Source organism: Streptomyces monticola (assembly GCF_042665355.1).
Lineage (GTDB): Bacteria > Actinomycetota > Actinomycetes > Streptomycetales > Streptomycetaceae > Streptomyces > Streptomyces monticola.
This window is the reverse complement of record NZ_JBHTCF010000014.1, coordinates 171,598-254,691: the sequence shown is the minus strand read 5'-3', so window position 1 is coordinate 254,691 and position 83,094 is coordinate 171,598. Positions and strand designations below refer to the sequence as shown.

The following is an 83,094-nucleotide window of genomic DNA, read 5'->3' as shown; positions in this document are numbered from 1 at the left end:
GGGTTGGCGGTGATGCAGAGCATCGCGGCGCCCATGTCGATCAGGCGCTTGGCGTGCTCGGGCTTGGCGCGGCGGATCTCGGGGACGTCGCCGGGCTCCAGGTTGATGCCGATGGGCCGGCCGATGACCTGGGAGAGTTCGGTGAAGCTGTCGAAGGTGCCGAGGCCGGGCAGGGTCAGGCGCTCGCCGTCCCAGGCCCGCTCGATGAGATTCAGTACGACGATGTCGGCGCCGAAAGCGGAGACGAGTTCCGCGTTGTGCACGCCGCGGCCGTCGGGGTGCGGGGACAGCGCGCAGCGCTCGCCGAACACTTCGCCGACCATCGTGCGGCCCTCGGCTGCGGCGACGGCGTCGGTCAGAGCGCGGCCCCGGAGGGCGGCCAGCTGCTCACGGTCGAGATCGAGAATGCGAGTGGTCACAGGGATTCCTCTGGAGAGGCGGTGGCGGAGGACCGGCCCAAGGGCGAGGTGAACGCTCCCCGAGGGGGTGCGAGTTGTCCCGAGGAGGCGCTCTGCGGTCCGGAAAGGGTCGGGGCCCGGCCATGTGTCGTAACGGCCGGGCCCGGTGGCCCCGGGTGTCCCGGGGCCCGACGCGGTTCAGGCGGGCGTCACTTGGTGAGTTCTTCGACCTCTTCGTCCGGCTCGCGGCCGGGCGTCGGGATGTTGAACTTCACGATGAGGAAGCGGAAGAGGACGTAGTAGACCACCGCGAACCCGAGACCGATCGGGATGATCATCCATGGGTTGGTGGCGAGCTTCCAGTTGAGCAGGTAGTCGATCAGTCCCGCGGAGAAGCCGAATCCGTCCTTCACGCCCAGCGCCCAGGTCAGGGCCATGGAGACACCGGTGAGTACCGCGTGGACCGCGTACAGGGCCGGGGCGATGAACAGGAAGGTGAACTCGATCGGTTCGGTGATGCCGGTGACGAACGAGGTCAGGGCCAGCGAGATCATCATGCCCATGGTCGCCTTGCGGCGGTGCGGCTTGGCCGCGTGGGCGATGGCGATGGCGGCGGCGGGAAGGCCGAACATCATGATCGGGAAGAAGCCGGTCAGGAACTGGCCCGCCGTCGGGTCGCCGTGGAAGAAGCGCGGGATCTCGCCGTGCCAGACGTTGCCGGCAGCATCGGTGAACGAGCCCACCTGCTGCTGGAAGAAGGTGTTCAGGAACTGGTGCATGCCGACCGGGATCAGGCCTCGGTTGAACACACCGTAGATACCGGAACCGAAGGCGCCGAGGCCGGTCAGCCAGTCGCTGAAGTGGCCGAGGCCGTCACCGATGGGCTGCCAGGCGAGCCCGAAGAACACACCGAAGAGCACGCCGATGAACGCCATGATGATCGGCACGAGTCGGCGGCCGTTGAAGAAGCCGAGCCAGTCGACCAGCTTGGTGCGGTAGAAGCGCTGCCAGATCAGGGCGCTGACCAGGCCGAGGAGGATTCCGCCGAGCACGCCGGGGTCTTGCGGGGTGCCCTTGGGGAGAGCTTCGGTGACCGATCCGGCGACCGGGAACGCGGTGAGCACGTTCTTGTAGACCAGGAACCCGGCCAGCGCGGCGAGGGCGGTCGAACCGTCGGCCTTCTTCGCGTAGCCGATCGCGACTCCGACACAGAACAGCAGCGGAAGGTTCTGGAATATCGCGCCGCCGGCGGCGTCGAAGACGGCGGCGACCTTGTGCCAGCCCAGGCCCTCGTCACCGAACACATCGGGCTGGCCGAGGCGGAGCAGGATCGCCGCGGCAGGCAGCGCGGCGACGGGGAGCTGCAGACTGCGGCCGATCTTCTGCAGGGCGGCCATGAGGCCGCTCCCTCGCTTCTTGCCCGCCGATGGTGCGGCGGTGGCCGTGGACATCAACTACCTCCAGGGGATGACGTCGCCAGGCACTTGAAGAGAGGGGCAGCGACGTTCTTCGGGACACGGCACTCGGGACATTTGGTCTAAACCACTCGCCGGTGCAAGCCTGTTTTAGCACGATGAAGGAGGGATAAAGACGTTTCTTCGGCTCTGAGCGGGATCGGGCCGGACACTGGTGACCAAGGCCCCCGGCCATCCCTGATATCGGGGGTCTTTCGGGGGTCGAAGGGCCGGGCCACACGTCCGGCATCTCGAAGACTTCGGCCCTGTTGTGGAGGCCCCGACCGGCACCAAGCCGACCGGGCCGGTGGCAGCGGCCAGGGAGTGATGTTCTGGTGGGGCTTCGGCGTGCGGCGGCTTCCGAGCGGACTTCGGAGTGCGGCGGCTTCCGCGCGGACCTCGGCGTGCGGCGGATCTGCGCACCCCGAAGTCTCCCGCGCCGGTTGCTGGGGACGCGCCGGTCTACGGCGGATCCGACGCCCGGACCAGCCTCGATCGTCGGCGCCGGCCGATGGCCCGAACTGTGGTCGCCCGGTAGCCGGGCAACGCAGCGCGGTGGCTGAACGGCGTGAGCTGAAGCTCGCGGAGCTGCGGAGTTCCGTAAGGCAACAGTGCGTGGTGCGCCGGGTCCCCGAGCGTCCCTCGTCGGCGCCCGAAAGTTGGCGTGATCGGGGATGTACAGCGCATACCTAGACTATTAGGCATGATCGATGCACATGAGATAGCCCGGGCCGCCGTGACAGTGCGGCTGGCGGGGCCCGGCGATGCGGAGGCCGTGCGCGAGATCCGTAACCACGCGATCGAGCACTCTACGGCGCTGTGGACGCAGACGCTGCAGTCCCCGACCGAGGGCGCTGCCTGGCTGGGGGCTCACCTGGAGCGCGGCTCGGCGCTCGTGGCTGAGGTGGACGGAGAGGTGGCCGGGTTCGCGGTGTACGGCCCCTGGCGCAGCTATGACGGGTTCCGCCATACCGTGGAGAACTCCGTCTACGTCCGCGAGGGCCGCCACGGGCTCGGCATCGGCTCGGCGCTGCTCGCCGCCCTGATCGACTCGGCCCGCGCCGCGGGCCACCACGTAGTCGTCGCGGGGATCGAAGCCGAGAACGAAGGGTCGATCCGGTTGCACGAACGATTCGGATTCCAGCACGCCGGTACGGTGCGGGAGGTCGGCACCAAGTTCGGCCGGTGGCTCGACCTGACGTTCATGCAGCTGCGCCTGAGCTGAGCCATTCGAAGGCGCTGGGCACCGGCCTTGCGGAACTGGGTGGCCGAGCACGGCAGTGCAGAACCACTCGGCAGGCGGACCGGCGCGCGAGGGCGTGGCACCCCTGTGCTCGGTCTGCTGGTCGCGGCCGCCATCCGCGAACCCGGCCTGCCCGCCCGTCAGTTGTGCGTGAGACGCGACAAGTCTCTGGCTGTGCTGCGCAATTACGAGTCGCCGTGCGGCCCGTCCGTGGCCCCCAAGCGGAATTGGTGCGGGCCGCGATCCTTGGACTGCGGGCCCCGGATCACTGCCCGCGCCCGGCTGCACCGTTCCCGGAAGATCGCCGGAAGCTCAGCTGCCGGCGGCGAGTGCCTTGGCCACCAGCTCGAACGACCGGACCCGGTCCGCGACGTCGTACACCGGAGTGACCAGCATCAGCTCGTCGGCCGCGGTGGCGTCGGCGAGCTGCGTGAGGCGGGAGGCCACCGACTCCGGTGTGCCGTATGCCTGGTGGGCGCCGAAGGCGGCCAGCTGCTCCGACTCCTCGGCCGTGAAGCGGTGGTCGGCGGCTGCGGCAGGGCTGACGAACGGCTCCTCTGCCTGCCCGGCGAGCAGCCGTGACTTGATGATGTCCATGGGGCGCTTGAGCTCGGCCGCCCGCTCCTCGGTGTCCGCGCACACCGTCTCCACGCAGAGCAGCGCATAGGGGTCCTCACGCCAGGCGGAGGGCCGGAATTCCTCCCGGTAGCGCCCGAGCACCCGCACGGTGTTCTGGGGGCGGATGTGGTGAGCGACCGCGATCGGCAGGCCGAGGAGTGCGGCGACCGCGGCACCGGCTTCGCTGGACGCGAGCAGCCAGGGCTCGGGGAGCTGTCCGAGGCTGCACTCGCGCAGGTGGTCGAGGATCGCCGCGACATCGCGCCGGTACTCCTCGTCCGTGGCCGGATCGGCGCCCCTGCGCAGGGCGCGGGCCGTGCCCTCGTGGAAGGTGCCGGGGCCGCGCCCGATGCCGAGGTCGATCCGGCCCTCGTGCAGGGCGGCGAGCGTAGTGAACTGCTCCGCCACGGTGAGCGGCGCGTGGTTGGGCGCGAGCACGCCGCCCGAGCCGACCCGCAGGTGCGAGGTGGCCGCCGCGATGTGCGCGGTCATGATGGGCGGCGGGAAGACGCCGATGGCGGGGGAGTGGTGGTGTTCGGCGAACCACAGGCGGTGGTAGCCGAGCCGGTCGAACTCCCTGGCGGCAGCCTCGCAGTTGCGCAGCGAGGCCGAGGGCGGGAAGTCGCGCTGGACGACGGCGACTTCGAGAGCGGAAAGCGGCAGATGCGGCATCCGGCCAGCGTAGGTGTGGTCCCGACCGGCGCGACATCGGGGCCGTGCCCCGGGCCCGTGGGCCTCTCCGGTCTTACGAATGACCAGTTCAGGCCCACGTCAATGGATAGGACTTTCCATGCCTGCCCAGCCTGGCCGTGAACGTGCGCGGGGGCGGCGGCATGACGGGAAAGCGTGGAGCGTTGTGAAGGGGTTTATGGGCCGTCCGCAAGGCGGGTTCTTGGATGACGGGTTCATGAAGTGAGGAGCGGGCGTCGCCGGTCGGAGCGTGGGGTTCATTGAGTGGCTCCTTGGGGCGCGCAGCCCGTTTAGGAATCGAATAGAGCATCTTTATCGGTTGCGGGCATGGCACCCCTTCCGATTCTGACGTGCCGTCAGTGAAGCGGGCGTCAAACGGATGTGGGGGATCGGTTTTCTGGTGAAATCGGTCCCCTTGTGGATGCCGCATATCGCTGCCTGCAGTATCTCCGCGCAGGTGTATGAGGGAGCCGTCGCAGCTGCGGCGGCCACACAAACGGGCAAGTACGAGTCCAATGCGGGCACGGGCGGCGGCGGTTGACGGTGGCGGTGGGATCGCAGGGGGTGTGCGGCGCGGTCGCACCGGGGCGTACGAGGAGGGAAGATGCCTGGTCAAAGCCGTTCATGCCCCGTGCGGCAACCCTTTGGACGCCTCCGCGCCACGCCGTGGCCAGGCCCGCGAAAATTGACCGATTTCCCTCGTCTGCCGGGGTTCATCGGCGCATTCCATGGAAAATGATCTCGCTGCGATCCCCGGTGCGGCCGCGCGATAGCGGCTGTCGCTGCCGCACTGAACTCATGTCAACGGTTGTGGATGGATGGCCTGATGTCTGCGCAGCGCCCCATTTCGATCGTTTCCGCGCTGCTACAGTTTCATTTCCGTCCATCTGCCCGGTGCTGACTGTGGTGATGGCGAACGGGGGGTCAGCGAGGAAGAGAAGTATGTCTCCGGGCGATCTCCCGCTCCGTTCTCTCAGGGTCCTCGGAGGAGATACCTTGTCCGTTGAGACGCAGCCCTCGCGCTCAATGCTTGCCCGCGGCATGAGTATTCTGCGCTGCTTCCGGCCATGTGAACCAGAACTCCCGCTCTCAGAAATAGCGCGGCGCGCGGGTATGCCCAAGGCCACCGCTCACCGCATCATCGCGGAACTCGTCGACGAAGGCATGCTGGAGCGCGGGGAGCGGGGACTGAGACTCGGGGTGGCGCTCTTCGTGCTCGGCGCGCGTGTGCCACGGCAGCGCAAGTTCCGTGATCTGGCCTTCCCGTACGCGGAGAAGCTGTACCACCTCACCCACGGAAGCGTGTTCGTCTTCATCGCCGACACGCTCGGCCCCGATGCGGCACTGGTGGACGCGGTGCGCCGCGCCGACCGGGCGGGCGTCCGGCCGGAAGCCGAGGAGGAGAGCCAGATCTCGTGCATGGCCGCGACAAGGATCCTGCACGCGTACGGCCTGACTCCCGCACCGCCGATTCGGGGGGCGCGGGGCGCGGCAGATGAGCCCGCGAGAGTCCTGTCCCAGGGGTTCGCCGTCGTCCGCGGGACGACCGGCGCCGTCGGTATCGCCGCGCCCGTGCTGACCTCGTCGAACGCCGTGATGGGGGCGCTCGCCGTCGTGGGCCCGCACGGCCGGGTGCAGCCGGCGAAGGCCGCCTCGCACGTGCGAGCCATGTGCGCCGCTGTCTCGGGTGCCCTGCAGCGGACACCCGAACTGGCCCCCGTCTGGTGACGATTGGGCTCCGGAAGGAGCGGGCGGGGCAGGGTGCGGGTCAGGCCCCTTCCGCACGCCGCGCCAGGAACAGGGTGGGCAGCAGCCGCCCGGCCAGATACTCGTCGCGGGCCGCCGTGAGTGTGCCGCGGATGAGGTCCACCGACTCGGCACCGTAGATCGCGGTGACGCTGCCCCGGAAGATCCGTACCACCTTCAGACGGTCGGCAAGGAGCGCTATGGCCCACTCGCCGAGGTCGTGGCGCGCCACGTCGCTAAAGCCCGCGTGGTCGAGCTGGCGCAGGCGCTCCGCGACGGGGGTGGTGAAGAAGACGTCGCGCGGATGCGACGCGCGGAACGCCTCGGACGGACCGGCGGCACCGGGCGTCAGACTTACCTCTTCCGTGAGGACGAGCAGTCCGCCGGGGCGCAGCAGCCGGCCGGCCTCGCGCACCACCCCGCCGGGGTCGGGGAAGTGCGGCATCGACCCCGTGACCACCACGACGTCGAGCGCGGCGTCGGGCAGCGGCACGGCGGTGGCGTCGGCGCAGATCTCCGTCATCCCCTCGCGGCCCTGGGCACGGCTGATGCGACCGCTGACGGCGCAGTGCTCGACGACGAGGTCGACACCTGACGCGCGTCGTACGCCGACCCCGAGCGCGGCAAGCCGGTCCACCGTGTACCGCAGCGCGCCGCCGAAACCGCTGCCCAGCTCGCACAGGTCCACCGGAGCAGCGCCGGAGTGGGCGGAGTCACGTCCGGCCGTGAGGGCTTCGGCGACGGCTTCGGCGACCAGGTCGCAGCCTTGCGGGCCGAAGTGGCCCATCTGATCGAGACCGAGCAGGCCGTCGGCTCCCTCCTCGCCGGTGAACTCGACGATGGACCGCTCGGTGCTCTCCCAGTCGTGCAGCGCGGGAAACAGCTCTCGGTGGTAGCGGTATTGGACGCCGCGCTGGCCGGGAGCGGCTCCCGGCAGCGGGATCTCGGCGTTCGGCATGGCAAGGCTCCTCGGTGCGAGTGCGAGTGCGAGTGCGAGTGCGAGTGCGAGTGCGGGTGTGCCGGCGTGGGGGTGCGCAGGGAGAGTCCCGGCGCACCGGTCAGGGCGTGACCGGGGCCCGCGGGCGGAACTCGTCGGGCACCGCGGCGCAGACGGCGTCCAGCGTGGCGAGAGCCTCCTCCACCTCCTCGTCCGAGGCGACCAACGGCGGAAGGAGCCGGAGCACTTCCGGCCGCCCCAGGCACGGGGAGACCACGAGGCCGCGGTGTCCCAGTTCAAGGAGTACGTCCCCGGCCACGGCGGCGGTGGCGAACTCCACGCCCCACAACAGCCCTTGGCCGCGTACGTCCGCGACCAGCGCGGGGTGGCGCCGGGCGAGGCGTGCCAGGCCGGAGGCGAGCAGGCCGGCCAAGTGCTCGCCGTGCGGGGCGAGTTCCTCGACGGCCGCGAGCGCGGCGACACCGGCCGCCGCGCCGAGCGGATGCCCGGAAAAGGTCGTGGTGTGCACGAACGGGTCGGCGGCCAGCGGCGCGTACAGCTCCTCCGTGGCCACCACGGCGGACAGCGGCTGCACACCCCCGCCGAGCGCCTTGCCGAGCAGGACGGCATCGGGCCGGAGGCCGCAGTCCGTGCTGACCAGGCGTGGTCCGCATCTGCGCAGTCCCGTCTGGATCTCGTCGGCGATCAGGAAGGCGCCGTGCTCGCGCGCGGCGGACTCAAGGGCCCGCAGGAACGCGGGCTCCAGGGGCCGCACGCCGCCCTCGCCCTGCACGGGTTCGACGAGGACGGCGGCCACGTCACCGCCCGCGAAGGCACCGGGAACGGCGTCCGCGTCGGCCGCCACGTGTGTCACGCCGCCGAGGAGCGGGCCGAGCGACTGGCGGTAGCGCGGGCTCCAGGTCGCGGCGAGGGCGCCGAGGGACTTGCCGTGGAAGGCGCCCTCGACGGCGACGACACGGGTACGGCCGGTGGCGAGGCGGGCCAGCTTGAGTGCCGCCTCGACGGCGTCCGAGCCGTTCAGTCCCAGCCACACTTTCGTCAGCCGCTCCGGGTCCGCGTACGCCGCAAGGGTCGTGGCGAGCCGCGCCGTGGTGGCGTTGCCCAGGACCCGGCTCGACACCGGCATGGCGTCCAACTCGGCGCGTACCGCGGCCAGGACGGCGGGGTGGCGCTGGCCGAGCAGGGTCACGGCGTAGCTGCCGAAGTCGAGTGCGCTGCGGCCGTCGGAGAGCCGCAGGCGGGCCCCCTCGCCGCTGGCCTCGATCGCGCCGGAGCCGTTCATGCCGTAGACGAGCGCCAGTTGGGGCGAGAAGTGCCGGCGGATCGAGCTGAGGGTTCCGCGTGCTGTCCCGTGCCCCCGGTGTCCGGCGGTGGCGGTCATCAGGCCGTCCTCTCCTCGTTCGGGATTTCCTCGTCCGGGAGTCCCGGCCACGCGGCGCCGCGGGACGTGGTGGGTCCGGCGGAGAGGCGGGGCGCAGCCGTCCGGTCAATGGTTGTATCCCCCGGGATGTACCGGGCAGGAGTCGCGTTCCGACTGCCGGAACGTCCGCTGAGCCGCCGCTGCGGCGCTTGCAAGACTGCGAACCGTTCCGGGGACGGGAAGTACGCCGACCCGGTGGAGGCCTCGCCGTCCCCTGCCCGGACCCGCCGGCCTTCGACCCACCCGGATCCGCCACCCCTCGACCGGAGGTGTACCGACCGCCATGGAGACCACGTCAGCCCGTTCCGTCGCCTTTCCCGATCCCGGCATCCTGGCCAAGCGCTTCGACGCGTTCCTCGAACAGCGTGGAATCGACCGGCAAGCCGTGCTGGGAGAGGCCGCCGATCAGGGCCTTGGCACTCCCGCGCTCGCCGTCGCCGCCGGATCGGTGCTCGCCGGTTTCGGCAATCACCGCAGCGACCTCGACCTGCTCGTCCTCGTGGAGAACGACAGGCTCACGCGCTTTCCCATCCAGTCCCACGAGCACGGCATGCTGATCGACATCAGCGTGCGCCGGGCGAGCGAGGTCCGTGACAGCGCGGCCGGGCTGAGGGCCGAGCCCTGGCCCCGGTCCGCCACGGTCACCGAAGCCGGCTGGAACCACCGGCGCCGGGTCATCAACACCGTCAGCAGGCTCGCACTGGGACTGCCGCTGATCGCCACGCCTCCGTGGGACGGCTGGCTCGCGGGACTGCGCGGCGCATGGCTCGCCGACGCGGTCGAGCAGTGGTTCGCAGTGGAGGCGCACCGCCGTGCGCAGGCAGCGCGCTGGCTCCTCGACGCCCGGCCCATGGCAGCGGCCGTCCGCGCCCGCGAGGCCGTGGTCGCCGCGCTCAACGCCCGGGCGGCGGCGGGCGGTGAGCTGTACTGCACGGACAAATGGGTGGGGGAGAAGCTCAAGCTCCTCGGTGACACGGAGGGCCTCGCGGTGCTGCGCGACGTCCTTGAGCCGCCGCTCACGCCCCACGACCGGGTGCCGCACTGCCTGGACTTCGTCGACCGGACCGTCGGCACCGCCGAGCCCCTGCACGCGGTGCTGCGCTGGGCCATCGGCGTCGGGACCACGCCGCTCGACGACCGTACGGTCGTGGACCGTTGGCAGCTCCGTGCGCTGGAGACCTTCCGCCGTGACCTGCCGCCCCAGGACAGCGACGCGGTCATCTGGTCGGGCCCCGCCGGGTCGGATCCCCCCGACGACGTCCTGCCCTTGTTCGTCCACGACATGGTGTGGCTCGGCCTCGCACACCCCGAGCCGGAGGTGTCCGCGTGACGAGCTCCCCTACGAACGCGACCGCCGCCGTGAGCGTCGCAACGGCCACCGCCGCGGCCATCGGGACGGTCGAGGCGGCCACCGGCGCGCCGCTGCCCGACTTCCGGCGGCTGCTCGCCTTCCGCGCTCATGGAGCGGCCCGTCTCCTGCTCAAGTGCCGGGCGCGCCTGGAGGACATCGAGGGCGCCGTCGCGGCGGGGCAGAGCGAGATGGCCGTGCTCATGGCCTACGAACTGGTCGAGGCCTCGTTGTCCGTACGCGGACTGCGCACGGACGGCGAAGTCAGCTTCGTGGGCGACCAGGTGAGCTTCGACCCGTTCGCCGGGGTGCCGGCCGAGGACGTGGCGGCCGGGCTGCTCCTGGCGGCGGAGGGCCGGGACGCACAGGGCACGCGGGCCGAGGAGTGGATGGAGCGGCTGCGCGGCCATATGCGCGACACCGAGGCGCAGTTGGGGTACGCCGAGCCGCTGCCCGACGTCCGGTCCGCGAGCGGCCTGATGAAGGGGTTCAAGCTGGCCCGCTCCTGGCAGTCCCCCCTCAAGGACGCCGGCCTTCCCGGCCTGCTGCCGGAGTCCTGGACGCGCCGTGCCGACTGACGCGGTGGGCGGGCCCGCCGCGTCCGGGGCGGCAGGGGCACTGGCTCTGAGCGGCGTCACCAAGCGCTACGGCCGTACGACGGCTCTGCAGGACGTGGACCTCGACATCGCCCAGGGCGAGATCGTGGGCCTGCTCGGTCACAACGGCGCGGGCAAGACCACCCTGATGTCCCTCGCGGCCGGGCTCCTGCGGCCCGACGCCGGGGACGTGAGGGTCCTTGGCGCCTCGCCGGTGCGCGATCCGCGCCGGGTGCGGCGGGAACTGGGCCTGGCACCACAGGAGCTGGGGGTCTACCCGCCGCTGACTGTGCGTCAGAACCTCCGGTTCTTCGCCGAACTGGCAGGGCTGCGCGGCGCCGGGACCGAGCGGCGGATCGAGGAGGTCGCCGAGCCGCTCGGGCTGACCGGGCTGCTGGCCCGCCGCGTGGCACAGCTCTCCGGCGGCGAACAGCGCCGTGTGCACACGGCGATGGCGCTGCTGCACCGGCCGCGGCTGCTGCTGCTCGACGAGCCCACCGCGGGCGTGGACGTGGAGACCCGCTCCCGGCTCCTCGCGTTCGTCCGGGAGCTGGCGCGGACGGGCACGGCCGTGTGCTACTCCACGCACTACCTCGCCGAGGTCGAGGCGCTCGACGCGAGCGTCGCCGTCCTGGACCACGGCCGTGTCATCGCGCGTGGCTCCCTCGCCGAGCTGGTGCGCCGCCATGGCGACAGCGCCGTGGAACTGACCTTCTCCGGCAGCGCGCCCGAGCTGCGGCTGCCCTGGCCGGTGACCCGTGAGGGCGACGTTCTGCGGGTCGGCGTCGAGCAGCCGCAGCGTGCGGCGCCCGAAGTGCTCGCGGCCCTGGGCGAGGCGGCGCTGCGCCTGGTCAACCTGCGGGTGGTGCAGCCCGGTCTGGACAGCGTCTTCTTGCGCCTGACGGGACGCCGGTACGCCGACGGGCCCGGGCCCACCGGAACTGCGGACGCCGCGCATGAAGACCGGGACGCGGCCGGAGCGCAAGCAGGGCAAGCGGCGCAGGCGGACCCCTCGTCAGCGCGGGCCGTGGAGGCGGGGCGCCATGGCTGACGGGTCCCTGGGCAGGATCGCCGCGCTCATCCGGCAGGACGGCCGGCTCATGCTGCGCGACCCCGCACCGCTGGTCGTGCGCACCGTCATGCCGCTGCTCATCATGGGCTTCATGCAGCCGCTGTTCCGCACGGCGCTGCGCGCCGACGACGTGCAGGGCGCCAACGGCTCGGAACAGGCCGTGCCCGGCATGGCGGTCATGTTCCTGTTCTTCCTCGTCACCGTCGTGGGCTTCGCGATGTTCCGGGAGCACGGCTGGAACACCTGGGACCGATTGCGTGCGGGTCCCTCCAGGCCGTTCGAGCTGGTCGCGGGGCGCATCGTGGTGCCCCTCGCGGTCGCGGTGCTCCAGCTCGCCGTGGTCTTCGGGGCGGGCGGACTGCTGTTCGGGCTGCGGGTGCGCGGCTCGTACCTCGCGCTCGTCGCCGTGGGCGTGCCCCTGGCGCTGTGCGTGGTCATGTTCGGCATGGCGCTGGTGTCGCTGTGCCGCACGGTCTCCCAGTTCGCCGTCTACGCCAATCTCGCCGCGCTGCTCTTCGCCGGTCTCGGCGGCTCTCTGACCCCCCAGTCCGCGCTGCCGGACTGGGCGCGCGCGCTCGCGCCCGGGGTGCCCAGCTACTGGGCGATGCGCGGCTTCAACACGATCGTCATCGACGGCGGCGGCGTGGCCGCGGTCCTGCTGCCGATCGGCGTCCTGTGTGCCTTCACCGCGGCCCTGACCGCCGTGACCCTGCTGTTCTTCCGCATCGACCACCGCAAGATCTCCTGGTCCTGAACGGACCAGCCGCCTCCAGCCGGCTCTGAACGGACCAGCCTCCTTCACAGCGGACCAGCCTCCTTCACAGCGGACCAGCCTCCTTCACAGCGGACCAGCCTCCTTCACAGCGGACCAGCCGCCCGCACAGCGGACCAACTTCCTGCAGAGAGGGGCAGCCATGCCCGTCGCCGTGGTCTTCGACGTCTACGACACGATCGTGACCGCCCCATCCCTCCCGGGCCCCGAGGAGTTCACCGCCTGCATCGCCGACGTGCTGACGCTGGACGAGCGGTGCGCCGGTGAGGTGGTGGGCGCGGTCTTCGGCGCCTTGTACGCGGCGATGACGGACCCGTCCGCGCTCCAGCCGGCCACCCTCGGGCTGCTGGAGGCGGCGCTGCGCGAGCAGGGGGTGCGGCGCGAACGGGCCGACCTGGACCGGGCCCTGTGGCACGCGCTGGGCTGCGCGGAGGAGGGCAGGCACGGACTGTGCGAGCCCGTGGCCGAAGCGATGCGCCGAGTCGCCGACGCGGGGCACACCGTTCGGCTGCTGTCCAACTGCTATCTGCCGGGCCCGATGATGCGCAGACTCCTGAACGGCCTGAAGGTGCCCGAGGTGTACGACCGCGCGCTGTTCACGGCGGACGGCGGGCCGAAGAAGCCCGATCCCCGCGCATTCCTGCTGATCGGCGAGGGCGAATTCGAGCGGCGGGTCATGGTCGGCGATTCCCAGGAGGAAGACCTCGCACCGGCAGCGGCCCTCGGGTGGGACACCGTACTGGTGAATCAGGACGATCCGGATCTCACGTGTCTGATGTCTCTGCTGAGGCTGTGAAATGCCGCACGGAACGATTTGTGTTCCGCACAAAGAAACGCGCACGGATTTCCGTCGTGTGTGCGGCCTAGGGTCTTATCCAGCGCCGGACGAAGGCGCGGTGGTGAGTTCCGTAGTCCTCGGAGTTCACCGTTCCGCTAATTCCCTTACCGCGCAGGGCGCAAGGAAAGGGGGGGCACATGACGACGGCCGAGACGGACGCCGTGTGGCAGGTCGGTGAGAGCCAGGAACCGCACCGGGTTCTCCTGGACGCCGGCTGGAGCACGCTCTGGAAGCCGGCGCAGGGCCGCGAGGGAGTCACGGGCGCCGACCGCATCCGCGAGCTGGCCGCCAGCGGCTACGCGGCGCTGCCGATCCCGCAGGACTTCGGCGGCGCGGGCGCCGGCCTCGTGGAAGTCGCCGCCGCACAGCGCGCGTTGGGCATCGCCGACCCCTCGGCGGCCATAGCGCTGAACATGCACGCCTTCACGGTGGGGCTGATGGTCGACTACTGGAAGCGGCACCGGGACACCAGCTGGATGCTCCTTGAGGGCATCGCCCGGGAAGGCGCCCTGGTGGCCTCCGCGTTCGCCGAGCCCGGGGGCAGCCCCAACTTCATGAGCAGCCGCTCCGAAGCGGTCGAGACCACCAAGGGCTACCGCGTCTCGGGGGTGAAGTACCCCTGCTCCCTGGCGACCACGGCCACCCTGGTCTGCCTCACGGCCCGGGTCACGGGGACCGACGAGACCCTCCTCGCCCTCGTACCCCGCTCATCGCCGGGACTGACCGTCGAGGGCGAGTGGCCCTCACTCGGCATGACGGACTCCGACACGGCCAGGCTGGTGCTGCGCGACGTCGACCTCGACGACCGGCTGGTCTTCCATCGCGGCCCCGCCGACGTCATCGACGACAACGTGATCTCCGGCATGGCGTGGTTCGCCGTGCTGCTGACCGCCACCTACCACGGCGTTCTGAGCGGACTCCTCGACGTGGCGTACCAGGGCGCGGCCAAGGCGGGCACGTTCGGGCCGCGGACAGCGCTGCTCGGCCGCGCCACCCGGGAACTCCTCGCGCTCGGCGGCACCTGCCGTCAGCTCGGCGCCGACATCGGCTCCGGAGCCATCGCCGGACGGGCCGAACTGGCCGCCGCCGTGGCGCTGCGCGCCTCGCTCAGCGATACACGTGAGCGGGTACTTGCCGCCGTCACCCCGGTCATCGGCAGCCGCCTGTACGGACGCGGGCATCCGGCGGCGGCGCTCCTGGTCGACTCGCTCGCCGTGCACCACCATCCGCCGTCGCTGCTGACCTGCGACGAGGTCGTCGGCGCGGTCGGCACGGGCCGTGAGATCAGCTTCGACCCGGCCGGCTGAGCCGTCCGGCCCCACTTGCCCAAGGAGAGACAGCCCATGCCCCATGTCGATGTCAACCTGCCCATCGATGCCCCGGTGGCCGAAACCTGGCGCGCCGTCACACGCCTTGAGGACTACGCCGCGTACATGGAGAACGTCGAGTCGGTTTCCGTACTCGGACGGACCGAGACCGGCGCCCGCGTCAGCGCGTGGTCGGTGCTGCTCAAGGGCTCCGTCCTGGAGTGGGTGGAGGAGGACGAGCTCGACGAGGCCACCCGCACCATGACGTTCACGCAAGTCTCCGGCGACCTGGACGAGTTCAAGGGCTACTGGCGGGTCGACGACCGCGGCGCCGGTACCTCCGTGGTCACCTTCTCGGTCGACTTCGAGATCGGCATCCCGCTCCTCGCCGACATGCTCAATCCGGTCGCCAGCAAGGCACTGCGGGAGAACTCCGAGCACATGCTCAAGGCCATTGAGCGGAGGATCACGGTCCCGTGACACCCACAGCCGGCACTCCCGCACGCATCCTGGTGACCGGAGCCACGGGCGCCGTGGGCAGCGCCGTCCTGCGCACGCTGCGCACCGCGGGCCATGACGCCTACGGCGTGAGCCGTCGCGGCGGCGAGGAGCCCTGGCAGTACGTGTGGCGGATCGGCCAGGAAGAGCCGCCCGCCGCACTGCACGGCCCGTGGACGGCTGTGGTGCACTGCGCGGCGGACACCCGCTGGGACCTGCCGGCCGAGAGGGCACTGGACGCTAACGTCGCCCCGCTGCGCGCCCTGCTCGCCCGCACCGGCCCGGCGACCCACTTCATCCAGCTCTCCTCCTCGTACGCCACGGGCCTTGAGGGCGATGTGGCCTCGCACGCGCCGGACGCCTACCGCAACACCTACGAGTGGTCGAAGGCCGCGGCGGAACGGCTGGTGCACGCCAGGCGCGACAGCGCGGACATCGTGCGCTTCCCCATCGTCATGGGAGCCAGGGCCGACGGCCGACTGGACCGCTACAGCGGCTTCTTCTGGCTGCCCGCGGCGCTGTGCAACGGGGCGGTCCCCGCGCTGGTGGGGGACGAGAAGGCGCTGCTCGACGTGGTCAGCACCGACGATGTGGCCGAGCACGTGGCCCGCCTGGTCGTGGGCGGCCCCCCGCAGGGCAGACGCCTTTCGGTCCTCGGCCGCGGCGACCGGGCCCAGCGTGTCGGGGAGGTCTTCGACACCGTCCGCGAAGCCCTCAGCTCCTGGCGCGCCGCACACGGCGTCCCGCCCCTTGACCCGCTCCCTTATGTGACTCCCGAGCAATGGAACCGCTTCTACCTGCCGTTCGCCGAGGAACACCTGGACCGTGCGCAGCTACGGCGGATCACCGCCTTCCGCGCCTACCAGGGCTATCTGTCGGTCACCGAGCCGGTCGAGGTCACCGACCAGGTGGCGGACACGGCCCAGGTGGTGCACCGCTCGATGACGCGCTGGGCCGACACGCACGAGGCGGCGGCCCGCCGCATTCCGCAGCCGTGGCGGGCGTGATCCGACGGCCCGGCCGCTTACGAGGAATGGGTTCTCGCACAGGCTCAATTGGTGCTCGCACAAGCTTGCACAGAGAGGAACACCCGTCATGAAATCCATACGTGTCGCGCTCGCGGGCACGGGGAATTGCGCCTGGAGCTTCAGCCAGTTCGTCGCCCTGGCGCAGGCACAACCCGAAGCCCTTCTTCCCGGGCTCATGTGCCCAACAGTGGGGGGATACCGGCTTTCAGACGTAAACATCGTGACGGCTTTCGACGTTGACGAGGAAAAAGTCGGACGCCCGCTCTCGGAGGCGTTCACCGCGCCCGCCATTTCCGCCACCGCCTTCACCCGGCTCGGCGAGGACAGCGAGGCACCGGTCCTTCCGGCTCCCGTCCTCGACGGGCTCGCAGGGCCGCTCGGCGACCTCGTACGGCCGGCCGCCGCCGCCCGCGAGGCCACCCAGGAGGACGTCGCCAAGGCGCTCGTCGACCACGAGGCGGACGTGCTGGTGATCGTGCTGCCCACCGGAGCCTCGCAGGCCATCCGCATGTTCGCGGGCGCGGCCCTCGCCGCGGGAGTGGCGGTCGTCAACGCCACCCCCGAGGAAGTGGCCCGGGACGCGGACATCCGCCGCAGGTTCAAGGAAGCGGGCGTCGTTCTCCTCGGTGACGACCTGCGCAGCCATGTCGGCGCCACCACCCTGCACACCGCGCTCATCGAGCTGATGCTCAGCCGCGGCCTGGTCCTCGGGAGCACCTATCAGCTCAACGTCGGCGGCAACACCGACTTCCTGAACCTGGCCGACACCGGCCGTTCCGCCACCAAGTTCGCCTCGAAGGCCAACGCGCTGCGCGCGGCGGGCATGACCGAGGTCGACGGCGTCGCGGGACCCACCGGCTTCGTCGGGCACCTCGCCGACACCAAGCTGTGCTTCGCCAGCATCAAGGCCACCTCCGTGCTCGGCTCCGAGGTCGAGATCGACCTGAAGCTCAAAGTGGAGGACAGCCCCAACGCCGCCGGAGTCATCGCCAACGCCGTACGCCTGGGGAAGGCCGCCACCGACCGTGGCCTGTCCGGCACGGTGGACGGCGCCTCGGCGCTCCTGTTCAAGAGCCCGCCGCACGGCCTGCCCGAATCGGAGGCGCGCACCGCGTTCCTCGAATTCGCCTCCTGAGACCCGCCATTGAGCCGGCTGCCATTGACCGAGCTGCCATTTTTCACCGAGCTGGAGAGACGGCCCATGCTGTCGATACACCGGGACCACCGAACGGCCGAGGACCTGCCCTACGAGCTCGTCGAACGCAAGGGCGTGGGGCACCCGGACACCATGTGCGACGCCATGGCGGAGCGCATGTCCCGCTACTACTCCCTGTACTGCCTCAAAGAGTTCGGCGGGGTCGCCCACCACTGGTTCGACAAAGTGACGCTGTACGGCGGCGGAGCCGATCTCGACTACGGGCGGGGCGAACTCACCTCCCCATACCGCGTGATGGTCTTCGGCAAGGCCGCATTCCGGGTCGGGCGCACCGAGATTCCCGTGCAGGAGCTGCTCTTCCGGGCCGCTGCCGACTCCCTCACCGAGGTCAGCACCGGCTTCGACGCCGCCCGCCACCTCGTCGTCGAACTCGGCCTGGTCGATCACCGCGGCCCGAGCCGCAAGAACGCGCGCTACCGGCCCGCATCGGAACGGGACCTGGTCCCGCTCAAAGGCGGCGGCCTGGTCTCCAACGACACCAACCTCCTGCACGGCTACGCCCCGCTGTCCCGCCTGGAGAACGCGGTCCTGAGCCTGGAGAACCTCATCAACGGGCCCGGATTCAAGGACCGTCACCCCGACACGGGCTGGGACGTGAAAGTGTTCGGCAGCCGCCGCAACGACACCTTCAACCTGATCGTCAACATGCCGTTCCTCGCGGGCCGCATGGTCTCGGCCGACCAGTACCGGGCCCGCTCGGCCCATGTCCAGGAGGAACTGGAGGACCACGTCACCTCCCTGGGCATCGCGGACTTCCACCTGCTGCTCAACCCCACCGACCGCCCCGGCCATCCGTACCTCACGGTGCTCGGCTCCGTGGCGGACTCCGGCGACGTCGGCGTGGTCGGCCGGGGCAACCGCGTCAACGGACTCATCACGCCCATGCGGCCGATGAGCATCGAGGCGCCCGCGGGCAAGAACCCCCTGGACCACACCGGCAAGATCTACAACGTCATGGCCATGCGCCTCGCCCGCCAGGTGCACCAGGAATCCGGAGGGCCGGCGCAGGTCCATATCTTCACCTCCAAGGGAGCCCCGCTCGAGCGCCCCGAAGAGGTCGCCATCACGACCCCGGACGCTGCCGAGCCCGTACTCGGCTCCCTGGTGGACACCGCGCTCGCGGGCACGGGGGAGCTGACGGCCGAACTCATCGAGACGGGCATCAGCCTGTGGTGACCGCCGAGCGCGTACGGGCCCTCGTCACCGAGGCACACCGCACGGGCCGACGCCGGGACACCGGGCCGCCAACGGGTGAACTGCCCGACACCGGCAGCCACTTCGTGACCCTCGTCAAACCCGAGGTCCTCACCACCGGCGCGGCGACCGGCGCACTGGGGGAAGTCGTACGGATGCTCGGCGAAGGCGAGGTGACCCTGCGGCGCTGCGCCCTGATGCCGGCCGCCGACTTCGCCGGGCGCGGCTATCTGCTCCTGCACTACCCGCGACTGCACCGGGTCGCCGCCGACGGCGCCCGCGCGCTCTGCTCCGGGGCACGCAGAGAACTCGGCTCGTTCATGGAGACGTCCGGCACGGATGCCGCCGTCGGCGCCTACGAGGCGTTGACCCGCGAGCCGGGCCTTGTTGCGGTGGCCCTGGCCGAACGCTGCGACCAGGCAGGCGTCCACAAGCTCGGATCCGGCTCGTACGCCTCGCTGATCGAGGTGAACGGGCGGCCCCGCACCGTCCTGAACGGCTTCCTGCCGGCCCTGGTCGCGCAGTACGCGGACCGCTCGGCCCTCGTCGGACTCCTCGAGTGCCACAGCCACCGCACGATCGACGATCTGCGCACCGGCCTCCTGGGGGCGCTCCACCCGCCTTCCGCCGCGCCGGGCTCGCTGCGCGGCGCGCTGGCGGCCCTGACTGCCCGTACGCGGCGGCCCGCGCTGTCCGCGGGCCGCAACGGGGCGCATCTGTCGGCGGGACACCTGGAAGGGATGTTCCAGGCCTGGCGGTACTTCGCGGCAGCTGACGGGCAAGGCCTCGGCAGCACGGCGCTCGGCCGTGCCCTCGCCGAACGCGGAGTGCCCCTCGCGGCTGTGGCGGAACTGGCCGCGGACCCCAACCTCACCGAGGACTCCGGCGAGACCGTGGCCCCGCACGGTGCCACCGAGAACCTCGGCCGCGCCGAAGTCGTCGACCAGGTCCAGCGCTGGGCCGTCGCCGGGAAGGGGCTCGCGACGTGAGCGGAGTTCCCCGTCCCGAGCGCGGGCTCACCGGGCGTACGGCGGTGGTGACCGGAGGGGCCCAGGGCATCGGCGCCGCGGTCGGCGAACGGCTGTGCGCCGAAGGCTGCCGCGTCCTGGTCTACGACAAGAGCGCCCCACACGGCCGGGCCACGGTGGAGGCATGGCGGGCCGAGGGACATGCCGCGCACCTGGCCGTGGGCGACGTGACGGATCCGGCGGCCGTGGCGGCGGCCTTCGCGGACCTGCCCGAGGGCTGGCAGCGGCCGACGCTCCTGGTCAACCTCGCCGCCGGGTTCGTCTTCAAGGGCCTGGAGGCGACCGTGACGGACTGGCACGCGGCGCTCGACCCCACCCTCGTCGGCCTGTCCCTGGTCACCCGGGAGTTCGTCGCCGGGCTGCCCGAACGCGACGCCGACGCGGCCATCGTCAACATGGCGTCGATCTCCGCCCACATCGCGCAGAGCGGCTTCCTCACGTACAACACGGGCAAGGCCGCCGTGCTCGGAATGACCCGGTGTCTGGCCCAGGACCTGGCCCCCCGAGGCGTCCGCGTCAACTCCGTGAGCCCCGGGACCGTGTGGAACGCCAACAACGAGCGGTTCCACCGTGAGGCCCTCGGGCTCGACCGCGCGGCGGCCGAGTCGGCCCCCGAGCACGGCGGCAAGTTTCTGCTCGGGCGCTTCGCAAACCCGGCGGAGGTCGCCGCGCCCATCGCGTTCCTGCTGTCGGACGAGGCGAGTTTCATCACCGGCACCGACCTCGCGGTCGACGGCGGATATCTGGCGGTGTGACACACGGAAGGCGGCACTGAGGGCCGACACGAAGGGCGTGACATGACGGCCGTGACACGAAAGGCAGGACATGAAGGTCGATCTGCATACCCACCACAATCGGTGCGGCCACGCGAAGGGATCGCTGCGCGACTACGTTCTCGCGGCCCTTGACCAGGGAGTCGAGGTTCTTGGCCTCTCCGACCACACCCCCATGTTCGCGGAGGAGGAGGACCACGCGCTGCCTCCCGTGGCGATGCCGAAGTCCGCGTTCCCGTCGTACATCGCCGAAGCCCTCGCGCTGAAGGAAGAGTTCGCGCACAGCATCGAGATCCTCGTCTCCACGGAGGCCGACTATCTCAGCGGCCGCATGGACGCCTATACCAAGGCGCTCAGCGGCTACCCGCTTGACTATCTCATCGGCTCGGTCCATCAGTTCGAGGGGAGCGAAATCTTCGACGTCAGGCGCTGGGAAGGCGTCGGCGGGGACGAGCTCCCCGCCATCAAGGCCCGCTACTTCCGCCTGGTGGCCGAGTGCGCCAGGTCCGGGCTCTTCGACGTCATCGGGCATGTGGACGCGCTGAAGGGCAGCCACCCGCCGCTGGGCGCCGTCCCCGTACCCGCAGCCGCCGACGAGATGCTCCTCGCGATCCGGGACTCCGGCGCCGTGATGGAGATCAACACCTCGGGGAACACCAAGATGTGCGGCGGCTGGTACCCCGAGTTCGATCTCCTCGAGCGCGCACACCACTTCGGCGTCCCCATCACCTTCGCCTCCGACGCGCACACTCCCGAACGCGTCTGTGACCAGTACCCCGAAGTGGTCCAGGTGCTCCACGACATCGGCTTCTCGGCCTGGACGGTTTTCCGCGGCGGTACGGCCAGGCAGTGCCCGCTCTTCTGACCTTCCGGCCTTCTGACCTTCCGGCCTTCTGACCTTCCGGCCTTCTGGCCGTCTGACCGAATTCAGGCCTTCTGGCCGAACGAACCCATCGAATCTGGAGTTCAGCCTTGACCAGCGTCAGCCAACTCGTCGCGCTCGACCCCGACGGCGCGACCACTCGCAGCCTGCGGATCCGGGACCACCTGCTCACGACCGTGTCGACTTCCGCCGCCTCCGACGAACTGGTCACGGAGACCTTCTGGCCGCCCGGCATGCTGGACGTCTTCGAAGCCGAAGCCACCCCCGGGCGCGCACCCGACGAGACCGTGGTCGACCTGGTCCGCGACCCCGCCGAGATCGACGCGTTGATCCGCCAGGTGTCCGCCGACGCCGTGGCGGGGGAGTACGAACACACCAGGCACTACTGGCTGCCGCGCTACGACGGCGACGGCTACACGCTCTTCGTGCTCCGGGACGTGAACTCCGGCGAGGTGTCGGCGCTGATACGGACCGAACGCCGCATGACCCTCGTACGGCCGCCCACGGGCGTGGCCGACCGGTGGCTCACCCGTATCGTCCGCGACGTGGCCACGAGGATCGCCAAGGCCGAGGGGACGCTGGTCATGCACTCCTCGGCGTTCGTCCTCGACGGCGGCGCCTACCTCGTGATCGGCGACTCCGGAGCCGGCAAGTCCACGACGGCCATCGCGCTCGCCCGGCTCCTCCCGTCCTCGGGCTGGATGGGCAACGACCGTATGCACCTGGACCTGCGCGACGGGCACTACACCGCGACGGCCTGCCCGCTTCCCCTCGCCATCAACAAGGGATCGCTCGACGTCATGGGCGTCACCGGCTTCGAGAACTGGCCGGTGCGCGCGGGTCTTCCGCTGCCGGGTTCCGACTGGGACCAGCTCCATGGCGAGGACAAGCTGAAGCTCAGCTCCCAGGAGGTCGGCCGGTACCTCGGCGTGAGCGTCGTGCCGAACGCGCCGCTCGCCGGAGTGATCCTGCCGCGGATCGACCTCGACGCCGAGTTCTTCGTCGAGCCCGCGACGCCGGAGCACACCGCTGAAGTCCTGCGCCGTAACTGCTTCTCCCTCGACGACAATCTCTTCGGCGAGGACTGGCTCGCCGTGCGCGTCCCCCGTCGAGCCGCGCCGCCCCCCTCGCTCGACGCCTTCCTGGAGCACCTCGCACAACTCCCGGTCCTGCGCTGCTCCTTGGGAAGCGCCGCCGACGTGACCAAGCTGGCCGACGAGCTCGCGAGCACCGTGCGCGCGTGAGCGCGCCTACGCGCGGTCCCCCTGTGCGCGGTCCGTGTCCCGGGCGAGCGCCGCGGCCGTCTCCGTGATCTGGTCCAGGTTCTGCCGGAACCGGGACCAGAACCGGGACACCCAGTCGAAGTACCACGGAACGAGGCTCGCGTCGCGCTGTCCGAGCAGCTCCGTGTGGCTCTGTCGCGGCAGGAACCACAGTGCCCCGAGCCGCGCGAGATGTACGCAGTCGGCGTACGGGATACGCAAGGTGCCCCGGATATGCCGCAGAAAGCGGCGCAGCGCCAGTGGATCGAGTACGAAGTCGCCGCGCCCCTGGCGGCAGGAGAGCCACAGGGCCTTGCCCGCGTCGGCGGGGCGGTGCGAGAAGCCCGCCTCGTCCCAGTCGATCACGGTCAGCGGCCGCGAGCTGTCGAAGATCAGGTTCCGGCCGTGCAGATCACCGTGGTAGATGACAGGGGCGTCCGCACGGGTCAGCCGCAGGGCGCTGTCCCGGAGGTCGGCGAGGTGAGCGTCCAACGCCCGCGCGAGGTTCTCTCGCGCGCCGGTCAGTATGCGGCCGGCGAGCGCATGCTCCCGCTCGGCCTGGTGGAGCCACGGCGATGCGTAGTCCCCGGCCAGCTCCGCCGCGGCCTCGGTGCCGGCCGCACGTGTACCCAACTCGGCGAGGACGTCGGTGAGGTGATCGATGTGCCGGCGTGCGTCGTCCGACGGCGCTCCCGGCACGAACGGCCGGATCACCACGAGGCGGGGGCGCTTGGCCGGGTGGAATCCGATGTCGATCACCGGCGGGTACCACGGTGCACCGCGCAGCGCCGCGTCGACCCGCTCGATACGCGGCAACTCGGGCCCGGCCGACCGGTCCGCACAGTGCACCTTGACGGAGAGGAACCGGCCCTCGAAGGTGTCGGCGACGCGGTAGGACGTGTTGACGCCCCGGCCCCCGAGGATCTCGGCGTTGCCTGCCGCGATGCTCGCCATCGCGTGCCGCACCGTGAGCCGGGCCGGGCCGCTCATCCGCGGTGGCCGTTCGTGCCCACGTCGTTGCCGAGCCACCGGTCCACCTCGGCGATCAGCTCGCTGACGGGCTTCGCGCTGTCCAGGCGCAGGACCGGGCACGAAAGCCCGGCCAGCCAGCGCTCGTCCCTGGCCCGCCGCGAGTCCGCGAGCGCGTCGTCGTCGTAGGCCCGCGCCCACTGAGTGAAGGCGCGATAGGCTTCCTCGCCGCTCCCGCCCGGCTCGATCGCATCGCCGCACCTGACGACCTCACGGTCGGCCAGCCGCTCCATGCGCGTGAGCGGATCGAGGGTGAGGAACACGACCGCTTCCACCTTCTCGATGACGCTGTCGCCCCAGCCCCTGAGCGTGCCGGTGAGCACCCAGGAGTCACGCGGCACGAAAACCGCGTTCATCAGGGCGAGCCGCTCTTCCACCGGGCGCTTGTGGGTGAAGGCCGGGGAGGTCGGCAGCCAGAGGTAGTCGTCGACATCCGCGTGGGGCACGGCCTTCAGTGTGGCCAGCGAACGGCCCAGGGTCGTGGTGCCCGTGGCGCTCCCCCCTGCGACGAGTACCCGATACCAGCTCATGTGCCGTCTCCTTCCGCGCCGTTCCCGAATCCGCGGGAACTCTAATCATGGTGAACCGAATCCAGCGGCAGTACGAGAAAGAGTTCCGCACGGCGAAACGGCCGCCTGGTGGCACCGTCCGCGCTCGTTAGCCTCGCGGACATGCCGAGTGCGTTGGTGACCGGAGTTTCCCGTGGCCTCGGCGCGGAGATCTGCCGCGCGCTGAAGGCGGCCGGATATCGCGTGCTCGGGGCGGGCCTGGCGGCCGCGCCACGGAATGACGACCTCGACGGATACCAGGTGATCGATCTGAGAAAGCCGCTCAGCGAGGAGCAGTTGGCCTTCGCGGACGACGACGTGGTCGATGTGCTGGTGAACAACGCAGGGGTGTATCTGGACGACCCCCGGCGCGGATACGGGGACTTCTTCGCGCTCTCTCCCGACGACCTGAGAGAGACATTCGAGGTCAATCTCTTCGGCCCGGCGCAGTTGGTTCGCCACCACGCGCCGCGCATGATGACGCGCGCTTCGGGCCGTATCGTCAGTGTTTCCTCGGGGATGGGCAGGCTCCAGGACGCGGACGGGGCATCCTTCGCCTACCGCTCTTCGAAGCTCGCGGTCAACTCCCTGATCGTCACGGTGGCCCGCCATTTCGCGGAGACCCAGGAAAACCTCGCCGCATTCTCCTTCTGTCCGGGGTGGATCAGGACCGGTATGGGGACGCGGTCGGCTCCGCACGATCCGAAGACCGCGGCCACCGATTTGGTACGGCTGTTGGAGCGGCCGGCAACGGAAGTCAATGGCCGGTTCTTCCGCGGGTCCGAAGAGCTGGGCTGGGACACCCGCGGGCCGTTCGTGACAGACCAGCAGTTCGTGAAGCACGAGCAGTTCGTGAAGCACGAGCAGTTCGTGAAGGACAGCAGTTCGTGAAGGACCAGCACAGGAAACCTTCTTCGAAGGTGGCGCACCTGAATGACCGACCACGGACACAGGGGTGACACACGCAATGCACGCAACGCACGAAAGCGATTCGACAGCGCGCTACACCGTCCGTTCACGTTTCGCCCGCACCGGTCTGACGTGCGCGCCGAGTGTCGCGGAACGCGTTCACCGTCTCGCGGCTCCCTACCTGGACCTCGAACCCGGTCCTTGCGAACCGCACGCATGGCAGGTGATCACGGATGCCGCACCCCAGGGCGCGGGGGCAGCGCCGCCCCCGGATCACGCCGTACCGGAGACGGTGATGTCCGAGGGCGAAGTGGCGGTGGAATACGCGGTCGATCACGCCGGCAAGACGCTCTTTCACCTCGCCCCCCAGGGCGAATCATGGATCACCCAGTCCCTGCTGCGCGCCACCCGGGCGATCCACCGCTCCGAAGCGAGCCGCCAAGGCGCGCTGTTCCTGCACTCCGGGCTCGTCGAACTGAACGGCGTCGGCGTGGCACTGGTCGGCGGCAGCCGGGCGGGCAAGACCTCGCTCATCATGGCGAGCGTCCTGAACGGGTCCGGCGTCATGGTCTGCAACGACGACGTGAGCCTGGTGACGCATCCCGACGAGCGCGGCGTCACGGGCATCGGATGGCCCCGGTCCATCTCGGTCCGCCTTGACACCCTGGACGTGCTGTTCGGACGGCAACGGGCACAGACCATCCGGTCATCCCTCTCGCACCCGGGCAACGAGACGATACTGAGCCTGCGGGATTCAGGTGTCGAGCAGCACGGGACCGCGCTCATCTATCCATGGGAGTACGCGGACCTCCTCGGCACCGGGATCGGACGGTCCCTGAAGGTCGAGGCGATCGTCCACCTGGGTCTGACGGACGATCCGGCCGAGGCCGGCCCGGGCCCCGTGCCGCCGCACGCCCGCGGCGAGCTGCTGGCCAAGGGCGAATTGAAGCTGCCGAACAAGCGCCTCAACATCTTCGGCCACGAGCCCGAGACCGGGAACCCGGAGCACACCCGGGCCGCCCTGACGGAGCTGCCGACCTACCGATTCCGGTACGAGTTCCGCGACGTCCGCCGGCAGGCCGACCGGCTCACCGAATATCTCTCCACCGCACACGTCAACGCATGACAACCGCAGCAACGACCAGAGAGAGGCCCCACCGCCGTGCTCTCCTTCCGTAAGCATGTATCCGCAGTCAGTGGCATGGACGAATTCGACGAGGAAGCGGTGCTCGGCAAGATCCATCTCGTCGACAGCGACATTCTGATGCTGTCCGGCTCGCTGGTCGACGGATCCGGCACCCCCTCCTCGGACTTCGACTTCTCCGTCATCGCGAAGTCGAAGGACACGAGGTTTCACCGCGACACCTTCCCCCGCGAAGCACATATGAGGTATTACACGAGCGGTGAGAGGGTGAAGGCCAGCTTCGACTATCTTCCCGGCACGTTACTCGGCGTGGACGTCGAGTACTGGACCGTCGAGGAGATCTCGCGGATGCTCGCCTCCCATGCGCAGCTCTACTCCCATCTCACCCGCCGCGCCCGGAAATCGTCCAGCTTCGCCGCCTCCAGTGTGGACTTCCGGCTCCTGTCGCGCCTGACGTACGGGGTCCCGCTGGCGAACGCCGCCGAGTTCGAGAAACTCACGGAGGAACTGCGCCCCGCCGAAATCGCGTACACGGCGTTCCGTACATCCGTCGGCAGCTATCCGGACTTCCGTGACCTGGCGGGAATGTGGGCGCAGCAGGACTACGAGTCGGCGCTGACCGCGGCCCGCAAACTGGGGGTCGACACCTTCCGGGGCCTGACGCACGTGTACGGAAACACCAATCGCAACCCGAAGTATCTGGTGCGCTTCCTCGACCGGCTTCCCGTGGAGCTGTCCGAACTGGCCGCACGTTTCCGCCACTTGAACACCTACGGGGTGCACAGCGCCGCCGATGCGGCCGAAGCGGTCCTGGAGTGGCTCGACATCATCGACCTGGCGTTCGCCGAGATCCGCCGGGTGCGCGACGAGACAGCGGCATTCGTCACCGGGCCGGAATTCCTCGCCCTCCTCAAGAGCGAGTTGCACGAAACGATGAGCTGGAACGCCGAGATCTCGAACGAATACTGCTTCCGCGCCCGTGAGGCGGAGCACGATCTGCCCCCACTGCGGGAGCTGCTGTCCGCGATGGAGACACGCACGGCGGCCGAGCACCGGCTGCCGCTGGAGCAGTGGGCCGCCGGCCGGGCGGCGCCGCCCGGCGAGAACAACAAATCGGCCTGAAGGGCCGCCGGTTCACCGATTCATAGTGTCAGGGGGAGCGATATTGTGCCGGATCTTCGGCTACGTCGGCCGTGACCTCGATACGGCCGCTCTGCACGCGGCGCGGGACGCGCAGGTGTCCGGCGGTCCCGACTCCCAGAGCCATGCCAGAGGGGAGAAGTGGGGCCTGGGATGCAACCGTCTCGCCATCCAGGACCCCTCCCACGGGGAGCAGCCCTTCACCCACGCGGGCGGTTCGCTGCGCGCGGTGTTCAACGGCGAGATCTACAACTTCCGCGCCATCAAAGCCGAACTCGCCGCGCACGGCGTGTACATCGACGGCGACTCCGACGGCAACGTCCTGCTGCCGTACTACGAACTCCACGGAGACCGCTTCGTGGACCGGCTCCAGGGCATGTACGCGATCGCCATCGTGGACCTGCGCTCCGGCAGGCCCTGGCTGAAGCTGTGGTGCGACCCTCTCGCCGTCAAGAGCGTCTACTACGCCGACACCGGGGACGGCGTCGCGTTCTCCTCCGAACTGCGCGGCCTCGCCCCGCTGTTGGACAAGCCGCCCGACGTGAACCCGTTCGCGGTCGACGACTACATGAACTGGCAGTGCCTGCCCAACGGGTCGTCGTGGTACACGGGCGTCTCAGCCCTGCGACCGGGCGAGCAACTGACCTGCGACGGCGCCGTGTCCGTCATCCGCCCACGCCCGCAAGCCCCCGCGCCTGCGGCGGACGACGCGTGCACACCGGACCGGCTGGGCGCGCTGCTCGCCCGGGAAGTGGCACACATGTCACTGCAGTCGGCACCCACGGCCGTCCAGATCTCGGGCGGACTCGATTCGAGCATCCTCGCGACCCTGCTGCGCGAACGCCGCCCCGACGTGACCGGGTTCCACGTGACCCACGAGGGCAACCACCTGTCCGACGAGCTGCTCTACGCGCGCGAAGCAGCGGCGCACGCCCGCGTGCCGCTCGAAGTGGTGGAGATCCGGGAGGCCGACCTGCCGGACCTTGTCCCGGCCACCGTGCGGGCGTTGGGCACGCCGAACGCGACGCCGCACGCGCTCAGCGCGTTCGTACTGTTCCGGGAGATCGCCGCCAGCGGCTTCCGCGTCTGCTTCGTCGGCGACGGAGCGGACGAGCAGTTCGGCGGCTACCGCCGCTACAGCACAGCGCTGGCGGCAGGCGACACGGCCTGGCCGTCCCGCTATCTCGACCGCCTTTCGCTGGTGCCGGAGGGCGAGTACCGGCAGCTCTACACCCCCGACTACCGCGCCCTGCTCGACTCCCGTACGCGCAGCAGGCAGCGGTCCCTGGAGGCGCTGAACCGCCCGGCCCCCTCCCGCCTCGAACAGCTGTTGACCTTCGACCGGCTGCACAAGCTGCCGAGCCTCAATCTGCGCAAGCTCGACCATCTCTCCATGGCGCACGCGGTCGAGGGCCGGGTTCCCTACTGTCAGCCCGCCCTCACCGAGTTCGCGCGGCGCACCCCGGACACCCTGAAGGCCGGAGGGGCCGGCCATAAGCGGATCCTGTGGGAGGCCGGGGCGAGCAAGGTTCCACCGGCGGTCCGGGACCGGCAGAAGCAGCCGTTCACGTTCCCGGTCAGCGCCTTCATGGCACCGGGCGGCAAACTCTGGGACTTCACCCTCGACACCCTCACGAGCCCCCGGCTCTGTTCCGCCGGTTTCCTGAGCGCGAAGGCCGTACAGAATGTGATCACAGAACACAAGGACGGCCAGGACCACGCACGCCTGCTGTGGGGCCTGATGGCCCTGGAACTGTCCCTTCCCTAAGCGGTCTCTTCCCTAGGGGGTCCTAGGGAAGGGAATCGCTCTGGCCCCGGCCCGAAGAAAGGCACGCCCAAGTGCGTACTCTCCACGTCATCGCACACCCGCAGGCGACGCACCACGTCGAGGGGGTGGTCGGCGGATGGCACGATTCATCCCTCACACCCGCCGGAGCGCGCGCCGCGGCCTTGCTCGCACAGGCCCTTCGGGCCGAGATCGCCGAGGACGCCGACGTCGAGGTGGTCTCATCGGACCTGCGACGGGCACATGAGACGGCCGAGGTGGTGGCCGATCTCTTCGGCGTGAAAACGCGCCTCGACCGCCGTCTGCGGGAGAAGTCCTACGGAGAGGCGGAGGGACGGCCACAGGCGTGGCTGGACGAACGGTTCGTCCCGCCTTCGGCGGCAGGCGACCGGATGGAGCACGACGAGGGCATCCCGGGAGCCGAGACCAAAGCGGCGCTGGCACAGCGCGTCTACGCGGCCATGGACGAGATCCTCCAGAGCCCCTACGAGCACCAGATCATCGTGACCCACGGGTTCGCGCTGACGTTCGTCGTGGCGTCCTGGATCAAGATGCCCCTGGAGGCGCTCGGCTACGCCAACTTCCGCGCGCCCTCGGGAAGCATCACGACCCTGCGCGAGGACGACTTCTTCCACAACCGCCAGGTCGTCATGCTCGGCGACACACGGCATCTGCCGCAGTGAGAAGTGCTGAACACCGCACACGGGGCTGGCCGCTCGTGACGGCCCCCGCGGTCCGCGTCCAGACCGCCCGATGCGGTGGTGAGCGACGAGGAGCCGACCTTGACGACGATGCGGCGGCGGTGTCGTGCCGAAGGTGATGGACGACATCCCGCCCGGGCCCGAACACCGGCCAGCACGCCCGACAAGCCCAGAACCACACCATGCACACTGCCGCCATCACGTTCTTCGAGCACGCTCTCAGCAGCCGCTCACGTGATGGTGTTGTGGGGCAGACTGCCGCAGCTGCTGTGTCAACGAGGGACCGAGGGCCGCCCCATCACCGTGATCTCCCCACCGTTGAACACTCCCTCGAATCCGCGCCCGTGGAACCGGGGCGACACCTGGTGGTAGCGCAGGTTGCCGGCTGTGATGTGCTCCAAGCGCATGCAGTATTCCCGCATCTCCGGTGTCATGGCGACGGTGTCGCGCAGCGCCACGTATGACCGTTCAGCGGCCTCGATCTCCTCGGCCAGGCGGTCGATCGCCTCCTGTACCGAAAGGCCGTGCATGGCCGACAGAATGCCCACAGCCTGAACATGGGCTGCCTTGCCGTCCCGGTCGTTCCACTCCTTCTGGAACGAGTACAGATCGTTCGTCAGGCAGCAGTGATGCGCCGTGAGCCGGTCCAGCTCCGCGCGGTACGGGGATTCCCACTCCGCCGCGCTGATGTCCCGCGCCATCAGGCCCCGGATCGTCGCGATGAACAGCGGGATACCAAAGTTCACGTGCCGGTACTCCAGATATTCAGCCAGCCACATACGGGGTGAGCGGATCGCATCCGGCTCCTGGAATTGAGCCGTCGCCATCTGTGCCACCCGACGCAGGAAGTACCGCCCCAGCCCTTCGGGGAGTGTCAGGGCGATGGACCGGGCCGCCATGACGTAATGCCGGGGCAGTCCGCCGCCCCACTCATCGGCCGGAATCTCGCTCAGGTCCGGGGCGTGCGACAGCCGGTAGAGGTAGTGGACGGTGCGGCTCCATGTCTCCTCGGCGCTGCCCGCGTCGGCCGTCGAGAACAACGCCTCCTGCTTGTTCTCAATGACCGTGTACAGGGCATTGAAGCGGCACCACAGAGCGAGCAACTCCTTGGGTGCGTCAGGGAAGCACAGGGCCGCCCACATCGTGTAGTTGTCGGCGCGTACCGGTACGGGAACGCGTGGATCATCGGAGAACAGGCCGAACGCCCAGCGGTTCGCGTCCGCGTCCATTTCCGCCGAGTGGTGCGGATTGATGGCCCATGGCAGTCCGGTACGGATCGGAGGGATCGTGTAGGTCGTCGTATTCATGGCGGCCTTTCTCGCTCCGCACCCAGTTGGGAGCCCCACTTAGGTGTACCCGGGGTCCTCCGTGCACCATGCGCCGTGTCTGAACGAGCGGGAGCACTCGGATATGCGGTGTGCAAATCCGTACAAGCCCCCTTGGAGCTCAACACCCTTGCGTGAGCGGCCGCCGCGGCTGTGCTCAAACGGCGAGCCAATCGCGGTAGTGCGTAGGGGAGATGTGCGCGCCCTCGCTCACGGTGAGGGCGCCTTCGGGGGCTACGGCGAAGGGGCCCGCGGTGTCGTCACGGAGGACGGTGCGGCCGTCGCCGCGGGAGGCGACGGTGATCCTTCCGAGTTCGGCCAGGGACAGGACGTCGGGACCGGCGACGTCCTGGATTCCGTGGAGGGCGGGGCCGGCGGCGATGCCGGCGACGCTGCGGGCGGCGTCGGCGGTGGCCATGGGCTGCAGCAAGGTGGTGGGCAGGCGGACGATGTCGCCTTCCGTGGTCCAGGACATGATCTCCTCGATGTATTCGAAGAACTGGGTGGCGCGGACGATGGAGTACGGGACGGCTCCGGTCTTGAACAGCTCTTCCTGAACGACCTTGGCCCGGTAGTAGCCGAGGCCGGGCGCCCGGTCCACGCCGACGATGGACAGCAGGACGGCGTGCCGGACAGCTGCCTCCTCGGCGGTGGCGAGGAGGTTGCCCGTCGCGGCACGGAAGAAGTCCGCTGCGGCGGCGTCGGCGGTGGGCGACTGCGTCGCGTCGATGACGACATCGGCGCCGGCCAGCGCACGGGCGAGCCCCTCGCCCGTGCGGAGGTCCACGCCGGTGGAGCGTGCGTGCGGTACTGCTTCGTGCCCGGCCGTGGTGAGGGCTTCGACGACCTTGGAGCCGATCAGTCCGGTTCCGCCGATCACTGCGAACTTCATTGCGTACCTTTCTCGGGGGTGTGCAGGGGGGGATCAGCCGAAGATCGAGGCAGGGGCGCCGGTGTACCAGCTGTTGTCGATACGGAGCCGGCGGATGACCCAGCGGTCGCCGTCGCGGACCAGGTCGACGTCGTAGGGGTTCTTGAGCAGTGCGTGCGTGGTGGGGTCGGCAGTCAGCAGGTGCTGGGCTTCCACCAGGGCGGTGAGCCGGGCGGTGTCGCCGTCGACGGTGATGCGCGGGTTGGTGACCTGGTGGGTGGTGTCCACGCGGCCGGTGAACATGGCCAGGATGGTCGTGACGATGGTGTCGCGCCCGGACATCAGCGGCGGCTCGGCTCCCCACCTGGCGGCGGCCGGGCGGAAGTCCAGCTCGGCGTCGACGGCGAAGGCCGAGGCGAACAGGTCCTTGTCCTTGAGGTCCTGGCCCAGACCGAAGCGGTAGAGGGCGTCGGTGATCTCTGCACGGTCCCTGAGCTCCGCGACGACTGCGGCGGTGTCGTGTGCGGGGGCGGTCAGCGCGCGATCCTGGGTGACGTACATGATGTTCTCCTGTGCAGGTCAGGTGGTGTTCCAACGCCTCTGATCCTGCTGCGGACCGAACGAGGCATCAACGCGCTCTTACGCAACGATCGTGAAGCCTCGATTAACGAAGAAGGGTGCGGGGATGCTGGAGCGATACGAGGTGGAGGCGTTCTTGACGCTGGCCGAGGAGCTGCACTTCGGCCGCACCGCCGAGCGGCTGCACCTGTCCACGGCCCGGGTCAGCCAGACCATCGCCAAGCTGGAACGCCGCGTCGGTGTGCCCCTGTTCGACCGCACGAGCCGCCGGGTGGAGCTCTCCGCGGTCGGGCGGCAGCTGTGTGAGGAGATACGGCCCGCCTGGGACCGGATCGGTGACGCGTTCGCGCGGGCCGTCGATGCCGGGCGTGGCCTGAGCGGGCTGCTGCGGGTCGCCTTCAACGGACCGGCGGAGGGACAGCTCCTGGTCGGGGCCACGCAAGCGTTCCACAGCCTGCACCCCGACTGTGAGGTCCAGCTTCGTGAAGCGCGCCTGCCCGAAATCCTGCCGTGGCTGCGCAGTGGCGAAGTGGACCTCGCGCTGACCTGCCATCCGATGCGCGAGGAAGGCATTGCCACGGGGCCGGTGCTGGTGCAGGAGGCACGCATGCTCGCCGTACCGGCAGGGCATCCTTTCGCCCGCCGTACGACCGTCTCCGTCGAAGACCTTGCGCGGGTCACTGTGCTGCAGATGCCCGAGACGCTGCCGGACTCCCTGCGCGACGATCGTGCACCGCGCCGCACGCCCGCCGGCAGACAGATCACCCTCGGCCCGTCAGCCATGACGTTCAACGAGATACTGACCCTCGTCGGCGCCGGAGAGGGCGTCTTCGCCGTCGGCGCCCACGCCAGGCGCTACTTCGCCCGCCCCGATGTCGTATATGTGCCCTTCGAGGACGCCGCGCCAGTGGAATGGGGCCTGGCCTGGCTCACTGATGGCGCCACCGCCCGCATCCGCGCCTTCAGCGAAGCCGCCCTCAACGTGGTCCAGGGGGCGGCGCCGTCTCCCTGATGCCGCCGACGGTTCGGAACGTCTCCACGCCTGCAGTGCGAGACGGCTGTCCGCCGACGCGTGGACGAGCCACGGGGGGAGGCCGACCGATGCCAGGCCGAACCGGCCGTGGCCGGGCGGGATGCGGGGGAGTGGGCCATCGCCCGCCCCGTGGGTCGGCGAGGTGCTGCCCCGGCGGACAGGCGTTGGTTTCCCCGCCCGCCGGTCAACAACCGGTGCGCGGCCTGCGTACGGTCGGCACCGGCCTGGAGGTGAGGTCCGCGTACACCTGCAGCGCGCGGTCGACGTCGGTGGTGTCGTTGGCGATGCCGAGAGAGACGCGCACCGCTCCTTGTACCGGGACCCGGAGGAGTCTCAGGTAGTCGTCGATCGTGGCGGGGGCACCGCGGGCGAGTGCGCGTTGCACGAGGCCGGGTGTGAGGGAATGGGCGTGCTCGGCCACACCGGGATTGCAGAAGCAGCCCGTTCGTACGCTCACGCCCGCCGCCGTGGCCGCGTCCTGGCAGACCCGTTCGTCGATGGGTGTGCCGTCCGGACGCAGCAGGTGGAAGGCGACGGTGGGGCCGCGGTCCAGGGTGTCGCGCGGGCCGAGCAGGCGCACGGCGGGCTCGCCCCCCGGATACGTCAACTCCCCGAGGCCGCGCAGGAGTCGGCTGGTGAGGCGACCGGTGTGGTGCTGGATGGCGGGGTAACCGATGGAGGTGTGCCAGGCGGCAGCGTCGCTCACGTCCGGCAGCGCGAGGAAGGGCAGCGTTCCGTCTTCGAACGCCTCCGGGGCCTCGGCGGGCAGGTGCCAGTCGGTATGGGAGGACGAGGCCAGGACCGTGCCTCCGGCGAACCAGGGGCGGCGCAGCTCCGCCAGCGCTTCCTTGCGCGCGATCAGGCAGCCCACGCCCGTCGGCAAGCCGGTGATCTTGTACCAGGACAGGGCGACGAAGTCCGCCGGTACGGTCCGCAGGTCGAGCCTGCCTGTGGGCAGGTAGGCCGCGGCATCGAGCAGCACGCGCCAGCCGTACGACTGCGCTTCGTTCACCCAGCGCAAGGGATGGCGCACACCGGTGGCGTTGGATTGCGCGGGATAGGCGAACAGGCCCCTGCTCGTGCCGTGTGCCGCTGCGGTGAGGTGTGCGGAGACCGCTTCCGAAGCGGTGCGGAAGTCGGCGTCGAGGGGCACCACGTGCAAGGCGGCATCCCGGCGTGCCGCATAACGGCGCATTCCCAGAACGGAGTTGTGGTTGTCACCCAGGACCAGTAGCGGCGCATGCGGTGCGAACGGAAACGCTTCGGCCACCAGACGGATGGCCGCGGTGGCATTGGTGGTGAACACCACCGTATAGACGTCCGCATCCGCCCGGCAGAAGTCGAGCACGCTGCTGCGCGCCGCCTCCGCCAAGCGCGTTGAGGCCAGTGAGGCGGGGCTGGCCGAGTGCGGGTTGCCGTAGGCCTCCGACGTGAGCCGCCGAGCCTGGCCTCGCACGAGGCTGGCCGGGGCGAGCGCCGCTCCCGTGTAGTCCAGATAGGCCTGACCCGACTGCACCACATAGGGAAAATCCAGCTTTCGCAGCGCGTCCACGCGACAGGGTTCTGCTGTTGTCGGGTGCGGTTGAGGGGGTGCGCTCAGCACGGCCCTCGCACCCCCAGGCGGCGGGCCGCACTGTCGTCGCGCCAGGCTTCGAGGCGGCGCAGGGGAGTTGGCGTGGCGGCCTCACGACGTCGGCCGGATGTCGCCTCGGCCGGCTCGATCTCGTCGCTGCCGTGCGCGCGGCACCGGCCCAGAGCATCGACGGCGACGACGTACCAGGCCGCGGGAAACACGTCTTCGTCGTCCTGGCCGATCACCAGGTGCACGACGGTGCCGGTATGCGGCTCCCCGCTGAGCTGGACCCTGCTCCCCACGCTCAGGGCGGCCCGGTAGACCGGCGCACACGCGCTGGCTGTCAGAAACGGCTGCTCTGCCGCGCCGTGCTCCTGGTGCTCGCGCGGGAGATGGAGGAAGCGCCCGCTGCGCCGCAGATAGACCAATGCCCGGCTGAGCAAGGTCCGTTCGGCCTGCGGTCGACGGCTTTCGTGGTGCCAGAGGCGGTAGAGCGCCCGTTCCAACTCCTCCCGTGTGCGGCCATGCAGCGTCTCCCCGGTCATGGCCTGAAGCGACGGCCGATTCGGCCTCCCCGCGGGGCGCGACGCTGAGGGATCCTGGCACATCGCAACGCCGAGCCGTGACGCCATGAGTCCTCCCGAAGGTAAGCGACCGGCCACGGCCGCGGTGATGCCCACCGTTCCTCGCCTAGCTGCATTGGACACCTGGGAGCGCCGAGGCCACAGGGGGTGCACTTGGCGAAGGCGTGAACGCGCTGAACGCGTGTGCCCTTGTGAATCTCCGGATGCCCCGGAGATCGACTGGCGGTGGTTGGTGAGGGAGGGGAGGCAGCGTGCGGCAACTGCCCGTCCCCGGCGGCGGGTTCGACGCGTGCGCGGTGTGCCCGGTACCGCCGTACAAGTCACTCCGGAAGTATCCGATCACCGGCTCGGCCCCCCGGACCAGCTCGTCCGACAGGCCGGCACGGCGAGGGCGTAGGGGGAGCGGTGGAAGCCGGCGGGGCCGCTGTCTCCGTCCGATGTCGACAGCTCGGGCGCGGGAACGTGAAGCCCGCCGTGATCGTTCTTCTCGCGGACACGTATAGCCGCGTCTGCGGGAGTGTGTCGGTGCGTCTGGCGTGCAGCCGCATAGGGACGCATTGCGCAGCCGCGTGTCGACGCGTACAGACACGTATGCGCACGTATGAGTTCGTGAGGAGAGCCTGTGCCGCCGTCCCCTTCCCCTGTCAGGCCCGCCACCGCGCAGGATGTGCCGGGTGCCGTCCGGACGTTGGCCCGCGCCTTCGCCGACTACGCGTTCACCCGGCACGTGGTCGCGGCCGATGACCACACCGAGCGCGTACGGCGCTTCCAGGATCTGTTCCTGACCCGGATCGGCCTGGAGTACGGCCGGGTGTGGGTCACCGATGACGCGCGCGCCGTCGCCGTGTGGACGACGCCGGAGCGCGACCCGGGGCCCGGCTTCGCCGAAGTGGGCCCCGTGGTCGACGAGTTGGCCGGTGACCGGGCCGAGCAGTTCGCGTCCGCCGAGCGCGCCCTGGCACCGCACCGGCCGAGTGAGCCGGTGTGGTTCCTCGCGACCGTCGGCGTGGCCCCCGAGGCACAGGGCCAGGGCCTTGGCGATGCGGTGCTCGCCCCCGGCCTCAAGGCGGCGGACGGCGCCGGGTACCCGGTGTTCCTGGAGACGTCGAGCGAGCGGAACGTGACGTTCTATGAGCGCCTGGGGTTCGCCGTGACCGCGCAGGTCGAGCTGCCCGACGACGGTCCGCGCACCTGGTGCATGCGACGCGAGCCGCTGGGCGGGGCAATCACCTCGCGGTAGTCCGGCGGCCGTGCTCCCGTGGCTGCGGCCGGGACCGCTCGGACCGGATGCAGTCCGCCCTCAGGTGGAGCTTCGAGACCGGCCCGGCCCGCTGCGACGCGAGCGGCCGTTCCCCGCGCAGCGCCCCGATGGCAGACGCTATACAGCATGCTGTCGCTAAGCGCAACCCCCTCTTTTCCTGGGGCAGTTCACACGCATACGGTGTGCGCGTCCGGCCGTGATCTGCGGCCCCCGTCATAAGAGGTCGATTGAGGATGAGCGAAGCGATCGAGGTCACCGGATACCGCAACAGCAGCATGCCGGGCGTGGCGTGGGTGAAGTCACCCTTCTCCGACCTGGACCACTCCAAGGACTGCATGCTCTTCGCGGACCTGGGCGAGGGCATCGTGGGAGTAACCGACTCCAAGGACCCCCAGGCGCCGGTGTTGCGGATGACGCGCAGCGAGATCACGGCGATGGTCGCCGGGGCGAAGGCAGGTGCGTTCGACTGCTTCACCGGCACGTGAGGGGTCAAGGACGAAGAAGGGAAGAAGGTATGGCGCCTGAGATCGCCGGCTTCGCCCTTTCCGGTATCTGCGCCTGCGCCGCCGGCCTCGCCCTCTTGGTCTGACTGCGTGGCCCTGACGACTGGGACCCGCTCTCTGGACCATCTCGCCAGGCGGGCCGGGCGGGAAAACCGGCACAGGAAACAACCCAGCGGCTTTCAGCAAGTGAAAGCCGCTGGGTAGTGGTGCGCAGTTCGGGTTGGCGCATGCTGCCTCGTCGCGCGCCCGCGACTACGACGAACCCTTCACCATGGCTGCGAGGCCGTGCTGCGGCTGCGGCTGGTGAGGTTGTCGAGCGATGTGACGTGGCGTGACGGACTGGACCAGGTCAGGCTGGCATCGGGAGGCAGGGCGCGGGCAGTCCCTACTTGGATGGTGTTGCGCGGCGGCGTGCCATGTACAGGAATCCGGCGCCGAGCGTGACCACCGCCGCACCCATTCCGGCGAGGGGGCCGACGTTGCCGCCGGTCAGGGCGAGCAGCCCGGCGGGCTTCGAGTGGTCATCGGGGCCGGAGGTGTGACCCGCGGGGGAGGGGCTCGACGAGTCCTGCACGGGGGCGGGCGCGGCGGAGTCCTTGTCGGTCGCCGGGGTCTGCTCGTCGGGGTGGCCCGGCGCGGTGGGGGCCGCGGTCGAGTCGTCCTGGTTCGGCTGTTGTTCCTGCTCCGGATTGCTCGGCTGCGTGGTTTCGTCGCCCGCGGGCTTGGTCAGGCAGCCGGTGAAGGGGTGGTGGTGGGTTTCGGCGCTGCCGGTGCCGCGCAAGGACTTGGCGATGACGGTGCCGTTGACGGGCCCTCCGTCGCCGAGGTCGACGGCGGCGTTCGGGGCGAGCACGGTGCCGGGCCATGCATTGTGGCTGTGCTTGGTGACCTTGGTCGCGGTGGGGAAGTTCCACAGCAGCCTGCCCGCCCGGCCGTCGATGCGGTAGGTGGCGGCGGTGGCCTGGTCGTAGGCGCCACCGGTCACGTTGACGAGGACGGTGGCGCCCTCGGGGGCGCTGATCACGATGTGCTTGGCCCGCTGCAGCTGGGCGCCGTCGACGGTGAAGACGTTCAAGCCGGGCTGCTTGCCGGTGAGGGCGAGCCGTGTGGCCTGGCCCGAGCCGGAGAGCTGCACTGTCCCGTTGGCCTGGTTCGCCGTCAGCTTGTTGGACAGGGCGCGCAGTTTGGCGAATTCGGCGGCGAAGTCGACGGGGCTCTTGCCCTGCCCGGCTGTGGCGCCGCGGTCCTTGACTTCGACGTCGCGGCCGGTGAGGCCGCCGTAGACGCCGTTGCCGTGTTCGAGCACCGTGTAGGCCTTCTCGCCGGAGGTCAAGGTTCCGCCCACCACCAGGGAGGCGCCACCGGGAAGGGAGGCCGTGGACGCGAGCCGACCGCCGACGCTGAAGCCGCCGGTGAAGTCGGCGTCGCCGCCGATCGCCACGGCGCCTTCGCTGTCGGGGGCGCGGAGGGCGTCGCCCTCGACGAATTCGTTGTAATGCCCCGCTGTTCCCAGCAGGTTGCCGGTGGCGCACGACTGAGACGGCTGGCTGGTGGCGGCAGCGCCCGAGGCGCCGGCGAGAACGAGGGAACCGGCGAGGGCGAAGGCCGCCGCGGAAGCAGATATGCGCATGCGAGCGAGGTCTTTCAGGGAGTGGAGCCGGGCAAGGGAGCCGAGGCTGAGGTGAAAGGCATGTCACGGGCACCCAGTTGGTGGTGTGCAAACGCGAACGCGCTCATCATGTGCAGTGACGCAAACACCGGTCAAGCCGCTTAAGGGGTAGTTAAGGGTAATTCGGCACTGTTTATCGAATAGTGACCTCAGGCCTCCCGGAGCCGTTGCCGCAGCGCCCTGCGTTCCCCAACAGCCGCTCCATCAGTGCATAATCGCGGCATTCGCCACCGAACCGAGGAGAGCGCCACCATCATGACCACGCGTTACCGCTGCTGCCCGCGATGCGGCCTCGATCTCGCTGCAGTGCCCGGAGAAGTTTGCTCCTGCAGCGGACCGTTCACGGATCAACAGACGGACCCCATGCACATACGCCCCTACGCGGTGCCCGCATCGTCCTTGCCGTCGCAGACTCCCGTGCGCTGCGCGGAGCAGGAGGTACTCGGTGAAGGGGCGCCGGTGGAGCTGGACATGAAGGCGGGGATGGCTGAGGAACCGACTGTCATCTCCCTGCCGCAAGGCCCGGCGCACCGGATCGCGCGAGCGAGCCGGCGGCCACCGTCCAGCCGACGGGCCGGCGGGCCGGCACCAGGCCGTCGGCGGCGGCCCCGCACCCGTACCCGAGCCCGGAATTGGAGCCTGATCGCGGGCGGCGCCACGGTAGCCCTCGCCGCGCTGGGCCTTACGCAACTGCCGTCCGGCAGCGGAGGACACATCCGTGCGGACTCCTCGCGGACGGCACTCGCCGACGATGACCAACTCCTGTACGGGCACGAGGCCGACGCCACCGACCCGGCGGTGACAGGAGATTCCACCGAGCCCGAGGCGGCGGCCACCGAATCCGCCGCACCTTCTCGCGCCTCCAGTGACAGCCCCGCCGCCACGCAGCCGGATGCGGCTGTGGCGCCGAAAGCGTCGCCCGGTGCCGGACGGCACGCCCCGAGCGGCGAAGCGTCCGGATCCGGCGGCAGCACGGCGAAATCCGCGGAGAGCGGCAGCGGAACAGCCGGCGGCGCTGCACAAGCGGGCGGCAAGAAGAACAAGAAGAACAAGAAGAACAAGAAGAACAAGGAGAGCAACAACAAGCCGACGCTGCGACCCGGCGACAGCGGGGCGGCGGTCGCCGAACTCCAGCGCCGCTTGCAGCAGGTCGGACTGCTCAGGCCGGACAGCCCGCTGGACGGCCACTTCACGCCCACGGTGCACGAAGCGGTCTTCCGCTATCAGGTCAGCCGCAAGGTGCGCGGCGATGTGGACGGCGAATACGGTGCGAACACCCGGCGCTCCCTGGAGTCGTGCACACGCGGTTGAGGCGAAGGAGCTCTTTGTGGCCGCAATGGTTGGTGATCTCGCCCTGCAGGGCGGACTCCCACACTCGCGTGGTCAGACGCCACAACCGTCCACACTCGCGGGTCAGGTGCAGACCGTCCGTCACTGCCCGGCCGACCAACACCGCGATCTGGCAATTACAGCGGATTGTGCGCCGGGGCAGCACGGGTTCGGTGCGCTGCCGGCGGGCGGTGATGCTGCTGGCGTCGGCGGGATGGAATCGCGTTCCGGTGATCGCCCAGCTGGTACAGGCCGATGAGGACTTCGTCATCCAGACGGCCACCACCCGCCCACGCAAACTCGGTCAGCCCTTCACCCGCTGGTCGCTGCGCAAACTCGCCGCCTACCTGCGCCGCGTCCACGGCCGGGTGATCGGCATCGGGCGCGAGGCCCTGCGTTTACTGCTGGCCCGCCGCAGGATCTCCTTCCATCGAACCAAGACGTGGAAGGAGTCCACCGCCCCCGAGCGCGACGCCAAACCAACTCCCACCACCCCAACCACACCGTCCAGACCCCCGAGCTCCAGGGGTATCTGCGCTGGCGCAACGCCAACGCCCGCCACCCCGACGTGCTGGCCGCCCAACGCAAGGAGCGTGCCCGTATCCGCAGCGAGAAGGGCATCCGCTGGGGAGGCCGCCCCCTCGACGGGGCAGCCTGAGACAACCCGGTGAAGATCACGGCACCGTGGGAAACCCGCCGTCTCGGCGATATCGGGTGGCACCCCGGGCCCGCCCGGCACTACCGTCCGACGCATGATCGTTCCCTCTGAGCCCGCAGTTGAGCCGCCGGACGACTTGACCGACCCCCGCGAGCTGGTGCTCGCTTACCTCGACTACTACCGTGCCGCGCTGCTGCGCAAGCTCGACGGCATGTCCGAGGAGGACCTGCGCAACAGCAGGCTCCCGTCCGGCTGGGCCCCCCTCGCCCTGCTCAAGCACCTCGCGTTCGTGGAACGGCGATGGTTCCGCTGGGGGTTCGCCGCCGAACAAGTGGATCCCATCTGGGGCGAGGAAGACCCTGACACCCAAAAATGGCAGGTCGGAGACGAGGAGTCGACAGAAGCGATCCGAGCCCTCTTCCTGGACGAGTGCGCACGGACCCGCAAGATCGTGGCGGGCGCCGAACTGCAGGAACCCGCACGCAGTGGTGGCGGCTTCAACCCCCCTGACCACCACCCGGCCCTGATCTGGATCCTGTTCCACGTGCTGCAGGAGTACGCGCGCCACGTCGGCCAGCTCGACGTGGTCCGTGAACTCGCCGACGGTGTCACCGGCGAGTAGTGCAGCACCGGCCGGAACGAACCACGTTCTCCGCCTGGGTGGGTCCGCACCGTCACGAGCGCTCGCTCCCCAAGCCGGTGAACGTTCCAGGTCAGAGCGCTAGCGGCATCGAGTTCCTGGCCGTCGGTATGCCCGGCTGTCTCATGGCCGCGGCGCTGACCGAGCACGCAGTGGTGATGCCGTGGAGTACGGCACCCCGCTTGCCCATTCCCACAGCAGGACGCTGTGCGCCGTGGCTCCGTCGGTCGGCTCCTCCTGGCAGGTGGTCACCCGATTCACCCACCAGCAAGGTGAGTTGCTCCCGCCGACGGTCAGCGTCGGGAACCTCTCCTTTTGCGCACCGATGCTTCGGGGGATGCCGACGAACGACCAGTTGGAGCTGCCGCGCCGCGGACCGGCGTCCGGGGCGCCGGGCTCGACCTCCGCTTTCCGGTGCCAGGGTTGCGGGTGCGTGTTGCGATGAGCGTGAGGGCGGCGATGGTGAGGGCCAGGGAGACGGGCCACACCCAAGCGGGTACGGCATCGGGCGCCGATGGAGCTGCCTGGTCCTGCGGCGTTTCCGTGCCGCTGCCGTGCTGTTGCGGATCGGCGCTGCGCGACGGATGAGGGTCGGTTTTGTGGGGCGTGCGGGCGTCCGGGGTGGTCGGCGTGCCGGTGTCGCCGTGGCGGCGAGCCCTCTGCCGGTGGTGAACCGCACCTGGATGGGCAGGGCGGTGCCGCGGGCAGCCGCGTCCTTGCCCAGTGCCACTTGGACGTAGTAGTCGCCCTGGAGCTCCAGGGGTTCGTCTCGCCGGTCGGCGGGGTCGCCGACGGAGCAGTCCGCGCGTGCGACGCCTCCCGTACGGCCCACGCCCTGAAGTCCGCCAGGCTGGCCCTGCTGGCCCTGCTGGCCCTGCTGGCCCTGCTGGCCCTGCTGGCCCTGCTGGCCCTGCTGGCCCTGCTGGCCCTGCTGGCCCTGCTGGCCGGCCTGGCGGTGGTGCCTTGGACGGGCAGACCCGCTTCTTGGGCTACCAGGACAGTGCCCGCGGCAACGGAATGAGCACGGCGACGGCAATCCGCCACCAGCTTCAGGCGAGGCTCTTACCTGCCCATGACGTCTACGACTACGACCGCTTGCGTAACGCCTGGCCAACCGGACCACGCTGATGCCGGAGTCGCGGTCGTACCCTTCCGCATTCCGCTGCGGGCTGTCCTCGTTGGCGGCGAACGGCGGGACGATACACAAGCTTTGACCAACTCGTGCCCGCCGTTCACGTCCGATCGCTCCTCGGTACCGTTTCCGGATTCCCGGGCCTTCGTGGCCCTCCATGGTGGGCAAACCTGGAACCACCCATCGAACCGATCTGACATCAAGAAGCCCCTGAGACAGGGCCGGGTGAAGGGTGAGACGTCCGCGCCCCGCGGCCGCACCGCCGCAGTACGTGTTCGACGGTGGGGTGTCCGGACGGCCGCCCGCATGAAACATCACTCGTCCTTCAGCACCTTGGTGGCAGCCTTGCTCTCCCGCTGGCGCAGAGAGCGCCATTCGGCCCCCGGCTGTGGGTTGGCGTCGAGCCAGCGCTGTTGCAGCACGGCGAGCCTGGCGTATGCGCGTTTCAGGTAGTCGGTGGTGTGCTTGCAGGTCACGTCGGCGCGGGCCGCGCGTTGTTCGAGGAGGAGGGTGTCGGGGCGCAGGGCCGCTGCGAGCCGCTGTGGGTCTTTCGCGGTGGTGAATCCCGCCTGCCGCATACAGGAACGCCAGCGTGCTGTCGCTTCGAGGAACGCGGAGTCCTTTCCCAGCGTGCGCAGCGCGTCGCGCTCCCCCTGGTCGAGCCGCAGCCGCAGGGTGAGATCGCGTTGCGGCCCGCCCGCGCCCAGGAGCCGGCGCGCGGCGTCTGCCACACAGCCCGTGGCGGGCCGGCTCACCCTGATCTCGCTGTTGCGGGCGGAGATCTTGCGTTGCGGGTCCCCGTAGAGTGCCCGGCCGAATGCCTTCCCACGGGGGCGTTCTGTGCGCTGCGTGCCGGGCCGGTCGGCGGTATCCGGCAGGTTGAGGGTCTCGATGCCGAACTGCGCCGGGCCTGAACCGGCGTCTGCCGAGGCCGTGGCATCTACGGGAGGCCCCTCATAGCGGAAGCCGCGCTCGGCCATGCAGCGCGTAATCAGGCGTTGTCGGGCCTCGTCCACGCGGCGGGAGGTGGCGGTCGGTGTGTGCAGCAGGGGATGAAAAGGGAGCCGGGAGCGCAGTACGGCAGGCTCAGGGCCGGACTGCGGTGCGGACTGTCGGGCGGGCGGTGGCGTGCTGTCGTGCAGTGCCCAGACAACAGTCCCGGTGAGGGCGAGGAGGGCGAGTGCCAGAGCGGTGAGACCCGCCCGGGAACCTACTTTCAGCAGGGGCACGGCAGATCCTCTCTCCGTGATCCGTGATCCGTGATCCGTGATCCGTGATCCGTGGTCGGTGTGCGGTGAACGGTGGTGCCGGGGGCAGCGGTGTGTGACGCGCCGCCGCCCCCGGCACCTGCGGGGCGTTCGCTCAGTAACAGTTGCCGCTGTTCTTCATCAACCGGAGCGAGCTGGCCCTGTTCCGCAAGTCCGGGTGTACGGAGTTGACCTCGGAGCCGGGTTCGACGCAGAGCAGGTGCCCGCCCCAGTCGCTGCCGATCCCGGTGTAGTAATGGCTCTCGTATCCGCTGGTGCTTGAGTTGCTGAAGGACCATGTGTTGTTGTGTACGGTCTGACCGGCGCCATAACGGCCGGTGAGCTCGTTGAAGGTGTCGTTACGGAAGTCGGTGTCGTTGTTGAAGTACGAGTGGCGGGCCGAGTCGTAGAGACCCGCGTAGAACACGCAGTGATAGCCGGACTTGCAGTTGATGTCGGCCGAGGCCGGGGACGTTCCGAGCAGCAGCCCGGCTGAAGCTGCCATCGTGGCCAGACCGGTGATTGCCGCCCATCGCTTGCCTGTGCGCATGCGTCTCCTCGATTCCATTCAGAAGCTGTGCGACTTCGTCCAGTGGTTGTTGGGGAGCCCCCCCCGGGCTGCGGATGCGAAGTGCGATGCCTGTGGATCACATTTCCTGTCGGTTGTCGGCATCGTGCGGCCGGAGCTCACCCCAAGGGCGATCGGCTCAGAACTGCGTTGTGCGAGGACAACGGTTGCCGTGATGCTCCGATCGACCAACCCATTCGATGTGCCTCGAATAGCTGGACATCGACAAGAGTCGGGGGCCCTGTGGGTGTACGGATCCACTTCAGCGGTGACGACGTCCGGCGAGTGACGATCGCTCAGCACCCCGCGCCGCTGTGGGAGATCGAGCGCAGTCTGCGCGCTCTGCAGATGACGGACACCGGTGCGGCGACCGCGCCCTGGCGGGCATGGGCGCGGATGCGCCTGCCCCGGAACTCACATCACTTGCTGACTCTGGTGCCGCCCAGCGGCCCCTGCCCCGATTTCCTGACGCCGGCCGAACCCTTGCCCGACCTGGAGAGCGGCCTGGAGCAGCTGCTGAGCACCCCGCGCACCCAGTTGAACCGCGACATGGGACAGCTCGCCGAGCAGCGTCAACTCCCGCTGTGGGCACAGGAGGTGGGCCGAGGAGCGCTTCCCGCTCTGCGCTCCCTGGGACGCGCCGTGCGTGACTACCACCAGACGGTCATCCAGCCCATGCACCGCCGACTGGCCGCCGAGTTCGATACCGTCACAGGAGGTCTGGCACAGACGCTGTCCCACCAGGGCCTGGACGCCCTCCTCTCGACCCTGCACCCCTCGATCCGGTGGAACCCGCCCGTCCTGGACGTGGGTCACGCACTGCTCGACGAAGACGTACACCTCAGCGGCTGGGGACTCCGCCTGGTGCCGTCGTTCTTCACTCCGGCCAACGCCTTCTGCGTCAACCACACCCCGCCGATGACGGTGGTCTTCCCCATCACCCCCCGAGAGCCTTGGCGCCCCGGGACCGGCCCCGGCCGGGCCCATGCAGCCGACACCCTGGCCGCACTGCTCGGAGGCAAACGCGCCATGCTCTTGCGCACCATCGCCGCCACCGACGGCATCACCACCACGAGCCTCGCCGACACCGCCGCTCTCGCGCCCTCCACCGTCAGCCACCACACCGCGGCACTGCGCGACGCGGGACTCATCACCACCCAACGCACCGGAACAAGCGTCCGCCACCGCACCACACCCCTGGGCCTCAACCTGCTCCATGCCCAGCCCAAGGTCCTCGCCTGAACGCGGCCGTACCTGGAGACGAGTGGATCCAGGACGGTTGGCAGATGGCTTGGGGCACGGCGGACGTCGTGGCATACGCCGAGCGGAGCGGCGTGCCCGTCCGGGTGCTGTGGCCGAAAAGCGCCTCACGATGACCGGGACCGGCGGGCAGTGCACCCTCTCAGGTCCACGAACACCGACGAAGAGGCCCCGGACGAGTCTTGAGTACTCGGGGCCCCTTCGTCATGGACGGCGTCGCGTCAGGCGGCGGGCTTGGCCTCGCACCTGGCGAGCGCCTTCTCGGCGCGGGCGAGCAGCTTCTGCGTCTTGGCGCGCTCCTCGATGAGCTTCGGGTCCTGCTTGACCTCGCGCAGGGCCTCGGACGCCTTCTTCTCGGCGGCGACGGCCTTCTCGTACTCCGCGACGGCCTTGTCCCGCTCCTTGACGGCCTGCGCGTAGTCGGCGGCGGAGAACTCTCCGCTGTCGTCCGACTCCAGATACGAGACCCAGGCACGGGCCTCGTACGAGACGGTGTGCCAGTAGTCCGCCTCGCCGCTGGCCCCTTCGTACTCGTGCTCGAGCTGCTCGATCTTCTTCGCGACCGGGTCGATCTCGGCGTTCAGGCTGTCGAGCCTGTCCTGGTGCCGGTTGACGGTCGCCTGGTAGCGCCAGCACGGGTCCTTCGGAGCGGAGTCGGCGGCGGCCTGTGCCATGCCAGGCGCAGCGAGGGCCAGCAGGGAGATGGCGGTGACGGCGATCCTGGCGAGTGGACGAGAATTCACAGTGCGCTTCCTTCGGTGAACGGGGTGCGGCTGATGCCGCAAGAGCCCGTCCCATTACGCATGAAGAGCCCATTGCATGATCCGGGAAACACCGTCCGCGGAGCGCTTATCACACGGATGGAGCCCCCCGGCCCGCCTGCGAGGCCCGCGGCCCCCTCTGCTGTGACGAGGGGGGGCAGCTCACGCCCCGGCTTCGCGCATGGGCATCGGAGCGCGGCACAACCGTCTACAACCCCGGACCAGCCGCATCGGCACGGCCGGGCAAGAAGTACCTGCTGGAGCTGACGAACGCCCGCCTCCTGGTGCTCCCTGACCAGGGCGTCCACGCCAAAGGATCAGCCTCAGTTCTCCACTGATCTCCACTGAGCGTCGTGGCGGTCCGTTCGCACGCCTCAGTCGAGCGCCCGACCTGCCCGCTCAAGGGGCTGAGGGGCTTCCAACCTGGTGTGGCTGCCCGCGAGTTGGATGTTCCTTCACAACGTTGACTTCTCCCCCTCCTGAAGGAGGGAGGTTCTTACGGCTCGCGCCGTGGGGTTTTCTGCTTCGTCGCCGACTGCCCGCCCGGAGTGCTCCGTCGAGGTCTTACACCGGCTCCACAGACTGTCACCGCCAGCCCGGCGGCCAGGTCAACCGCCTGTGCCGGGAACCTCGCGTGCTTGTCCACCCGTCGTCGATCGATCCGTCCAGCCGCACCCCGCGGTACCGACCCGGCCGACTCCGTGCTCGTCAGCGTGAGACCGGAACTCGCTGGCGGCGCCTGCCCGTAGGCCGCCAGGCTCTGCTCTTCCTGGCCCACTTGCGGCAGCGGGGGTCCATGAAATGCCTCTGCGTCAATCCGGTCGGCGGAAAAGTCACGCTCCGTATGTCCGGGCGAGGAGGACGAGACGGTGATGGCCAGCGGAACGGGCCCCGGAGTTGGCCCCGACGCGGCTTGTGGGTGACCTCGGGTTTTCGCCAGGACGGTGACGCGGCGGGCGCTCTCGCCCTGAGGCAGCCGGTCGCCGCGGTCTTCAGGTTCTGCCGCCGCCCAGCTGGGGCCGTCCCGCGACGCGAAGGCCCTGGGGCGTGCATGTCCGGTGACGCGAGAGCGGGCTGAGCCCGTGTTCGGGCTGAGCCCGTGTTCGGGCTGAGCCCGCAGCACGGGACCCACGTCAGTGACGGTTCAAGGGGGGGGCGGGGCGCCGGCGGTTTAGTTGTGCTCTTCGTCGATGGTGATGGCGCCGCCGTTGGAGAGCTTGACGATGACCCGCACGCCGCCCTTCTTGGCTGCGGCTTCGAGCTCGCCCTCGGTGCAGCGCTTGTTGGGCTCATCGTCGGGCCCGCCGCAGATCCAGCCGTTGCCGTTGATGGTCGTGGCGGTGGCGCTGTAGAACGAGATCGTGGAACCGTCGCTGTCCAGCAGGGAGTACTTGCCCGGGGCCAGGTAGCCGAGCTCTCCGGAGCGGGTGCCGTTCGGCTTGCCGGTATCGGAGTCGTCGCCACCGCTGCCGGCGCGGTCCTCGACGATGCTGACTGCAATGCCGTTCTCGAGCTTCACCGTGGCGGAGACGCCCTTCTTGGAGGCGGCCTCCAGCTGCTCCTCGCTGCACGGGGTGGCGGCCTGGCCCGCGGCGCTGCCGCAGATCTCGCCGGCACCCTGGATGTCGGTGTCGGTCGAGGTGAAGAACGCCTGCTGGGTGTCCTTGAGGTCGGTGACGGTGTACTTGCCCGGCGCCAGATAGGAGACGGTGCCGAACCAGGTGCCGCTGACGCCCTTGCCCCCCGACTTGGCGCCTGACCCGCTGCCGCCGGTCTGTGACTTCGAGCTGTCGGCGCCTCCCGTACTGCCGTTGTCGGACTTGCCCTTCGCGTCCGAGTCCGAGGCCGACGACCCGGAACCGCTCGACTTCTTGCCACCGTCCGCGTCCCCCTGACAGGCCGTGAGCAGAGTGGTCGTGGCCATCAGAGCGGCGGCGGTCAGGACGGCCTTGCGGCGGTGGCTGCGGAGCATGGTGCGGTTCCCCCATTGCTGTACGGATGTGTGGCCGGCCAATCGGCAGACCATGCTGTGCCCTTGGTCGATCTTGACCTTGCCTGATGCGGTGCGCTCGGGGGAAGCGCGGTTACGGGATGATGACAACCTGGACGTGATCTTGAGACGCATGGTGCCGCAGCCGCAGGGGCCTTTCAGGAGTCCCTGTGCCGCCCGCGCTGGGCTCTCACGGTTTCGGGGCGGTAAGCCGGGACGCAACGCCGTGGCCGGTACGTGGTGGGGGTCGGTGGGGGAGGGGGAAGCGGTCGTACCTGGGCCTCCTACCGTATGACGAAGGTGAAGTCACGACCGCGGAGCAGTGCACGGGGCCGAGATCAGCGTTAACGGAGAACCATGGACAAGGCCACGCTGGAGGCGCTGCTCGTCGTGGCGGTTCGGGACGGGAAATGCCCGGCGGACGTCTTGCGGGCGGCAGGTGAGGGATGGAGCGTCCAAAGCGGAGTTGCCGGTCGCGCGGAGCTTCTGCGTTCCTATCGTCGTCGACTGAGAAGAACGGCCGAGGGATCGACCCTGAGACAGCAGACTCAGCAGTTGGTGCTGTTCTTGGAGGAGTTTCCCGATGACCAGTTGACGATGGTCGGAGCAACGGGGGATGCGGGTGGCTACGAGATGTTCCTCGCGGACGCTCAGGAGGAGCGCATCTTGTTCTGGATGAACATGTTCTCCCGCTGACGCCTGCGCAGTGGGTGCATTGACGGATAGAACGCGAGAAGCAGTGACGTTGATGTTGCGCTTCGGTGGTGCGGAAGTCCCCCTGAGTTCGGCGCAGTTGACGAGGACCAGCAGGGGGAGTGTCTCCAAAGTGCGGAGGCGGAGACGATCAGGTGTCGAGCCGAACGCGGGTTCGCGTCCTGAAGGGTGACTGCCGGCGCCCCGGCCCGTGGATGGTTCTCGAGTTGGCCTGAGGTGTGGCGATCCGAGCGATTGAAGATCACTCCCCGCACGCTGGGTGGTCGTCCCCCGCAGCGGTGGGTGGTTGGTCGCTGGGGGTGCGGAAGGGACTTGGCTGTCAAGGAGTCGGGGTTGCGTTGCCGTGGGCGTATCCGCGGAGCGGGTCGAGGTGCAGTTCGTGCGGGCCGAGGCAGTCTGCGGCGAGGGTGGCGACGAGTGTCCCGCACCTGCACTCCATGTTGCGGCCTCCGGTTCCGAGCGGCCCGCAGCATCCGTGGTGGATGCCCAGGTCCGAGGTTAGGTGGAGGGTGGGCGTGTCATCGGGGTGGACGATCACGGTGTTCCGGGGTCCTGCGGGCACCATGCCGGTCATGTTCGGGGGCATGAGGAGGTCGCGGTCGTAGAAGGTCCGGCGATGCAAGGGGTCTGGCGCTGTGAAGGGGGCTCCCCACGGCTCGGGGTCGGTGGCGTAATGGCCGCGTGGGACGGTTGAGGGGGCGAGCCGTGTCTTGCGGTCGCGGTCTTTGCCGTGCCCGGCGGCGCTGGGGATCTCGGGGAGTTCCTGGAGGTCCGGGGTGAGTTCGGCGCCGCACTTCGCGCAGGAGAAGACCGTCATGGTGCCCGTTGTATCCCGCCGTCGCGTTCTGAAGCGACCCCTCGTCGGCGAGGGCGGGTCCGGGGCTGAGTGGCTGCGGATTACTTCCGCCTCGGCGGCTCGAAACATCGACATGATCCCGTTTGCCGTTTGCCGGCTGCACCCTTTCATGATCCACGCCTGTGGTGGCGTGGAGTGGCCGCCGCGGAGCCCGGGTCCGGTCCGGGTGGGGCGGTCTCGTTGCACACCCTTTGCAAGGACCACGTAGGTCTCTTCCACCTCCTCGCGAGGAAAAATCCTGGCCAGCCGCTCACGCTCATCGACGAAAAACGCCTGACGGTCAGCCTCTTCAAGAACGAGGAATGCTGACCGGCTGCCGATGTTGGCGAGATGCGTGTCCAAGGAGACGGTGCGGCTCCAGCGCACTTGTCGGCGTGCAACTTGCAGTCCCGTCAGCCCCGCCAGCCGGATGGGCGTCGTCGTCCGAAGGGCGCACGGCAGATCTCGGCTTCACCCCGCAGTGGTGCGCGATGCGTCCGTGCTGCTCGCGGATCCACGGCACGTCGAAGGCCGTGGTGTTCCACCAGCCGAGGCTGCGTCGAAAGACTGGGCGCGAGAGCTGGCGGTCATACCCTCATCATCGCCTCCCCGCACCAGTCATTCGACCATCGCCAACACCTGCGCAACGGGTGCCCCGCGCCGAGGAGTTGCGAAGGCATTGAGACACAGTCCTCGGCGGGCTCCTCAACGGCACGGGGCCGTCGACTCACGGGTGACCAGTTCGGTGGCGAGTTCGATGTGGTAGGACTCGACCTTCTCGCCGTTGGCCAGGCGCAGGGCGGTGCGCAGTGCGACGCTGCCCATCTCCCGTATCGGCTGGCGGACGGTGGTCAGGGGCGGTGAGGCCATGCGGGCGAGGAGCGTGTCGTCGAAGCCGACCACGCTCAGGTCCTCGGGGATGCGCAGGCCGCGGGTGCGGGCGGTCTCGATGAGACCGAGGGCGATCTCGTCGTTGCCGGTGAAGACCGCTGTCGGTGGTTCCTCCAGGTCCAGCAGCGCCGCGCCGCCGTGCAGGCCTGCCTGGTACGTGAATTCCCCGGACCGGACGTAGGCGGCGGGCACCGGCGCACTCGCGGCCTCCATGGCGGCACGGAAGCCGTGCATGCGCGCCTGGTTGCACACGGCGATGGCCGGCCCGCCGACATAGCCGATGCGGCGGTGGCCGAGGGCGAGCAGGTGCTGGGTCGCGGCCAGACCGCCCGCGAAGTTGGTCGCCCCGACGCTGTTGACCCTGCTGTGCGGCAGGTGCAGCGGGTCGAGTACCACCAGCGGGAGACCGGCCCGGTCCAGGGCGTTCAGGTGCGCGGTGGTGTACACGCTGGTGACCGCGATGAGCGCGCGGCGTCCGGCCGCGACCAGGTCCCGGGCCCAGTGGGTGGTGCGGGAGGCCTTGCTGACCACCACCGAGGCACCCAGGTCGGTGGCGGCGTCCATGATCCCTGCCAGGGCCTCGGCCGAGTACGTCTTGAGGTCGCCGTCGAACTGCACCTCGATGGTCGGGTTCGTCGCCACCTCGGCGTGCCGGAAGACGGGTGCGATGTAGCCGTGCTGGTGCAGCAGTTCAAGGACCCGGGCGCGGGTCTGCGGCGCGACGTCGCTGCGCTCGTTGACCACTTTGGACACGGTCGCGACGGAGACCCCCGCCGCTTGGGCGATGGTCGCCAAGGTGGTGCGTCTAGCGTCCGGCCGCATCGTCTTCTCCAGGCTGTACGTCCACCGGTGTGGTGAGCCGCCGGTCGTGGCCGACGGCGCGGGTGGAACCGGTCAACTGGAGGGTAACCCGGCAGGGCAGGTCGGCGGACGAGGTGCCGATGAGTACCTCGATCTCGCCGGGTTCGACGATCCGCCGCAGGTCCCGGCCGGTGAACGCGGTCCGGTCGGCATGCACGTGGAACCGTACCCGCGCGCTCGCGCCCGGCTCCAGCCGGACGTGGGCGAAGCCGGCCAGTTCCCGTACCGGCCGGGTCACTTGGGCGACGACGTCGCGCAGATACAGCTGGACGACCTCGCGCCCGGTCCGGGCACCGGTGTTGCGCACCCGTACCGACACGGTGAACTCGCCGTCGGTGGTGGTCTCGGTGGTGCTCGCGCGCAGGTCGTCGACCTCGAAGGTGGTGTAGGACTTGCCGTATCCGAAGGGGAACAGCGGTGTCGGGTCGATGTTGCTGATGCCGTGTGTGTTGCCGCCGAGCGGTGGCTGCAGGTAGGTGCACGGCTGGCCGCCCGGGCGGCGGGGGATCTGTACCGGGAGCTTGCCGGCGGGCTGGACCCGGCCGGACAGTACGCCGGCGATCGCGGCCGCGCCTTCTTGTCCGGGTATGAACGCCTGCACCAGAGCGGCGGCGTGGGGATGGATCTCGCCCAGGGCGTAGGGGCGGCCGGAGACGACGACCACGACGACGGGGGTCCCGGTGGCGAAGAGCTCCGCGAGCAGATCCGCCTGCACACCCGGCAGCCGCAGGTCTTCGGCGTCGCAGCCCTCGCCGGACGTGCCGTTGCCGAACATGCCCGCGAGGTCGCCCACCACCGCCACGCACAGGTCCGCCTCGCGGGCCGCGGCCGTGGCCGCGGCGAAGCCGGAGCGGTCCGCGCCGGACACGTCACACCCCGGCACGTGGCTGATCTCGGTGTCCGGGAGTTCAGTGCGCAGGGCGTCGACGACGGTCGGCGCGGTCACGCCGAGGGCCATGCCGGGATAGCGGGGCAGGACGTGATTGGGGTAGGAGTAGCAGCCCATGAGGGTGTGCGGGTCGGCGGCGCAGGGGCCGACCACGGCGATCCGGCCGGGCGCCGGACGCTGGGTGCCACCGTCGGCGCCGCCTTCGGCGCCGAGCAGCGGCAGTGCGCTGCCCCCGTCGAGCAGCACGATGGACCGCTCGGCCAACTCCCGTGCCAGTTCCCGGTTGTGGGGTGAGTCCAGGTCGACGTCGGCGGCGGTGGCGACCGATGCCTCGGGTGTCCAGTCGGGATCGAGCAGTCCGAGCTCTGCCTTCTGGATCAGCAGGCGCCGTACCGCCCGGTCCACGGTCGACTCGGGCAGTTCGCCGCGGCGGACCCGTTCCACGAGGTGGCGGCCGAAGCCGAGCGTGTCGGGCAGCTCCACGTCGATGCCCGCGCCGAGTGCCAGGACGCCTGCCCGGTCGGTGTCGGCCGCCACGCCGTGCATGGCGGCGAGGAACGCGACCGCGCCGTAGTCGGAGACCACGGTGCCGGTGAACTCCCAGTCGTCGCGCAGCACTTCGGTCAGCAGCCAGGAGTCGATGCCGGCCGGGACCCCGTCCACCTCGGAGTACGAGTTCATCACCGAACGCGCCCCGCCCAGCGTGATCGCGGTCTCGAACGGCGGCAGGATGACGTCCATCAGCTCGCGGCGGCCGATCGGCGCGGGGCCATGGTTGCGGGCGGCGCGGGATGCGGAGTACCCGGCGAAGTGCTTGAGGGTGGCGATGACGCCGGCGCCCTCCAGGCCGGAGACGTAGGCGGAGCCGAGCATCGAGACCAGGTACGGGTCCTCTCCCAGGGTCTCCTCGACACGGCCCCACCGGTAGTCGCGGACCACGTCGAGGACGGGGGCGAGGCCCTGGTGGACGCCGACCGCCCGCATGTCCCGCCCGATGGCGGTCCCCAGGCGGCGCAGGAGATCCGGGTCGAAGGTCGCGGCCCATGCGAGGGCGGTGGGATAGACGGTGGCGCCGTAGGTGGTGAACCCGGTGAGGCACTCCTCGTGGACCAGCGCGGGGAGGTGGAACCGGTTGCCGCGCTGGACCGTGTGCTGCGACCTGACCAGCTCGGCGGCCCCTTCCACCGGGCTCACCGGACGGCTGCCGTACACCCGGGTGAGGTGGCCCAGGCCGTCGCGCGCGGCCTCGTCGAGCGGGATGTCGCCGGGCTCGGCGAACACTTCCTCCAGCGGGGCGACGTTCAGGTTCTTGGCCTGTGCGTCTTCGTCTTCGGCTTGGTGCGCGAGGTCGTTGCCGATCCAGCGGCTGCCGAGCTGTGCGACTTTCTCCGCCAGTGTCATGGCGCCCAGGAGGGCGTCGACCCGGTCGGGGACGGGGAGCGCGGGGTCCTGCCAGCTCGGCACGATCTGGCCCGTCACCGGCGGTGAATCAGCGGTAGGCATCGCGTACTCCCTCGTTGTCGAGCCAGAACTTCGAAAATGTTTCGAGATCTGATGGTCTTTTTCCGGTGCCATGTCCGCCAGATAGTACGCAGGTAGAAGTTGCTCGACAACGTTCTTTGCGGATGCCTTGACAGCCCTGTACCCGAATCCTAATTTGCACTCACGACATTCACGATGGGCAAGGTTTCGAAAAGTTTTCGCTGCGGCTGCTGTAAAGCCGACGGCCCTCGAGTGCGGAGACATTCATGGCGATATCCCTCTCGCGTCGTACCCTCCTCGGCATGGCCGCCGGCGTGCCGATGTCCGCGGCGCTCGCGGCCTGCGGCTCGTCCGGCCCCAGCAAGGGCGGGGACGGCAAGGCCAGTTACTGGTATCTGAGCGGCAAGCCCCAGGAAGACGTCAGGACCGGTGCGCTGGAGGCCTTCAACAAGGCCCACCCCAAATCGAAGATCAACGGCACGACCTTCCAGAACGACGCGTACAAAACAAAGATCAAGACGGCGATCGGCGCCGGCGAGGCACCCACCCTCATCTGGGGCTGGGGCGGCGGAACCCTGCGCAGCTACGTCAAGGCAGGCCAGGTCGAGGACCTCACCTCGTGGTTCGGCGACAACCCCGGGATCAAGAAACGACTGTTCCCGTCCGCGTTCGGCCCGGCAACCATCGACGGCAAGATCTACGCGATGCCGTGCGAGACCGTGCAGCCGGTCGTCCTCTACTACAACAAGAAGGTCTTCGACGACGTCGGCGTCAAGCCCCCGCAATCCTGGGGCGACATCATGGACCTGGTCCCCAAGTTCAAGGCGAAGGACATCGCCCCCTTCTCCCTGGGCGGCCAGTCCCGGTGGACGAACATGATGTGGCTGGAGTTCCTCTTCGACCGCATCGGCGGCCCCGAGGTGTTCCAGGCCGTCTTCGACGGCGAGAAGAACGCCTGGTCCCACCCCGCCGCCATCGACGCACTGACCAAGGTCCAGCAACTCGTCAAAGCCGGCGGGTTCATCAAGGGCTTCTCCTCGATCACCGCGGACTCCAACGCCGACCAGGCGCTGCTCTACACCGGCAAGGCCGCGATGATGCTGCACGGCTCCTGGTCGTACGGCATCCAGAAGAACGACGGCGGTGACTTCGTCTCCGGCGGCGGGCTCGGATACATGAACTTCCCGCCCGTCGAAGGCGGCAAGGGCGACCCCGGCAACACCGTCGGCAACCCCGGCCAGTACCTGTCCATCTCCTCGAAGGCCAGCGCCGAGCAGAAGGAAATCGCCAAGGAGTACTTCGCCAAGGGCGTCCTGCAGTCGGCCGAAGTGAAGGACTGGATCGGCACCGGCGCCGTCCCGCTCCTGCTGGGCACGGAACAGCAGCTGGCCGCCTCCGACGACGCCGAGTTCCTGAAGTTCACCTACGGCATCGCCAGCAAGGCCAAGTCGTTCGGCCAGTCCTGGGACCAGGCACTCAGCCCGACCGCCGCGGAGACGCTGCTCGACAACATCGTCAAGCTGTTCCAACTGTCCCTCTCACCCCAACAGTTCGCCACCAACCTCAACGAGGTCATTGGGAAATGAGCTCGCTCACCGGCCAGGCGACGGCCGACGGCCGGCCCGGCAGCAGCATCCTGCCGTGGCTGACCGCACCCGCCCTGCTGCTGTTCCTCGGCTTCGCTGTCATCCCGCTGGTCGGCGTCTTCGCGCTGAGCTTCACGACCTGGGACGGCATCGGCGACATCCATCCGTCCGGGCTGACCAGCTGGCGTGCGGTGCTCACCAATCCCGGGCTGCCGCACGCCGTGGGGGTCACCTTCCTGGTGATGGCCGCCTCCTGGGCGTTCCAGACGCCGCTGAGCATTCTGCTCGGGACGTTCCTGGCCGGCCGCCAGCGCTACCGCGCGCTGCTCGGCGTCGTGTACTTCATCCCGCTGCTGCTCAGCTCCGCGGCGATCGCGGTCGCATACAAGGCGCTGCTGGACCCCAACTTCGGGATCGGCAAGGGCCTTGGGATCGGATTCCTCAGCCAGGACTGGCTGGGCCGGCCCTGGCTCGCCTTCGGCCTCGTCATCTTCGTCGTCTCCTGGCAGTTCGTCCCCTTCCACTCGCTGATCTACCAGGGCGGTGTGCAGCAGATCCCGCAATCCCTCTACGAAGCCGCGCAGTTGGACGGCGCCGGCCGGATCCGGCAGTTCTTCAGCATCACGCTGCCGCAGCTGAAATACACCATCATCACGTCGTCGACGCTCATGGTGGTCGGGTCGCTGACCTTCTTCGACCTCATCTTCGTGCTGACCGAAGGCGGCCCCGGAGACGCCACCCGCGTCCTCGCACTGGACATGTACAAACGGGGCTTCCAGGCCAACCTGATGGGACCGGCCAGCGCCATCGCGGTCATCCTCGTCCTGGTCGGCCTCGCCCTCGCCCTGCTCCTTCGCCGGCTCGGCGGCCGGGACGCCGGAGCGAGCCAGCTCGAGGGAGCCGCCTGAGATGACCGCCACCCTGGCCAAGCCACAACAACGACCGCAAACCACAGCCCGCGGGCGCCGCCGCCGCGGTCCGGGCGCCCGCCGACGCAACTGGCCCGGCGCCCTCGCCGGATGGATCTGGCTCGTCATCGTCGCCGTACCGCTGTACTGGACGCTCATCACCAGCCTCAAGGCCCAGAGCACCTACTACACGAGCAACCCGCTGGTGCCGTCGGGCACCCCCACATTGGACAACTACCGACTGGTCATCGAATCCGACTTCGTCGACTACTTCGTGAACAGCGTCGTGGTCACCGCGGGCGCGGTGATACCGGCGGTCGCGGTCTCCTTCATGGCCGCGTACGCGATCGTGCGTGGCTGGCGCATGCGCTTCCTGCGCACCGTGAACGGACTGTTCCTCATGGGGCTCGCCATCCCGCTGCAGGCGACGGTCATCCCCGTCTACCTGATCATCATCAGGCTGCACCTGTACGACAGCCTGCTGGCGCTGATCCTCCCCTCGATCGCCTTCGCCATCCCGCTGTCCGTGCTGGTCCTCGCCAACTTCATCCGCGACGTGCCCAAGGAACTGTTCGACTCCATGCGCGTCGACGGCGCCACCGAATGGGCCACGTTGTGGCGCCTGGCCGCGCCGCTCACCCGGCCCGCCCTCATCACCGTGACCATCTACAACGCGCTGACCATCTGGAACGGATTCCTGCTGCCGCTGATCCTCACCCAGAGCCCGTCCCAGCGGACACTCCCGCTCGCCCTGTGGTCCTTCCAAGGTCAATACGGGGTCAACGTCCCTGCCGTGCTCGCCGCCGTCGTCCTCACGACGCTGCCCATCCTCATCCTGTACGTGTTCGGACGGCGCCAGTTGCTCAGCGGCCTGACCGCGGGCTTCGGCAGATGACAGCTCGCCGCGCCTCGTGCGCCTGTACGGCCGCTACAAACAGCTCGGGCCACCTTCGTCGGCGGGTGCCTGGAGAACTTCCCCTGCCGCCGCTGGCGTCCGGCGCATGACCCTCGGACGGCACGAATCCGAAGCGCACCGCCGCCCATCCCGGCCGGTCCTGTCCCGGCGGTCCCTGCTCGCCGCCGGCGCCGGAGCGGTCGTGGCCCAACTGGCGTCCGCCGGGCCGGCGTTCGCCACCGGCACCGGCCGGGTCCCGGTCTCCTTCGCGTGGATGGACGGATACCAGGACCCGGCCACGCCCGCGCGGCTGAACAAAGTGGGGGTGCTGAAGGCCGGTTACGCCGCCGCCAGGAACGTCCTCGTCCTGGTCCCCGGCACCTCCGCCGGCTCCGCGTACTTCCTGCCGCTCGCACGCGACATCGTCGCGCACACCCGGGGGCGCTGGCAGGTCTGGGCGGTGGAGCGCCGCGAGAACCAGCTCGAGGACCACTCGATGCTCGACCAGGCCAAGCTCGGCAAGGCGAGCCACCAGGAGGTCTTCGACCACTACCTCGGCTGGCTCGTCGACCCGGCCATCACCGAGCACTACCAGCCGGTTGCGGACGCCACCGTCCCCTACGCGCGTGGCTGGGGAATGAAGGTGACCGTCGGGGACCTGCACCGGGTCGTACGGGCCGCAGGACGCCACGGCCGCCGCGTGGTCCTCGGCGGGCACTGACTCGGCGGATCGATCACCACCGCTTACGCGACCTGGGACTTCGGCGGCCGACCGGGGGCCAAGGGACTGGCAGGCCTGGTCTACATCGACGGCGGCAGCCATCCGGTGCCGCTGACCCCGGAGCAGGCACGGCAGGCACTTCGAAACCTGCAGAGCGGTACCCCGTGGCTGGCGTTCGGCGGGATCGGGGCACCGTTCCTCGGCCTGTTCTCGGCGACCGGCGCCCTCGGGACGATCACCAACCCCGACGGCCCCTCGCTCGGCCAGGCATTCCCGCTGCTGCCGGCGGGCCTGAAACCGCCCGTTCCGGCCACCAATGAGGCCCAGTTCGGCTACGCGGTGGACAGCGAGACCTCACCCGGTTCCCTCGTCGCCGCCCACGTCCACGCGGGCCGGCTCGCCGCCGCCGGAGAACCGCGCGGCTGGGACCAGGCCGGTGAGATCACCCCGATCCGGCGGTACGCGGACATGCTGGCGGGCTACGGCGTGCAGGGTGTCGACGGGTCCGCCTGGTACCACCCGCTGCGGCTGACCATCGACTCCGGCGCCGTGGCGGCCGGCAACGCCAACCCCGCCCAGGACGTCCTTGACCTCGGGGCCATACACGGCCACCGCCTTGGCCGCCACCTGCCGATCTACGCCTTCGGGGCCGCTCTGGGCGGCCAACGGGTGCTGGACGCGGCCGCGTTCCTGGCCGATCAGTCGGGGATCCCGGACCGCGCCCTCACACTCGTCGAACGGGCAAGCACGTACGCGCACAACGACCCGGCCTCAGCAAGCCCCGACCGCAACGAATTCCTGCACCACCTGCTGCGCTTCCTGTCCCGCAACAAGCTGCGGTCCGGGTCCTATTTCGTCGGCGCCGTGGGCGGCACACCCCTGCCGATCGTCAAGCCGCACAGCGAGCAACAGAACCGACCTGACGCTTCACGCCACCGTGACGCTCCGCGTCACCAGGCCTGGCAACAGCACTGCCCCGCTCCGCGGGGCAAAACACCGCGACGCTCCGCGTCGTCGCCTCCACAGGGTTCGCTTCACCACCGGGCTGAAGCCCGATGCACTGCGAATGAATCCCGGTAGCCGTAGGCGTCCTGCGCGTACGCGTCGCTGCGCGGCTCGGTGACGACGCCGTTCCTCCCGTCCAGGTCGACGCCGCTGGGCACGCCGGTGTTGACCGGGCCCGCGTGGACGTAGGGGAAGTGCATGCCCGGGGCGCCGTGGTGGCCGGTGCGCAGGTAGTTGGGCTGCAGCAGGCGCACCGCAGCGCCGCCGGGCACGTAATCGAACTCGTTGAGCAAGTGGTGCACCGGCAGCTCGGACGAGCTGTGCGCGAGACGCCTGTACGTCTCTGAGCAGGGAGAGTCGCGACTACTGCGAGGGCTTACCCGGTAACAACCTCCGGTGGGACGCCGCCACTTGGTGAGACTGCCAGGCTCCGCCTCCAGGAGTGGAACCGTGCGCGGTTCCTTCATCCAAGGGGGATCTATGAGGACAGAGACAAAGAAGCGGCGTGGCGTCAAACGGTACCTGGCGGTCCTGCCCGGCGCAGCAGCACTGGTCGCCCTCGCGAGCACACCGGCGTCAGCAGCCCAGTGGAACTACGACATCAGGACGACTGATTCTGTCCCGGGCGGGCAGGCCATCGGTCGGGTCTCCTATGAGGGCACCGGCGGCGGCTGCTACCGGGCCGGTATCGACGGATACCTCTACGACCGCGAGGCAGACGGGTACGGGGCGATCGTCTACCTGCGCGGCCGTGACTGCCGTACGGGCAAAGTAGGCATGATCGAGGCCGGGTACATCGGCGGCAACGGGAAGAGCACGTACTACAACACGGGTTGGATCGGCGGGCTGAAGGACGTCACCGCGCGAGTCTGCCTGTTCAAGGACAACCGCGACCACTTCTGCCGGACCGCCTGACCTCGACGACGTGAAGTGGTGCCGTTCCGCCGACGGGTGATGTCCACCGCCTGGACGGCGGTCCGGCGGCCGCCACGGCAGGCACCGCTGTGGGGCCGGAACGCTTCAGGAGACCTTTGTCTGCGTGCTGTAGCGAGCATGGGGGTCGGTGTACTCCAGGGTGACCTGCGTCCAGGTCAGCGGAGGGTCGAGTTCGGTGAGGGCGAGGAGGCGGCCGTGCTGGTCGTGGCACCACCGGCGGATCGTCAGTTCAGGGCCGGTCTCCTGGGTGGTACGGCGGTCTCGTCTCACGGTGACGGACTCCGTGATGCGCAGGTCGAGGCCTGCGCGGTCACACCACTGGTGAAGGCCGCGCAGATCGGGGTTGGTGACCGGGGCGCGCTGCCAGTAGCGAGCGAGCTCGGCGACCTCCAGAACCGCGGCCGGTGTGAAGTAGGTGACGGCGGAGTGGGGTGGCTCCATCGCTGTGCCGGGGGCGTGGTACTGGTACACGAGCATGCTCGAGCCCGGGGCCAGCGCCGTGAGATTGGTGATGTCCGCTGAGGCCGGAGCGATGAACAGGTGGCCCCGCAGGGATGGTTGATCCGGTACAGGGAGCAGGGGCCCCGGCGGGACCGCGTCCCGTGATGCGGGGGCGCCCGGCCGTTTCCCGGGGCGCGTCACGAGGGTGCCGCGTCGGTTCGTCACCACGAGCCCGTTGCCGCGCAGGACCTCGAGCGCGGCCCGTACGGTCTGCCGTGTCACGCCGAATCGCTCGGCCAACTGCCGCTCGGGGGCGAGCCGGGTGCCTTCGGGTATGCGGCCTGAGGTGATGTCGTCGGTGAGCACGGAGGCGATGTGCCGGTAGGCGGGGGAGGAGGCGTGTCTGGGTGCTTCGGACAAGTCGAACCTCGCTCAGAGTGATGGCGCGTGCCGGAGGAGCCACCAACCTAGAGTGGTCTACACCTTTGGGCAACGGGTAGTTCGGCCACTCGCGGCCGTCGGACCGCCCGTGCGTCGGCTGGAATCGGATGCGCGCCGGGTAGCCGCGCGATGCTGTGGGGGCGGGGCGGCCGCCCCCGACAGCGGCGTGTTGTCAGGGGCGTGGGGACATGCGTTCACGTCGCGCGGGACCTTCGGTACTCCTCGACCACCAGGTCGGTCAGCTCGCCCACCGACGTCTCCGACGTCCGCTTGTCGAAGGTGATCTCGCCGTGCTGGAGCAGGTTGATCCGGTCGCAGACCTCGAAGACCTGGGCGTAGTTGTGGGCGATGATGATGACGGAGACCTCGCCGCGGGCCTTGAGGTCGCCCACCAGGTCGAGGATGAGCGCCCCCTCCTTGGCGCCCATCGCGGCGAGTGGCTCGTCGAGGAGGAGGATCCTGGCCTCCGAGTAGACGGAGCGGGCCACGGCGATGGCCTGGCGCTGGCCGCCGGAGAGCTTGGCGACCTCGACGTCGACCGAGGGGATGTTCACTCCCATCTCGTCCAGGTGTTCCTGGGCGATCCTGCGCATCGTGCGGTTGTGCAGCAGCCGGGTGGGTCCGACCCGCTCCCGGTTCAGGAACATGTTGTGGTAGACGCTCAGTTCGTTGACCAGGGCCAGGTCCTGGTAGACCGCGTCGATGCCGAGGGAGCGGGCGTGGTCGACCGACTTGAGCACCACCTCGCGGCCGTCCAGCAGGATGCGGCCGGCGTCGGGGCGGTGGAAGCCGCAGAGGATCTTCAGCAGCGTCGACTTCCCGGCGCCGTTGTCGCCGACCAGGGCGAGCACCTCGCCCTTCTCCAGGCGCAGGTCCACGTCCCGCAGCGCCGTGACCGCGCCGAAGCCCTTGGCCACGTGTTCGACGGAGAGCGCCGGTGCCGGTGGCGTCGTGTTCATCGGCGGCCTGCCCTTCGCAGCCTGGCCAGGTGCACGTTGAGCACCATCGAAATGATGATTGCCAAGCCGAGGATGATGTTGAACGGGTTGGCGCTGATGCCGATGAGGTTGAAGCCGTTGCGCAGCTCCGCGAGCACGAGCGCGCCGAGCAGCGCGCCGGCGACCGTGCCGGAGCCGCCGGCCAGCGCCGTACCGCCGATGACCGCGGCGGAGACGGCGATGAGCATCGGGGCCGCGCCGTCCGCGCCCGCCGCGCTCGGGTCGATCGAGTCGACGCGGAAGGCCTCGAGGAGTCCGGCGAAGGCCCCGAGCGCACTGGTGACCATGAAATTGCCGATCTTGATGCGGCCGGTCCTGATGCCGGCCTCGCTCGCGCCGAGCGGGTTGCCGCCGGTGGCGACGGTGTGCAGGCCCCAGCGGGAGCGGGTGAGCACGATATGGAAGAACGCGACGATGACCAGGCACCAGATCAGCTCCGACCAGTCCGACTGCCCGAACCAGCCCGCAAGTCCCTGGGCCGCCTCGGGAATCGCGGCGGGGTAGGCGTGCGAGGTGGTCAGCATGATGCCGAGGACGAGGAAGAGCATGCCGAGCGTGGCGACGAACGACGGCACCCGCAGGACGACCACGATGAGCCCGTTGGCGAGCCCGATCGCGGCGCCGGCCAGGACCGAGCCGATGATCGCGACGATCGGGTACACGCCGTAGAAGTCGACCATGTAGTGCATCAGGAACGGCGACAGTGCGAAGACGCTGCCGACCGACAGGTCGATCTCCCCGCAGACCAGGAGCAGCACCACGCCCGCCGCGATGATGGCGTACGGCGCGGTCTGCTGCGAGAGGTTGACCAGGTTGTTGCGGGACAGGAAGTCCTCGTTGTTGGCCCAGAAGTACAGCAGCAGGCCCACCGCGACGATGAAGATGGTGGCCTCGCGGCGGACGACGAAGGCGTCGAACGCGAGGCGCAGCCGGCCGGGTTGCCGCTGTGGCGGGGAGCTGGGCCCGGGCAGGTCCCCGCCGATCGTGTCCTTGGCGGTGGTCTCGCTCATGTGTGGGCGATGGGTCCGGAGCGCTTGACGTACTGCTGCTTCGTGCTGGAGCCCTCATATCGGGTCTTCGTCGTCAGATACGGATCGACGGTGTCCTCGGTGACGAAGAGCAGGCCGGTGTCGGTGGTGCTCGGGATCACGAGGCCGCCGGACAGCTTGTACATCCACAGGTAAAGGACGGTCAGGAAGCCCTGGAGGTAGGGCTGTTGGTCGATGGTGAAGTCGAGGCTGCCTTCTTTGATCGCGGTCAGGGTGTTCGGGTTCATGTCGAAGCCGCCCGCGACCACGCCCTTGTTCTTGAGGTCGTATTTCTTCATCACCTTGCCGACGGCCTCCGTGGAGCCAGCGTCGACCGCGAACATCCCCTTGAGGTCCTTGTGGCCGCTGGCATACGCGTCGATGGTCGACAGCTCCTTGGGGAGCTCCGCGCCGCTGGCGACGGAGGTGAAATCGATGGCCTTGCCGGACGCTTTGATCGCGTCGGAGGCGCCGTCGATGCGCGGCTGGATGTTGAGGGAGCCCGGGGTGGCGATGAAGCCGACCGCGTCTCCGCCGTCCGGCATCAGCTCGGCGATGCGCTCGCCCATCTGGACCCCGGACTCGTAGAGGTCCTGCCCGATGTAGCAGAGCCGGCCGGTCCCCGGGTCGCCCTTCGAGCCGTCGGCGTTGTACGAGACCGTCGGGATGCCGGCGCTGAGGGCCTTGTCGACGGGCGACTTGAAGGCGTTCTTGTCGACGACCGCGACCGCGATGCCGTCGGCCTTCGCGGAGACGGCCGAGGTCATGGCGCTGACCATCTCCTGGACGCTGGAGTCCTTCGAGCCGGTCCACTGGAAGTCGGCGCCCAGCAGCGCGCAGGCGTCCTGCGCGCCGTACTGCGTCGGGGTGAAGAACGGGTTCGTGGTGACGTGGTTGACGAAGACGAACCGCCACTTCGGTGTCCTGGGGAAGTCGCCCGCGTCGCCGCCCGAGGACTCGTTGTCGCTCTTGTTGCTCGATGAGCAGGCGGACAGCAGTGCCGTGGCGGCGGCGGAGGCGCTCACCAAGCCGGCGCCGGTGAGTAAGCGCCGTCTTGCCAGACCGTGCAGGCCGAGCGTGTCGACGGCCTCTTCCACCGATGGATCGATCTTCTCCATGGCCACTCCGGCGCACTCGACCCGCATGGTCCGATATTTCGAACTGCGTTCGGGTTTTTGGTGGCCCTGAAAGTAGAGCCGGTTAGTGGGGCCGTCAAGGCATTGGTCCCGAACCGGCCGGTCGGCTGTCGCCCCAGAGTTCGTCCGCGGTCTTCATCGGCCGGAGGGGAACCCGGACCGCCCCGGCCGCACCGCCTGATCAACCAGCCCGTTCAATCAGCCCGTTCGACGCCCGCCGCAAGGCGGGCCAGGGCGGGCAGGGCGGCACGCAGCGCCGCGTGGTCGTCCGGGCCCAGGTGGTCGATGCCCTCGGCGAGGGCGCGGGCGCTGGCCCGGTCGTAGCGGGTGAGCAGGTCGGCGGCGCGGTCCGTCGCCGTGAGCAAGGCGGTGCGGCCCTCACCGGGGTGGGTGGTGCGCTCGACGAGGCCGGCGGTCCGCATCGTCTTGACGAGGTTGCTGACGGTGGACGGCGCGACGCGCAGCCGGTCGGCCGTCTGGCGCGGAGTGAGCGGCCCGTCGGCGAGCACTCGCAGCAGTTCGATCTGCGCCTCGGGCAGGTCGGGGAGGTTTTCGGCGGTGCGGGTCACGCGGACCACGGCGCGGCGCAGCGGGCCGAGGAGGCGGCTGAACTCGATGGCTGTGTCGGTGCTGTCCATGGCCTCATTCTGCACCGCCGCACTTCTTGGTTTTGCAACAAAATAGTTTTGTGACAAAATCAAAGCGTGGCGCCGAGAGGCCGGGAACACGACCGGACGCCGCAGGTACGGAAAAGGAAGCACCACCATGACGACCAGCACGACCGCCTACCCGACGACCGTCGAGAACCCCGTTCCGCCACAGGACCTGACCGGCGTCGTCGGCCACCGCTTCATCTACACGTACGCCAACGGCTGGCAGTACGAGATGTACGTCAAGAACTCGACGACCATCGACTACCGCATCCACACCGGCCACGTCGGCGGCCGCTGGGTCAAGGACCAGAAGGTCGACCTGGTGATGCTCACCAAGGGCGTCTACAAGATCTCCTGGAACGAGCCCACCGGCACCTCCGTGTGCGTCACCGTCGTCCCCGCCGAGCGGGTCCTGCACGGCGTCATCTTCTTCCCGGACTGGATCAAGGATCACGGCGAGCGCACCGTCCTGTTCCAGAACGACCACCTCGAGGAGATGCGCGCCTTCCGCGACGCGGGCCCGACCTACCCGATCTACGAGGTGCCCGAGTTCGCCCGCATCACGCTCGACGAGTACGTCGGCGAGAACGACGAGGACGTCGTCTCCATCGCCCCCGGCGACCTGCCCGCGGGCTGGTCCGACCGGACCAACTGACCGCCTGTATCGGCAGACGGTGCATGCGGCCCGGCCACCGGCGCCCGCACGGCGCGGCCCCGCTCGTCCAGGAGCCGGCCCATCCGCTTCACCGTCCGCAGACCCGTCAGCCAGCGCACCACCCGCACCCCCGGAAAGCGCTCCGCCAGCATCGTCGCGAAAGGGTGTGCGTCGGCCAGGGACGGGAGCCAGGCCGACACGAACAGATCGGCCTCGCCCACACACGTGGCGACCAGGCGGGTGTCCGCGCGCGCACTGAGCGCGCGGGCCGTCTCGTCGAGCCGGTCGGCGGGGACCCGCAGCGCAAGCACCGTCGGGACCGGCCAGCCCGCCGCCTCCCAGGCCACATCGCAGCGCACCGCGACCCGACCGGTGTCGAGGAGCCGGCGCAGCCGGCGACGCAGCGTCGGCTCGCTGACGCAGGCGGCCTCGGCGAGCGCCGCATAGGAGGCGCGGCCATCGGCCGAGAGGGCGCTCACGATGCGCTCGTCCACCGCATCGGCCGCGGTCTGCGGTGCCGGGGTCCGGGCAGCCGGCTGCGCCTCGCGCAGCCGGCGCGCCTGGGCCGGACTCAGCGCCCGCAGCCGCCACTTGCTGCCCTCCTTGTGCAGTCGCGTCACCCAGCACGTACTGGACTGCAGCAATCCGTCGACCCCGGCGAAACGGCCGAGCATGTAGTCGGCGAACGCATGCCGGTCGGCGGCCGCGACCGTGAGATGCAGGTCCCCGTCGCCGGAGACGATCTCGGCGGAGAGCACCTCGGGATGGGTGGCGAAGGTGCGGGCGATCTCGTTCAGTCTGCCGGGCGCGCAGACAGCGGTGACCAGTGCGTTCACCGGCTGGCCGAGCCGGCCCGCGAGGTCGGGGCGGTAGGCGGTCACCCAGGCCAGGCCCTCGTCGGACAGGCGCGCCCAGCGGCGGGCGGCCGTGGCGGGGTTGATGCCCAGGACGGCACCGAGCACGTTCCACGGCACGCGCGGGTTGATCTGCAGGGCGTGCAGCAGCTGCAGATCGGTTTCGGACACGGTGACGGATTCCATCCGCTGCAACGTAACAGGTGACGGATAACGGCCAGTTCGGCACCCGGCACGGCCTCTTGCCGCACGGTGGTCCCCAATTCCGGCTGCCCCGCCACCGCGCACCCCAGGAGCCCCGTATGTCCGTGTCCCCGCCACCCCCGACGTCGGCCGCGGCCTCGACAACCGCGCCGGCCCGGATCGGCGCCGTCGTCGGCTTCATGGCCTTCGTCGAGCTGACCAGCGGCATCTTCCAGGGCTTCGTGCCGCCGCTGCTGCCGTCGATCGCGGGCCTGCACCAGGTGTCCGCGGGCGACATCGCCCTCGTGACGAGCCTGCAACTCCTTGCCGCGGCAGTGTGCGTGCCGGTGCTCACCAAGTTCGGCGACATGTACGGGCACCGGCGGATTCTGCGGATCGCGCTCGGTGTCGTGGTGCTCGGCTCCCTGCTGGTGGCGTTCGCCCCGTCGTACGAGCTCCTGCTCCTCGGACGGGTCCTGACCGGACCGCTGTCGGCCTGGCTGCCCCTGGAGATCGCCATCACCCGCGACAAGGTGCACGGCGACGCGGGCCGCCGGGCGATCGGGCTGCTCGTCGGCTGCCTGATCGGCGGGGTGGCTCTCGGGTCGCTGATGGCCGGTCCCGCGGAGGATCTCCTGGGCGGGGTCCGCCCCGCGCTGCTCGTCCTCACCGTCTTCGCCGTCCTCGCCTTCACCTGCGCCGTATTCCTCATCCCCGAGACGTCGACGCGGGCCGCGCAGCGGATCGACGGGGTCGGGTTCGCGGGGCTCGCCGTGGCGCTGCTGCTGCTTCAGTACGGCCTGTCGCAGACGTCGAAACTGGGCTGGGGCTCGTCGACCGTGCTCGGGTGCCTCCTTGCCGGGCTCTCGGTGCTCGCGGCGTGGGCCTGGTGGGAACTGCGCACGGAGCAACCCGCCGTCGATCTGCGCGTCATCGGGCACCGCTCGATGTGGCCGGTACAGCTCGCCGCCATGCTGTTCGCCATCGCGCTGTTCGGCTCCCAGTCGCCCAACTCCACGTTTCTGGCGACGTCTTCGGGCGAGGCAGGCTATGGCTTCGGACTCGACACCACCGGCATCGCCCTGCTCACCCTGCCCAACCAGATCGCCTCGGTGATCGGCGCCTCGCTGCACGCCCGGCTCGCCGCCCGGATCGGCCTGCACCGCACCATCGCCGTCGGCGCCGTCCTGCTGGCCGCCGGCTACGGGGCACTGTGCCTGGCGCACGGCAGCGAGGCAGCCTTCGCGGCCACCGCCACGCTGGTGGGACTCGGTGTGGGCCTGATGTCCGGCGGTTTCCCCTCGCTGGTCGCCGAGCGTGCCCCCGCCGGGCAGACCGCGATCGCCGCGGGAATCTACAACACCGTGCGCTCCTTGGCCGGCGGCATCGCCGGCGGCCTGTTCGCCGTGGTACTCAGCAACGTCCTGCTCGCCAACTCGCCACTGCCGTCTGTGGGAGCGTATCGCCTGGTCTGGCTGACCTGCGCGCTGTCGGGCCTGGGCGCGGCCGGACTCGTCCTGTTCGCACGACGGCGCACCACCGACTGACCACCGCAGCACGCGAACGCCGCGGTCGCCCCCGCGACGTACGCCTCATGCTTCACGAAGACGTACGCCTCAAGCTCCACGAAAGGGACTTCACCCATGACCACCGCTCCGCTCCTGACGGAGTTCCGCGACCGCGCCGACGCCCTCGCCCCCGAACTCACCGCCCTGCGGCACGCGCTGCACCGTGAACCGGAGGTAGGGCTCCAGCTCCCGCTGACCCAGGCGAAAGTGCTCGCCGCTCTGGACGGCCTCCCGCTGGAGATCACCACCGGGCAGGCACTCGGCTCCGTGGTGGCAGTGCTGCGCGGCGGGCGGCCCGGGCCCGCGGTACTGCTGCGCGGCGACATGGACGCGCTGCCGCTCCAGGAGCTGGCCGACGTGCCCTACAAGTCGCAGATCGACGGTGTGATGCACGCCTGCGGGCACGACCAGCACGTGGCCATCCTGGTCGGCGCGGCCCGGCTGCTGTGCGAGCGGAGGGCCGATCTGCCGGGGACCGTGGTCTTCATGTTCCAGCCGGGCGAGGAGAGTTACGACGGAGCCCGGCACATGATCGAGGAAGGGCTGCTCGACGCCGCCGGCCAACCGCTCGTCGGCGCGTACTCGGTGCATGTGGGGTCGAACGGAGCGGAGTGCGGCACGTTCAGCGGCCGCGTCGGCACCCAGACCGCGGCCAACGCTGAACTCAAGGTGACCGTGCGCGGCAAGGGCGGCCACGGATCGACCCCGCACACGGCGGCCGACCCGGTGCCGGTGGCGGCGGAGATGGTCCTTTCCCTGCAGAACCTGGTGACGCGTACGGCGTCGGTCTTCGACCCGGTCGTCCTCACGGTCGGTCTCTTCCAGGCGGGTACGAAGCTCAACATCATTCCGGGCACGGCCGAGTTCGAAGCGACCGTCCGCTCCACCTCGCCACAGGCGATGGCCGACTTCCTGCCGCGCGCGGTCCGCCTGGTGCAGGGCATCGCGGACGGCTGGGGCATGACGGCGGACATCGACGCGCACGAGGCGTACCCGGCGATGATCGCGGCGCAGGAAGCGGTCGAGCTTGGCCACGAGGTCGTCAGTGACCTCTACGGCAAAGGGAGTTGGGAGTACGACGAGCATCCGATCATGGCGTCGGAGGACTTCTCCCGGGTCACGGCCGTCGTCCCGGGAGTCCAGCTCGGGCTGTCCGCGCGCCCCGCTGACGCGGATGGGGCGACGGCGCCTTTCAACCACTCCTCCTACGCGGTCTTCGACGACGCGGCACTGCCGAAGGGGGCGGCGGTGCTGGCCGGGATGGCTGCGCGGCGCCTCGCGGCAGGGTGACCCGCGCCGCCCGGATCCTCAGGTGCCGCCCCAGAGTTCGCCCGCCGTCTCCACCAGGAGGCGGAGTTTGGCGACCTGTTCGTCGTGTGTGAGGGCGTTGCCCTCGACCGTGGAGGAGAAGCCGCACTGCGGTGAGATGCACAGTTGGTCGGCGTCGATGTAGCGCGTGGCCTCCTCGACGCGGCGCTTGAGGGCGTCCTTGTCCTCCAGCGCGCCGCGCTTGGTGGTGACCAGGCCGAGGACGACCGTCTTGTCCTTGGGCACGAAGCGCAGCGGCTCGAAGCCGCCCGAGCGCTCGTCGTCGTACTCGAGGAAGAAGCCGTCCACGTCGAGCTGGGAGAAGAGTGCCTCGGCGACGAAGTCGTAGCCGCCTTCCGCGGCCCAGGAGGAGCGGAAGTTGCCGCGGCACATGTGCGTGGTGACGGTCAGGGAGTCGGGGCGGCCGGCGAGGGCCGCGTTGATCTGCTTGATGTAGCGCTCGTGCTGGTGCTCGGCGTCGCCGCCCTGCTCGGCCATCAGCTGCCGCTGCCGTGGGTCGTTGAGGTAGGCGAGGCTCGTGTCGTCGAACTGCAGGTAGGTGCAGCCGAGTTCGGCGACGCGGCGGACCTGCTCGGCGTAGGCGGCGCTCAGGTCGGCCCAGAAGGGCTCCAGGTCCGGGTAGATGTCGGGGTCGATCGCGGCCCGGCCGCCGCGGTAGTGGACCATGCTCGGTGACGGGATGGTGAGCTTGGGGACGTTGGTCGTGACCTGGGACTCAAGGAACCGGAAGGCATCGGCGAAGATCGTCTCGTCAAGGCGGATCCGGTCGTGCACCCGCAGGGCGGCGGACTGGAACTCCAGCTCGCCGCCCTCGTTGTAGAAGTGCACCGCGATCTTCTCGTCGGTGGGGCGGATGCCGCCGAGCCGGTAGATGAAGTCCATGTGCCAGGAGGTGCGCCGGAACTCGCCGTCGGTCGCCGACCGCAGACCCACGTCCTCCTGCATCCGGACCACGTCGCGCACGGCGTCGTCCTCCACCTCGCGCAGCCGCTCGGCGGAGATCTCCCCGCGGGCGTGCTCGTCGCGTGCCCGCAGCAGGTGCTCGGGTCGCAGCAGGCTGCCGACGTGATCGGCCCGGAACGGTGGACGGTTGCGGACGGCCACGGTGGCTCCCTTCGATGCCGATGATGCTCAACAGCCCTACACCCGGTGGGTGCAGGGGGCAAGGTCCAGGCGCGGGTGCGGCAAGTCCCCGACCGTGCCGCGCAGTTGTGTCGCCGCGCTGACGTGCTGACCTTCATCGCCGGCACTCACTTGTCGATTGGATTCGATTCGTCAACGACATTGACTTACGCCTGACCGGTGCCTACGTTGCTGCGTCGAAGCGCTTCGACATCCCCAACGCTCCCGGAGGCAACCGATGTTGAAGGCACGGAGAAAGGTGCGCCTGCTGGCCGCCGCCCTCGCGGGGATCATGTCGTTGGGTGCACTGTCCGCATGCGGTGCGTCCGGCGATGAAGGTTCCGGCGACACGCTGCGGCTTTGGCATTACGAGACGCCGGACAGCGCCATGGGCAAGGCGTGGAGCGAGGCCATCGCGGAGTTCGAGAAGAAGCACCCGGGCGTCAAGGTCAAGTTCGAGTCGAAGGGCTTCGAACAGATCCAGAAGACCGCGCCCCAGGTACTGAACTCCGACGAGGCGCCGGACCTCCTTGAGTACAACAAGGGCAACGCCACGACCGGCCAGCTCTCCAAACGGAGGCTGCTGACCGACCTCACCGACGAGGCGAAGAAGCGCGGCTGGGACAAGGCGATCCCCCCGACCGTCGCCGTCACCAGCCGCTATGACGACAACGGCGTGATGGGCTCCGGCGCCTGGTACGGCGTGCCCAACTACGCCGAGTACACGATGGTCTACTACAACAAGGAACTCTTCGAAGAGCATGACGTCGAGGTGCCGGCCACCGTCGCCGAGCTGGAGAGGGCCCTGGGCACCTTCAAGGACGCCGGGCTCACGCCGTTCGCCAACGGCGGCGCCGAGTATGTGGCCCAGCAGTACGTCTACCAGCTCGCCCTCTCCCAGGCCGACCGCTCATGGGTCGAGTCGTACCAGATGAAGGGCAAGACCGACTTCTCCGACGCCGCCTGGACCTACGCCGCCGAGACCTTCGCCGACTGGGTCGACAAGGGCTATGTCGCCAAGAACTCCAGCGGCGTCAAGTCCGAGGACGCCGGCGTCTCGTTCATGCAGGGCAAGCACCCCATGTTCTTCTCCGGCAGCTGGTGGTTCGGCCGCTTCGGCGCCGAGATCAAGAAGTTCGACTGGGACACGTTCCTGTGGCCGGAGAGCCAGCAGACGCTCGGCTCCGGCGGCAACCTGTGGGTGGTGCCCGAAGGCGCCAAGAACAAGGAGCTGGCGTACGACTTCATCGACATCACGATGAAGAAGGGGATCCAGAACACCCTGGGCAACGCCGGCGGGGTGCCGGTCGCCGCGGACGCCTCGGCCATCACCGACGCGCGGGCGAAGAAGCTCATCGAGCGCTACGACCAGCTCACCGGGAACGACGGCCTCGCCTTCTACCCGGACTGGCCCGCCAACGGCTTCTACGACACCCTCACCTCCGAGGTCCAGAAGCTGATCACGCAGAGCGCGAAGCCGGCGAACGTACTGAAGTCGCTCCAGGCCGAGTACGACGAGAATGTGCTGCAGGAGTGACGCGCAACAGCAGCCCGGTGGAACGCTCGTATGCGCTGTTTCTGCTTCCCGGCGCGCTGGCGTTCCTCGCCGTCATCGTCGTGCCGTTCCTCATGAACACCGGGATCAGCTTCACCGACTGGTCCGGGGTCGGCACCCCGACGTTCACGGGCCTGGACAACTACGGGAAACTCGCCGGCGACGAGGACTTCTGGGAGTCCTTCCGGCACAGCCTGGCGATGGTGGTGGCCATGGCGCTGCTGCCCACGGCGATCGGCCTGGTCCTGGCGTCCGCGCTCTTCGACGTCGTCGCCAAGCACGCGGGCAGCCGGTGGGCAGCCGTCCTGCGCGCCTGCTTCTATCTGCCTCAGGTGCTGCCGATCGCGGTCGCCGGCATCGTCTGGAGCTGGATCCTCGCCCCTGAGGACGGCTCACTGAACGAACTGCTCGGCGCCGTCGGCTTGGACGCGCTGCAGCAGGACTGGCTAGGCGACCCCAACTGGGCGCTGTACAGCGTCATGGCCGTCATGGTCTGGGTGCAGATCGGCTTCCCGCTGGTCATCTTCATGTCCGGGCTGCAGCGCCTCGACCCGGCGCTGCACGAGGCGGCCGAGCTGGACGGCGCCGGCTGGTGGCGACGGTTGTGGCACGTCACGCTGCCGCAGCTGCGACCGGAGATCGCGGTGGTGCTGCTGTGGTGCACGATCGCCGCACTGAAGGTCTTCGGCATGGTGTATGTGCTGACGGGCGGCGGGCCGGGTGGGTCCACGAACGTCCCGTCCTACTTCGCGTACCAGAACTTCTTCGAGAACTTCCAGGCGTCGTACGGGGCCGCGGTCTCGACCGTTCTCACCATCCTCATCATGGTGCTTGCCGTCGTCGCGCTGCGCCTGCAGACCAGGGCGGAGGACGAGGCCGGATGAGCGCCGTCAGAAAGTACCCCGTGCTCGCGGCCCTGGTCCTGGGGGCGGTGTTCATGGTGCTGCCCTTCCTGGTGGTGGCCGTGAACGCGGTCAAGTCACCGGACGAATACTCCTCCGACGGCCCGCTGAGCCTGCCGGACGGCATCTACCTGGACGGCCTCGCCGACTTCTGGGCACGCGTCGACTTCGGCGAGAAGCTGTGGAACTCCGTGCTGATCTCCGGCTCGGTGGCGGTTTTTGCCGTGGTCCTGTCCGTCCTGAGCGCGTACGCCATCGGCATCGGACGGATCAAGGGGCGGACGTGGGTGCTCGCGTTCTTCGTGCTGGCGAACATGCTGCCGCAGGAGTCCCTGGTCTACCCGGTGTATTACCTGGCCAAGGAGTTCGGCCTCTACGACACCAGGCTCAGCGTCATCATCGTGTTCACCGTCATCCAGTCGGCCTTCGGCACGTACTTGCTCGCCTCGGTGCTCTCCGGCTTTCCGCGGGAGATCATCGAGGCCGCGCGGATCGACGGGGCCACCAAGTGGCAGGTGCTGTGGCGGGTCGTGGTGCCGGTCAGCCGGCCCACCATCGGCGTGCTGATGGTGCTGTTCTTCATCTGGACCTGGAACGAGTTTCTGCTGCCGCTGGTGATGCTCGTATCCGACGACGTCCAGACCGTGTCCGTCGCCCTCGGTCTGCTGCAGGGGCAACGCGACATGGACGCCACGATGACCAATGCCGCCGCGCTTCTGGGCGTGCTGCCCGCCGTCGCCTTCTTCCTCATTTTCCAGCGGACGCTGACCCGCGGCATCGCCGTGGGCGCGGTCAAATAACTCCGAAAGGCTGGCGCATGAAGTTCACCGACGGCTACTGGATGCTGCGTGAGGGCGTGCGCGCCGCCTATCCGGTCGAGGTCCTCGACGTGACCGCCACCGACGGCGGCACGCTCGAGATCCACGCCCCCACCCAGCCCATCCGGCACCGCGGCGATCTGCTCAAGGGCCCGGTCATGACGGTCTCGTGCCACTCACCGATGCCCGACGTGATCGGCGTGACCCTCACCCACTTCGCCGGCGAGGTCGACCGCGGCCCGCACTTCGGCCTGGCCGAAGGCGACGCACACACGCAGGTGTCCTTCGACGACGAGCACGCGACGCTCACCTCGGGCAGCCTCGCGGTGCGGGTGGCGCGCGGCGGGCCGTGGCAGCTCGACTTCCTGGCCACGGACGGAATGCGGCCGCTGACGTCGTCACGGCCGAAGGCCATGGCCATCCTGCAGACGGACGACGGTGGGCACTATCTGCGCGAGCAGCTGCAACTCCCGGTCGGCGCGCATGTCTACGGGCTCGGCGAGCGGTTCGGGCCCCTCGTGAAGAACGGCCAGGTCGTCGACATCTGGAACGCCGACGGCGGCACCGCCACCGAGCAGGCGTACAAGAACGTGCCGTTCTATCTGACGGATGCGGGCTACGGCGTGTTCGTGGACCACCCCGGCCGGGTGTCCCTCGAAGTCGGCTCGGAGGCGGTCTCACGGGTGCAGTTCAGCGTCGAGGGGCAGGCGCTGACGTACTACGTCATCCACGGCCCGTCACCGAAGGAGATCCTGCGCAAGTACACCGCGCTCACCGGCCGCCCCGCGCTGCCGCCCGCCTGGTCGTTCGGGCTGTGGCTGTCCACGTCGTTCACCACCTCCTACGACGAGGAGACCGTGACGTCGTTCATCGACGGCATGGCGGAGCGCGACCTGCCGCTGTCGGTGTTCCACTTCGACTGCTTCTGGATGCGCGAGTTCAACTGGTGCGACTTCACCTGGGACCCGCGTGTCTTCCCCGACCCGGCGCAGATGCTCGCGCGGCTCAAGGACAAGGGCCTGCGCATCTGCGTATGGATCAACCCGTACATCGCTCAGCGGTCACCGCTCTTCGCCGAGGGCCGCGACGGCGGGTACCTGCTCAAGAAGCCGGACGGCGGGGTGTGGCAGTGGGACCTGTGGCAGCCGGGCATGGCCCTGGTGGACTTCACCAACCCGCAGGCGCGGGCCTGGTACGCGGGCAAGCTGGAGGCACTGCTGGATATGGGGGTCGACTGTTTCAAGACCGACTTCGGCGAGCGGGTGCCCACCGACGTGGCGTACTTCGACGGCTCCGACCCGCAGCGGATGCACAACTACTACACGTATCTCTACAACCGGACGGTCTTCGACGTGCTGTCCAAACACCGGGGCGAGGGCGAGGCGGTGGTCTTCGCCCGCTCGGCAACGGCAGGCAGCCAGCAGTTCCCCGTGCACTGGGGTGGAGACTGCGAGGCGACATACGAGTCGATGGCCGAGTCCTTGCGCGGCGGGCTCTCCCTGGGCATGTCCGGCTTCGGCTACTGGAGCCATGACATCGGCGGTTTCGAGGGTACGCCGACGCCCGCGCTGTTCAAGCGGTGGATCGCCTTCGGCCTGCTGTCCTCGCACTCGCGGCTGCACGGCTCGGCCTCGTACCGGGTGCCGTGGCTGTTCGACGAGGAGGCCGTCGACGTGCTGCGGCTCTTCACCAAACTGAAGCTGCGCCTGATGCCGTACCTGGATGCGGTCTCCCGCCAGACGCATGCCGAGGGCGTGCCGATGATGCGGGCGATGGCCCTTGAGTTCCCGGACGACCCGGCGTGCACGCACCTGGAGCGGCAGTACATGCTCGGCCCCGACCTGCTGGTGGCGCCGGTGTTCTCCGACGTGGGTGACGTCTCGTACTACGTGCCCGAGGGCACCTGGACGCATCTGCTGACCGGCGAGCAGGTGCGGGGCCCGCGCTGGGTGCGGGAGCGGCATGGCTTCGACAGCGTGCCGGTGCTGGTGCGACCGGGCACGGTGCTGCCCGTCGGCGGCATCGACGACCGGCCCGACTACGACCACGCGGACGGCGTGACACTGCGCGGCTACGGGCTGTGCACCGGCGACCAGGTCGCGCTGACCGTGGGCGGCGTGGACTTCACGGTCGTCTGCGAGGACGACGTGGTCCGGGCCTCGGCGAGCGACGCGAGCCGCCCGTGGGCACTGGAGCTGGCCGGCGGCCCGACGGCGCGCGCCGCAGCGGGCACCGAGGTGATGGAAGCGATGAGACCGCATCGGAAGGAGTCACGTCCGTGAAGCGACGAACCCTCCTGGCCCTGCCCGCGGCTGCCGCGCTGGCCGGCGTCATCGCCGGACCGGCCGCTGCGGCGCAGAGGGCACCGCGGGTCGAGAAGCTGCTCGGCAAGCTCACCCTGGACGAAAAGATTTCGCTGCTGCACCAGTGGCAGCCGGCGATACCGCGGCTCGGCATGAAGGCGTTCCGCACCGGCACCGAGGCGCTGCACGGTCTGGCCTGGCTGGGAAAGGCCACCGTCTTCCCGCAAGCCATCGGCCTCGCCTCCACCTGGAACCCGGACCTGATCGAGCAGGTCGGGGCCGCCGTCGGCGACGAGGTCCGCGGCCTGCAGCACGAACGGCCGCCCGGCTGGGGCCTGAACGTGTGGTCGCCGGTGGTGCAGTTGCTGCGCGACCCGCGCTGGGGCCGTAACGAAGAGGGCTACTCCGAAGACCCCCATCTGACCGCGGTGATGTCGACGGCGTACGCGACGGGCCTCAGCGGCGGCGACCCCGACCACCTCAAGACGGCGCCGCTGGTCAAGCACTACCTCGCCAACAACAACGAGGTCCGGCGCACCACGACCTCCTCCGACCTGCGGCCGCGCGTGCTGAAGGAGTATGAGGAACCGGCGTACAAGGCGGCCGTCTCCGCCGACGCGGCGTGCGGCGTGATGACCGCGTACAACCTCGTCAACGGCCGCCCCTGCACGGTCACCGACCTGAACAGCTCGGTGCGCACCTGGACCGGCCGGGCGCTGCTCAACGTCACCGACGCCTGGGCGCCCAACAACCTGCCGGCCGGCGGCTCGCAGCAGTACTTCGGCACCCAGGCCGAGGCCAACGCCGCGATCCTCAAGGCAGGCGTCGACAGCTTCACCACGGACGACAGGGGCGCCTCGAAGACCATCGCCGCGGTCAAGGAGGCGCTGGAGGAAGGCCTCCTCGCGGAGCCGGACATCGACACCGCCGTCCGGCACATCCTCGACATCCGCTTCCGGCTCGGCGAGTTCGACGAGAACGGGGGACCGTACGGGCACATCGACAAGTCCGTCATCGACAGCCCCGCGCACCGCGAACTCGCCCGCCAGGCCGCCGCCGAGGCGATCGTGCTGCTCAAGAACGACGGCGACACCCTCCCCCTCGACCTGCGAGCGATACGGAAGGTCGCGGTCGTCGGCCCCCTGGCGGACACCCTCTATACCGACTGGTACTCCGGCGAGCTGCCGTACAAGGTGACGCCGCGTGCCGGCATCGCCCAGCGGCTCGGGGACGGTGCGACCGTGGCCACGAGCGAGGGCGTCGACCGGATCGCGCTGAAGAACGCCGCCACCGGCGCTTACCTCACGGCGGGCAGCGGCGCCGGCGGGGCGGCGCTCGAGGAGCGCGCCACCGAGCCCGGCGCGAGGGCCCACTTCGACGTGTTCGGATGGGGCCAGGGCGTGGTCACGCTGCGGTCGGCCGCCAACGGCAAGCTCGTCGGGATGCGCGACCCGGACGGCGGCGGACCCGAGGGCTATCAGTTCTTCAACGACCAGGACCAGCCCAACGGCTGGTTCGTCTCCCAGCTGTTCAAGCTGGAGGCCCAGGACGACAGCACGGTCCTGTTGAAGTACGCGGGCTACGAGGACTGGCTCGGCACGAACGTCTACCTCCACGCCCGCACCGAGGACGGCAGGCTCGTGCTCGGCTCCGCCGCCGACGCGAGCCGCTATATCCGGGAGGTCGTACGGGACGGCACCCAGGAGGCGCTCGCCGCGGCACGGGACGCGGACTCGGTGATCGTGGTGGTCGGCTCCATGCCCTTCATCAACTCCCGTGAGACCGACGACCGCGAGGACATGGGCCTGGCGGAGACTCAGGCGGCGCTGGTCAAGGCGGTCCTTGCGGCCAACCCGAACACGGTGGTCATCGTGGAGAACAGCTATCCCACGACCCTGAACTGGGAGCAGCAGCACGTCCCCGCCCTGCTCTGGACGACCCACGCCGGCCAGGAGACCGGCAACGCGCTCGCCGATGTCCTCTTCGGCGACGTGAACCCCTCCGGCAGGCTCACCCAGACCTGGTACCGGTCCGAGGACGACCTGCCCTCCATCCTGGAATACGACAACATCAAGCACGACCGCACCTACCAGTACTTCACAGGAGACGTGCTCTACCCCTTCGGGCACGGCCTGTCGTACACCGCCTTCCGCTACGGCCGGCCGCGAGCCGTCCGCGGCGGCATCCAGGTCGCGGTCACCAACACGGGCCGCCGGGCCGGCGCCGAAGTCGTACAGCTCTACACCCGCCAGCGAGGGTCACGGGTCAAACAACCGCGGCGGAAGCTGCAGGCGTTCGAGAAGGTGACGCTGAAACCCGGCCAGACTCGCACCGTGACGCTGCCGCTTTCCCGCGACGCTCTGGCGTACTGGGACGTCACCCGCTCCCGGTGGGTGGTGGAGCACGGCAGGTACGAGGTCATGGCCGGCGCGTCGTGCGGTGACATCCGCAGCCGCATCACCCTGGACGTGCGGGGCGAGACCGTCCCGCCGCGTGACCTGTCACGCACGACACGGGCGGAGAACTTCGACGACTACGACGGCGTGCGGCTGGTCGACGAAACCAAGTCGCGCGGCACGGCCGTCGGTGCGGAGTCCGCCGGGGCATGGCTGCTGTTCGCCGATGCGGACCTGGGCGGGGGAGCGAGGCGCCTGACCGCGTGGGTGGCCAAGGAGTCACCGGGCCAGGGAACGGTCGAGGTCCGCCTGGGCGCGCCGGACGGCCCGAGGGCCGGCACGGCGACAGCGGCGAGTACCGGTTCCCGTTACGTCTACGCGGAGGTGACGGCCGCGCTGTCGGGCGCCTCCGGGGGCCAGGATGTGTACTTGGTGCTGTCCGATGGCCTGAGGTTGTCGACCTTTTCGCTGAAGTGACGGGCGTGCGTCTGCTCGCCATCAGGTGGTGTGCCCGGCTTCACGGCCAGATGCGGCCCGGTGAGGAACCGCGCCAGGTCCGGGGCCGGAAGCGCCATGGCCTCCGCGATGTCCTGAGCCGAGCTGAAGTGGCGCAGTGCCATGGTGGGGCGGTCACCGCAGGGCCTCGTCGTCGAGTCCGCAGCCCGCCGCCATCGCCCGCCCGCCCGGCGAGGCAAGTCGAGGCGGTGGTCGAAGAGTTAACGCTGCAGTCTCACCGGGTCGCCCGGTGCGCTGCGGCGCACGAGCCAGGCCTCGGTGATGTGCGTGAACATCGCCTCGGCCGCGCCGCTCGGGTCCTGGGCGGCGATGCGCTCGTAGATGCGGCGGTGGCCGCGATTGGACGCGACGCACATCGCGCGCTCGGGCCGGCCCATGTAGCGCGCGGTGTTGATGACTTGGCTCTCCAGCGCGCGTACCACGGCGCGGGCGATGCGGTTCTGCGAGGCCTGCATGATCACGTCGTGGAAGGCGCGGTCGTGCTCGGCGTAGGCGACGTGGTCGTCCACGAGTTCGTCCATCCGGTCCACCAGGGTGCGGAGCCGGTCGACGACGTCCGGGGTGGCGAGCCGGGCGGCGACGTTGGCCATGTCGGACTCCAACAGGCGCCGTGTGACGACGAGATCGTCGAGAATCTCCAGGCTCTCGTCCTCCTCGATGGCCGCTCCCAGGACAAGCTCGTCGAGCATGTTCCACTGCGCGGGCGGGGTGACCAGGGTGCCGGAGCCCTGGCGGACCTGCACCAGGCCCTTCTCCTGCAGGATCTTCACAGCTTCACGGACGACGGTTCTGCTCACGCCGAAGGTCTCGCAGAGCGCCGGCTCCGGCGGCAGGGGCGCGCCGGGCGGATGCACGCCGCGGACGATGCGTCCCACCAACTCGGCGGTGAGCGCCTGCGCGAGGTTGGCCGGGCGGCGCACCCAGGCCGGTGAGGCCGAAGCGCCGGCGGCGTTCTGCGGTGCCGTCATGTTCCCCTCCGTCGGCCGCGACCAGTCCCGCCGCGAGCCGGCGTCAGTATACGTGACGCATCTCTTGACCTTATACGTCATACGACTTACGTTTCCGATGTCCGGGGCGAGCGTATGGCAGGGCGGACCGAACCCTCCGGGGGTGAGCGACGATGAAGCATCGGACACGGTGGGCGACCGCTCTGGTCGCGACGATGGTCCTGGCCGCTTGCGGCAGCGCGGGGTCGGAGTCCCCGTCCGGCGCCGACGACAAGCTCGTCGTATGGGACTGGAAGTCCGGCGACGAAGCGGCCGCCGCCTATGTGCAGAAGGCGAAGAAGGACTTCGCCGCCAAGCACCCCGACGTGAGCGTCGAGTTCGTGGCTCAGCCCTTCGACCAGTACTACACGCTGCTCGGCTCGGCCATGCAGTCCGGCAAGGGTCCCGACGTGATGCTCTTCAACGGTGGCGGCCAGCTGCGGGACCGGGCGGACGACCTTCTTGCCCTCGACGACCATGTCGCCGAGGACCGGCGGCGGCTGGCGGGATGGGACGCGTTCACCCTGGACGGCGCGGTCTACGCGGCGCCGGTGACGCTGCAGGGGCATCCGATCTACTACAACAAGGCGCTGTACAAGGAGGCCGGGCTCGACCCGGAGCAACCGGCGGACACCTGGGACGAGTTCGTCGACGACTGCAAGACCATCGCGAAGGAGACCGGGGCCAAGTGCCTCTCCGTCGGGAACAAGGAAGGGTTCGGCATCCAGTTCTTCCTCTCCGCGCTGGGCTCCGGCGTGCTCTCGCCGATGGAGTACGACGAGTGGATCGCCGGAGAGCGGAACTGGACCTCGCCCCGCGTGCGGCAGCTCTTCGAGCTCTGGCAGCAGGCCGAGAAGAAGGGCTTGAACACCGAGGGGCCGAACTCGACCGCGCTGTTCAACGACGCCTTCGCACGGTTCGAGTCCGGCGACGCGGCCCATGTCGTGGGGCTGATGTCCGACGTCGGCCACTGGAAGGAGTTCCGCGAGCTCCTCGGCGAGAACGACGTCGGGGTGATGCGGGCACCGGCCGTCACCGCGAACGCCGAGCCCAGCCTGCCCTACGACGGCGGGATCGGGTACGCGGTCGCCAAGCAGACCGCGCACCCGAAGCTCGCCGTCGACCTGGTGCGCTCCTTGACCTCCAAGGACGCGCTGGCCGCCTTCTCCGACGACGCCGGCGCCATCGCCTCCGACACCGACATCGATGTCGGAGGCGGCGGACCCGCCCGCACCGCGATCATGCGGGAGGTCGAGTCCGGCAAGCCCGCCCTGCACGTCGCCCTGTCGACCAAGACCCTGGAGCTGATGGGGCGGCTGTCCCAGCAACTCCTCAGCGGCTCGGTCGGCGTCGACGACGCGGTCCGACAGCTGGCCGACTCCGACCGGGCGGGCTGAACCCGTGGCGTCCGGAAGCCCGGCGCCTGTGGTCGGCACGGTCGAGACCGGGCGGAACGGGGGCGCACCGGTGCAGCGGCGCGTCCGCCGACGGCACAACTCGCCCGGCCCGCCACGGTGGTGGGGCGGGCGCACGGCCGAGCGGCTCGCCCCCTACGTCCTGGTGGCCCCCGCGGTGCTTGTCATCGTCCTGCTGCGGCTTGTCCCGCTGCTCCTGGGCGTCAACTTCTCCTTCACCGGCGACGGCGACCGCGACGGGACGGCGGTGGGCCTCGACAACTACACGGAGCTGCTGCAGGATCCGGTCTTCCGCACCGCGCTGAGCAACGTCGGCCTGCTGGTGCTGCTGCTGCCACTCGCGGTGGCGATCCCGGGCCTGCTGGCGACGTTCATCTACCTGCGGGTGCCCGGGCACCGGCTCTTTCGCAGCGTCTACTTCTTCCCGGCCGTGCTCTCCCCGGTGATCGTCGGGGCGGTCTTCAACCTCCTGCTGGCCTTCGACGGCCCGCTGAACTCCGCCCTCAAGGGCGTCGGAGCCGGACCCGTCGACTGGCTCGGCGATCCCGACGTCGCCATGTTCACCGTCGTCGGCGTGCACATCTGGGCGACGTTCGGGATGGCCCTGGTCGTCTTCCTCGCCGGGTTCGCGACGCTGGACGGCACGCTCCTGGACGCCGCGCGGGTCGACGGCGCCTCGCTCGGCCAGGTCATCCGGCATGTGATCGTCCCCGGACTGACCCGCACCATCCAGTTCGTCGTCGTGACCACGATGATCGGGATGCTGACGTCCATGTTCGGCCTGCTGTACGTGATGACCGGCGGCGGCCCCGAAGGATCGACGTACCTGCCGGAGTACTACATCTGGATCCAGCAGGGACAGCTGGACCGCCCGGCACTCGCCTCGGCCGCATCCACGGTGCTCTTCGTCATCATGCTCATCGTGGGACTCGCCCAGATCGCGCTGCTGCGCCGCACCGGCAGGGAGGACTGATGCGCGGCCCGCGCGCGAGCAGGTGGCTCCTGGCCGCGCCGATGGCCCTCCTCGCACTGGCGACGGTCTACCCCTTGGTCTTCACCGCGAACGTCGCCATGAAGACCCGCAACGACTACATCCTCGACCGCTTCTCGCCGGCGCGTCCCCCGCACGGGGACAACCTCGTCACCGCCTGGACGAGCGCCGACATGGGCCGGTACTTCGTCAACTCGCTCGTCGTCGTCCCGGTGTCCGTCGCGCTGCTCCTGCTGATCGGCTCGATGGCCGGCTTCGCGCTGAGCCATCTGCGTTTTCGCGGCTCCCGCATGCTGTTCCTCGGCTGCCTGGCGGCGCTGTTCGTGCCCTTCCAGGTGATCATGGTTCCGCTGGCGCGGATGATGGCCGAGAGCGGGCTCATGGACACCTACCCCGGGCTGATCCTCGCCTACGTCGCCCAGTTCCTGCCGTTCACCGTCTTCCTGATGACGAGCTACTACACCGGGGTGCCCGGCGAGATCGTCGACGCGGCCAGGAT

The 83,094-nt window shown here is 69.6% G+C and carries 73 protein-coding genes and 4 pseudogenes (1 of these 77 only partly in view); 48 read left to right on the top strand and 29 right to left on the bottom strand.

All coding sequences use genetic code 11. From position 1 onward, the window contains the following. Positions 1 to 419, bottom strand: a 419-nt coding sequence (locus ACFQVC_RS29080) for a DUF7916 family protein (protein WP_381836077.1), incomplete at its 3' end; no start/stop codon positions are given. Positions 420 to 607: 188 nt separating this feature from the next. Next, positions 608 to 1,849 (bottom strand): PTS transporter subunit EIIC, encoded by a 1,242-nt coding sequence (locus ACFQVC_RS29075; RefSeq protein WP_381836075.1) that lies wholly within the window; start codon positions 1,847 to 1,849, stop codon positions 608 to 610. Between the two features lie 706 nt (positions 1,850 to 2,555). Here ACFQVC_RS29075 and ACFQVC_RS29070 point away from each other — a divergent pair. Continuing rightward, a complete protein-coding gene (locus ACFQVC_RS29070; protein WP_381836073.1) occupies positions 2,556 to 3,077 on the top strand; it encodes a GNAT family N-acetyltransferase in 522 nt (173 codons plus the stop codon). Between the two features lie 330 nt (positions 3,078 to 3,407). On the opposite strand, the gene ACFQVC_RS29065 is transcribed toward ACFQVC_RS29070, so the two are convergent. Next, positions 3,408 to 4,385, bottom strand: a complete 978-nt coding sequence (locus ACFQVC_RS29065; RefSeq protein ID WP_381836071.1) for an MsnO8 family LLM class oxidoreductase — start codon at positions 4,383 to 4,385, stop codon at positions 3,408 to 3,410. Positions 4,386 to 5,429: 1,044 nt separating this feature from the next. On the opposite strand from ACFQVC_RS29065, the gene ACFQVC_RS29060 reads away from it, so the two are divergent. Continuing rightward, a complete protein-coding gene (locus ACFQVC_RS29060) occupies positions 5,430 to 6,131 on the top strand; it encodes an IclR family transcriptional regulator (protein ID WP_381836089.1) in 702 nt (233 codons plus the stop codon). Between the two features lie 40 nt (positions 6,132 to 6,171). Here ACFQVC_RS29060 and ACFQVC_RS29055 read toward each other — a convergent pair whose 3' ends face one another. Both ACFQVC_RS29055 and ACFQVC_RS29050 read right to left on the bottom strand, forming a co-directional pair. Continuing rightward, entirely contained in the window at positions 6,172 to 7,107 is a 936-nt protein-coding gene (locus ACFQVC_RS29055) for a class I SAM-dependent methyltransferase (protein WP_381836069.1), read from the bottom strand. A 100-nt stretch (positions 7,108 to 7,207) separates the two neighbouring features. Beyond that, positions 7,208 to 8,488, bottom strand: a complete 1,281-nt coding sequence (locus ACFQVC_RS29050) for an aspartate aminotransferase family protein (protein WP_381836067.1) — start codon at positions 8,486 to 8,488, stop codon at positions 7,208 to 7,210. A gap of 322 nt (positions 8,489 to 8,810) precedes the next feature. Between ACFQVC_RS29050 and ACFQVC_RS29045 the strand changes: the two genes are divergently transcribed. The 14 genes from ACFQVC_RS29045 (at position 8,811) to ACFQVC_RS28980 (ending at position 22,324) form a co-directional block, all read left to right on the top strand. Next, the gene (locus tag ACFQVC_RS29045; RefSeq protein ID WP_381836065.1) at positions 8,811 to 9,857 is read left to right on the top strand and encodes a hypothetical protein; all 1,047 of its coding nucleotides are present in this window, start codon (positions 8,811 to 8,813) and stop codon (positions 9,855 to 9,857) included. Continuing rightward, entirely contained in the window at positions 9,854 to 10,453 is a 600-nt protein-coding gene (locus ACFQVC_RS29040) for a hypothetical protein (RefSeq protein ID WP_381836063.1), read from the top strand. The genes ACFQVC_RS29045 and ACFQVC_RS29040 overlap by 4 nt, the downstream gene beginning before the upstream one ends. Further along, entirely contained in the window at positions 10,443 to 11,522 is a 1,080-nt protein-coding gene (locus ACFQVC_RS29035; protein ID WP_381836061.1) for an ABC transporter ATP-binding protein, read from the top strand. Before ACFQVC_RS29040 ends, ACFQVC_RS29035 begins: the two co-directional genes overlap by 11 nt. Next, positions 11,515 to 12,297 (top strand): ABC transporter permease, encoded by a 783-nt coding sequence (locus tag ACFQVC_RS29030; protein WP_381836059.1) that lies wholly within the window; start codon positions 11,515 to 11,517, stop codon positions 12,295 to 12,297. Before ACFQVC_RS29035 ends, ACFQVC_RS29030 begins: the two co-directional genes overlap by 8 nt. 160 nt (positions 12,298 to 12,457) lie before the next feature. Continuing rightward, complete coding sequence (locus tag ACFQVC_RS29025) at positions 12,458 to 13,111, top strand: HAD family hydrolase (RefSeq protein ID WP_381836057.1); 654 nt, start codon at positions 12,458 to 12,460, stop codon at positions 13,109 to 13,111. A gap of 179 nt (positions 13,112 to 13,290) precedes the next feature. Beyond that, positions 13,291 to 14,460 (top strand): acyl-CoA dehydrogenase family protein, encoded by a 1,170-nt coding sequence (locus ACFQVC_RS29020; RefSeq protein ID WP_381836055.1) that lies wholly within the window; start codon positions 13,291 to 13,293, stop codon positions 14,458 to 14,460. 36 nt (positions 14,461 to 14,496) lie between these two features. Continuing rightward, positions 14,497 to 14,940 (top strand): type II toxin-antitoxin system RatA family toxin, encoded by a 444-nt coding sequence (locus tag ACFQVC_RS29015; RefSeq protein ID WP_381836053.1) that lies wholly within the window; start codon positions 14,497 to 14,499, stop codon positions 14,938 to 14,940. Then, entirely contained in the window at positions 14,937 to 15,965 is a 1,029-nt protein-coding gene (locus tag ACFQVC_RS29010; protein ID WP_381836051.1) for an NAD-dependent epimerase/dehydratase family protein, read from the top strand. Before ACFQVC_RS29015 ends, ACFQVC_RS29010 begins: the two co-directional genes overlap by 4 nt. 241 nt (positions 15,966 to 16,206) lie before the next feature. Then, a complete protein-coding gene (locus ACFQVC_RS29005) occupies positions 16,207 to 17,121 on the top strand; it encodes an inositol-3-phosphate synthase (RefSeq protein ID WP_381836049.1) in 915 nt (304 codons plus the stop codon). Between the two features lie 66 nt (positions 17,122 to 17,187). Beyond that, entirely contained in the window at positions 17,188 to 18,378 is a 1,191-nt protein-coding gene (locus ACFQVC_RS29000) for a methionine adenosyltransferase (RefSeq protein ID WP_381836047.1), read from the top strand. Further along, positions 18,375 to 19,385, top strand: a complete 1,011-nt coding sequence (locus tag ACFQVC_RS28995) for a hypothetical protein (RefSeq protein WP_381836045.1) — start codon at positions 18,375 to 18,377, stop codon at positions 19,383 to 19,385. The genes ACFQVC_RS29000 and ACFQVC_RS28995 overlap by 4 nt, the downstream gene beginning before the upstream one ends. Beyond that, entirely contained in the window at positions 19,382 to 20,179 is a 798-nt protein-coding gene (locus ACFQVC_RS28990) for an SDR family NAD(P)-dependent oxidoreductase (protein ID WP_381836043.1), read from the top strand. Before ACFQVC_RS28995 ends, ACFQVC_RS28990 begins: the two co-directional genes overlap by 4 nt. A 70-nt stretch (positions 20,180 to 20,249) precedes the next feature. After that, positions 20,250 to 21,062 (top strand): histidinol-phosphatase, encoded by an 813-nt coding sequence (locus ACFQVC_RS28985; RefSeq protein WP_381836042.1) that lies wholly within the window; start codon positions 20,250 to 20,252, stop codon positions 21,060 to 21,062. Between the two features lie 107 nt (positions 21,063 to 21,169). After that, positions 21,170 to 22,324 carry a hypothetical protein gene (locus ACFQVC_RS28980; RefSeq protein WP_381836041.1) on the top strand — a complete coding sequence of 385 codons (1,155 nt, stop codon included), beginning with the start codon at positions 21,170 to 21,172 and terminating at the stop codon, positions 22,322 to 22,324. Positions 22,325 to 22,330: 6 nt separating this feature from the next. On the opposite strand, the gene ACFQVC_RS28975 is transcribed toward ACFQVC_RS28980, so the two are convergent. Beyond that, positions 22,331 to 23,332, bottom strand: a complete 1,002-nt coding sequence (locus ACFQVC_RS28975) for an aminoglycoside phosphotransferase family protein (protein ID WP_381836040.1) — start codon at positions 23,330 to 23,332, stop codon at positions 22,331 to 22,333. Beyond that, the gene (locus tag ACFQVC_RS28970) at positions 23,329 to 23,901 is read right to left on the bottom strand and encodes a P-loop NTPase family protein (RefSeq protein WP_381836039.1); all 573 of its coding nucleotides are present in this window, start codon (positions 23,899 to 23,901) and stop codon (positions 23,329 to 23,331) included. The genes ACFQVC_RS28975 and ACFQVC_RS28970 overlap by 4 nt, the downstream gene beginning before the upstream one ends. A gap of 108 nt (positions 23,902 to 24,009) precedes the next feature. Between ACFQVC_RS28970 and ACFQVC_RS28965 the strand changes: the two genes are divergently transcribed. The 5 genes from ACFQVC_RS28965 to ACFQVC_RS28945 all read left to right on the top strand — a co-directional run bounded on the left by ACFQVC_RS28965 (position 24,010) and on the right by ACFQVC_RS28945 (position 29,581). Continuing rightward, entirely contained in the window at positions 24,010 to 24,810 is an 801-nt protein-coding gene (locus ACFQVC_RS28965) for an SDR family NAD(P)-dependent oxidoreductase (protein ID WP_381836038.1), read from the top strand. Between the two features lie 313 nt (positions 24,811 to 25,123). Further along, positions 25,124 to 25,954, top strand: a complete 831-nt coding sequence (locus tag ACFQVC_RS28960; protein ID WP_381836036.1) for a hypothetical protein — start codon at positions 25,124 to 25,126, stop codon at positions 25,952 to 25,954. A 75-nt stretch (positions 25,955 to 26,029) separates the two neighbouring features. Continuing rightward, the gene (locus ACFQVC_RS28955) at positions 26,030 to 27,094 is read left to right on the top strand and encodes a hypothetical protein (protein WP_381836034.1); all 1,065 of its coding nucleotides are present in this window, start codon (positions 26,030 to 26,032) and stop codon (positions 27,092 to 27,094) included. A gap of 43 nt (positions 27,095 to 27,137) precedes the next feature. Beyond that, the gene (gene asnB, locus ACFQVC_RS28950) at positions 27,138 to 28,880 is read left to right on the top strand and encodes an asparagine synthase (glutamine-hydrolyzing) (protein ID WP_381836032.1); all 1,743 of its coding nucleotides are present in this window, start codon (positions 27,138 to 27,140) and stop codon (positions 28,878 to 28,880) included. Between the two features lie 71 nt (positions 28,881 to 28,951). Beyond that, on the top strand, positions 28,952 to 29,581 hold the full coding sequence (locus ACFQVC_RS28945; RefSeq protein ID WP_381836030.1) for a histidine phosphatase family protein: 630 nt from the start codon (positions 28,952 to 28,954) through the stop codon (positions 29,579 to 29,581). Between the two features lie 290 nt (positions 29,582 to 29,871). On the opposite strand, the gene ACFQVC_RS28940 is transcribed toward ACFQVC_RS28945, so the two are convergent. The 3 genes from ACFQVC_RS28940 to ACFQVC_RS28930 form a co-directional block, all read right to left on the bottom strand. Next, on the bottom strand, positions 29,872 to 30,828 hold the full coding sequence (locus ACFQVC_RS28940) for a terpene synthase family protein (protein ID WP_381836028.1): 957 nt from the start codon (positions 30,826 to 30,828) through the stop codon (positions 29,872 to 29,874). 253 nt (positions 30,829 to 31,081) lie between these two features. Further along, positions 31,082 to 31,816, bottom strand: coding sequence for an SDR family oxidoreductase (locus tag ACFQVC_RS28935; RefSeq protein WP_381836026.1), 735 nt, complete (start codon positions 31,814 to 31,816; stop codon positions 31,082 to 31,084). Positions 31,817 to 31,849: 33 nt separating this feature from the next. Beyond that, positions 31,850 to 32,356 (bottom strand): nuclear transport factor 2 family protein, encoded by a 507-nt coding sequence (locus ACFQVC_RS28930; RefSeq protein ID WP_381836024.1) that lies wholly within the window; start codon positions 32,354 to 32,356, stop codon positions 31,850 to 31,852. A 124-nt stretch (positions 32,357 to 32,480) separates the two neighbouring features. Between ACFQVC_RS28930 and ACFQVC_RS28925 the strand changes: the two genes are divergently transcribed. Next, positions 32,481 to 33,386 carry a LysR family transcriptional regulator gene (locus ACFQVC_RS28925; protein ID WP_381836022.1) on the top strand — a complete coding sequence of 302 codons (906 nt, stop codon included), beginning with the start codon at positions 32,481 to 32,483 and terminating at the stop codon, positions 33,384 to 33,386. Positions 33,387 to 33,591: 205 nt separating this feature from the next. On the opposite strand, the gene ACFQVC_RS28920 is transcribed toward ACFQVC_RS28925, so the two are convergent. Both ACFQVC_RS28920 and ACFQVC_RS28915 read right to left on the bottom strand, forming a co-directional pair. Then, positions 33,592 to 34,959, bottom strand: coding sequence for an aminotransferase class V-fold PLP-dependent enzyme (locus tag ACFQVC_RS28920; RefSeq protein WP_381836020.1), 1,368 nt, complete (start codon positions 34,957 to 34,959; stop codon positions 33,592 to 33,594). A 44-nt stretch (positions 34,960 to 35,003) separates the two neighbouring features. Further along, complete coding sequence (locus ACFQVC_RS28915; protein WP_381836018.1) at positions 35,004 to 35,525, bottom strand: hypothetical protein; 522 nt, start codon at positions 35,523 to 35,525, stop codon at positions 35,004 to 35,006. Positions 35,526 to 36,186: 661 nt separating this feature from the next. Here ACFQVC_RS28915 and ACFQVC_RS28910 point away from each other — a divergent pair. Both ACFQVC_RS28910 and ACFQVC_RS28905 read left to right on the top strand, forming a co-directional pair. Continuing rightward, entirely contained in the window at positions 36,187 to 36,804 is a 618-nt protein-coding gene (locus ACFQVC_RS28910; protein WP_381836016.1) for a GNAT family N-acetyltransferase, read from the top strand. A 254-nt stretch (positions 36,805 to 37,058) separates the two neighbouring features. After that, positions 37,059 to 37,310, top strand: coding sequence for a DUF397 domain-containing protein (locus ACFQVC_RS28905; protein ID WP_381836014.1), 252 nt, complete (start codon positions 37,059 to 37,061; stop codon positions 37,308 to 37,310). 403 nt (positions 37,311 to 37,713) lie between these two features. Here ACFQVC_RS28905 and ACFQVC_RS28900 read toward each other — a convergent pair whose 3' ends face one another. After that, complete coding sequence (locus ACFQVC_RS28900; protein WP_381836013.1) at positions 37,714 to 38,958, bottom strand: choice-of-anchor A family protein; 1,245 nt, start codon at positions 38,956 to 38,958, stop codon at positions 37,714 to 37,716. 402 nt (positions 38,959 to 39,360) lie between these two features. Between ACFQVC_RS28900 and ACFQVC_RS28895 the strand changes: the two genes are divergently transcribed. The 4 genes and pseudogenes from ACFQVC_RS28895 to ACFQVC_RS28880 all read left to right on the top strand — a co-directional run bounded on the left by ACFQVC_RS28895 (position 39,361) and on the right by ACFQVC_RS28880 (position 42,645). Next, positions 39,361 to 40,308 carry a peptidoglycan-binding domain-containing protein gene (locus ACFQVC_RS28895; RefSeq protein ID WP_381836011.1) on the top strand — a complete coding sequence of 316 codons (948 nt, stop codon included), beginning with the start codon at positions 39,361 to 39,363 and terminating at the stop codon, positions 40,306 to 40,308. A gap of 146 nt (positions 40,309 to 40,454) precedes the next feature. Continuing rightward, positions 40,455 to 40,984, top strand: a pseudogene (locus ACFQVC_RS28890) (hypothetical protein). Positions 40,985 to 41,078: 94 nt separating this feature from the next. Further along, complete coding sequence (locus ACFQVC_RS28885; RefSeq protein ID WP_381836009.1) at positions 41,079 to 41,606, top strand: DinB family protein; 528 nt, start codon at positions 41,079 to 41,081, stop codon at positions 41,604 to 41,606. A 748-nt stretch (positions 41,607 to 42,354) separates the two neighbouring features. Then, positions 42,355 to 42,645: a hypothetical protein gene (locus tag ACFQVC_RS28880; protein ID WP_381836007.1), complete on the top strand. Its 291-nt coding sequence runs from the start codon at positions 42,355 to 42,357 to the stop codon at positions 42,643 to 42,645. A gap of 425 nt (positions 42,646 to 43,070) precedes the next feature. On the opposite strand, the gene ACFQVC_RS28875 is transcribed toward ACFQVC_RS28880, so the two are convergent. Next, the gene (locus ACFQVC_RS28875; RefSeq protein ID WP_381836005.1) at positions 43,071 to 43,772 is read right to left on the bottom strand and encodes a hypothetical protein; all 702 of its coding nucleotides are present in this window, start codon (positions 43,770 to 43,772) and stop codon (positions 43,071 to 43,073) included. Positions 43,773 to 44,118: 346 nt separating this feature from the next. Next, complete coding sequence (locus tag ACFQVC_RS28870) at positions 44,119 to 44,553, bottom strand: hypothetical protein (RefSeq protein WP_381836003.1); 435 nt, start codon at positions 44,551 to 44,553, stop codon at positions 44,119 to 44,121. A 303-nt stretch (positions 44,554 to 44,856) separates the two neighbouring features. Here ACFQVC_RS28870 and ACFQVC_RS28865 point away from each other — a divergent pair, with 303 nt between their 5' ends. After that, positions 44,857 to 45,813, top strand: a complete 957-nt coding sequence (locus ACFQVC_RS28865) for an ArsR/SmtB family transcription factor (RefSeq protein ID WP_381836001.1) — start codon at positions 44,857 to 44,859, stop codon at positions 45,811 to 45,813. A gap of 239 nt (positions 45,814 to 46,052) precedes the next feature. Here ACFQVC_RS28865 and ACFQVC_RS28860 read toward each other — a convergent pair whose 3' ends face one another. Then, positions 46,053 to 46,574 carry a hypothetical protein gene (locus ACFQVC_RS28860; protein ID WP_381835999.1) on the bottom strand — a complete coding sequence of 174 codons (522 nt, stop codon included), beginning with the start codon at positions 46,572 to 46,574 and terminating at the stop codon, positions 46,053 to 46,055. Between the two features lie 652 nt (positions 46,575 to 47,226). On the opposite strand from ACFQVC_RS28860, the pseudogene ACFQVC_RS28855 reads away from it, so the two are divergent. Then, positions 47,227 to 47,376, top strand: a pseudogene (locus ACFQVC_RS28855) (IS5/IS1182 family transposase); the annotation flags it as partial. 387 nt (positions 47,377 to 47,763) lie between these two features. Here ACFQVC_RS28855 and ACFQVC_RS28850 read toward each other — a convergent pair. Then, entirely contained in the window at positions 47,764 to 48,564 is an 801-nt protein-coding gene (locus ACFQVC_RS28850) for a hypothetical protein (RefSeq protein WP_381835997.1), read from the bottom strand. Between the two features lie 375 nt (positions 48,565 to 48,939). Here ACFQVC_RS28850 and ACFQVC_RS28845 point away from each other — a divergent pair, with 375 nt between their 5' ends. Beyond that, complete coding sequence (locus ACFQVC_RS28845) at positions 48,940 to 49,278, top strand: hypothetical protein (RefSeq protein ID WP_381835996.1); 339 nt, start codon at positions 48,940 to 48,942, stop codon at positions 49,276 to 49,278. A 1,072-nt stretch (positions 49,279 to 50,350) separates the two neighbouring features. Here ACFQVC_RS28845 and ACFQVC_RS28840 read toward each other — a convergent pair. From ACFQVC_RS28840 to ACFQVC_RS28830, 3 genes and pseudogenes are all read right to left on the bottom strand, one after another. Next, positions 50,351 to 50,678 (bottom strand): annotated as a pseudogene (locus ACFQVC_RS28840) (SAM-dependent methyltransferase); the annotation flags it as partial. A gap of 158 nt (positions 50,679 to 50,836) precedes the next feature. Next, positions 50,837 to 51,844 (bottom strand): LacI family DNA-binding transcriptional regulator, encoded by a 1,008-nt coding sequence (locus ACFQVC_RS28835; RefSeq protein WP_381835994.1) that lies wholly within the window; start codon positions 51,842 to 51,844, stop codon positions 50,837 to 50,839. After that, positions 51,828 to 54,275: a glycoside hydrolase family 3 N-terminal domain-containing protein gene (locus tag ACFQVC_RS28830; RefSeq protein ID WP_381835992.1), complete on the bottom strand. Its 2,448-nt coding sequence runs from the start codon at positions 54,273 to 54,275 to the stop codon at positions 51,828 to 51,830. Before ACFQVC_RS28830 ends, ACFQVC_RS28835 begins: the two co-directional genes overlap by 17 nt. 245 nt (positions 54,276 to 54,520) lie before the next feature. Here ACFQVC_RS28830 and ACFQVC_RS28825 point away from each other — a divergent pair, with 245 nt between their 5' ends. The 5 genes from ACFQVC_RS28825 to ACFQVC_RS28805 all read left to right on the top strand — a co-directional run bounded on the left by ACFQVC_RS28825 (position 54,521) and on the right by ACFQVC_RS28805 (position 59,444). Next, on the top strand, positions 54,521 to 55,840 hold the full coding sequence (locus tag ACFQVC_RS28825; protein WP_381835990.1) for an extracellular solute-binding protein: 1,320 nt from the start codon (positions 54,521 to 54,523) through the stop codon (positions 55,838 to 55,840). Continuing rightward, positions 55,837 to 56,748 carry a carbohydrate ABC transporter permease gene (locus ACFQVC_RS28820; protein WP_381835988.1) on the top strand — a complete coding sequence of 304 codons (912 nt, stop codon included), beginning with the start codon at positions 55,837 to 55,839 and terminating at the stop codon, positions 56,746 to 56,748. Before ACFQVC_RS28825 ends, ACFQVC_RS28820 begins: the two co-directional genes overlap by 4 nt. 1 nt (position 56,749) lies before the next feature. Then, positions 56,750 to 57,643 (top strand): carbohydrate ABC transporter permease, encoded by an 894-nt coding sequence (locus tag ACFQVC_RS28815; protein WP_381835986.1) that lies wholly within the window; start codon positions 56,750 to 56,752, stop codon positions 57,641 to 57,643. A 106-nt stretch (positions 57,644 to 57,749) separates the two neighbouring features. Next, positions 57,750 to 58,364, top strand: coding sequence for a hypothetical protein (locus ACFQVC_RS28810; protein ID WP_381835985.1), 615 nt, complete (start codon positions 57,750 to 57,752; stop codon positions 58,362 to 58,364). Between the two features lie 105 nt (positions 58,365 to 58,469). Next, on the top strand, positions 58,470 to 59,444 hold the full coding sequence (locus tag ACFQVC_RS28805; protein ID WP_381835983.1) for a hypothetical protein: 975 nt from the start codon (positions 58,470 to 58,472) through the stop codon (positions 59,442 to 59,444). Here the strand turns inward: ACFQVC_RS28805 and ACFQVC_RS28800 are convergent. Next, complete coding sequence (locus tag ACFQVC_RS28800; RefSeq protein ID WP_381835981.1) at positions 59,399 to 59,662, bottom strand: hypothetical protein; 264 nt, start codon at positions 59,660 to 59,662, stop codon at positions 59,399 to 59,401. The two genes, ACFQVC_RS28805 and ACFQVC_RS28800, sit on opposite strands and share 46 nt — an antisense overlap. Before the next feature lie 187 nt (positions 59,663 to 59,849). On the opposite strand from ACFQVC_RS28800, the gene ACFQVC_RS28795 reads away from it, so the two are divergent. Further along, a complete protein-coding gene (locus ACFQVC_RS28795; protein WP_381835979.1) occupies positions 59,850 to 60,284 on the top strand; it encodes a hypothetical protein in 435 nt (144 codons plus the stop codon). A gap of 105 nt (positions 60,285 to 60,389) precedes the next feature. Here ACFQVC_RS28795 and ACFQVC_RS28790 read toward each other — a convergent pair whose 3' ends face one another. The 5 genes from ACFQVC_RS28790 to ACFQVC_RS28770 all read right to left on the bottom strand — a co-directional run bounded on the left by ACFQVC_RS28790 (position 60,390) and on the right by ACFQVC_RS28770 (position 64,987). Continuing rightward, positions 60,390 to 61,166 (bottom strand): winged helix-turn-helix domain-containing protein, encoded by a 777-nt coding sequence (locus ACFQVC_RS28790; protein WP_381835978.1) that lies wholly within the window; start codon positions 61,164 to 61,166, stop codon positions 60,390 to 60,392. Between the two features lie 215 nt (positions 61,167 to 61,381). After that, positions 61,382 to 62,146 carry an ATP-binding cassette domain-containing protein gene (locus tag ACFQVC_RS28785; protein ID WP_381835976.1) on the bottom strand — a complete coding sequence of 255 codons (765 nt, stop codon included), beginning with the start codon at positions 62,144 to 62,146 and terminating at the stop codon, positions 61,382 to 61,384. Beyond that, positions 62,143 to 63,195, bottom strand: coding sequence for an ABC transporter permease (locus tag ACFQVC_RS28780; RefSeq protein WP_381835974.1), 1,053 nt, complete (start codon positions 63,193 to 63,195; stop codon positions 62,143 to 62,145). Before ACFQVC_RS28780 ends, ACFQVC_RS28785 begins: the two co-directional genes overlap by 4 nt. Further along, positions 63,192 to 64,358, bottom strand: a complete 1,167-nt coding sequence (locus ACFQVC_RS28775; protein WP_381835972.1) for a sugar ABC transporter substrate-binding protein — start codon at positions 64,356 to 64,358, stop codon at positions 63,192 to 63,194. The genes ACFQVC_RS28780 and ACFQVC_RS28775 overlap by 4 nt, the downstream gene beginning before the upstream one ends. Before the next feature lie 185 nt (positions 64,359 to 64,543). Beyond that, complete coding sequence (locus ACFQVC_RS28770; RefSeq protein WP_381835970.1) at positions 64,544 to 64,987, bottom strand: MarR family winged helix-turn-helix transcriptional regulator; 444 nt, start codon at positions 64,985 to 64,987, stop codon at positions 64,544 to 64,546. Positions 64,988 to 65,114: 127 nt separating this feature from the next. Here ACFQVC_RS28770 and ACFQVC_RS28765 point away from each other — a divergent pair, with 127 nt between their 5' ends. Then, the gene (locus ACFQVC_RS28765; RefSeq protein ID WP_381835968.1) at positions 65,115 to 65,657 is read left to right on the top strand and encodes a phenolic acid decarboxylase; all 543 of its coding nucleotides are present in this window, start codon (positions 65,115 to 65,117) and stop codon (positions 65,655 to 65,657) included. Between the two features lie 374 nt (positions 65,658 to 66,031). On the opposite strand, the pseudogene ACFQVC_RS28760 reads toward ACFQVC_RS28765, so the two are convergent. Next, positions 66,032 to 66,697, bottom strand: a pseudogene (locus ACFQVC_RS28760) (Lrp/AsnC family transcriptional regulator); the annotation flags it as partial. A 116-nt stretch (positions 66,698 to 66,813) separates the two neighbouring features. On the opposite strand from ACFQVC_RS28760, the gene ACFQVC_RS28755 reads away from it, so the two are divergent. Together ACFQVC_RS28755 and ACFQVC_RS28750 are read left to right on the top strand one after the other, a co-directional pair. Then, complete coding sequence (locus tag ACFQVC_RS28755; RefSeq protein ID WP_381835966.1) at positions 66,814 to 68,241, top strand: MFS transporter; 1,428 nt, start codon at positions 66,814 to 66,816, stop codon at positions 68,239 to 68,241. Positions 68,242 to 68,337: 96 nt separating this feature from the next. Beyond that, positions 68,338 to 69,552, top strand: a complete 1,215-nt coding sequence (locus ACFQVC_RS28750; RefSeq protein WP_381835964.1) for a M20 metallopeptidase family protein — start codon at positions 68,338 to 68,340, stop codon at positions 69,550 to 69,552. A gap of 18 nt (positions 69,553 to 69,570) precedes the next feature. Here ACFQVC_RS28750 and ACFQVC_RS28745 read toward each other — a convergent pair whose 3' ends face one another. Further along, complete coding sequence (locus ACFQVC_RS28745; protein ID WP_381835962.1) at positions 69,571 to 70,695, bottom strand: 5-methyltetrahydropteroyltriglutamate--homocysteine S-methyltransferase; 1,125 nt, start codon at positions 70,693 to 70,695, stop codon at positions 69,571 to 69,573. 256 nt (positions 70,696 to 70,951) lie between these two features. Between ACFQVC_RS28745 and ACFQVC_RS28740 the strand changes: the two genes are divergently transcribed. Genes ACFQVC_RS28740 through ACFQVC_RS28720 form a run of 5 tightly spaced genes read left to right on the top strand, consistent with a single transcriptional unit; the run spans position 70,952 to position 79,164 of the window. After that, on the top strand, positions 70,952 to 72,250 hold the full coding sequence (locus tag ACFQVC_RS28740) for an ABC transporter substrate-binding protein (protein ID WP_381835960.1): 1,299 nt from the start codon (positions 70,952 to 70,954) through the stop codon (positions 72,248 to 72,250). Continuing rightward, complete coding sequence (locus tag ACFQVC_RS28735; RefSeq protein ID WP_381835958.1) at positions 72,247 to 73,152, top strand: carbohydrate ABC transporter permease; 906 nt, start codon at positions 72,247 to 72,249, stop codon at positions 73,150 to 73,152. The genes ACFQVC_RS28740 and ACFQVC_RS28735 overlap by 4 nt, the downstream gene beginning before the upstream one ends. Next, positions 73,149 to 73,970: a carbohydrate ABC transporter permease gene (locus ACFQVC_RS28730; RefSeq protein ID WP_381835956.1), complete on the top strand. Its 822-nt coding sequence runs from the start codon at positions 73,149 to 73,151 to the stop codon at positions 73,968 to 73,970. The genes ACFQVC_RS28735 and ACFQVC_RS28730 overlap by 4 nt, the downstream gene beginning before the upstream one ends. A gap of 17 nt (positions 73,971 to 73,987) precedes the next feature. Next, on the top strand, positions 73,988 to 76,270 hold the full coding sequence (yicI, locus tag ACFQVC_RS28725) for an alpha-xylosidase (protein WP_381835954.1): 2,283 nt from the start codon (positions 73,988 to 73,990) through the stop codon (positions 76,268 to 76,270). Further along, positions 76,267 to 79,164: a glycoside hydrolase family 3 C-terminal domain-containing protein gene (locus tag ACFQVC_RS28720; protein WP_381835952.1), complete on the top strand. Its 2,898-nt coding sequence runs from the start codon at positions 76,267 to 76,269 to the stop codon at positions 79,162 to 79,164. The genes yicI and ACFQVC_RS28720 overlap by 4 nt, the downstream gene beginning before the upstream one ends. Positions 79,165 to 79,403: 239 nt before the next feature. Here ACFQVC_RS28720 and ACFQVC_RS28715 read toward each other — a convergent pair whose 3' ends face one another. Then, positions 79,404 to 80,171, bottom strand: a complete 768-nt coding sequence (locus ACFQVC_RS28715; RefSeq protein WP_381835951.1) for a FadR/GntR family transcriptional regulator — start codon at positions 80,169 to 80,171, stop codon at positions 79,404 to 79,406. A gap of 152 nt (positions 80,172 to 80,323) precedes the next feature. On the opposite strand from ACFQVC_RS28715, the gene ACFQVC_RS28710 reads away from it, so the two are divergent. The 3 genes from ACFQVC_RS28710 to ACFQVC_RS28700 all read left to right on the top strand — a co-directional run. Next, positions 80,324 to 81,586: an ABC transporter substrate-binding protein gene (locus tag ACFQVC_RS28710; RefSeq protein ID WP_381835949.1), complete on the top strand. Its 1,263-nt coding sequence runs from the start codon at positions 80,324 to 80,326 to the stop codon at positions 81,584 to 81,586. Between the two features lie 160 nt (positions 81,587 to 81,746). Further along, positions 81,747 to 82,577 (top strand): carbohydrate ABC transporter permease, encoded by an 831-nt coding sequence (locus tag ACFQVC_RS28705; RefSeq protein ID WP_381836087.1) that lies wholly within the window; start codon positions 81,747 to 81,749, stop codon positions 82,575 to 82,577. Continuing rightward, positions 82,577 to 83,094 carry the 5' portion of a carbohydrate ABC transporter permease gene (locus tag ACFQVC_RS28700; RefSeq protein ID WP_381835947.1) on the top strand. 310 nt of this gene lie beyond the right edge of the window, so 518 of the gene's 828 nt are visible here — the first part of the coding sequence; its start codon is at positions 82,577 to 82,579; the stop codon falls past the right edge of the window. Before ACFQVC_RS28705 ends, ACFQVC_RS28700 begins: the two co-directional genes overlap by 1 nt.

Bases quoted from the DNA above. Each gene is read 5' to 3' on its own strand.
- ACFQVC_RS28870 (WP_381836003.1), bottom strand. From the start codon at position 44,553: ATGCGCACAGGCAAGCGATGGGCGGCAATCACCGGTCTGGCCACGATG.
- ACFQVC_RS28895 (WP_381836011.1), top strand. From the start codon at position 39,361: ATGCACATACGCCCCTACGCGGTGCCCGCATCGTCCTTGCCGTCGCAG.
- ACFQVC_RS28730 (WP_381835956.1), top strand. From the start codon at position 73,149: ATGAGCGCCGTCAGAAAGTACCCCGTGCTCGCGGCCCTGGTCCTGGGG.
- ACFQVC_RS29075 (WP_381836075.1), bottom strand. From the start codon at position 1,849: ATGTCCACGGCCACCGCCGCACCATCGGCGGGCAAGAAGCGAGGGAGC.
- ACFQVC_RS29000 (WP_381836047.1), top strand. From the start codon at position 17,188: ATGCTGTCGATACACCGGGACCACCGAACGGCCGAGGACCTGCCCTAC.
- yicI (WP_381835954.1), top strand. From the start codon at position 73,988: ATGAAGTTCACCGACGGCTACTGGATGCTGCGTGAGGGCGTGCGCGCC.
- ACFQVC_RS29045 (WP_381836065.1), top strand. From the start codon at position 8,811: ATGGAGACCACGTCAGCCCGTTCCGTCGCCTTTCCCGATCCCGGCATC.
- ACFQVC_RS28830 (WP_381835992.1), bottom strand. From the start codon at position 54,275: ATGCCTACCGCTGATTCACCGCCGGTGACGGGCCAGATCGTGCCGAGC.
- ACFQVC_RS28900 (WP_381836013.1), bottom strand. From the start codon at position 38,958: ATGCGCATATCTGCTTCCGCGGCGGCCTTCGCCCTCGCCGGTTCCCTC.
- ACFQVC_RS29015 (WP_381836053.1), top strand. From the start codon at position 14,497: ATGCCCCATGTCGATGTCAACCTGCCCATCGATGCCCCGGTGGCCGAA.
- ACFQVC_RS28850 (WP_381835997.1), bottom strand. From the start codon at position 48,564: ATGCTCCGCAGCCACCGCCGCAAGGCCGTCCTGACCGCCGCCGCTCTG.
- ACFQVC_RS28820 (WP_381835988.1), top strand. From the start codon at position 55,837: ATGAGCTCGCTCACCGGCCAGGCGACGGCCGACGGCCGGCCCGGCAGC.
- ACFQVC_RS28755 (WP_381835966.1), top strand. From the start codon at position 66,814: ATGTCCGTGTCCCCGCCACCCCCGACGTCGGCCGCGGCCTCGACAACC.
- ACFQVC_RS28715 (WP_381835951.1), bottom strand. From the start codon at position 80,171: ATGACGGCACCGCAGAACGCCGCCGGCGCTTCGGCCTCACCGGCCTGG.
- ACFQVC_RS28935 (WP_381836026.1), bottom strand. From the start codon at position 31,816: ATGAAGTTCGCAGTGATCGGCGGAACCGGACTGATCGGCTCCAAGGTC.
- ACFQVC_RS28845 (WP_381835996.1), top strand. From the start codon at position 48,940: ATGGACAAGGCCACGCTGGAGGCGCTGCTCGTCGTGGCGGTTCGGGAC.
- ACFQVC_RS29025 (WP_381836057.1), top strand. From the start codon at position 12,458: ATGCCCGTCGCCGTGGTCTTCGACGTCTACGACACGATCGTGACCGCC.
- ACFQVC_RS28815 (WP_381835986.1), top strand. From the start codon at position 56,750: ATGACCGCCACCCTGGCCAAGCCACAACAACGACCGCAAACCACAGCC.
- ACFQVC_RS29050 (WP_381836067.1), bottom strand. From the start codon at position 8,488: ATGACCGCCACCGCCGGACACCGGGGGCACGGGACAGCACGCGGAACC.
- ACFQVC_RS28930 (WP_381836024.1), bottom strand. From the start codon at position 32,356: ATGTACGTCACCCAGGATCGCGCGCTGACCGCCCCCGCACACGACACC.
- ACFQVC_RS28925 (WP_381836022.1), top strand. From the start codon at position 32,481: ATGCTGGAGCGATACGAGGTGGAGGCGTTCTTGACGCTGGCCGAGGAG.
- ACFQVC_RS28975 (WP_381836040.1), bottom strand. From the start codon at position 23,332: ATGAGCGGCCCGGCCCGGCTCACGGTGCGGCACGCGATGGCGAGCATC.
- ACFQVC_RS28905 (WP_381836014.1), top strand. From the start codon at position 37,059: ATGAGCGAAGCGATCGAGGTCACCGGATACCGCAACAGCAGCATGCCG.
- ACFQVC_RS28710 (WP_381835949.1), top strand. From the start codon at position 80,324: ATGAAGCATCGGACACGGTGGGCGACCGCTCTGGTCGCGACGATGGTC.
- ACFQVC_RS28770 (WP_381835970.1), bottom strand. From the start codon at position 64,987: ATGGACAGCACCGACACAGCCATCGAGTTCAGCCGCCTCCTCGGCCCG.
- ACFQVC_RS29065 (WP_381836071.1), bottom strand. From the start codon at position 4,385: ATGCCGCATCTGCCGCTTTCCGCTCTCGAAGTCGCCGTCGTCCAGCGC.
- ACFQVC_RS28960 (WP_381836036.1), top strand. From the start codon at position 25,124: ATGTCCGAGGGCGAAGTGGCGGTGGAATACGCGGTCGATCACGCCGGC.
- ACFQVC_RS28970 (WP_381836039.1), bottom strand. From the start codon at position 23,901: ATGAGCTGGTATCGGGTACTCGTCGCAGGGGGGAGCGCCACGGGCACC.
- ACFQVC_RS28795 (WP_381835979.1), top strand. From the start codon at position 59,850: ATGAGGACAGAGACAAAGAAGCGGCGTGGCGTCAAACGGTACCTGGCG.
- ACFQVC_RS29070 (WP_381836073.1), top strand. From the start codon at position 2,556: ATGATCGATGCACATGAGATAGCCCGGGCCGCCGTGACAGTGCGGCTG.
- ACFQVC_RS28835 (WP_381835994.1), bottom strand. From the start codon at position 51,844: ATGCGGCCGGACGCTAGACGCACCACCTTGGCGACCATCGCCCAAGCG.
- ACFQVC_RS28765 (WP_381835968.1), top strand. From the start codon at position 65,115: ATGACGACCAGCACGACCGCCTACCCGACGACCGTCGAGAACCCCGTT.
- ACFQVC_RS28740 (WP_381835960.1), top strand. From the start codon at position 70,952: ATGTTGAAGGCACGGAGAAAGGTGCGCCTGCTGGCCGCCGCCCTCGCG.
- ACFQVC_RS28885 (WP_381836009.1), top strand. From the start codon at position 41,079: ATGATCGTTCCCTCTGAGCCCGCAGTTGAGCCGCCGGACGACTTGACC.
- ACFQVC_RS28785 (WP_381835976.1), bottom strand. From the start codon at position 62,146: ATGAACACGACGCCACCGGCACCGGCGCTCTCCGTCGAACACGTGGCC.
- ACFQVC_RS29020 (WP_381836055.1), top strand. From the start codon at position 13,291: ATGACGACGGCCGAGACGGACGCCGTGTGGCAGGTCGGTGAGAGCCAG.
- ACFQVC_RS29030 (WP_381836059.1), top strand. From the start codon at position 11,515: ATGGCTGACGGGTCCCTGGGCAGGATCGCCGCGCTCATCCGGCAGGAC.
- ACFQVC_RS29060 (WP_381836089.1), top strand. From the start codon at position 5,430: ATGCTTGCCCGCGGCATGAGTATTCTGCGCTGCTTCCGGCCATGTGAA.
- ACFQVC_RS28810 (WP_381835985.1), top strand. From the start codon at position 57,750: ATGACCCTCGGACGGCACGAATCCGAAGCGCACCGCCGCCCATCCCGG.
- ACFQVC_RS28825 (WP_381835990.1), top strand. From the start codon at position 54,521: ATGGCGATATCCCTCTCGCGTCGTACCCTCCTCGGCATGGCCGCCGGC.
- ACFQVC_RS28985 (WP_381836042.1), top strand. From the start codon at position 20,250: ATGAAGGTCGATCTGCATACCCACCACAATCGGTGCGGCCACGCGAAG.
- ACFQVC_RS28915 (WP_381836018.1), bottom strand. From the start codon at position 35,525: ATGACCGGGGAGACGCTGCATGGCCGCACACGGGAGGAGTTGGAACGG.
- ACFQVC_RS28780 (WP_381835974.1), bottom strand. From the start codon at position 63,195: ATGAGCGAGACCACCGCCAAGGACACGATCGGCGGGGACCTGCCCGGG.
- ACFQVC_RS28775 (WP_381835972.1), bottom strand. From the start codon at position 64,358: ATGCGGGTCGAGTGCGCCGGAGTGGCCATGGAGAAGATCGATCCATCG.
- ACFQVC_RS29055 (WP_381836069.1), bottom strand. From the start codon at position 7,107: ATGCCGAACGCCGAGATCCCGCTGCCGGGAGCCGCTCCCGGCCAGCGC.
- ACFQVC_RS28750 (WP_381835964.1), top strand. From the start codon at position 68,338: ATGACCACCGCTCCGCTCCTGACGGAGTTCCGCGACCGCGCCGACGCC.
- ACFQVC_RS28940 (WP_381836028.1), bottom strand. From the start codon at position 30,828: ATGGACGCGGACGCGAACCGCTGGGCGTTCGGCCTGTTCTCCGATGAT.
- ACFQVC_RS28955 (WP_381836034.1), top strand. From the start codon at position 26,030: ATGGACGAATTCGACGAGGAAGCGGTGCTCGGCAAGATCCATCTCGTC.